Here is a 114,075-nt window from a genome sequence, read left to right as displayed (position 1 = left end):
CCGCTCTTGTAGCAGTCGGTCGAGGACACGAATTCGTATTCAAAGCCGAACCCGTCGAGGAAGGCGCGCAGGCGGGCGTTGTTGTGGGCCCCGAAGCTGTCGTGGGTGCCGAACGGGTCGCGGACCACGGTCAGGGGCTTGCCCAGGTCCTCGATCAGCGGCTGCTTGTTCTCGATGTTGTCCGGAACCTTGCGCAGGCCGTCCATGTCGTCGCTGAAGGCGATCAGCCGGGTGGGGATGGCGTCGTCGGTCAGGGCGCGGAAGGCCATGCGGACCATGGTGGTGCGCGCCACCTCGCCGAAGGTGCCCAGGTGCGGCAGGCCCGAGGGGCCGTAGCCGGTCTCCAGGATCACCGGCCGGCCCAAGGCCGGCAGCGTGCTCACCGCCTCGCGGGCCTTGCCGGCGTGGATCAGGGTCGCGGCCAGGTCGCGTTCGGCGTCGTCGAGGCGCAGGCGCAGGATGCGGGCCAGCAGGGCGCGCGCCTGCTCGAACGGCCAGGCGCGGGCGTCGCGGGCGAGGGGGGAAAAGCCTTCAAACATGGCGGGCGGTATAGGCGGTGTGGACGGTGGAGGCTAGAGCGTCGGCCCAGGTCGGCGGACAAGAGTCTTCGGGCTTGTCCGCCGGTTCCGGTTCGGCGCTAGTGCTCGCGTCCCATGCGCCAGAAGGTCTGGGTCAGCGGTTCGAGCAGATAGGCCAGGGCCGAGCGCTTGCGCAGCGGGACCAACACCTCGACCGGCAGGCCGGCCTGCAGGCCGGTCTGGGCGCCGCGCACCTGGCGGATCTTGTCCAGCTCCTCGGGCGGGGCGGCGACCTCGGCGCGGAAATATTGCGCGCCGGTCTTCTCGTCGGTGAAGCTGTCGGCCGACAGCTCGGTGAGGGTGCCGTTCAGCAGCGGCAGGTCGCGCTCGTGCAGGGACGTGAAGCGGATCTGGGTGCGCTGGCCCGGATGCAGGTCGTCGGCGTCATTGGGCGAGACCTTGGCCTGGATCACCAGCCGGCGGTCCTGGGGCACGATCTCCATCAGGGTCTGGCCGGGGGCGACCACGCCGCCGACGGTGAAGACGTCCAGCCCGACCACCCGGCCGCTGCTGGGCGCACGGACTGTGGCGCGCGCCAACTGCTCGCGGGCGGCCAGCACTTTGGGCTGCAGGTCGTCCAGCCGCACCTGCAGGTCGCGGAGTTGGCCGGAGACCTCCTCCATCATCTGCCGTTCCAGCGAAAGGATCTGCAGGCGGGTCTCGCCGATCGTCTCGTTCGACCGGGCGATCTGCGCCCGGTAGGCGCCGTCCTCGCCGGTCAGCGACGCGGCGTTGCGCTGCAGGGCCAGGACCCGGGTCTTGGGAGCGTAGCCCCTGGAGGCCAGCTCCTGGACCCCTGTCAGTTCTTCGGTGATCAGCTTTTGCTGCTCGCGATTGGCGTCCAGCTGGCGCTCGGCGCCGTTGGTCTGCTGGCCCAGTTGCAGGATGCGCTGGTTGAGCACGCCGCGCTGGGTGTTCAGCGAACTGCGACGGGCCTGGAACTGCTGGCGTTGCAGGCGCAGGGCGTCCTCCGCCAGGGGTTTGTCCTCGGGCGCCAAGTTGGCGAACTCCGGCGGCGGGCCGAAGTCGGGATGGCCGTCACGCTCGGCCACGAGGCGCGCGCGCTGGGCCAGCAAGGTCAGCATCTCGCCGGTCATGCCGCGTTCGCTGGCGCGCAGTTCGGACGCCGACAGCTCGACCAGGATCTGGTCCTTGGCCACGGCCTGGCCTTCCTTGACGCGGATGGCGGTCACCACCCCGCCTTCGCGGTTCTGCACGGCCTGGCGGTTGCCCGCCACCGCGACGACGCCATGCGCATAGGCGCCGGCGTCGAGGGGCGCCAGCGCCGCCCAGCCGAGAAAGCCGACGAAGAAGGCGCCGGCGATCCCGGCGCCGATGCGGATGGCCATGACAGGCGTATCGGACAGGCGCGGCTCGGCCGAGGCCGGATGCGGCTGCTGGTCGAAGGAAACGACGGTCATGGTTGAACCTTCTGGACGGCGGCCGGGCGGGGTTCGGCGCGAGGCGCGGGGGGCGCGGCGGCCGCGGCCATCTGGGCGATGACCTCGGCCCGCGGCCCGACCCGCTCGACCTGGCCGTCGCGCAGCACCAGCAGACGGTCGGCGATGTTGAGGATGCCCGTGCGATGGGCGATGACCAGCACCGCCGCACCGCGAGCCTTGGCGGCCAGCAGCGTCTGGTTCAAGGCCTGCTCGCCATCGGCGTCGAGGGCGGAGTTGGGCTCGTCCAGGACCAGCAGCGGCGGCGCGCCGAACAGGGCCCGGGCCAGGGCCACGCGCTGGGCCTGGCCCGCCGAAAGACCGCGGCCTCCCGGCCCAAGCACCGTGTCGTAGCCGTTGGGCAGGCGCAGGATCATCTCATGGACGCCGGCCGCCTGGGCAGCGGCCACCACCTGGGCGTCGATCGCCGCCAGTTGTCCGCCGGCCCAGCCGGCGAAGCGGGAGATGTTGTCCTTGATGGAGCCGGCCAGCAGGGCGGAATCCTGCGGCACGTAACCGACATGGGCTCCCAGGCGGTCGCCGTCCCAGTCGGTCAGGTTGGCGCCGTCCAGGCGCACGACGCCGGCGTCCGGCGTCAAGGCCCCGGCCGCCACCCGCGCCAGGGTGGTCTTGCCCGCGCCGCTGGGACCGATGACCCCAAGGATCTCGCCCGGTTCCAGGCGCAGCGACACCGCGCGCAGGACGACGGGACCTTGGTTCGGCGCCCGCACCACCACCTGCTCCAGGGCCAACGCGCCGGTCGGAGCCGGAAGCTGGGTGCCGGGAATCTCGATGGCCTTGGCCGGGAACAGCTTGATCAGGTTGTTGAGGGCGCCGCGGGCCTGGCCGACCACGCCCCAGGCGCCGACGAGCTGCTCGACCGGTTGCAGGGCGCGGCTGAGCAGCACCGAGGCGGCGATGATCGAGCCGGCCGAGATCTGCCGCTCGACCGCCAGCCAGGCGCCCAGGCCCAGCGCCGCCGATTGCAGGAACATGCGGGTGAACTTGGTGGCCGCCGAGTAGCCGCCGCCGGTGAACTGGGCCTTGGCGGTCAGGTCCAGGCCCTTGCGGCGGTCGACCAGCTGGCGTTCGCGCACCGCGCCGCGCATGCCCAGGGCGCGTACGACCTCGGCGTTGGCGGCGGCGGTCTCCTGCGAGGCGTAGGCCTGGGCCTGGGCCTGGAAGGCTTCCCGCGAACGGGCCCGGGTGGCGCGTTCGTTGAGGATCGCCAGCCACAGCAGCAGCCCGCCGCCGGCCAGGGTCATCGCCCCCAGGGCCGGATGGATCATGAAGGCGGCCAGGACATAGATCGGCGTCCAGGGCGCGTCGAACATGGCCAGGGCCACGGGTCCGGTCATCGCCTGGCGAACGGTGTCGAACTCGCGCATGCCCTGCTGCGACGTCCCGGGGGTCAGGGCGCTCATCAGCTTCTGCAGGATGCCGCCGGCCAGCAGCCGGTCGAGCCGCAGGCTGGCCAGGATCAGCAGTCGGGTGCGCACCGCGTCCAGAGCGGCCAGCGTTCCCAGGGCGAAGGCGACGACCAGGGTCAGGTACAGCAGGGTCAGCCGACCCTCGGTCGGCACCACCCGGTCATAGACCTGCATCATGTAGATGGTCGGAGCCAGGTACAGCAGATTGATCAAGGCGCTGAACACCGCCACCGCCAGCAGGTGCGGCTTGCAGGCGCGGAGCGCGGCCACCAGCGGCGGCGGCAAGGGCGCGTCGAGAATTTTCATGCCGTTTCCTCAAGCCGCGGCGCCACAGTCCTGCGGCGTCGGTCGCCAGAACCCCAGGCGTAGCGGTCACGCCGTTCGGCGCGCGGGTGATGGCCTGCAACGCCTAGCGGCATGTTGGTTAATGATCGGAAAAGAAAGTCTCAGCGATCTCTAAACCACCCTTCGGCAGGAGGCGAGTGGGTCAAAATGCCTCTGCGAAGATCGTCCCGTCGAGCAGCAGGGCGGCGCGCTTGAGGCCGCTGGAGGCGAAGGGCATGGCCACCTGGCCGTCGTGGTCGACGGCGATCAGGCCGCCATGGCCGCCCAGGTCGGCGACGCCCTCGATGGCGGCGCGGGCGGCGTCCGCCAGCCGCTCGCCGCCGAACCGGACCCGGTGGGCGACCTGCGCGGCCACGGCGGTGCGGATGAAGAACTCGCCCTGGCCGGTGCAGGAGATCGCCGCGTGGCTGTCGGCCCAGGCCCCGGCTCCGATGACCGGACTGTCGCCGACCCGGCCCGGCAGCTTGCCGAACACCCCGGCCGTCGAGGTCGCCGCCGCCAGCCGTCCCTCGCCGTCGCGCACCACGCAGCCGACCGTCCCGGTGGGCAATTCCGGCGCATGGTTGGCCTCGAAGGCCCCGGCGTGGGTGAACCAGGTCGCCGGATCGGCGATGGTCTTCAGCCCCTGGGCGCCGGCGAAGGCGTTGGCCCCGGCGCCGGCCAGCATCACGTGCGGGGTCTGCTCCATCACCGCCCGAGCGGCGAGGATCGGACTTTCGAAGCCCTGCAGGGCGGCGACCGAGCCCGCCCGGGTCGTCGCCCCGTCCATCAGGCTGGCGTCGAGTTCGTATTCGCCGTCGGCATTGGGCGAGGCGCCGCGGCCGGCGATATAGAGGCCGCTGGCCTCCAGGGCGACGACGGTCTCGACCGCCACGTCCAGGGCGCTGGCCCCCGCCGCCAGCCGATCGCGCGCCGCCTCGACGAGGCCGCGCATGTGGGCGATCTCGACGGCGTAGTCATGGCCCGGCGCCGAGCCGGCACCGCCGTGCAGGGCGAGACTAAAACGTTTGTTTGACATTCCGCTTCCTTGGCCCCGCGCCCTGCGCTAGCGTCCGGGCTCTTAACGAAGAAAGCCGGGAGAAGCGAGATGAAGGCGGTGCTCAGCAAGGCGGTCGGCGGTCCCGAGACCCTGGTGCTGGAAGACCTGCCCGATCCGACTCCCGGTCCCGGCCAGGTGGTGTTGGCCGTCAAGGCCTGCGGCGTCAACTATCCCGACGTGCTGATCATCGAAGACCGCTACCAGTTCAAGCCCGCCCGACCGTTCGCCCCCGGCGGCGAGGTGTCGGGCGTGGTCGAGGCGGTCGGCGACGGCGTGACCGGCCTGACGGTGGGCCAGCGGGTGCTGGCCTCGACCGGCTGGGGCGGCATGGCGCAGAAGCTGGCCATCGAGGTTGAACGCTGCACGCCGATCCCCGACGCCATGCCCTTCGACGAGGCCGCCGCCTTCATCCTGACCTATGGCACCTCCTACTACGCCCTCAAGGACCGCGGTCGGCTGAAGGCCGGCGAGACCCTGCTGGTGCTGGGCGCGGCCGGCGGCGTGGGCCTGGCGGCGGTGGAGCTGGGCAAGGCGGCCGGGGCGCGGGTCATCGCCGCCGCCTCCAGCCAGGAGAAGGTCGACCTGGCCATCGCCCACGGGGCCGACGCCGGCGTGGTCTATCCGCGCGGGCCGTTCGACAAGGACGGCCAGAAGGCGCTGGCCGACCTGCTGAAGGGCGCCTGCGGGCCGAACGGCTGGGACGTGGCCTATGATGCGGTCGGCGGCGACTATTCGGAGGCGACGATCCGGGCGGCCGGCTGGAACGGTCGGTTCCTGGTCATCGGCTTTCCGTCCGGCATCCCGAAGATCCCGCTGAACCTGACCCTGCTGAAGTCCTGCGACATCGTCGGGGTGTTCTGGGGCGCCGCGGTGGCCCGCGATCCCCGGGGCCATGCCCAGAACCTGCGCGAGCTGATGGCGCTCTACGCGGAAGGCAAGATCCGACCGCACGTGTCCGAGCGCTTCCCCCTGGCCCAGGCCGGCGACGCCATCGCCCACCTGGCCAGCCGCAAGGCCATGGGCAAGGTGGTGGTGGTCAACGACTAGGCGGAAACCAACGGGCTCAAGACGATGGTTAACTATCAGAGGTCCACGTGATGGTCCGCACCTTCCGCTAATGGCTTGAATGGTTAATCATCCTTGAATATCCACCTTAAGGTTAAGCTCCGATAATCATCCTTCTTGGCAAATAGCTAAACCTATTGTTTTAGACATGTGCTCCAAGTTGCGGGAGCGCTGTTCAGATGTTTCTTCCAGTGAGAGACGCCTTCTCTCCAGAGGTGCGTCAAAACTTCCGGCTGCACCGGCGTCCGGAGGAGCGGGTGCAGGTTCTTGGCGGCTCGATGGACCTGGTCCGGCCGGAGGAAGTTTTCCATTTCGTGGCCGGCAAGATCGCTGCGCGCGAAAGCGCGGTCGTGGCCAATCATAACCTTCACAGCCTCTATCTGATCCGCAAGGACGAGAAGCTGGCCGAGTTCTTCCGCACCTCGGACCTGATCGAGGTCGATTCCGTGCCGCTGATCTTCTGGGCCCGCATCGTCGGTCGGGCCAGCCGCCGTTTCCATCGCTGCACCTATCTCGACTGGCGCGACGCTTTTTGGGAGCGGGCGATCAAGGAAGGTTGGAAGGTGTTCTTCGTCGGCGGAGCCCCGGGCGTCGGCGAGAAAGCGGCTGCACGCATTCAGGCCGATTGGCCGGACGCCCAGATCCGGGTCCACCATGGCTATTTCGACGTTTCGCAGCATTCGGCGGAAAACCAGGCGGTGGTCGATGCGATCAGCGCCTATCAGCCCGACATCGTCTTGGTCGGCATGGGCATGCCGCGCCAGGAAATCTGGGTCCTCGAAAACCAGGCCAAGTTTGGTCCATGCGTGACCTTTACGGTCGGCGGCGCCTTCGACTACGAGGCCGGCGTCCAACGGCCCTCGCCGCGCTGGATGGGGCAGGTGGGCATGGAATGGCTGTTTCGATTGATGATCGATCCGCAGAGGCTGTTCAGGCGCTACTGTGTAGAACCATGGCACTTGATGGGCGTGGCGATGGGAGACCTGGCCAGGGCGATTGTCAGGCCGACGGGATCTCGTAAGGATTTGGAAGCAGCTCGCGCGGAATATGCTCGCGCAACGGATTTGGCGCGCTCTGACATTCTGGGGGGACGATGAGCTTGAATCTCCATCCGCGGTCGCTGTCCGGAAAGGTCGAGCAGCCCAACATCGTGCAACGCGTGGCGGCGATCTTCGGCCTGGCCGGCCTGGTGCTGGCCTGGGCCGTCGTCCTGTTGCCCTGCGCGGTCTGGCTGCTGTTCAGCCTCATATCCAATCGGTTCCAGGCTACGCCGGCGCGTCAGCAGGTCTGATCGGCGCTAACCCGCATGGAAGGCGCGATACCAATCGGCGAACCTGCCGAGCCCCTCGGCCAGCGCCACCTTCGGCCGGTAGCCGGTTAGCGCATTGAGTTTGGAAATATCGGCATAGGTGGCGGTGACGTCGCCCGGCTGCATCGGCCGCATGACCTTGATCGCGTCGCGGCCGAGGGCGGTCTCAAGGGTGGTGATCATCTCCATCAGCCCGACGGGATCGTTGTCGCCGATATTATAGATCTCGTGACCGCCTGGGCTCGGCGGGTGGTCGAGGATCCCGACGACGCCGTCGACGATGTCGTCGATATAGGTGAAGTCGCGGGCCATCCGGCCTTCGCCATAGACCTCGATCGGCTCCCCCGCGAGGATCTTCCGGGTGAAGCCGTAATAGGCCATGTCCGGCCGGCCCCATGGTCCGTAGACGGTAAAGAACCGCAGGCCAGACATCGGGAAGCCGTACAGCTTCGCATAGCTGATGCTCATCAGCTCATTGGCCTGCTTGGTCGCCGCATACAGCGAGACCGGCGCATCGACCCGATCGGTCTCCCGGAAACCAGCCTCCCCCCCGCTCAGGGACTGCGGACGATCGCCGTAGACCGAACTGGACGAGGCGTAGACGAGGTGGGCGACGCCGTTGTGTCGCGCCGCCTCCAGCACCGACAGGTGGCCGGCGAGATTGGAGCGCTGATAGGCGAAGGGATTGTCGATCGAGTAGCGCACCCCCGCCTGGGCGGCCAGGTGGACGATCCGCTTGGCGCTGCTGGTCCTGACCAGATCAAGCAGCGCCATATTGTCGGCGATGTCCATGCGGACCATCGTGAAGCCCGGGCGACCCTCGAGACGGGTCGCCCGGGCGGCTTTCAGGGCCGGATCGTAATAGCCGTTGAAGTCGTCGACGCCGATCACTGTCTCGCCGCGGTCAAGCAGGCGCTCGGCCACATGCATGCCCACGAAGCCCGCGGCGCCGGTGACGATGACCGGGCCCATGGTCAGCCGCGTCCGATGGAGGCGTAGGTGAAGCCGGAGCGGACCATTTCGGCGGGCTTGTAGACGTTGCGCAGGTCGACCACGACCGGAGCCTTGAGCAGGTCCTTGAGCCGATCAAGATCGAGGGCTCGGAACTGGTCCCATTCGGTGAGGATCAGCAGCACGTCGGCGCCGTCGGCCGCCTCATAGGGACCAGTCTTGAATTCGACGCCCGGCAGCAGCTTTTCGGCCTCGTGGCGGCCTTCCGGGTCGAAGGCCTGGACGTGGGCGCCCATGGTCTGCAGGGCCGGCAGGATGTCGAGGCTGGGGGCGTCGCGCATATCGTCGGTATTGGGCTTGAAGGTCACGCCCAGCACGCCGACGGTCTTGCCCGCCAGGTTTTCCAGGCCCAAGGCCGCGGCGACCTTCTGAGCCATCGCCTTCTTGCGTGCGTCGTTGACCGCCACCGTGGTCTCGATCAGCCTGGTGGGGGCGCCGTAGTCATGGGCGGTGCGCACCAGGGCGATGGTGTCCTTGGGGAAGCACGAGCCGCCATAGCCGGGGCCGGCGTTGAGGAACTTGGCGCCGATCCGCTTGTCCAGGCCGATGCCGCGCGCCACCTGCTGGACGTCGGCCCCGACCTTTTCGCACAGGTCGGCCATCTCGTTGATGAAGGTGATCTTCATGGCCAGGAAGGCGTTGGCCGCATATTTGATCAGCTCGCTGGTCCGCCGGCCGGTGAAGACGATCGGCGTCTCGTTCAGCGACAGGGGACGATAGAGCTCGCGCATCACCGCCTGGGCCCGTTCGTCCTCGGCTCCGACCACGACCCGGTCGGGACGCTTGAAGTCCTCGATCGCCGCGCCTTCGCGCAGGAATTCGGGATTGGAAACCACCGCGAACTGGGCGTCGGGACGGACCTTCTTGATGATCGCCTCGACCTCGTCGCCGGTGCCGACCGGCACGGTCGACTTGGTGACCACCACGGTGAAGCCGTCGATCAGGCCGGCGATCTCCTCGGCGGCGGCGTAGACATAGCTGAGGTCGGCATGGCCGTCGCCGCGCCGGGTCGGAGTGCCCACGGCGATGAACACCGCGTCGGCCTCCTTGATCGCCTGGGCGCCCTCCAGGGTGAAGAACAGCCGGCCTTCGCGCACGTTGCGGGCGACCAGATCGTCCAGGCCCGGCTCGAAGATCGGGATCTCGCCCCGCTCAAGGCGCTCGATCTTGCCAGGGTCCTTGTCGATGCATGTCACCACGTGACCAAAATCGGCGAAACACGCCCCCGACACCAGACCCACATAACCCGTGCCGATCATCGCTACGCGCATGAAATTTCCTCGTCAGCCTTGAGCTTCGCGGCGGGTTCTAACCCAGCGGCGGCCACATGGCACGGCTTTGGGCTGATGGATTTGGAAAATTCATATAAACACGGTGTGGATCGCTGATTATCGGCATGAAAATGTACGCTTCCGAGGCGGCGATATTGGAAGCGGCCGAGAAAAGCGGGCGATTGCGTTCGTCGAGCTTGACTGTATTGGGAGTGATGGCGCCCTCGCTGCGCGTCTTTCACCATCATGCGGTCATTTTGTCTGCCCATGGATCACGCAAGTGCTGGGTCCATGATTCGTCGAAAGCGTGAGCCGTATTGCCCGCGCCGGAATTTCTGTTACCGAAGCCATGCATGGTGCGAGCAATGTCATTGAACCGGAGGCGTAGCGTGTCATTCGATGCCGTGACCACCTCGACACTGCAGACGATTTCGACATCCGAGATCGGCGCTGTCCGCGTCTATCCAGTGGCGCGTAGCGCTGGAAAGCGGGCGGTCGATATTCTGCTGTCGAGCCTGGCGCTGATCTTCTTCCTGCCGATCCTGTTGTGCGCCGCGCTGGCGATCAAGCTCGACAGCCGCGGACCCGTGTTTTTTCGGCAACGCCGCACCGGCCTCAACGGCCGGGTGTTCCTGATCTTCAAACTGCGCAGCATGCGGGTTCAGGAAGATGGCGAGGACATCAAGCACGCCTCCAAGAAGGATGATCGGATCACGCGGGTCGGCGGATTGCTTCGTAAGACCAGCGTCGACGAACTGCCGCAGCTGCTCAACGTGCTCAAGGGCGACATGTCGCTGATCGGGCCGCGCCCGCATGCGCTGTCGCACGACCAACGCTATGCGCTGCTGGTTCCTGGTTACGACCAGCGCTTCCGCGCTCGCCCGGGCCTGACCGGCTTGGCGCAGATCGAGGGCCATCGTGGCGAGATCCACACCCTGGAGTGCATGGAAAAGCGGGTCGCATCCGACAATCAGTATATTGATCGCTGGTCGTTGGGGCTGGATCTGATGATCCTGCTGCGCACCATTCCCCTCGTCCTGCGCGATCCCAACGCCTACTGACGGCGCGGCTGTCGCGACCCCGTTGATCGCGGGGCTCGCCCGTTGCGTCTCGGCAACCCGTGCGCGCCGGCGAGACGGAAGGTCGCCGTTCGCGGCGTGATCATCTTTCGATCAACCGCCCGTTCTTGGCGCAGCCGAGGAAGCGGTCGAGGGAGCCTCGCCGAGGCTCCCTCCTTTTGCCGTCACCAGAGCCAGTGGCTGAAATCCAGGTGGTTTCCAGTCATGTAGAGCACGGAGTCGGCGACCTTATCGCCGTTGACGTCCAGGCTCAGGACCGTCTGGTTGTGGCTCGCGTCATACTGAAGCGTCGATTCCGCGGCGGCGCCGGTGAAGGCGGCCACCATATGGAAGGCCTGATCGCCGGTCACCTTCGTGCTGGCGTCGATCTGGCGCAGATCGATATAGTCGTCGTTCGACAGGTCGGTGATCAGGTCGGCCTTGCCAAGCACCGAGTCGCCGACGCTGGCGAAGACAAAGGTGTCCGCCCCGTCGCCGCCGATCAGGGTATCGGCGCCGGAGCCGCCGATCAGGGTGTCGTTGCCGGCGCCGCCGATCAGGGTGTCATTGCCGGCCATGCCGTTCAGCGTGTTGGCGCCAGCGTTGCCGGTAATGACGTTGTTCAGCTCGTTGCCCGTGCCCCAGGATGAGCCGGCCCAAAGCAGCTCAAGGTTCTCGACATTGGCGCCCAGGGTATAGGTGATGCCCGATCGAACGGTGTCGACGCCGCCGTTGGCGGCTTCGACCACGGCGTCGCCCTGGTTGTCGACATAATAGATGTCGTTGCCCAGGCCGCCGATCATCCTGTCAGCGCCGGCCTTGCCGTCGATCAGATTGTCGCCGGCGTTGCCGGTGATCGTATTGGCCAGGTCGTTGCCGTAGCCGGCCACGGCGCCCGCCAGCATTTCCAGGTGCTCGACATTGGCCGACAGGGTGTAGGTCACGTTGGACCGCACGATGTCGGTCCCCTCATTGGCGTTCTCGACGACCAGGTCGCTGACGTTGTCGACATAGTAGATGTCGTTGCCCGTGCCGCCGACCATCCTGTCGATCCCCGCGCCGCCGTCGAGCGTGTCGTTGCCCGCGCCGCCGTTGAGGATGTCGGCGCCGCCCATGCCATACAGCAGGTTGTCCGCCGCATTGCCGGTTATGGTGTTGGCCAGTTCGTTCCCGGTTCCCTTCAAGGCGCCGGTCAGCAGTTCCAGATTTTCGACATTGGCCGCCAGGACGTGGTCCACCGAGGCGCGGACCGTGTCGATGCCTTCGCCGGCGTTCTCGACCACCACGTCGCCGGCGTTGTCGACATAATAGATGTCGTTGCCGAGGCCGCCGGTCATCCGGTCGGCGCCAAGGCCGCCGTCCAGGGTGTCGTTGCCCCCGGCGCCGAACAGCGTGTCGGCCCCGGCCATGCCGTACAGCAGGTTATCGGCGGCGTTGCCGGTGATCGTGTTGGCCAGGTCGTTGCCCGTGCCCGTCAGGGCGCCGGTCAGCAGCTCGAGGTTCTCGACATTGGCGCTCAGGGTGTAGCTGACCGAGGCGCGGACCGTATCGGTCCCCTCGCCGGCGTTCTCGACCACCACGTCGCCGATGTTGTCGACGATGTAGGTGTCGTTGCCGAGGCCGCCGATCATCCTGTCAGCGCCGGCTTTGCCGTCGATCAGGTTGTCGCCGGCATTGCCCGTCAGCACGTTGTCCAAGGCGTTGCCGGCCATGCTCAGGCCGTCGCTCTCGCTGAGCGCCAGGTCCGCCACGCCGTCCGACAGGGTGTAGACCCCGTCCACCACCGAATAGGTCAGCGGCGTCTGCGGCGCCTGCGGCGCTTGCGGCGCCGAGGGATCAACGCCGAAAGCGTCCTGGAACGCCGCGGCGGCGTTGGGATAGTCTCCGCCGTTCAACAGGCCGGCGAAGGCGGCGTTGGAGTCCCAGTACTGCTGGTAGACGACGTTGTGGCTTTCAAACCACTCGTGGGCCTTCTGTATATATGGCCCTGCTGTATCGGAGTTGATGCCCCATTCGCTATAGGCGGTGGGCTTGCCATGCGCCGCGGCGAAGTCTTCCAGCCACTGCAGACCATAGGTCCGCGACACCATGTAGTTCCAGGCTTGGACCGGATCTTTGTTGTCCCAGGCCGTGTTGTAGTAAAAGTCCATGCCGACGATATCGACGTAATTGTCGCCGGGATAGGCGTCGGCCGGATTCATCCCGTAGTCGCCGACGTTGACGTTCCATTCGAAGACGAACTTGTCGGATACCGATCTGAACGTATCGACGATGTTCCGGTAGGTGGCGATGAAATCAGCCTCCTTGCCGGCGGCCGCCCAGGTCATCCAGGTGCCGTTGAATTCCTCACCGACGCGTACGTAGATCTTGTCTTGGCCGCTGTAGGTGCTCGCCAGCGTCTTGGCCGCGGCCAGATAGTTGGAATTATAGTCTCCCTTGGCGCCGGCCGCGAGGCTGCCGCCGTCGGCGAACATCGGAAGCGACCAGGTCAGCGTCGCGGGGACGTCCTTAAACTGACCCGCCAGCCAGGAAATGCTGCTGTTCCAGTCCGACCAGTTCGCCTGTCCCGTATGGGCGGCGACGAAGTCGACCGACGTTCCGAGCCAATTTTCAAAGTTATCAACGCTGACGGCATCATTGCCGACGTAAACGCCCAAGCCTGCCATGTGGATACTCCGTCCGAAATCCCTGGGAGCACCATAGCCGACAAATTTGAATCAATCCTTTCCCCAGTTGAATAATATCTGACTAATTTTGATTATCTCAAATAACGCCGTTTTCTATTATAAGTATATCTGCGACACTTTGACGCCGATGTATGCGACAATATTGAGCATCAATGGACATATTCTGATCGCAAATCACAAAAACGCGCGCCATAAGCTTAACCATGGCGCGCGAGAAGCGTAGCTATGAGGTTTTTGAGAAAGATCGCGTGAAGCCTAGACTTTCGCGGAAGCCGCGCGGCCGCGGGAAGCCCAGGCGCGCCGGGGCGATTCCAGCGGCGCGCGCGGCCTGCTCTAGGCGTGCAGCAGAAAGACGAGGGCGGCCGCCACCCAGAAGACGCCGTTGAAGCCGACGATAAACGCCGCTGTACGGCGCGGCGACCAGCGGCCGGAAATCCGTTCGGACCGGTCGAACTCGACGATCAGGCGGCGCTGGAGCGCGGCCGCCGGGGATGGCGAGTCCACTGCATTGTCGCCAGCGAGCGCAACGGGATGGGCGTCGCGCTGCGCGTCGAACGCCATGGGCGCGAGCTGGGAATCCTCAATGGACGCACGAGCATGAGTGGACACGAGCTTCTCCGCATGTTTACGGCCCAGCTATATTCCGCCGCCGTAAATTGCGCGTGAAGCAACGCCGTAAATTGGAAATTTACCCCAACTCTACCGGCCGAACATCGGCGGTCTCTGAGGCGGGGTTTTGCATGGACCAGGCGCTCCTGCGACGTCTTGACCGAGTCCGTTTCTTTTCCACTTCGAAAATCGTGCAGAACATCACGCACAGGAACACGTTCAAGGGCACGGCGAAGCTGCCGTTGAGCAGGTTGTAGGAAATGAAACAGGCCAGGGCCACGCGTCGATCCGGCGGCCGCTTGAACATTGCATAGCCGACAAAGGCGTAGAACGCGGCGGCGACGATGAAGCCGTATTCCACGGCCACCTTGGTGATCGGCCACCAGACGATGTTCTTGGCGTTGTAGATGTTCCCCGGACCCTCTCCGTAGAATAAATTGTTCTCGCTGCGGGAGAATTCTTCCAGCTTCAGCAACGGTTCGACGAACCGATGATAGGAGCTTTGGCCATAGGTCTGGTACTCATCAGCTCTCTTGAGCAGGGTGTCTAGCCAGCCGGTCTGGACAGAGAAAATGACCACCGCCAGCGCAGCGAGAACGCATCCAGCCACGACTCTTGGCGAAGTCTTGAAGAACATGAAGGGCAGGATGATCAGGAGCATGAGCGGCCCGGTTCCCGCGAAAGTCGACAGCAGTACGACCGAAAACAGCACCAGCCGCCAGGCCTTCTGCGCATAGAGCAGCTCAAGGATGATCGCCAGGGCGAGGAATTGGGAGACGATCGAAACTTCCAGCATGAAGAAGCCGTTCGGCTTGATCATCTTGGACGCCCATTCCATCGGACGCAGATAGGTGTAGCCGGGAAACAGCATGGAGGCCGGGAGCAGCTTTTCCATGTTGGGAACGGCCTTGGAACTGGCCAGGAGCTGTACGACATGCTCGATCAGCACGACGGCGCAGATCACCACCATGAACCACTGGAACATCTCGATACATTTGCCGTAGAGCTTGTCGCTGATCTTCAGCTTGACGGTCATGGGGGTATAGATCAGCAGCGCCAGAAACAGGCTGACGACTTTGAAGTCCGTTCTGCTGATCAGCGCACTCAGGACGGCCAGTGTCGAAAAGACGCCGTAGAGAATCAGTCGTGTTCTGTCGAAAACTAAGGTCTTGTTGAACGCCAGAACTGCCAATCCAATATACATAATGAAGAATGGAAGTTCGATAGACCCGCTCTGGAAATTGATGGAAAGCTTCTGCAGAAACACCAGAGCGAAGGTCTGGGCGACGAAAAACCCATATATGATCTTCTCATTGGGGGCGCTTCGCTGCCCGGTCCGATCGCGCCCGGAGGTCTTGGCATGGTCGCGCGCCTCATCCTGCATCCAGCGTCCCTTCCTTGGTCGATCGGTCCATGGTTCTCCGGGCACGGCCGAAGAACAGAACATACCCTGCCTTCATAGCGCCCTCCTGCTATGATGCTAGACGCTGCATACCATCGCGCGATATTCGCGGATGGCACGCGCGCGATCGATCGGAAACAGCCACTTGTTTAGCCGTAAAAGTCTGCCTCAGCCCCAGGTTCCCGATGATCAAGTCATCTATGCCGTAGGCGACATTCATGGACGTCTCGACCTTCTCGAGAGGCTGATCAAAGCGCTGAAGGCCGATCTCGCCGCGACGAACAAGCCTGGCGTGTTTATTCCGCTCGGCGACTATGTCGATCGGGGCCCCAACTCGGCCGGCGTCGTGCAGGCCTTGATCGACCTGCAAAGCGAGACCTGGATCCGCAGCTTTCCGCTTCGCGGCAATCACGAGCAGATGGCGCTCGATTTCCTGAACGATCCCGAACGCAACAAGGGTTGGCTTTCGCTTGGGGGAGCGGCGACGCTTGCCTCCTACAATGTGCTGCGCGACCGGACGCAGAAGGTCGGCGACTGGGCCGCATTGCGGGAAGCCATGGCCCAGGCCGTCCCCGAGGCGCATTTGAAGTTCCTGCAGTCGCTTCCTTATTGCGCTGTCGCCGGCGACTATTTCTTCGTTCACGCCGGCGTGCGACCGGGGCGAGGCCTTGATGAGCAGACGCCGGAGGACATGCTCTGGATCCGGGAGAAATTCCTGCGTGAAAAGCGGCTCGGCTTGGACAAGGTGATCGTCCACGGTCACTCGACCAGCATGAAGCCGTTCGTTTCCGACAGTCGGATCGGTGTCGACACCGGCGCCTACGCCACGGGCGTCTTGACCTGCCTTCGCCTGACCGGCGGACAGCGCTCGCTCATTCGCGTCAGCCTGAACGGCGCGGAAGTTCAGGAGATCCCTGATCTTAATGCGCGCTGACCGAACCGCGGGTCACGGCTCGCCGCGTATTGATGGCGAGTCGTGCCCGCGCCGACAAGTCGATCGCGCCTTAACGGGGTTCCGCGCGATGCTTTAGTCGCGAACGGACGCCGCTGGCGCCCAGGTCTGGTAGGTCCGCTTAAAGAACAGCGCCTCGATGACGCCGGTCCCGACGGCCGCCAGCATGGCGAGGTAGATCGTCAGCAGGCGGGCCGGACGGAACTTCGCCAGGGCAAGGACAAGCAAGGCCAGGCCGCACGCGGCGATCGCCAGCACCATCCGCAGAAACCCGAACTGGACCGCCAAGCCCAGGACCAGAAAAAGTCCGCCCAGCGAGCAGGTGAACGGGATCAGCCATTTCAGGAGCCGGTGCGAAACATAACCGTAGGCCTGAGCAAACGGCAGCGTCCGCCATTGCGACCAGGTTCGCAGGTGGAGCATCATGCCCTGGCAGGAAATGCGGCGCTTGCGCCGGAACTCTTCCCGCCAATCCTCGGCGCTCTTTTCGGTCACCACGACATCGGGAGCGGAGATCACGCGAAGCCCCTGCTTGAGCACGCTCAGCGAGACATAAAGGTCGTCGATCAGTTCGTCGGGGGTGTCCCTGTAGGCCTTGGCCCGGATCATGAACAGCGCGCCGTCGACGCCGATCAGGCCGACGGTCTCGCTTTCTATGCGCTTCAGATTTTCCTCGACCTCCCAATAGATGGCGCCGCTGTTGGCCGTCTGGGTGGTCTGGCGGTTCACATAGGCCAGCTTGGCCGAGACGCAGCCGATGGCGGGATCCTGGAAATGCTGCGCCAGCTTGATGAGCGCATCAGGTTCGCCCAGGACGTTGGCGTCGGTGCAAGCGATCAGCTCGCCCTTGGCCGCGGCCACCAGGCGTTTCATCCCCGCAGTCTTTCCGGTGCGCACCGGCGAGTTCACCACCCTGATGCGCGGTTCGTAGCTCAACGCGATTTCCGCCGTGCGGTCGTCGGAGCCATCCACATAGACGAGCACCTCGGCCCCGCCATAGGCCTCGGTCATCGTCAGGAGATTATCCAGACGCATGGCGATGACCGCCTCTTCGCGATAGGCGCACATGCACACCGACAGGGAAGGTCGGGCGAGCGACGGATCCGGGACGATCAGCGCGCGACGGCGAAACAGGCGCAGACTCTGCTTATAGGTGACAAAGGGATGCTGGGCCGCGAGAAGGAACAGCGCCGCGAGTCCATACAAAATAAGACTAGCCAAGTTCATGCGCGAACGCCTTCTTGATTGGGCTGTTCGGCGACGGCGCCCCACAGCAGACCTGACAGTGCGGCCAAGAGCGAAGCCGCCGCAGGCACGCTAAGAACAATGTCGAAGAACGACGTCACACCCACGATCAACACTGCCAGCACCACGCCCAACCTAATATCCGAATTCGCCGGCGCCGCTCGCCAATTTTTAACTACACGTACCCAAACCAAACCCAAGCAGACCGTCATGGCGCCGGCGAACAAGAGCCCGCCTTCCAGGATCATCTGCAGCGCCGCATTGTGCGCCGCGCCCAGATTCCACATGTCCGCCGCGTGGTCAGCGCCCAGTCTTGCCTGATAAACGTCACCAAATGCCCCTAAGCCGTAGCCCCAAATCGGCGCTTGCCGAATTAAATCGACAACCAGCCGCTGGGTGTCGAAGCGCGCGGCCGCGCTGACGCCCAAATCGGCGATTCGGCTCAGCGCGCGCGGACCGGCGAACAGGACGCCGAAAACAATCGCCAGGATCGGCAGCAGCACCATCAGAAGCGTCAGGGGCTTGCCCGATTTCAGGGCTTGCGGAACTGCGCCGCCGCGGATCAGCAGAATGATCGCGGCGAAAATGAGCAAGACCAGCGCCAGCCGCGATCCCGTCAAGGCGCAGGCGCCAGCGAGGAGCAGCGCGGCCAGGCTGGACCAGATCTTGCCGCTCTGTTTGGCAAGAAAGCCGCCTTCGGCGTTCCTGCGTGGCGGGTATTTGGCCATGGCCATGGCCATGGCGATGGTTGCGAACATTGCAAAGACACAGCCGGCGGCGTTGGCGTTGAGAAAAGTGCCGGTGAACCGCCACCGATGGGCGCCCTTATCCAGCCCGGCGACGGTGAACGGGTCCATGCCGTAGAGGACCAGGCCCAAAAAGGCTTGGGCGACGGCGATCACGATCAGGGCTTCGAGGCACCGCGCGAAGCCGCGCGGCTGCGAACCGATCGCCGCCGCGGCGACGAAGGTGGCCGCGAGACCCAGCCATTTGGAGATTTCCAGGGCGGTGGCGTCGGGCGTCAGCGAACCGCCCGACGCCCGAGCCGCTTGTGTTATGTCCGCCAGCCACGGGGGCGAGACCTGGGCGGTCGGCAGAGTGGTGTAAGCGGTGATGGCCAAGGCCAGCGCGAATAGGATCGCCGGCCACATCAGCATTTTCCAGAAGGCCCTCGGCACGGATCGGCCGAGAAGTAGAATGGTTATCAGGCCCAAGCCTATGCTGACCATTGCGCCGAGGGCGGCCAGTACGCGGGTGTTGTCGCCCAGGATCACGAGCTGGCCAAGCAGTCCAAGCGCCAGCAAGCCGATCGCCGCGAGATGCGATGGACCTGCGGAACGACTGGCCGATGGGCGTCTTGGATGGCCTGGTGATGCGGGGGAGATAGAGCCCATGGCTATCGGCTGATCGGCGGCTGCCAGGTCTGATAGGTCCGCCCGCGCCAGCTGTCGACGACGCCCAGCGTCGCTGCCGCAATCGCCCGCCCGATCTCGGTCACGTGGCTGACCACCGGCACCCGTCGTCGGCTGCCCAGAAAATAGGCCGCCGCCAGAAGCGCCGCCAGGATCATGCCGGCCAGCAGGCCCCGCAACGACATGACGAACAGAACCGAGAACACCATGCAGGCGCCGCCGCTGAATCCGCTCAGCCACCGCAGCACCCGATGCGAGACGTACTTGTAGCGTTCGAGCAACGGCAGGCGCGCGACCGATGCGGCGATATGCCGATGGCTCGAATAGGCCCGGCAGGCGATGCGACGCTTGCGCCGGAACTCGTCCTCGCTCGACGTGGCCGAGCGTTCGTAGACGGAGACGTCGGGGGCGCTGATGAGCCGGAACCCGGCGAAGACCACGGCCATCGAGGCGATCAGGTCGTCCATCAGATGGTCGGGCACAACCGGGTACAGTTTGCGGCGTACAGCGAACAGAGAGCCATCGGCTCCCATGGTCGAGCCCCGCCGCGACTCTCCCTGCTTGATGAACTCCTCCAACCGCCAGTAGGCGGTGCCGGCGCCAGCGACAGGACTTTCATTGGCGTTTGTATAGGTCAGTGTCGCCGCGACCCCCCCGATCGACGGATCGGAGAAATAGCGCAGCAGGGTGTCGATTGAATTCGGATCCAGCAGCGCGTTGGCGTCGGTGAAAATGACGATGTCGGTATCGATTTGCTCGACCAGGGTCCGCATGCCCACGGCCTTGCCAGTTCGCCGCGGCGAGGCGACGACGGAGATCAGGTCGCTGTTCTCATTCAGGATGTCGAGCGTGCGGTCAGTGGACTTGTCGACATAGGCCAGGAATTTCAGTTCGGGCGCGACCTCGTGCGCTCGACGCAGGTTCTCCACTTTCGACGGCAGGGAGGCTTCTTCGTTGAAGGCGCAGAACACCAGGGTGGCGCTGGGCAGGGGCGCGGTCGGGTCGAGGATCACCGGCTGCCGTTTCAGGAGACGCAGGCTAAGGGGGTAGAATATGAACGGATGCAGAAATAGGCAGCCTGCCATCAAGGTTAGAACGAAAAGAAAGGACGGCATGTGCGCGTTCCGACTTTCGCGGGGCTAATCAATTTTAGATCGAAGGATTGGCGCCACAATGAGCTACGCGCATATCATGAGCTTAAGCGTATTGAGAAAGGCTTCCTGCCACAATCGCAGGCGCCGGTCGAGGTAGATTGAAATAGCAGCAGCAGTCCAGCGAGAACAAGTTTAGATTGATGATTGGCTCGATAAACGATCTTGGATTGAACTCGGATTACGACGTTTGCATCGTCGGCGGCGGAGCCGCGGGATTGACGATCGCAGCCGATCTCATGGGCAAGGGTCTGAAGATCCTGGTGCTTGAGGCGGGAACTGGAAAATCCAACAAACAGATCCAGCAGGCCTATCAAGGCGAGATCGTCGATCCGGCGCTGCACCCAAAGATCGATCAGTATCGGGTTCGCGCCCTGGGCGGCACCAGCCGGATCTGGGGCGGGCGGGCCATCCCCTTGGACGCAATCGACTTCGAAAAGCGAGATTGGCTGCCCCACTCCGGATGGCCCATCGATCGCGGCACCCTGGAGCCCTACTATCCGGCCGCGCTGCTGGCCGCCGAGGCCGGGGCCCATGCGCACGATCCGGCTTCGGCCCTGCCCGGCCGTCCCGACGCCCTGGTGCGGGGCCTTCAGGCCAAGGATATCGCAACCACGATCGAGCGTTTCAGCCGGCCGACGAACTTCTGGGAACGCTACGGGCCGGCGCTCAGCGCCGCGTCGGACACCCACGTGGCGTCACGGGCGGCGGTCGTTTCCATTCGCCTGACACCTGACGGAAAGAGCGTCGATCACCTGACCGTGGCGGGACCGGACGGTAAGATCCATGAAGTCAGGGCGCGATCCTACGTCATTGCGATGGGCGGGCTCGAAACCACCCGGCTGCTGATGGCGTCCAATGATGTCGCGCCCCATGGGATCGGCGGCGGCTCGGGACAGCTGGGCCGCTACTATATGAGCCATCTTTGCGCGACGGCTTCGACCGCGACCTTTTCGGGTCCGCCGAGCGACGTCGCCTGGGACTACGAGCAGGACGCGGCGGGAATCTATCTGCGCCGTCGGCTCTGGATCACTGAAGCCGCCCAGCGATCCCGGCACATTCTGAACACCACCTTTAGGACCCACCTTCCGGACGTCGGCGATCCCGATCATGGCGACCCGATCCTGTCGGCGATGTTCTTGGTCAAGGACATGGTCCTGTATGAATACGCCCGCAAATTCTCCGATCGCCAGGTCAGCTGGAGCGATCGCGGCCGCCACGTGATGAACATCGTGACCAATCCCGTCCGACTGGCGCGCTTCGGCTGGAATTGGGTCCAGAAGCGCAATCTGGCCTCGCGCAAGCTGCCGTCAGTCGTCCTCGGCTCGCCGCAGAATCGCTATCCGATGGAATTTCACGCCGAGCAGGCGCCCAATCCCGACAGCCGCCTCACCCTGATGGACGGCAAGGACGCGCTGGGGATGCCGCGGCTCAAGGTCGACTGGCGCACCTCCGCCCTGGATATCGAGAGCCTCGAGCGCGCTCACGCCGTCCTGGCCGCGACGCTCGAGGCCAGCGGGACCGGCCGCCTAATGTTCGATCCCCAATCGCTTGAAGTGAAGGCGAAGACCGGGATCGTCGGCGGCCATCACCTGGGAACCACCCGCATGTCGGCGGATCCGCGCGACGGCGTGGTCGACGCCGACTGCAAGGTGCACGGCGTCGACAACCTGTTCATCGCCAGCGGCTCGGTCTTTCCGACCTCGGGCCAGGCCAATCCCACGCTGACAATTCTAGCCTTAGCCCTCAGGCTTTCCGATCACTTGCAAAGCGCGCTCAAGATGCGCTCAAGCTTGATGGTTCTGGATCGAGGCTGAGACTAAAGGCCAGGTTGGCGGCGGGATTTTGAATTCTCGACAGCAGGCGTTCGGCCTGGGGGCGATCGATCGCCGCCAGCCAGACGAACTCCGTCAGCGCCTGCCGCCGCAGATCGGCGTCCAGAACCGTCCAGTGCCGGGCGCAGAACAGGATCCGCCAGGCTGCAGCCGTTCGGGATCGCCGCGCCGCATGATAGCTCTGCTCCAGGTCCGTTCCGACCTGCGGGGTGAACTGATCCCCTGCGCCGGCTTGGGCCGCGGCCAGCAAGGCCCAGCCGTCCGCCGACAGAGGTTCCCTGGCCAGGGCGTGTCGGGCGTGCCCGGCGGCCAGGTCGTAGACCTCATGGGCCTGCAGGCTGGTCCGGGCGACTTTCAGCAAGCCGGCCGCGGCGGCGCGGTGGCCCCGGGGCGGACAGGCCTCGCCGCATCCCGCCGCGATGGCCAAAAATCCCTGGTCGGATTGCGGCCGTTCCGGCAGCGCCGCCGCCGCCACATCGATGGCCTGGGCTCGAAACTCCTGAACCGCGATCCAGCTCGAATAGGCCAGGGCAAGGCCCAATAGGGCCACGACGACGCCGGGGCCAACATGGGCCCTGGCCCGATCACTCACTGTAATAGCGTTTATTGTCGGAATAGTAGTAGGCGTAGTCTCGCTTGGACAGGCTGTGCCCCGAAACGTCCACGCGATTGAGCACGACGCCCGCCAGATCGGCGCCGTCGTGACGCAGATGGTCGACGGCCGCGATCACCGCGGCGCGGGGCGTTTTCGCCCACTGCGTCACCAGGATGACCCGGTCCGCCAGAACCGCGATCGCGCGCGCCTCGGCGACCGCGAGCACCGGCGGTGAATCGAGGATGACATAGTCGAAGCGGCTCTTGAGCTCCTCCAGCAGGTCTCGAGCGCGCGAACCGCTGAAGAGATCCTGTGGAATGAACTCCGTCGAAGCGGTCGGAAGGATGAAGACGCCCGACACCGCATCAGGCCGCAGGGTTTCATCCAAGGTCGCGTGGCCGGTCAGCAGTTGTGTCAGCCCAGGGCCGCGGCCTTCGGCTCCGAGGCGATCGGCCAACGAACTGCGGCGCAGATCGCAGTCGACGATGACCACCTGAGCGCCGCTCATGCCGAGCACGCGGCCGAAGGCGGCGGCGGCCGTCGTCTTGCCTTCGCCGGGAAGGGCCGATGATACGGCGATGACCTTGGCGGCCCGGTCCGCCTCCGGCAGCATCAAGGCGCTGCGGATGTTGCGGAAAGCTTCCGCGAAGCCGGACATTGGCCGCTTGACCACATAGGATTCCGGCGAGGTGCCTTTCCCGGCGATGCGCAGCGCCGACCGCGCCAGCGCCGGCACGACGGCGACGGTCGTCAGGCCCAGATATCGGGTCACGTCCGAAGTCGATCGAATTGTCGACTCCAGGCTCTCGGCCACAAACACCCCCGCCGCGCCGGCCGCGCAGCCGACAAAAAGCCCCATCAGGGCGAACAGGGGCTTGTTCGGGAAGCTGGGCGATTCCGGCGTCGTCGCCTCCGACACCAGGACGGCGCGGGTTTCGTCGACATTGGTCTGTTGGCTGGCCTGCTGCTGCGCCATGTTGAACTGGTTATAGACGTTCTGCTTGGCCTCGGCTTCGCGATCGAGCCCCTGGGCCACCGCTTCGGCGCGGCTGCTGGCGGCCAGCTGGCCCTGCAGGCCGTTCAGGGTTCCCGAGAGGGCGGCGACCTTGGCGTCGGCGGCCCGTGCGGTCGCTTCCAGACCCGCGACCACGCGCTCGCTTTCCACCTTTAGCTGGGCATCGACTCCGTTAAGCTGTTGCTGGATGCGCAGCCACTCGGGGTGGCGTGGCCCATAGCGCGTGCTGATCTCGGCCTGCTGGCGTAGAAGTTCGGCCCGCAGGCGGCGCAGATCCTGAACGCCCGGTGAGCTGAGCACGGCCGCGACGCTGTCCAGATCGCCGCGATTGAGCTGCGCCTTGGCTTCGGCGAGATTGGCCATGGCGGTGGCCCGCTCGGCCTGAACGTCGCTCAGCTGGGCGGCGATACCGGAGGCCTGCTGTTGCGTCACGGTGCCGTTAGCGGCGCTGGCCAGGCCGGAATTGGCGCGGTAGGCGGCGGCCTGGGCCGATGCGTTGCGGGCTTCCGCGCCCAGTTTGGACAGTCCGGTCTCGAGCGTCTGGGCCTGAAGGCGCAGCGCGTCCGATCGCATGGTCGTGCTGGCCAGCATGTATTGCTTGGCGACCATATTGGCGATCAGCGCCGCCTTCTGAGGGTTCCGGGACGTGAAATCGACATGGATGATGTAGCTGAGCCCGTCACGCGACACGTTCAGGCGCGACATGAATTCCGTTGCAACGGCGTCATCGGCCTCAGCCGGACTCAGTTTGGCGGGCTGGGCCCCGAGCATGCGGGCCAGGCTCTGCTTCAGTCCGCCCGCTTCGGCCGCGCCGAACTCACTGTCCTTGGACAGGTTCAACGCCGTTATGGTGGCCAGGGCCACCTTGCGCGAGCGCGCGACCTGGATCTCGGTCTCGATGAACGGGTTGTCGGCCGGCGTGGCGCCCGCGCTCACCGGGGTGTCGATGATCGAGCGCTTGTTCGGGTCGAGCTTCAGGTTCGCCGTCGCCGTATATTGCGGGGTCGCCAGCAGCGAGGCGATGATCGCCAGTGCGGTCAAGGCGCCGGTGATCACGCCGAACAACTTGATCCGACGCTGAAATATCTCGACAAAATCGGCAAGATTGATCGCGCCGGACGCCGAACCGGAATTTGCGCTTGTCACTTCAGCTACGCCCCACGACTGAATCGATCCCTAGTTTGGAACCGATCATAGATGTCGGTCGTAGGTAGCCCGCTATCTCTTAAGGACGAGTGTGAGAAGCGCGTCCGTGCCGGTGAAGGATCGGTAGGCGTTCGCACCAGAAGACTCGCGGTCATAGCGACTGATCTTTGCTTCGATTGAAACCGTTCGGTTGACCAGATAACGCCCGCCGACGCCGATCTCGGTGATCTCATCGCTCCGGTCGATCCCTCGATAGTCTTCCTTGGTGTAGCCGACCTTCGCATTGACGAGGAGATTTCGTCGTAGTTCGTAGTCCGCCATCACGCCCGCGCTGGTGCTGAAGAACCCGCCGGAGGTCAGGTCGACCGAGTCGATCACGGCGCGCTTGGCGTCGAACGTCAGCGTCAGCAATTGAGTCGGCAGGTACTCGATCTTCGCGCGCGCCGTCACCCCGGGAATGGAGTTGTAGCTGGGCGAGTCATATTCGCGCTTGATGTAGCCGAATCCGACTTCGCCGCGCGCCAGGCGGGTGATGTCGAAATTCGCCCCGATCAGACCGCTCGCTTCCTTCGAGTCCCGGCTGGGGCCGTAGATGCCGCCCGAATGGTCGTAATTGGAAATCGTGTAGACGAACTCGGTAAAGACCGCGGCGTCGGGATTGACGCCGTATTCCACCCGTCCGGTCAGTTTGGTGATGCCCACATCACGGCCGTTGAGGTCAAGCCGCGGGCCGCTTACGCTGTTGATGAAGCCATAGTCGAGGGATCGGGTTTCGATTCCGCCGGACGTCCGGATGCGCCCGCTTTCGTAGACGCCCCGCACGCCGACGCCGAGGGCGTCATATTTGGGCAGGTCGGCGGCGTTGCGCGGAAATCCCGAGGACGAGCGTTCGTCATAGGCGCGGGCGGCGTCGGCCAGAATGGTGATGTAGGACTGGCCGTAGACATCGATGCGCCCGAGCGCCTGTATGCTGCCGGCGGTCTGATCGTTTTCCGAGAAGTCCTTGTTGCGCCTGAAGGCCAAATTGGCTTGGACCTGCATGGCGTGCCGTCCCCAATTGGAACGCGCCAAGACCGAAGGGGCGAAGATCAGCGCGGCGTCCGACTGTTCATGACTGCTCGTATCGAACGCATTTGAAATGCTTTGGCCGGAAAGTTCGACTTTCGGCAACAGGGTGAAGCCGCCGGCGTGTATGCCAATCGGGTCGTATTCGGGACGTTCACGCTGGGTGACCGACACGTTTCGACCGCGGCTATAGTCCTGAGCCATGCTCATGGTGGGCAGCGTCGTCGCGCAGCATGCCAGAACGATGGCGCAGACGATCTCGCGCTTGCCGACAGAGTCGTTGGTTCCGGTCACGGACACCCCCAAGTTTCAGGTCTATTGAGTATAGTCCGAGCCGCCGCCGCCGCCGACGCCGAGACCGCCGATGCCGATATCATCCAGCGCGGCGGTGCGGTCCGACTTCACGCGCAGACGCTTGCTGATCGCGATCAGAGCCGCCTTGGCGTTCGGCGACAGGGTCGGATTCGCGATTGCGAGCGTCAGAGCGTCGAACACCACCTTTGAATCCGCGCCGGCGACCGTGATTTCGTTCAGGAACGCCGCTTCCATCTGCTTGACGTCGAGATTGGCCGCCAGCGTCCCAGCCAAGTTCACCAGCCTGTCAGCCAGCATGCCCGACGAGATTGGCGTAATGCTGGCCGCCGGCGCGGTTTGGGCGAATGTCGTCAATGGCTGCAGGAGCGCGAGCGCTCCCAGAGCCAAGCCTATTGAAAATTTTCGCATGGAATCCCCCAGCTGTTAGCGAACAACGCTCCTCATATTCCAAAAGCGTCAACAGCAAAAGACGTGCCAAATGCGGAAACCACAGTCCAGGCTTAGAAAAAACGCTCGCCGACGCGAACTGTGTCCCCCGGTTGAACAAAAATGTTGCCTGAAATCGGCATGCGGGTTTCACGGTCGTCACCAGAGTGCTTCAAATAGATCCACTTTTGATCCGCTCGGTAGGTGTACCCCTCGGCGATCGCTACGGCCTTGAGGACCGTGAGGCCCGTCGAATAGGGATACTCGCCCGGCTTGTTGACCTCACCGAGAATATAGAACGGTCGGAACGTCAGGACCTCTACCGTAACCTTCGGATCGCGCAGGTATCCGTCGGAAAGCTTCTCCTCGACCGTCTTTTGCAACTGCGTCGAGGACATGCCCGCGGCGACCACGTTGCCGATCAGAGGCAGGGCGATGGAGCCGTCGGCATTGACGGAGAACTCGCCCGACAGGGTCGGCTCGTTGAACACGGTCAGGCGAACCTTGTCGGCGACGCCCAGCCGATAATCCAAGGCCGCCGTCGAGGTCGTCGTCGCAGCGGCTGAGGCCGGAGCCGGAGCCGGAGCTGGGGCCGAAGCGTCCTGCCGCGCGCTGGCGCAGCCGGCGGAGAAGAGAACAGCCGCAGCGATACAGAGAGATGTCAGGGAAACACGTGCCATGGACCACCGATTGTTGAACATCGATCTAGCCAAAAATAAGAACCTCGGCGAGCCTATTCGAGATAATAGCCGCTGTACGCCTTGTGATAATAGCTTGGATCGCCGTAGCCGGAGCGAGATTGCTCCTTGAGGTTGACCAGGGACAGCGCCACGCCCGTCACCTCGCCGCCGACGCCTTCAAGCATGTGGATCGCGGCCTTGACCGCGTTCAGGGGCGTAACCCGCCAGCGGACCAGCAGGGCGACGGCGTCGACCTTCGGGGCCAGGATCCGCGTGTCGACCACGGGCAACACCGGCGCGGTGTCGATCACGATCAGATCATAGCGCTCCTTGAGCTCCGTCAGCAGACGATCGAAGACTTCCGACGCGAACGGCGACTCTGTCGTCGGCGCGCCTTCCCTGAGCGGCAGGACATGGGCGCCGCTGTCGTGATCCAGGATCAGGGCCTTCTCAAGCGGCGCATGTCCTTGAAGCACGTCCAGAAGGCCGGCCGTCGGCTTCAGCTTGAGGGCCTGGGTCGCCGCGCGGCGGCGCAGGTCGCAGTCCATCAGCAGGACCTTCATCCCGGCCATCGCCGCGACGCGCGCCATGCAGACCGCGGCCGTGGTCTTGCCTTCGTTCGGCAAGGACGAGGTCACGACGATCGTCTTGATCGGCTGCTCTGGGCGAGGGGGAGCGATCGCCGCGCCGAGCGCGCGGAACGATTCGGTGTAGGACGACAGCGGATGGACCGTGACCGCATCGATCGGCGACGAGGTCTTCAGTCGCTTGATCGCGGTCGACAGCACCGGGATCGAGGCCAGATAGGGCAGGTTCAGCTTCCGCTCCACCTCCTCCATCGTGTTCATGCCGGTCACGAAGCCCTGCCGGACAACCGCCGTGGCGATGCCGAGGAAGACGCCCAGGGCCATGCCGATCGCCAGATTGATCGGCACGTTAGGAGAGCTCTTGTTCAGCGGTTCCTGGGCGCGGGTGTCCACTCGCGCGTCGGCCTGGGTGATGGCCTGCTGGGCGGCGTTTTCCTTCACGCGGCTCAGGAAGTTCTCGTAGATCGTGCGAGCGGTGGTCGCCCGCGTCTCAAGTTCGCTGAGGTGGACGGAAGCGACGCTCGCATTGGCGACTTCGCCGCGCGACTGATTCAGCGCACCGGCCAGCGAGTTGGCGCGTTCCGAGGAAATGCGGGCCTGCGACCGCAGACTGCCGATCACCCGGTTGGTCTCGTCCTCGATCTGGCGGTCGTAATCGCGCAGCTGCAGCTTGGCGCTGACCAGGTCCGGATGGCGATCGCCGTAGCGGCTTTCCATGTCGGCGACCCGGCGGCTGACCTCGGCGCGCTGGCTGCGAAGCTGCGCGATCGTCTGAGATCCCAGGGTGGCGCCAAGGGCGCCGCCATTGCCGCTGCGGGCTTGAGATTGAGCATCGGCCAGTCGAGCGCTGTCTTCGGCCGCCTGGGCCCGCGCAAGGATCAGCTGTTGGCTGAGGTCGGACAGGTCCTGTTGAGCCAACGTGCCGCCGCCCGTCGCCCCGGCGTCCATCAGCCCGTTGCGGACACGGAATTCCTGGGCCTCGCGCGCGGCCGCTTCGGCCTGTTTCTGCAGGTCCGAGAGGCGCGCGGTCATCAGGTCGTTGGATTGCTGCATGTCCGCCGATTTGCTTTGGCTTTGGCGCTCGACGAAACCGTCGGCGAAAGCGTTGGCGATCAGGGCGGCCTTCTTGGGCTGCTTGCTGGTGTAGCGGACCTCGATCAGATAGGTTTGGCCGACCCGGCGAACGTTCAGGTCGCTGGCCACCTTGCTGACGACCGCGTCCCGGCCCTCGGGGCTCGCGAATTCGGGGTCCTGATCCAGGTGCAACCGTGTGGTGACGAGGTCGGCCAGGTCTCGCGCCTTCAGCGCCTCCACCTGGGTGTCGACGCTGGCGTCGCTGTTGGGGTCGCGTATCGGGCCATTGTCCTTGTTCAGGGTCTGGCGCGGCGCGAGCAGCACTGTCGCGGTGGCGGTGTATTTCGGCGTCTGGAGGAAGGTAAACGCCGCCACGGCGAGGAAAGTCGCGAACGCAACGATCAGAATCAGGACCAAATGCCGTCGGTAGGTATTCAGAACCTGGGGTAGATTTCCCAACGGAACCTGTTGATCCATTGGCGCTTCAAATGCGGAGTCGGCCAAGATCACCTTCTTTGTACAACGTTTCAACGGTTAGTCCGAAGCCATGCCACCCCGCCATGATCTTCGCAAACGCTTTCTCGCTTATGCGAAAGCGCGCTCAATCCTTAACAAGCGATCCGTCGGTCTGACAGCAAGACTCCGAGGACCGAGAGTTCCGACACAGGGTTTAGCAATGACATGACGGTCAAATGCGCAGGCCGTTTCAAAAGGCGGGCAATTATGGCCAATTTGATGGCGACCATCCAGCTTCCAGCCTCAGCGACGCTCCCGCACGCTCTCCTCATCAGCTTCACCTGTTTATAGCCGAGTATATAACGAAGCCTTTCTCAGTTCGGAGAAATTTTGACTACAGCAACGCTTGTCAAACATCGTTGCGGCGGCACATTGTCGCATTCCGAACTCCGATATGCTTACTTTTGGTTGAGATGTGTGCCGAAAATGGCGACGTAGCTACCTTTGATTGCTTTCGGAACTGTTTGTTAACCGTTGCCGCAAGTGCCCTCCACGGCATGCCGAACGGATCGAAGTTAACGCCTGTTGGCTCCTAACTTGCTCGGCGACGGCGATGAAATATGAGCGAGGCTTCACTGTGTGCCCAATCGATACATCAGGTGAGAGCACCTTAAGCTTAATGGTCGGCGCCGATGACGCCCCGGCGACGCAGCCACGCGACAAGACGGACGCCGCGATCGACGCCAGCCGGGTGGCGGACATCGCCTTGGCCTCCGCCCTGCTGGTCTTCGTCATGCCGCTGTTGTTGATCGTCGCCCTGATGATCAAACTTCAGGATGGCGGCCCGATCATCTTCGCCCATCGCCGGGTCGGGCGCGGCGGCGTCGCGTTCGATTGCCTCAAGTTCCGCAGCATGGTCGTCGATTCCGAAGCTCGGCTGTCGGAGTTGCTGCAGCGGGACCCGCGCGCGCGCGCGGAATGGGAAACGGACCACAAACTGCGCAAGGACCCGCGGGTGACGCCGCTGGGCGACCTGCTGCGGCGCTCCAGCATCGACGAACTGCCGCAACTGCTCAATGTCCTGAAGGGCGAGATGAGCTTGGTGGGGCCAAGGCCGATCGTCGGAGCGGAGGCCGTGCGCTATGGACGTTGGTTCAACGCCTATTGCGCCGTCAGGCCTGGACTGAGCGGACTCTGGCAAGTCAGCGGCCGCAATGATGTCGCCTATCGTCGGCGCATAGCGCTGGATCGCCTCTACGCCCGTCGGCGGTCATTCGGTCTCTATATCTACATCCTGCTCAAGACGGTCCCGGCCGTCCTGCTGCGGGAAGGCTCCTACTAACCGGATCGCCGGTTGAACGGCCGCTTATCCGACACCTGGTTGGGGCCGATCGCGCCTTCTGGGACCATCCGCTCCGGTCGGGTTCAAGGCAGCGGGAAATAGGTGCGAGCCGCCCGGGCGCTGCCGTAACGCGATAGATGGCCAAAGTCGGCGTATTCGTATTGGCCGTCTCGCCGATACAGGCATGTCTCGCCCTGGCAATCGAAGGCGAGCGGATCGATGAAAATCGCGCCGCCCGCCTTAGACTTGAGCCGATCGTTGAAGTCCGCGGAAAAGCTCAGACCCCAGGCGGCGTCCACCTTTCGATCGTGCGACGCCTTGCGGTAGGCGAGCGATTGGACGTCGACGCCGAACTCCGGAGATTGGCCGACCAGGTAGACGGTCGCCCCCAGCGCCCGCAGTCGCGCGATGGTGTCTTGCAGGCCGTCCAGCGTTGTCCAGGAATGGTTTTCCCAGCGGGCGGACAGCACTACGATCGGAATATGCCGCTGCGCCACCAGATCCAGCGCGCGGCGGTTGAAGATGCTGCAGTTGGGCCGGGCGTAGGAATAGTAGTTCAGTACGGGCGGGCAGCCAGCGGCCGTGTACTGGATCAGCTTGCCCCGAAACCGCGGCTCCTGGATCAGGCCGGGTACGTAGTGGGCGGCGAACGAGTCTCCCCAGAGCAGGACCTCGGGGCCTGCGCCGTCGACCCGGGTGCAGGCGGCGACGTTCCACGCCTCGGCCTTCTGATCGGCGGACAGGAAGCAGGTCCGCTCGCGCCACTCCTTCTGGGCGGACACGTCCTCCTGCGCATAGCCCGGCATTCGGTCGGGCAGGCCCCGGGCCGCGACCAGCGCCACGCCGACGCCGGCGATGGCCAGCTGGATCACGGCGACGACAGCCATGACCCGCCAGCGCGGCGTGTGGGCGCGAGGCCGCCGGAACGGTTGTTCGATGAATTTCCAGGAGAGGTGGGCCAGCACGAAGCTGACGGCGACGATCAGCGCGATCTCGAAGGGATTCGGGGCCCTGAGATTATAATGCCGCAACATCACCGTCAGGGGCCAGTGCACCAGATAGAGCGAGTAGGATATGCGGCCGACATAGGTCAGCGGCCCGGTGCTCAGCAGTCTGCCCGGCAGCGTGGTTTCACCGCAGTAGATCAGTGCGGCGACGGCGAGACAGGGGGGCAAGGCATAGGCCCCCGGGAACGGCGTGGCCGACGAATAGAGCACCATGCAGGCCAGCAAGACCGCGAGCGCGGCCAGGGCCAGGGCCTGGCGCAGGAAGTTCGAGCGCAAGGCTGGCGGCGGGCGCAGGGCCAGCACGGCCCCGGTCAGCAATTCCCACGCCCGCGTCGGCAACAGATAGAAGTCGGCCGTGGCGGCCCGGGTCAGCATGAAGATGCTCAAGGCCAGCGACGCGACCCATACCGGCGCCAGGATGACCAGCCATCGTCCCTTCAGGTGTCGGTGGGCCAGCCAGAGCGCCAGGGGCATGAAGATGTAGAACTGCTCTTCGACGGCCAGCGACCAGGTGTGGAGCATGGGGCGAAGATGGGCGTCGACTTCGAAATAGCCCGACGATTTCCAGAAATAGAAGTTGGACGAGAACACCGAGGTGGCGACCAGGCTTCGGCCGTATTCCATCAGGTCCGACGGCATCAGCAACAGGAGCGCGATCGGCGTGGTCACCAGGATGGTCACCGTCATCGCCGGCAGCAATCGACGGAAACGCCGCTCATAGAAGTCGAGAAGCGAAAAGCGGCCGGCGCGAAGATCTTCCTGCAGTCGGGCGGCGATGACGAAGCCGGAGATGACGAAGAACACGTCGACACCGATGAAGCCGCCGGACACTTGCGCTACGCCGGCGTGAAACAAGACCACCGGAAGCACCGCGATACCGCGCAGCCCATCGATATCCTTGCGGTACTTCATTGCCCTTCTTCCTGGGGAAGTCTTACGGCATGGTCGTGCACGCCGTTGAACAGGCATAGCGCCAACAGGCTGACCAGGACGAAGTAGGCCGCGTAGGCCCAAAGGATAGGCATCAGAGCCAGGTGAAGAACCAGCACCGCCGCCGCAAACAGTCCCAGTCCGACAACGGAGGCGGCCGTCAGCTGGCGAATCTGGCGCTCGGCGTTGGCGAAGCTGAGAAAGAACATCGCCGGCTGATAGAGGCCGCTGGTCAGGACGATGACGCCGGCCACCAGCCCCGCCTGGGCCGGAACCCGATTGTTGTGGCCCAGGATGAGCGAGAAGATCAGGTGGCTCTCGAACACCAGGGCCGCGGCCGGAACGGCGGTGGCGGCCAGGCACAGGCACAGCACCAGGAGAAAGATTCGCGACGAGCCTGCGCGGTCGCCCTCGATGGCCATTCGGCTTTGGCGGGGCAGGGCGATTTCGGCCAGGGTGCGCGAGCCGGTCATCGACAGGCGAGCGATCTTCATGATGCTGTCGAACACCACGACCGCCGATCCGACCCCGAAGATCGACGAGAACAGCGCGTAGGGCGAGCTGAGGACCACCAGTTCGGATAGCGTCGAGAGCAGGGATGACCAGAATAGCCGGCCGTAGATCAGTATTTCGCGCCACTTCAGATCGGCGCGATGCAGCCTAAGGTCAAGAACGGTGGTGTTCCGGCCGATCAGAAGGCCGACGCGGGTGAGATACGCCAAGCTGATCAGGCAGATCAAAACGCAAAAGATCAGGAAACTATGGGTTATCGCCAAGGCCGCCAGGGCGGCGAACTGCGTAAATCTCTGGGTGAGGGCGATCTGTACGAAACGCTTGCTAAGATCGACCGACCAGGCGGTGGTCTGCAGATCGAAGGCCCAGTAGTTGGTGTAAAGACAGAAGAACAGATAGAGCGCGTTTTCCAGATAGTGGGCGCGGCCGCCGATGAAGAGCGGCAGGACCGCCGCGACCAGGGTCAGGAACACGCCCTGGGCGTAGAGCGCGGCGACGGTCTCCTGACGCTTGCCCACATGGGTCTTGCGCACGGCCCCTTCGCGCAGGGCGATGAAGTTGGCGCGCCCGATGGCCTGGTCGATCGGCTTCAGAAAGAAGCCGGCCGCCGTCAGCACCACGACTTCGGCATAGCGATCGGGCGCGAGGGCGCGAGCGAACACGATCAACTGCGTGAAGTTGAACAGGATATTCAGGCCGGTGTTGGCGGAATGCAGGAAGCCGAAGCTGAAGACGAGCCGACGCGCGGCCTCCAGCGCACGCTGAAGCCGAGTCACGTCCGCCGCTCCCCCAGAAAAACGATCACCCCCGTCCCCCGTATTCGCCGCGGGACCCACGCCGAGACGGCGCGCAAGATTGGGTAAACCGCCTTTCGCGTCAATCGTCGGCGTCCTTCGCAATGATGGAAATCAAGGCAGCGTCATCAATGGCGCGTATCCAAGCTTTCCGCAGGCTTGACCGCGTGATAGCCGGACAATCGAAGCCCCGTAAAAAATTGCCAGGGATCAAGATGAGCCTAGTCACTCCTGGACCGTTGGCGGTGATCGGCTGCGGCGCGATTTCCGAGTCTTACTATTTTCCGGCCCTGGCGCAGGACCCCGCCCTGCGCGAGCGGGTCTGGCTTGTGGATCCGTCGGAAGAACGCCGCAGCGCCGCCGCCCGCCGTTTCGGCTTTCCGCTTGACCAGCAGTCCGGCGATATCGACGGCTTGCCCGAGACCACCCGGGCGGCGATCAACGCCACGCCGAGCCACATTCACGTCGCCACCACCCTGCCCTTGCTTGAGCGCGGGGTCGGCGTGCTTGTCGAAAAGCCGCTGGCCGAGTTCGCCGACGACGCGCTGAAGCTGGTGGAGGCGGCGGACCGCCATCAATGCCTGCTTTCGGTCAATCAGTTTCGCCGCCTGCGACCGATCAACGCCTTTGTGCGGGACTTCATCAAGTCTGGCAGCCTGGGCGCGCTGCAGTCGATCACCTGGCGGGAAGGCCACAAGTTCGATTGGCCGACCCAATCTGGCTTCTACTTCCGACGTCCCTGGCGAGACGGTCGTCCGCGGGGCGCGCTGCTGGACATCGGCGTCCATGTGCTGGATCTGGTCTGCTGGTGGCTGGGCAAGGCGCCGACCGTCTCGAAGGCGGTCATGGACAGCTATGGCGGCCCCGAAGGCTACGTCGATGCGTCGCTGGCGGTCGAATCCATCGACATCCGCCTGCAGATCAGTTTCCACGCCAAGCTGGCCAACAGTTTTGAGCTGGTGTTCGAGCGAGGGGTCCTGCACGGCTCCACCACCGATTCAGACCAGGTCGAGATAGAAACCGCCGGCAAGCGCCGGATTGTCACCGTCGGCGGGGCCGGCGACTGGACCGGCATCGCCGCCACGCTGGTGGGCAACTTTGTCGCCGCGGTGGAAGGACGGGGCGAGCTGTTGATCGACGCGCGAAGCGTGGTCGCCCCGCTGACCGTGATCGACCGAATCTATGAGGTGGCGGTCGACGAGCTGCCTGATTGCTACAAGGAGTGGGTGGCGTGAAGAAACCGGTCGTTCTGGTCACCGGCGCAGGCGGTTTCATTGGCGGCTGGATGGCCGAAGCCATCCACCTCTCCGGCTGGGGACAGGTGCGGGCGGGCATCAACCGCTGGTCCAGCGCCGCGCGGATCGCCCGCTTCCCCGTGGACATCGTCACCTGCGATATCATGAACCAGGCGTCGCTGGACGAGGCCCTGAAAGGGGTCGACGCGGTGATCCACTGCGCCCGGGCCAAGGGCAACGACAATAGCGTGACCGAAGCCGGAACGCGCCTGTTGTTGGAACGGGTCAAGGCGGCGGGCGTGCCCAACTTCGTGTTCATGAGCTCGGTCGCCGTCTATGGCGAGGCACTGGGCACGGTGTCCGAGGACACTCCGCCGACGGAGCCCATGACGATCTATGGCGCAGGCAAGCGCCGGGCGGAGGCGATCTGCCAGGAATACGCCGACGCGTCCCTGGCGGTGTCGGTGATCCGACCGACGCTGGTCTATGGACCGTTCAGCGACCAGTGGACCCTGCCCTACATCCAGCGGTTCGCGGCCGGCGCCTGGCGGAAGCTGGGTCCTCTGGGCGAGGGCAAGTGCAATCTCGTCTATGTGGGCGACCTCGTGCGCCAGGCCCTGTTCATGATCGAAAAGGATCTGGGGCCCTACACGGTCATGAACGGCAATGGGCCGGACGTCCCGACGTGGAACCAGTACATCGAACGGTTCAACGTGCTGCTCGGCTACCCCGAACTGGCCGATCCGGATCAGAATCTCGGACTGAAGGTGGCGGTCCGGCGTCCGGTGCGCGCCCTGGGGAAATACGCCATATCGCACCATAAGCCGTTGGTGCTGTCGGTCGCCAACCGGATTCCCAAGCTCAAGGCGCTGATGCGCAACATGGAGACCGATCTGCGTTTGCGCCCCAATGACGACGAGATGGAGCGCTTCAAGGCTGATGTCACTTATACGATGGACCACGCCCGCGACCTCGGCTTCGTTCCTCGGACGAGCGCCGAGGAAGGGATGCGGATGACCGCCGATTGGGCGCGGTCGATGGGATTGGCCTACGAGGGCGGATAGGCCTTCAGCGGAAAGACTGCGCATGCCGTTCAAGATCAGCTCCCGGTCCATCGCCCTGGTCGTCTTCTGCGCCTGCCTTGCGGTGCTTCTCCTGTTGCCGGCCGCAGCGACGCCGGCTCGCGCCACCGAATTCGGCGTCTATAAGGGCCCGGGCTGCGACGGCCGGGCCAAGATCGCCGAGTTCGAAGCCTTCGCAGGCGGTCGCAAGGTCGAGCGCACCGTCGACGCGCTGGATCGGCGCGATTGGAGCCATCTGGAATCCAGCGCCGACTGGATCACCAGGTGCTGGAACGGTTCAGGCATCAAGCTCACCCTGTCGGTGCCCATGCTGCCCGAGGACGGCGGCGTCAGCACGCTCAAGGCGGGCGCCTCGGGCAGCTATGACGAGTCGTTCCGCAAGGTGGGGCGAGCCCTGGTCGCGAACGGCTATCCAGACGCGATCGTGCGGATCGGCTGGGAGGCCAACGGCGAATGGATGGCCTGGTCCGGGGCCAAGGACCCGACCGCCTATCGCCTTTTCTGGCGTCGCATCGTGGAGGTGATGCGGGAGACGCCGGGGCAGAATTTCCGCTTCGAGTGGTGTCCTAATGTCGGGCTCCACGCCATCGCGCCGATCCTGTTGTATCCGGGCGACGATGTCGTCGATGTCATCGGGCTGGATGTCTATAACGAGGTCTGGCAGCCGATCTTCCAGGATCCCGAACGGCGGTGGATCTACCTGGTCGAGCAGCCCTATGGCCTGAGATGGCACAAGGCCTTCGCCGAACGGCATGGCAAGCCCATCTCGTTTCCCGAATGGGGCACGGGCACGCGGCCGGACGGCCATGGCGCGGGCGATGACCCGCGCTTCGTGACCGGCATGGCCGAGTGGTTCAAGACCACCCGCCCGCTGTACCAGTCCTACTGGGACGTCGAGGCGGCCGACTACAACGCGCAGCTCTCCAATCTCCGCTATCCGAAGTCGGCCGAGGCGTTTGTCGAAGGCGTGGCCAGGGTGGAACCTGATGGCGACGCGACGCCGGATCGCTGAGCCGTCGGCCGATCGCTATTTCCAGATCGAGCCTCGGCAGGCGCGGATATAGGCCTGGGCCCTGGCGCCGATCGGGCGCCGACGGGTGCGTTGCGGCCTCTGGAGCCAGCGCAGGTAATCGCCCACTGCTTTTCCGATGCGCACCTGGCCCCGTTGCATCAGCGAGATGTAGATCGGAAACAGCGTGTAGTTCACCAGAATCTGCGGGAACGGCATGTGGATGTGCGAGATGATGAACTTGTTGGTCAGTCGCATGGTTTGCACCTCGACCGTAGGGCGACGTCCGCCTGGATGTTCATATTCGATCGCCAGCACATCGGGCGAATAGAGGATTTCCCATCCCGCCTCGATGACCCGATAGCTGTATTCGATCTCCTCCAATCCGTAGAAGAACTCCTGGCTAAAACCCTTCAGGTCGTGGTGGACTTGCGCGCGAAAGCCCAGGCAACCGCCGACGAAGCGAAAGGTCTTGAACGGCGCCTCCAGGTCGACGTCCTTGCGGGTATGGGGGATCGTCTCGCGCTTGGTGCGCATCGTCTGGTGGTCGAGCTTGCGGATCGTGACCACGCCCAGGGCGGCGTTCTCGGAGAACAGCCGGTCGAAAACGTCCAGGAACTGCGGGGTCTGCACGAAGACGTCGTCGTCCAGCAGAATGATGATCTCCCCTCGCGCGGCGTCCATGCCGTCATTGCGCGCGATCACGCCCTTGTTGAAGGCCGAGCGCACGTACTGCTGATTGGGAAAGCGGGTCAGCATCAGCGAGCGGTCGCGTTCGTCGGCGTTGTTGTCGACCAGCACCACCTCATAGTCGCGGCGACCCGGCAGCAACTCGGCGAGCGAGGCGAGCATCGTCTCAAGCACTTCATCCCGCGCATAGGTCAGGACGACGATCGAGAAGCGCGGGGCGGCGGCGGAAGCGGTTTGGCTGGTCATCAGATTCTCGCCGACGAGGCCGGCGCCTTGATCGGCGCCGCAGCATTGGAAGGAGCCGCGGCTGGCGTCAGCGGCGGCGGGTCATTGGTCAGCCCTTCGCGGGCTTCGCGCAGCGCGGCCCTGAAGTCCTGGGGCTTGGCGTCGACGGGACGGAACAGGCACCCCATCAGCAACAGCAATCCCGCCATCACCGGCATGGCGAGATACCCTCCCATGAAGTTGAACAGAACGAAGAGCCCCCAGGCCAGGCGATAGCTCGGCGCGCGATCGAAGAGCGAGATGCAAAGCAGCGTGTAGAACGAGATGGTCGTCAGCACGCCATACTCGACCACCAGCTTGGTGCTGGCCCACCAGACGATGTTCTGGCCCGCCTTGATGTTGCCTGCGCCGACGCCCTTGAAGATCACCGACGGCTCGCGGATCGCCTCGGACAGCGACAGGAACGGCGCGATGAAGCGGGAGTTCGAACTGCTGCCGGCGATCTGGAACTCGCCGAACCGGCTGCTGATCAGGTCGAACCAGCCGGTGGCGGCGACGATGGCGACCAAGACAAGGCTGGCGACGGCCAGAAGGATCGCCCGGCGCGGCGAAAGCTTGAGCAGCAGCAGCGGCGCCGTCAGGGCCACGATCAGAAGTCCGGTGCCCGCGAAGGTCAGGACCAGGCAGGCCCCATAAAGGGTCAGTCGCCAGAGCCGCTGGAAATAGACCGTCTCCGCGATCAGCGCGATCGCCAGGAACTGCGAGGCGATCGAGGCTTCGAGGAAAATGAAGGCGTTCGGCTTGATGTACTGCGAGCGCCAGTTGATGAGCTGGATGTAGTTGTATGTCTTGTAGAAGAACTGGGTCGGAATGTACTTTTCGATATTGAAAATGCTGTTGGCGCCGAGGGTGAATTGCCACAGGTGCTGCAGGAGCAGAAGGGCGCAGGCGATCAGCATCAGGTTCTGGAAGATGGCCACCGTCCGGAGATAATAGCCCCAGGTGACCCGCATCTCGAAGACGAAGAACAGGTAGATGGCGAAAAGAATGGCCATGCCGAACCAGGAAATGCCGCGGCCGACCATGGCCTGCGAGAAGAAGGCCGTGGCGCAGAACGCGGCATAGGCGATCAGCCGGATCGGCGCGATGCGGAAATCGCCCAGGATCATCAGGGCGACGAACGAAACGATCAGGCAAGGCAGGGTGATGCTGAGGCTGGCCGCGTCGGTGCTGTAACCGAACTTCTGGAAAAGCACGATCACCCCGTAGTTCAGGGCGACGATCAGGAAGGCCAGTTGAGCGGATCTCGGCAGGCCTTCCGCCGAGGCGATCTGACCGCGCGGTGGTTCGGACAGGGATGGCGAGAACGCGATCATGCAGCGGGTCCATCTGGAGCCGTCCTGAGAAGGGCGGCCCGTTCTAAAGCGTGCGTCGCTTTACCACGGGATTGGCTAATAAAGCATTAGTCATGTTTACAATGCTGAGGCTTGTTATCCATCTCTACGCAATGAATTGTCTATAAGGTATTCGTTAATCATGTATTTGAAATTAGGCATATAGCTCCATCCAATATAAATATCCGTTGCGTACAAAGGCGACTGTCAGGTTGCTTTTGGGGTTTCGGTCATGAAGAGACTTTCGATCCTGTCGCTGTTGCTGGTCGGTCAACTCCTGACCGCCTGCGCCACGACGACGGCCCCGCAGCCTTCGGCCGCGCGCTCGGCCGGGTTCATGGAGCAGGGACGCGAAGTTGTCGCGCCGAGCGGCATGGCCGCCCTGTGCAGCGACGACGCCTCCGCCTGTCCGCGGGTGACCGGAGACCCGCTCCGCGTCGCTCAGCCCGAGCCGTTGACCGCCGAACGTTGGGCGCTGCTGGACCGGGTCAACCGCGAGGTCAACGACCAGATCCGCCCAGCGAGCGACAAGGCGATCTACGGGGTTGATGAACGCTGGGTCGATCCTTTGCTGAACAAGGTCTCGAATCGCGACTTCGCCCGGGGCGACTGCGAGGACTACGCCCTGGCCAAGCGCGACGCTCTGCTGGCCGCAGGTTGGCCCGCCGAGAGCCTGTTCATGGCCGTCGGGCTCCATGACCGCCTGGGCCTGCACACGGTGCTGGTGGCGCGCACCTCGCGCGGCGACCTGGTGCTGGACAGCCGCTCGCCCTGGATTGTCGGCTTCAACGAGACGCCCTATCTCTGGATCAAGCGGCAAGTGGCCGCCGACTCGCTGCGCTGGGTGGGCGTCTGGCGCGAGGCTCCGACCACCCTGGCCGCCCTGTCGACCCCGATCAACCGTTAGACCTTGGCCGCCGTGACCAGCTCGCGCAGCCGGTCGCGGCGGCTGACGCCGACCACCACGCAATCCACCCCCGGCTGACGCGCCGCCAGGGCCACCGCTTCGGGCGGGCGCAGGTCTGGAGCAAGGCGGATCGCCTCCCGCGCCAGAACCTTGATCCCCCGCGCGGCGATGGCCTGGCCCGCCGGCCCCGCGACCGTCGCTGCGATCAGATCCACGGGCAGTTCAAGCAAGTCGATCCCCGGCAGGGCAAGGGCCATGTCCAAGGCCGCCGCGTCGTCGCACGAGACCCCTACGAACCGCGCCTTGCCCGCCGATTTGAGGGCGGTCAGCGCCTCGGCCAGGCCCGGAACGGCCAGCGCGTCGGCCGGCGGGCTGTGCAGCAGGAAGCCGTCAACGTAGTCCGATCTCAAGCGCCGCAGCGACGCCTCCAGGGCGCCCGCCAGCCGGGACGGCGTGAAATCCTCGGCCATCGCCCCCTCGCGCCGCGCGGTCACCGCCCCTCCGCGGCCGGTTGCGCGCAACAGCGGCCGCAGGATCGGCTTCAACGGCGCCATCAGCCGCATCTTGGCCGAGAACAGCTTGCCGGCCTTGGTCACCACGAACGCCTGGTCGCGCCGCCCGCGCAGCAACCGGCCCAGTTCGCGCTCGCTGTCGCCCTGGCCATAGATGTCGGCGGTGTCGAACACCGTGACGCCCAGGTCCAGCGCCAGGGCGAGCGTCTCGCGGATTTCGGCGAGCGGCGTGGTGTTGTTGAACGAACCTATCCGGCTGCAGCCGACGCCTAGGCGCGAAAGAAGAGGGGGCATCTGGACGATTGTCCGATCATGAGGTCGACGCGAAGCGCGCGCCAGCGTTGCTATCATCCGTCTTTCGCAAGCCAATGCGAAAACAAGGGTCATGGCCCATCGCGTGATGGGTTCTAGTCGGGAGCCAGCGCCCAACTTCTCACCCAGTCGACCCGCATGGTGTTTCGCTCCGGGTCAGCCAGCGACGCAAGGTCCGGCAGACCGAACTGCGGAAATGTTTCCGTATCGAGGAACAGATACATCGGCTGATTGAAACGATCATAGCTGGCGTTCGACTCGCCAACCTTTTGATTGTCGAGATAAAACCAGATCGTTCTGGCGTCCTTCCACCATGCCCCATAGGTATGCCACTCCGTCACGGGCGTGCTCGTCGTGAAATGATGGATCGTCGGCTGATCGGTCTTCCAGCCGCGACGAAACTCGTGGGTCGCCGCCGCCATCATGTTCGTGCGCTCGGGCCGGGTTTTGGACGCGCCAAACGCCTCTGTAATATCGATCTCGGCTTCGTGCTGGCTCTGGAGCCAGAAGGATGACGAAACCGACAGGTCCGAGGCCTTGAGCCTGGCTTCATAATAGCCGGGTCCGGCCAGGGGCATGCGCGACATCACGACCGAGGTGCGCACCCACGAGGCGCCCCACAATATCGGATTGCCGGAGATGGCGGCGGTAGCTTTAAGGTTAAGGTTCCCGCCGCTGACGCTGACATTCGCGGGATCAAAAACGCTCGGAGGGCGTCCCTTCCAGTAAAACAGGCTCGGGGACCACTTGCTCTTGTCGAGCGACGTTCCGTTGAACTCGTCGGATAACGCGTCGACAGCCACCCATCTTCCGGTGCTGAGCGCAGGAGGAGCCGCCCGCGCGATTGGACTGACCGCTACTGCGGCAGCCGTACAAATAGCACCTACAGTCCGCCAGCCGACTAGCATTTCAGACTCCTCGCCTATAGAGACGACAGCTTCTAGGTTGGACGAGATTGCTCATGGCTCCCAAGACCGCAACCGTGCAAGGGCCTTCCGGCCTGGCGAACCTCGATCTTTTTGCCATCGCAATCGGCATCCGCTTTGTGTTGATGTGTTTGTTGCCACTGGCGTTCGATCCAAAGTCAACGATCCTGACTGCGGCCACGGTGTCGTGTTCCCTGATCTTCATGCTCTTTGGCGCCCTTTCTTTGGCCGCCAACCCATGGATGAATCGATCCATGCCCACAATTGCAGAGGGAGGTTATCTATCCATCTTTCTGCTCGGCATGATCGGGATGCTCTACTATTTCAGCCAGAACCCTCAATCGGCCATCTATGGTTGGGCGTGTGACTTCGCCGGTTGCGTCGGATTGCTTCTGATCGTGCGGGGCCAAGCCAAGGCGCCGAGCATAGACTTGATACAAGTGATCGGACTTGTTGGATTTATACCGCTCGTCATCCGCCTTTTTCTGGCGTCGCGCCATGGTTTCGATTTTGTCTTGACGCAGGACATCATGCATAGAAATGCATTCGGCTATATAGCCTGCATCGGAATGGTGTTTGCAACGATTTCTGTTTGCACAAAGAGAACGGTGTTTTCGAGTTCCCTGTTGCTGTTTTATGCGGCCATGGTGGTGCTTTCATTTTCGAAGACATCGTGGATCTTGGCGATTGTCCTGCTGATCCTTAGCGCAGTGCTGAACTTCAGCCGCGGGGCGTTGATATTCGTAATCGTTCTGGTCGCCTCCATGGTGGCGATTTATATCTTGCTGCCGTCGGTCCCTGAAATGCTTTCCGGCTATCTCGATCACTATATCAACGCCAGTCACAATGCGAGCATCACCAGTCGCAAAGAGATATGGTCCTGGGCCTGGGAACGTATGGGGCAGAATCCGATCACTTATCTGGTCGGTTATGGATATAATTCCGGCAGCAACTTTGATTTCCCCGGGCAAGGCCGCATTTACAGTCTTCACAATGAAGGCGTCAGCGCGCTGTTTTCGTTCGGCGTCGTTGGTGTCGGTCTCATTCTGCTGTATCTGGCGACGATCATTAGCAGCTTGCCGCGCCTGAAGTATTATAGTCCTACGGCCTATGCGGCGACCCTGGTGATCGGCGCGGTGTTCCTTAGCCGAGGATATTCCGAGGTCAGCTTCACGGCCACCGTGCCGTTCAATTTCCTGATGTGGATCGTGCTGAGCCTCAATGTCTGGGGCTTCCTGAATTCGCCGATGGCCAGGCCGCGTCCAAAGGTTCAGGAGCGCCGAAGGACGAACTGAACCCCGCGAACGCGGAACTGATCAGAGGGGCGCGACGGCTGAGGGGTAACCTCTCCTATTTCGCGCCCTCTCGCCGTTCGGTCTCGCGTTCGGCCCGCCCGCGCAGTTCCTCGTCGAGGCTGGCGGTGTCCCAGGCGCCGGCCGCGTCGCCGGGGCGCAGGCGGGCCAGGTCGGCGCTCAGCAGCCGGTCCATGGTCTGGGCGGCGTCGCGCGAGGCCAGGATATAGGCCTCCTCCTGGCCCCAGATCGGCCGCAGGTCCTCGAACGTCCGGCGGTCGTGGCGGCGGAAGATCGAGGCGGCGCGGTGGGCGCGGTGGGCGCGGTAGCCGAGTTTCTGCAGGGCCGTGGTCCCCAGGGCCAGGGCGGCCTCGAAGGTCTCGCGCTCGACCGCGTCGGCGCCGTTGGCCAGCAGGTCATAGGCGTGGCGGCGGTCCCAGGCCCGGGCCAGGATCACCAGTTGGGGGAAGGCCTTGCGGGCGGTCTCGACCAGCTCGACGGTCTTTTCGCGGTCGTCGAGGGCGACGATCAGCATTCGGGCCCGCTCGATGCCGGCGGCCCGCAGCAGGTCCATGCGGGTGGCGTCGCCATAGTGCACCCGGCGGCCGAAGCGGCGCAGCAGGTCGATCTGCTCGATGTCGCTGTCCAGCACCGTCGAGCGGAAGCCGTTGGCGGTCAGCAGGCGGCCGGTGATCTGGCCGAAGCGGCCGAAGCCGGCGATGATGATGTCCGGCTCGCCGTCCTCGAAATCGCCGGTGGCCGGCTCGACCTTGGGAATGGCCGCGTCCATGGCCTGGGCGATGCGCTCATAGAGCATCATGGCCACCGGGGTCAGGGCCATGGAGACCGCGACCGCGGCGGTCAGCAGGGCCGCCAGGGTGGCGCCGATCACCCCGGCCCCGACCGTGAAGGTCAGCAGCACGAAGGCGAACTCGCCGCCCTGGGCCAGGGCGGTGGCCACCGCCGCCGCGCCGCGGGCCGGGGCCCCGAACGCCCGGGCCAGGCCGAACATGACCAGGAACTTCAGGCTCATCAGCCCCAGCACCAGGCCGATCAGGGTCAGGGGCTGGCTGGCCGCCAGCCGCAGGTCGATGCCGGCCCCGACGGTGATGAAGAACAGGCCCAGCAGCAGGCCGCGGAACGGCTCGATGTCGCTCTCCAGCTCGCGGCGGAACTCGCTCTCGGCCAGAACCACTCCGGCCAGGAAGGCCCCCAGGGCCGGCGACAGGCCGACGGTCTGCATCAGGCTGGCCACGCCGACCACGATCAGCAGGGCGGCGGCCGTGAAGATCTCGCGCAGCCGGGCCTCGGCGATGAAGCGGAAGATCGGCCGCACCAGGTAGCGGCCGCCGCCGACCACGGCCCCGACCGCCACCAGCACCGCCAGGCCCTGGGCCCAGGCCGGCAGGTGGGCGACCAGGCTGGCCTCGCCATGCCCGGCGGCCGCGGCGTGGGCCGGCGGGGCGACGGTGGCCAGGGTCGGCAGCAGGGCGAACATCGGGATCACCGCCAGGTCCTGCAGCAGCAGGATGCCGAAGGCGGCGCGGCCGACCGGGCCCTGCCTCAGCCCCTTCTCGTCGAGGGTCTGCAGCACGATGGCGGTGGACGACATGGCCAGCACCATGCCGACGGCCAGGGCCGTCTGCCAGGGCAGGCCCAGCAGCATCGAGACGCCGGCGATGGCCAGCGAGGTGCCGACCACCTGGGCGCCGCCGAAGCCGAAGATCGCCTTGCGCATGTCCCACAGGGTCGAGGGCTGCACCTCCAGGCCGATCAGGAACAGCAGGATGACGACGCCGAACTCGGCGAACTTCATGACGTCGGCCTGCTGGCCGACCAGGGACAGGGCGAAGGGGCCGATCAGCACCCCGGCGATCAGGTAGCCGAGCACCGAGCCCAGCCCGAGGCGCTTGGCGATCGGCACGGAAATCACGGCGGCGCCGAGATAGACCAGGGCCTGCAACAGGAACGACATGGCTCAGGCTCCCAGTTCGGCGTCGGCCGGGGCCGTCAGCAGCGAGGCGATGCGGGCCCGGTAGCGGCCGGCCTCGGCCTTGAGCTCGGCGTCGTCCTTCAGCGCGGCGCCATGGACCACGAACGGCGTCTCCCAGACCATGCCGCACAGATAGGCCGTCTGTTCCAGCGGCCGCAGGAAGTCGTCCATGCTGAAGCGGTTGTAGCCGTGGGCGTGATAGGCCTTGGCCGCCCCGCCGGTGGTGCAGGCGACGAACAGGCGCTTGCCGGCCAGGGCGTTGCCGTCCAGGCCGTAGGCGAAGCCGTGCAGCCACACCAGGTCGAACCACTCCTTCAGCAGGGCCGGGGTCGAGTACCAGTAGAGCGGGAACTGCAGGGCCACGACGCCGTGGGCGACCAGGGTCGCCTGTTCGGTCTCGATGTCGATCGCGAAGTCGGGATAGGTCTCGTAGAGGTCGTGGAAGGTGACGCCCGCCAGGCCCTTGGCCGCCTTGGCCAGGGCGCGGTTGGCGCGCGACCGTTCAAGGGCCGGATGGGCCAGGGTCAGCAGCACGCGGGCGGTGGCGGCGGGGGCGGTCGCGGTGGTAGTTTCCCCAGGGTCAGGCTGATCGGTCACGCCGCGGCTCCAGGCATCGAAATTTTATTCATCAAGGGTTGAATTTCCTCGGCCGGCGGCTCAGAGCAGTCGGCGAACGTCGCTCCGGGAGGAACCATGGTCGACAAGGTCAAGTCCACCGCCGTCGAGGCGCTGGCGGGTGTTTTGTTCGATGGCATGACCATCATGGCTGGGGGCTTCGGCCTCTGCGGCATTCCCGAGAACCTGATCGCGGCGATCCGCGAAACGGGCGTCAAGGACCTCACGGTGGTCTCCAACAATTGCGGCGTCGACGGCTTCGGCCTGGGGATCCTGCTGGAGAACCGCCAGATCAAGAAGATGGTCTCGTCCTATGTGGGCGAGAACAAGCTGTTCGAACAGCTCTACCTCAGCGGCGAGCTGGAGTTGGAGTTCAATCCGCAGGGCACCCTGGCCGAACGCATCCGCGCCGGCGGGGCGGGCATCCCCGCCTTCTTCACCCGCACCGGGGTCGGCACCCTGGTGGCCGAGGGCAAGGAGGTGCGCGAGTTCGACGGCGAGCTCTATGTGATGGAGCGCGGCCTGACCGCCGACCTGGCGATCGTCAAGGCCTGGAAGGCCGACGCCGAGGGCAACCTGATCTATCGGAAGACGGCCCGCAACTTCAACCCGATGATGGCCACGGCCGGCAAGGTCACCGTCGTCGAGGTCGAGGCCATCGTGCCGATCGGCGGGCTCGACAAGGACAACATCCACACCCCGGGCATCTATGTCGACCGGCTGATCCAGGGCACCCGGTACGAAAAGCGCATCGAGCGGGTCACCACCCGTCCCCGCGAGACCCTGATCATGGGAGCCGACGCCTGATGGCCTGGACACGCGACGAGATGGCGGCCCGCGCCGCCCGGGAGCTGCGCGACGGCTTCTATGTCAACCTGGGCATCGGCATCCCGACCCTGGTGGCCAACTACATCCCCGAGGGCATGCACGTGACGCTGCAGAGCGAGAACGGCATGCTCGGCATGGGCCCCTTCCCCTATGAGGGCGAGGAGGACGCCGACCTGATCAACGCCGGCAAGCAGACCATCACCGAGCTGGACTCGAGCTCGTACTTCTCGTCGGCTGACAGCTTCGCGATGATCCGCGGCGGCCACATCGCCCTGTCGATCCTGGGCGGCATGCAGGTGGCCCAGAACGGCGACCTCGCCAACTGGATGGTGCCCGGCAAGATGGTCAAGGGCATGGGCGGGGCCATGGACCTGGTGGCCGGGGTCAAGCGGGTGGTGGTGGTCATGGACCATTGCGAAAAGTCCGGCGCTCCCAAGCTGCTGCACCGCTGCTCCCTGCCCCTGACCGGGGCCGGGGTGGTCGACCTGCTGATCACCGAGCTCGGCGTGTTCGAGATCAACCGCGGCAGGACGCCGGTGCGGCTGATCGAACTGGCCCCGGGCGCCAGCGTCGACGAGGTCAAGGCCAAGACCGAGGCCGAGTTCGAGGTGGCGGTCTAGCCCAGAATCCTTCCCTCCCCTTCATGGGGCGGGAAGGTCCTTTTACTTCGTCGACCCGCCGTTCTCCGGATCCGGCGGCAGCCCCGTCTTCGGATCGCGCGGCACGGGCTGGAAGCCCTGGGCGATGAACAGGTCGGTGCGGCGGGCGCGTTTCCTGTCCAGCCGTACACGGACGATCTGAAGATCTGAGGTCGTCGCGAAGTCCTGCTTGATCTTGGCGCGGTAGACGCCCTCCAGGCTGGCGATCAGGGCCCGGCGGCCGAGCGGCTCGGTCATCGGCGCCTCGGCCTCGGCTTGGTTGCGGGCGGCGATCTCGTGCACCCACATCCGCAGCGGCGGGGCGGCCGGCGTGCCGAAATAGTCGCGGCCGTAATAGGCGACGACGTTGAACAGGAAGCGGTCGTCGACGGCCACGGCGGTCAGGCCGCCGTGCAGGGCCTGCTCCTCGCGGGCTCGGCCGATGATCGCCTGCACCGTCTGGTCCCAGCCGCGGGCCCGCTTGAAGCTGTTGGCCATGCCCATGGCGTCGGCGGTGCGCGGCTGGATCACCCAGGCCAGGAACACCGCCGCCAGCGCCGCCTGCAGGGCCAGGCCGCCGATCAGCCAGCGCCGGGCCTCCCAGCGCAGCAGCCAGGCGGCGACCAGCACCGAGCCGGCCACATAGGCCGCCCCGGCCCAGTTGGCGTTGGCCCGCGACACGAAGGCCTGGGCCGCCACCGTGACCAGGGGCGGCAGGGCGAAACACAGCAGCATGACGTCGGCCGCCTGCAGCCGCCGGCGCGCGGCCAGCAGCAGGCCGCCGGCGGCCAGCACCGCGAAGGGGACGGGCCCGAACACCCCGAACTGCGAGCCGACGAACTCGACCAGCTCCAGCGGGTTGAACAGCTTGCCCTTCCAGTTGGCGTTGGCGGCGGTGTGCTCCAGCGTCGAGAAGTGGTGGTTGAGGTTCCAGACCATGTTCGGCGCGAAGACCACGAACAGGGCGGCGAAGAAGGCCGCCGCCATGGGCGGAGTCCAGGCCCGCCGGGCCTCGCGCGACAGGACCAGGTGCGCGCCCAGGCTGGCCAGGGCGTAGATCGCCGCGTACTTGCTGAGGAACGCCATCCCCAGGGCTGCGCCCATGCCCGCGGCGACCCAGACCCGGCTGCGCGGCGAGGCGGCCGGCAGGGCCGCGCAGGCCCAGACCATCAGGGCCAGGAAGAACAGCAGCGGCGTGTCGGTGGTGATCAGCACCGACGACAGCTGGACGCCCGGCATCAGGCTGAACACCGCCGCCGCCGCCAGCCCGATCCAGGCGCCGTGGCGCTCGTCGCCGTATAATCTCCGGGCAATGCGGGCCACGACCAGGGCCGTGCCGGCGTTGAGCAGGGGCGAGCCGATCCGCAGCCAGGCCTCGGCGTCGCCGCCGACCCGCGTCGTCGCCCAGATCAGCCAGGCGATTACCGGCGGCTTGGAGAAATAGCCGAAGTCCAGGTGGCGCGACCACAGCCAGTACTGGGCTTCGTCCGGGTACAGCTCCAGCGGGGTGACGAACAGCGCCACGACCCGCAGGATCGTCAGAACGCCCACCAGGAGCAGCGTCAGCCGCCATGCCCGGGCCCTTTCCGACAGCGCCGTTTCGTCAAGAGCCACGCTGATTTCTCCCGCATAAGTAAGAGGACGCTGACTAAATCTTCCGCAAGCGGCGCTGTCGTGGCGGGTTTATCGGCGATCGTGGCCTTTCCGTCACCAAACCTTCTAAATAGGTCGCTAAACAACCCCACAATGAGTGGTCCCGCGGGCTTCATGCACCCCGTCGCGACCTGAATGAGGGGACTAGATCAAGATGATGACGAAAAAGCTCGCCTGCCTGGCGTCGACCGCCCTGGTCGGCTGCCTGCTGAGCGCCACGGGCGCGATGGCCCAGTCGACTGCCTCGACCGAACTCGACCAGGTGGTGGTCACCGCGTCGGTCGGCCCGAAGACCGTTGGCGGCATGATCACCGCCGAGACCGTCGCCAAGAGCCGCACCACGGTCACCCAAGAATTCCTGGCCACCCAGGTTCCCGGCCAGACGGTGCTCCAATCGCTGAACGTTCTGACGCCTGGTCTGAACTTCACCAACAATGACCCCTACGGCTCCAGCGGCGGCAACATCCGTCTGCACGGTTTCGACGGCAACCGCGTCGCCCTGACCTTGGACGGCATTCCGCTGAACGACACCGGCAACTACGCCAGCTACACCAACCAGCTGCCGGACTCAGAGGTCATCGCCAGCTCCACGGTCAATACCGGCTCGACCGACGTCGATAGCCCGACCGCGGCCAGCACCGGCGGCACCATCAGCATCTCCACCCTGACCCCGTCCAAGACGCCCAGCGCCTGGGTCCAAGCCAGCGGCGGCAGCTTCGACTACCAACGCTACGCCGCCTTCGCTGAAACCGGCGCGATCGGCCCCTGGGGCACGCGGATGTGGATCGAGGGTTCGTACCAGAAGTACGACAAGTTCAAGGGTCAAGGCGAAATCTACAAGCGCCAGGTCAACGCCAAGATCTATCAACCGCTCGGCGACGGCGGCGACTTCATCAGCCTGGCCGCCCACTACAACGTCAACCGCAACAACGCCTATCTCGGCCCGAACCTGCGGACCTCGACGGCCTCTCTGCCGAACCAGGTCGATGAGGCGAATTTCGGCTGGGGCGGCGACTTCAACACCACCTATGCGCCCATCACCTCTACGCCCGCCGCCACCGGCGACGTGGATACCGATCCGTCGGCCAACTCCAACTACTACGGCCTGCGGGTCAACCCCTCGAACACCGGCAACCTGCGCGGTCAGTCGCTGTTTCACCTGGGCGAGAGTTTCATCCTGACGGTGGATCCGTCGTTCCAGTACACCCTGGCCAACGGCGGCACCCAGAACACGCTCCTGTCGGAAACCTCCCCTCAGCTGATGGGGGCCAGCACGACGGCCGTCGATTTGAACGGCGATGGCGACACCCGCGACACCGTCCGGGTCATGAACCCGAGCAACACCAACACCCGTCGCTACGGCCTGACGAGCTCGGTGATCTGGAAGCTGAACGAGAGCAACCTGTTCCGCGTCGCCTACACTCTTGACGAAGGCCATCACCGCCAGACCGGCGAATATAGCTATATCAACGCCGACCATACCTATCAGAGCTGGTTCGGCGGCAAGGACGGCCACGGCGACAAGATCGTGACCGGCGACGGCAAGAGCTTCATGCGCAACCGCGACCGCGCCTCAGTCGCGACGCTGAACCAGATCAGCGCCGAATATCGCGGCAAGTTCATGGATGACAACCTCGGCGTCAGCATCGGCGTGCGGGCGCCGTTCTTCAAGCGCGAACTGAACCAGTTCTGCTATTCGCAGAACGGCTCGAGCACCGTGCGCTGCACCACCGAAACGCCGAACGCCACGCTGGCCAATGGCAATGTGACTTTCGCGGCCACCGGCTCGACCCAGTTCATCAAGCCGTACAGCAAGACCTTGAAGTACGACGACGTGCTGCCGAACGTCGGCGTCAACTATCGCTTCGGCGAACACAGCCAGATCTTCGGCAGCTATTCTGAATCGACCTCGCTGCCGCGTACGGACAACCTCTACACCGTGTTCCGCCTGGCCAATGGTTCGGTCGGCAACTCGAGCGTGCAGCCGGAAACCAGCAAGACCTTCGAAGGCGGCTATCGCTATCAGAAGAGCGCCGTGATCTTCTCGGCGAGCGCCTGGGCGACCCAGTTCAAGAACCGGATCGTCAGCTCCTACGACCAGCAAAACGACGTCTTCATCGACCGTAACGTCGGCTCTGTGAAACAGTGGGGCATTGACGCCGGTCTGGGCTTCAGCCCGGACGAGAAGCTGAACACCTACTTCTCGGTGTCCTATAACGACAGCGAAGTGCAGGACAACATCAACGTCGGCGGCACGGCTGTGTATCCGGGCGCCGGTCTGGCGGCGGGCTACGTGCCCACCAAGGGCAAGGAGCTGGTCGAGACGCCGCACCTGACCTTCTCCACCCGTCTGCAGTATGAAGTCATCGAGGGTCTGACCCTGGGCGCTCAGGCCAAGTATGTCGGCGCCCGCTGGGCGACCGACGTCAACGACCTGGAGGTCGGTTCTTACGTCACGACGGATCTGGACGCGAAGTACACGCTGGAGAAGTTTGGCTACAAGAACTCCAGCATCCAGCTGAACGTCATCAACCTGTTCGACAAGAACTACTATGGCAGCATCGGCAGCCAGACGACGTCGACCCCGGGAGCGCCCGGTTACGGCCGCGCCTTTGCTCAAGTCGGCGCCCCACGCACGGTGACCGTCACCCTGCGGGCCGGCTTCTAAGGCCTATCCAAGTTTGAACTCAAGAAAGGGCGGTCCGGAGACGGGCCGCCCTTTTTCTTTTGTCGCACGGATTTGCTAGAAGCGGCGCTTGACCCGCGGGCCGTCCCGGCCCATCTGCGCCTCCCGTTTGATCCAGGTTGTTCCGACATGACCCCGACCGTTCCCGCCGAGTGGTCTCCGCACCGCGCCCTGTGGCTGGGTTTCCCCAGCCATGCCGAGCTGTGGCGGGAAGATCTCGAACCGGCCCAGGCCGAGGTCGCCGCCCTGGCCCGGGCCCTGGCCGGTCCCGGCGACGAGCGGGTGCGGCTGATGGTGGTCGGCGACGAGGCCGAGGTCGCCGCCCGCGCCCTGCTGGGCGAAACCAAGGTCGAGATCGTCCGCGGCCAGTTCGGCGACATCTGGCTGCGCGACACCGGACCGATCTTCGTCGACACCGCCCAGGGCCCGGTGGCGGCCGGCTTCCGGTTCAACGGCTGGGGCGGCAAGTACCAGCTGGAGGGCGACGACATCGTCGCCGAGCAGATCGCCGCCGCCAGCGGCGCGCCCCTGGCCCGCAACGGCTTCGTGCTGGAGGGCGGGGCGCTGGACCATGACGGCTCGGGCACCATCCTGACCACCCGCCAGTGCCTGCTCAACGCCAACCGCAACCCGGGCTGGGACGAGGCCGCGGCGACCTCCGCCCTGGCCCAGGCCCTGGGGGCCAAGAAGGTGCTGTGGCTGGGCGACGGCCTGCTCAACGACCATACCGACGGCCATGTCGACAACCTGGCCCGCTTCGTCGCGCCCGGTGTGGTGGCCTGTCCGATGGCCTTCGGGGCCGACGATCCCAACGCCGAGGTCTACGCCCAGACCGCCCGCGCCCTGGCCGGCATGACCGACAGCCGCGGCTCGCCGCTGCAGGTGGTGCGCGTGCCCTCGCCCGGCCGCATCGAGGACGAGGACGGCGAGATCATCCCGGCCTCGCACATGAACTTCCTGATCGCCAATGAAGCGGTGATCGTGCCGATCTACGCCGAGGAGTCCGGGGCCTTCGCCCTGGAGGTGCTCAGCGGCCTGTTCCCCGAGCGCGAGGTGATCGGCCTGAAGTCCACCGCCATCCTGACCGGCGGCGGCTCGTTCCACTGCATCAGCCAGCAGGAGCCCGGCGAATGACCCGCACCCTCAGCGTCGCCGCGATCCAGACCGCCTACGGCCTGGATCTGCAGGCCAATATCAAGAAGACCGAAGGCTTCATCCGGGAGGCGGCCGCCAAGGGCGCCCAGGTGATCCTGCCGTCCGAGCTGTTCCAGGGGCCGTATTTCTGCGTCGCCCAGGAAGAGCGGTGGTTCGCCCAGGCCCATCCGTGGCGCGACCATCCGGTGGTCAAGGCCATCGCCCCCCTGGCCGGCGAGCTGGGCGTGGTCATCCCGATCTCGATCTTCGAGAAGGAGGGGCCGCACTATTTCAACAGCCTGGTGATGGCCGACGCCGACGGCTCCCTGCTGGGCCTCTATCGCAAGAGCCACATTCCCGACGGCCCCGGCTATATGGAGAAGTACTATTTCCGGCCGGGCGACACCGGCTTCAAGGTCTGGGACACCCGCTTCGGCCGGCTGGGGGTCGGCATCTGCTGGGACCAGTGGTACCCGGAGGCGGCCCGGGCCATGGCCCTGATGGGGGCCGAATGCCTGTTCTATCCCACCGCCATCGGCAGCGAGCCGCACGACCCCAGCCTCGACACCGCCCTGCCGTGGCGGCGGGCCATGCAGGGCCATGCGGTGTCGAACATCATGCCGGTGGTCGGGGCCAACCGCATCGGCTTCGAGCCGTGGGACGGCTATCCCAACGGCGGCCAGACCTTCTACGGCTCCAGCTTCGTCGCCGACCACCGCGGCGACCTGGTCAGCGAGCTGGGCCGGGCCGACGAGGGCCTGGTGGCGGCGACCTTCGACCTCGACTTCCTGCAAACACACCGGGCCGCCTGGGGCTTCTTCCGCGACCGCCGGCCGGATCTCTACGGGACCCTGGCGTCCGGCCGGCCGGCCTAGCGGGGCGAGGCGCGCGGGGGCGTCGCGCGTCCTTCGAGGCTCGGCTGCGCCTCGCACCTCAGGATGAGGAAGTCTTGCTGATGTCCTCATCCTGAGGCGCCCTCCAGCGGAGGGCCTCGAAGGACGCAGGATCGTTCCGGTGGTTTCAAACCAGCATCGACCACCGTCGGAGGCGTCGATTGCGAGGCCTCTCCGGATCGGCTAGAAGCGCCAGACGTTTAAAGGCCGCCTGAGCGCAAAAAGGGCGTCCGTTCATTAGCCTTTTATCGAGCTTCTCATGGAAACGACCCAAGCCGCCGGCGGCATCTCCGGCAATGTCCTGTTCTACAACGCCCCGGAGCCCCTGAACCGCGAGCAGCACGCCAAGCTCGGCCTGGTCCACAGGGACAAGCCCTACGGCTTCGCCACCAGCGGCACCGCCGTGCCCGTGGCCGTCACCGAGTTCGCCCCGGCCGCCCTGTCCTATCCGATCATCTTCGCTGGCGAAGACCGCGTGCCGCTGGCCGTGATGGGCCTGAACACCGGCGAGAACCTGTTCATCCAGGCCGATGGCGCTTTCGAGCCGGGCGCCTACATCCCGGCCTATATCCGCCGCTATCCGTTCGTGCTGGCCAATGACGAGGGCGCCGACCGCCTGATCGTCTGCATCGACCGCGGCTCCAGCCTGCTGGCCGAGGGCGGCGAGACCCCGCTGTTCGACGCCAAGGGCGAGCCGACCGAATATACCCAGAACTGCATCAAGTTCTGCGACGACTTCGAGATCGAGCGCCGCCGCACCGACTCCTTCGTGCAGCTGCTGAAGGACAACGACCTGTTCGAGCTGAAGAAGGCGACCTTCGTCCCGCAGGACGCCAACGGCCAGGCCGGCGCGCCGCAGACCGTGGCCGAATATTTCGGCGTCTCGGAAGAGAAGCTCAACGCCCTGCCGGCCGAGAAGATCAAGGAGCTGCAGACCAGCGGCGCCCTGGCCCAGATCTACGCCCACCTGGTGTCGCTGATTGGCTGGGACCGGCTGATCGCCCTGGCCATGCTGCGCCAGCAGCAGGCGGCCAACGCCGGCGCGCTGAACTAGGCTTCGACGCTTCACGGCGTTGAGAGAGGCGGCGGATCCGAAAGGGTCCGCCGCTTTTTCGTTCTGGAGTGAACGTGGTGCGTCCTTCGAGGCCCGCTACGCGGGCGCCTCAGGATGAGGAGCATTGTGGCTGTGAATTCCTCATCCTGAGGTGCGCGCCGTAGGCGAGCCTCGAAGGACGCAGGGCCTCACCGCGCGAAGATGCTGCGAGTCAGGCACGAGAACACCAGCCGCCCCGCCTCGTCGAGCAGGTCGTGCTGGGCGATGACGATGCCCTTGCCCTCGCCGACCGGGTCCTTGCCCATCACCGTCATGCGGCCGCGCAGCAGCTCGCCGGCCGGCGGGTTGCGCAGCCAGCGCAGGGCGTCGACCCCGACCCGCTTGGTCTGCGGCCAGGCGGCGCTGGCCTCGGCGTCGAGCTTGGACCAGATGGCGAAGACCATGGTGTCGGGCGCGCCGCCGGTCGCCGGCCAGCCCGGCTGGAAGGCGGCGCAGAACGCGTCCAGCGCCTTGGCGTCGACGACCGTGGTCCCCAGCGAGACCACCTGGCCGATCTCGATGTCGTCGAAGGCTGCGGGCATGGGCGGGCGACTCCTGTGAACACGGTCATCGACCTGACCACGGCGGCTTGGCCATTGTCGAGAGCGCTTGGAGAGGTCATGTGTCTTGCGTCGTTCGACCGCGTCCGGAACCTGTCATGTTTGTCCGTCGGCTGCTCTCCCTGGTTCCGGCCCTGCTGATCGCGGCGGTCCTGGTCAGTCCCGCCGTGCCGGGCCTGGCCCGGGCCGCGCCGGTCCAGACCGGCCATATCGAGGTCGAGCTGGTGGGGCAGGAGGCCGGGGCGGCGCCGGGCGCGACCCTGTTCGTGGCCCTGCGCCAGAAGATCCAGCCCGGCTGGCACACCTATTGGCGCAATCCCGGCGACGCCGGCGACGCCACCCGCATCGTCTGGACCCTGCCGCCCGGCTGGACCGCCGGCGACATCGTCTGGCCGACCCCGGAGAAGAGCCGGGTCGGGCCGCTGCTCGACTACGCCTATACCGGCGAGGTGCTGCTGCCGACGCCGATCACCGTACCGGCCAACGCGCGGGTCGGCTCGGTCGTTACCCTGAAGGCGGCCGCCGCCTTCCTGGTCTGCGAACAGGTCTGCGTGCCCGAGGACGCCGTGGTCACCCTGACCCTGCCGGTGGTGGCGGGCATGCCGGCCGCCGACCCGGTCTGGGGGGCGAAGATCGCCCAGACCCTGGCCAAGGCCCCCAAGCCGGCCGGGCTGAAGGCGGTGTTCAGCCTGCAGGGTCCGGTGCTGAAGCTGGCCGTCACCGGCCCGCCCCTGGCCGGCGCCGACCTGGCCGGAGCCTATTTCTATCCCTATTCCGGCAAGGCCATCGAGCATCCGCCCGAACAGGGGATCGAGCGCGGGCCGCGCGGCCTGACCCTGTCCCTGACCCCCGGCTATGACTTCACCCAGGCCGAGGCCAAGCCGACCGAACTTTCCGGAGTCCTGGCCCTGAACGGCGCGGCCTACGAGATCGCCGCCACGCCGGGGGCGATCCCGGCCGACGCCCAAGGCCTGGGTCCGCCGGCCGCCCCGGCCAAGGCGGCGGGGGCCAGCCTGGGCCTGCCGCTGGCCGCCGCCTTCGCCTTCCTCGGCGGACTGATCCTCAACCTGATGCCCTGTGTCTTCCCGATCCTGTCGATGAAGGCCGCCAGCCTGGCCGCCCACGCCCACCACGCCGGCCGGACCCGGGTCCAGGGCCTGGCCTTCCTGGTCGGGGTGGTGGTCACCTTCCTGGTCCTGGCCGGTCTGCTGATCGCCGTGCGGGCCGGCGGGGCGGCGGTGGGTTGGGGCTTCCAGCTGCAGTCGCCGCCGGTGGTCGCGGCCCTGGCCCTGGTGATGCTGCTGGTGGCCCTGAACATGTCCGGCGTGTTCGAGGTCGGGGCCTCGGTGCAGGGGGTCGGATCGGGAGCCGGCGGCGACGGCGCGGCCGGAGCCTTCCTGACCGGGGCCCTGGCCGTGGTCGTCGCCGCCCCCTGCACCGCGCCGTTCATGGCCGGAGCCCTGGGCTACGCCCTGACCCAGCCGCCGCTGCCATCGCTGGCGGTGTTCCTGGGCCTGGCCCTGGGCTTCGCCGCGCCCTTCGTGCTGCTGGCCTTCATCCCCGGCCTGCTGGCCCGGCTGCCGCGTCCGGGGCCATGGATGGACCTGCTGAAGAAGGGCCTGGCCTTTCCGATGTACGCCACCGCCGCCTGGTTGGCCTGGGTGTTCAGTCAGCAGGCCGGCGGAATCCCCCTGGCCGCGCTGCTGGCCGCCAGCGTGCTGGTCGCCTTCGCCGCCTGGCTCTACGGCCTGGCCCAGGCGCGGCGGATCGCCGGCCAGCGGGCGGTGGTCCCGTTCGCCCTGGCCGCCCTGTCGCTGCTCGCCGCGGTGGTCCTGGTCGGGGCGGGCCTGCGCGCTGCGCCAAGTCCCGCCGCTTCGGCCGAGGCGACGCCCGTCGCCCCCGCTGGTCCCAGCCTGGCCGCCGAACCGTGGAGCCCGGAAAAGGTGGCCACCCTGCAAGCCGAGGGCAAGGTGGTGATGGTCGACTTCACCGCCGACTGGTGCGTGACCTGCAAGGTCAATGAGGGAACCGCCCTGAAGGGCCAGCGCCTGGCCGACGCCTTCAAGGCCGGCAACGCCGTGCTGCTGCGGGCCGACTGGACCAAGCGCGACGCGACCATCGCCGCGGCCCTGGCCGAGCACGGCCGGGCCGGCGTGCCGCTGTACCTGGTCTATCCGAAGGGCGGCGGCGAACCGGCGATCCTGCCGCAGCTGCTGACCGAGGGCCTGGTGATCGAGGCGATCGAGAAGGCCGCCGCCTGACCGGCCCTATTTCTTGCGGTCGATGAACGGGATCCGGGCCTTGACCTGGTCGAGCGGGGTGCGGGTGACCACCACCGGCGGCGGGGTGGTGACCGCCGGGGCGGCGATCGGATAGGCCCGCCAGCCGCTCTGGATCAGCGCCCCGAAGCCCTGGCAGCCCGGTAGGATCCGCACCGCCCCGGTCCGCGGCTTGGGGAAGGGCGCGGGCTGGAAGACGTCCTGGCGCTTGGGATCGGTGAACCGCCAGTCGGTCGGCAGGCCGTAGCCCTTGTCGCCGCCGATCCGCACGGCCTTGTAGGCGATGTTGGCCTGGAACGGCGGCACGCCGTATTTCAGCATGGCCCGCAGGAAGATGCCGTCGGCCTCCTCGCGCTTGCCCGGCTCGCCGATCGTGTAGAGCCAGTCGTGGATGATGGCCGCCCGGGCGGTCGGGCCCTGCGGATCGACGAAGCCCTGGCCGTACCAGGGCACGCTGGCGAAGTCGGTGACGTACCAGCGCGGCACGACGATCAGCTTGCCGGTCTGGGCGTCGCAATAGGGGAACTCGGCGTCCAGGGTGAACAGCTTGCGGCCGTCCTTGGTCTGGTTGAACAGCATCACCGGCTGCGGGGTCAGGGAGCTCGGCGGAGTCGGGGCGACGACCGGCACGAAGACCGTGGTCTTGGTCTCGGTGGCGCAGCCGGCGAGCGCCAGGCCGAGGGCGAGGGCGGCGGCGGACTTGAACTTTGGCGGCATGATCGGCGGACGGGGCTCGGGAGGCGACTTTCTGGACGGCGAGCTGCGCCTTATCAAGCCTCGATGGCGAAGGTGCGGCGACGGGGTTGAAGTATGGACGCGTAAGGCGGTGCGTCCTTCGAGGCCCGCTGCGCGGGCGCCTCAGGATGAGGAGCTCAGAGCCAACCCACGATCCTCATCCCGAGGTGCGAGCCTCAGGCGAGCCTCGAAGGACTCAAGCCTCACGCCGCCGGCTGCGGCGGGGCGGTGATCACCTCGACATTGTCGTTGAGCAGATAGACCATGTCGCGCAGGGCCATATCCTGGTCCTTGACGGTCTTGGCTTCGCCGACCGCCTTCAGCTTCTCGGGCAGGTCCTGGCTGATGCCGCGCAGGATGCATTTGAGGTCGTCGACCGCGCCGCGCTCCTTGAGGGTCACGTGACCCTTCATGTCGAGGGCCGACAGCTCGCCGATCTGGCCCTGGAAGACGTCGAAGCCCTTCAGGGCTGCGGCGACCGCGGCCGGATCCTTGGGCAGGCCGGCCCGGTAGGCCTCGGCCTGGGCTTTCAGTCCCTTGGCCCGGCCGACGATGTCGACGAACAGCGGCTCGCCGGCCACCGAGGCCGGGGCCTGGCCGGACTGGACCACGGCGGGGGCGGGGCCCGGCTGGGCGTCCGGACTGAACGAAGCGAACCAGAGCATGGCGGAAAAGGCGACGGCGTCACAGGACATGGAGCTCTCCCCGCGAAAAACGTCATTGGTCTTCATGACGCGGCGGCGTCGTTTTGGTAAGCCCGGCCGGGTAAACGCCGATTTACCAACCGCACCGAAAAGGAACGCCGCATGGCCGATCTCGACGCCGCCTGGACCCGCCTGGAAGCCGCCGCCCAGGCCGCCGGCGAAAAGCGCATCGTCGAGATGTTCGCGGCCGAGCCGGGACGGCTCGCGGCACTGACGCTGGACGTCGCCGGCCTGCATATCGATCTTTCCAAGCAGGCCTGGGACGAGGCTGGTCTCGAGGCCGCCCTCGACCTGGCCCACGCCGCCGACGTCGAGGGCGCCCGGGCCCGGATGCTGGCCGGCGAGGCGATCAACGGCTCCGAAGGCCGCGCCGTGCTGCACACCGCCCTGCGCGCCCCGGCCGGGGCCGACATCCAGGCCGGCGGCGTCCCGGTGATGGCCGAGGTCGAGGCCGTCCGCGCCCGGATGAAGGCCTTCGCCGACGCCGTCCGCAGCGGCCAGATCAAGGGCGCGACCGGCAAGCCGTTCACCGCCATCCTGCACATCGGCATCGGCGGCAGCGATCTCGGCCCCCGCCTGCTGTGGGACGCCCTGCGCCCGATCAAGCCGACCATCGACCTGCGCTTCGTGGCCAATGTCGACGGGGCCGAGTTCGCCCTGACCACGGCCGACCTCGATCCCGAACAGACCCTGGTGATCGTGGTCTCCAAGACCTTCACCACCCAGGAGACCCTGGCCAACGCCGGCGCGGCCCGCGCCTGGCTGGCCGCCGCCCTCGGCGAGGCCGGGGCCAACCAGCACCTGGCGGCGATCTCCACGGCCCTGGACAAGACCGCCGCCTTCGGGGTCGCCGACGACCGGGTGTTCGGCTTCTGGGACTGGGTCGGCGGCCGCTATTCGCTGTGGTCGTCGGTCAGCCTGTCGGTGGCCGTGGCCTGCGGCTGGGACGTGTTCGAGGGCTTCTTGGCCGGCGCCGCCGCCATGGACCAGCACTTCGCCACCGCCTCGCTGGAGAACAACGCCCCGGTGCTGCTGGCCCTGGCCCAGATCTTCAACCGTAACGGCCTGGACCGCCGGGCCCGCTCGGTCGTGCCCTATTCGCACCGCCTGCGCCGCCTGGCCTCATTCCTGCAGCAGCTGGAGATGGAGAGCAACGGCAAGTCGGTCGGCCCCGACGGCCAATCCGTTAAACGCGGCACGGCTGTGGTGGTGTTCGGCGACGAGGGCACCAACGTCCAGCACGCCTATTTCCAGTGCATGCACCAGGGGACCGACATCACCCCGCTGGAGTTCATCGCCCTGGCCAAGTCCGACGAGGGTCCGGCCGGCATGCACGAGAAGCTGCTGTCCAACGTCCTGGCCCAGGCCGAGGCCCTGATGATCGGCCGCAGCACCGATGACGTCCGCGCCGAGCTGGTCGCCAAGGGCGTGCCGGAAGCGCAGATCGCGACCCTGGCCCCGCAGCGCACTTTCGCCGGCAATCGCCCGTCGACGACCGTGGTCCTCGACCGCCTGACCCCCCAGACCTTCGGGGCCCTGATCGCCCTCTACGAGCACAAGACCTTCGTCGAGGGGGTGATCTGGGGCGTCAACAGCTTCGACCAGTGGGGCGTGGAGCTGGGCAAGGTGATGGCCGGCCGCATCCTGCCCGAACTGGAAAGCGGGGCGGCGGGCGAGCACGACCCGTCGACGACGGCGCTGATCGGGCGGTTGAAGAAGTAGGGCTCAGAGCCAACTTCCGCCCCCCTAAACACCGTCATCCCGGGCCTTGTGCCCGGGACCCATGGCTCAGCCGACGGTGGGCGGCCTTGGCGCGCCGGCGCGCCACACCTCTGCCCTTGCGGCGGATAGATGGGTCCCGGGCACAAGTGCCCGGGATGACGGGCTGTTGGTGAGGCCGGGAAGGTCAGCCCCAATCCCCGCCACCCCGTTCCCCGCCCTTGCCCCCCGCCAGCGAGGCGTTGATGTCGGCCAGCATGGTCTCGGCGTTGCGCAGCAGCGCCAGCTGGAAGGCCCGCCGGCGGGCGGCGTTGACGGCGGCGTAGCGGGCTTCGAGCTCGGCGTCGGTCAGGCTCTCGGGATCGCGGCCGGCCAGGTCGGCGGCGTCGATGTCGGCGGGGGCGGGCGGGGATTCGGTCCGGGCGGTCCAGGGCCTGACGGGCTGGTGCGGGTCACGCTTGGTCATCGGGAAAGCTCCATCATGGGATTGAAGGCCGGGCCCGGCTCTGTGTTCGAGGCACGGGTCGGCGGCGACCGCCGGAGGAAGCCGGCGGGGTTGGGGAGGCGGCGGAGCGCCCGGGCCATGCCCGGAATTGTTTGTTGGAGTACCGTTTCGACACGTCACGGGCGCTCCGCGCGGCCGGTGGACGGGAGCCATCGGGGCGCGGGGTTTTAACCCGCTCCCGAAGTGGGCCCCCGACGGGCGGAAGGCTGGCTGACCTTCCGGACCGCGCGGGCGATTTCAGCCCGCGCCTGTGGCGTTCGTCTTTCGGCTCCGCGGGTGTTCCCGCCGTCCGACCGGAAGACTGAAGGTCCATCCGGATCCTCCCGCCTCCCGCGCCGACCCGACAGGCCCCGCGCAACCGGCCGACGGACGCTTCCCGCTCGACCGCCCCCGCCGCACGTCAAGGTCGCCGGCCGGACGTCCTCCCCCGCGGTGGGGCAGTTCCGATTATGCCGCGGGTTTTTTCGCTGCGGATGATTTTGCGCCTACGCCCGGGTCATCGGGGCGTAAGCAGTTGAATTCGTTGCGGGCGGGGGTGGTCTATCCCCGCGGTGAAACGGGGATGGAGGGCCTTTTGGAGGGGTGACTTGCGCCAGGAGCCGACCTTGGAACTGCTCCAGATTCCAGACATTCGGTCGCCGGCATCGAAGGCGACATCCGACCCCGTAGCCCAGGCTCCATCACTCGCGACCGATGCGCTGGACCTTTCTTGCGCCATCGCCACCGCGTCAGCGGAGGGTCCTCATCCCCGATCAATTTCGCGGTAGGCGGCGACTAGGCGCTCCTCGCCGGGACGTCCGGCCAGGGAATTGCCATGCTCCATGCCAATCACGCCCTCATAGCGCCGGGACTTCAGCCACCGGACGATCGAGGTGTAGTTGATTTCGCCGGTCGTCGGCTCCTTGCGGCCTGGATTGTCGCCGAACTGCACATAGGCGACTTCGCTCCAGCAGGCCTCCAGCGTCGGGATCAGATTCCCGAACTGAATTTGCGCATGGTACAGGTCGGCGAGAACCTTCACGGCCGGGCTGTTTAAGGCGCGGGCGATCGCGAAACCCTGCGGGATCGTCTGCATGTATACGTTGGGATGGTCGATGCGGGTGTTCAGCGGCTCCATCACCATGACCAAACCCAGTGGAGCCACGATGTCGTTCGCTCGGCGCATCACGTCGATGATGCGCGCCGTTTGGATATCCAGCGGCGTCTTGGGATCCAAAAACCCGGTGACCACCGTCATGCACTTCGCGTCCAGCCGCTTGGCCACGTCGACGGACGCACGGATGTCGGCCAGGAACGCGTCGCGCTCCGCGTCATCGGGGCCGCCGAGCACGGGCCGGAACTGGGCCCACTTGGGCATGCTGGCGACGAAGACCCCCATTGTCATGCCGCGTTGCGTGAGCGCCCGCGCCATTCGCTCCTGTTCTTCTACAGGACGGTCCCGCGCCTGGTTGTTCTCCCAGGCAGTGAACCCCTGGTCCGCCGCAAAGGCGATCTGCTCGATCAGTCCGCCGCGGCTGGCGAAGCTGCCCTCATGGGGTGCGAAGGCGAGCGAAAAGCGCGCCGCGTTCGACCTGCCGCCCTGGGCGGCAGCCAGTCCCGGCGTCAGGGAGGCGGCGGCGCCCGCCGCAAGCACGGTTCGACGACGAATGATCATTTCCGGCTCCCCAGCTAGGCGACGATCGCGCCGGCAAAAGCCATCCCACGCCCCCCGCTGATCAACAATAGACGCCGAGAGGCTGGGCTCTTCAGATCGCCAGCGGGAGCGACATGCGCCAATAGCTGACCTTAGAACAACTCCAGATCCCGGACCTTCAATAGGAGAGCCGACGGCCACGTCCGCCCCACGGCCGTCTACATGGTCGTTTCAGCTATTCGCTGTGGTGCCCCGGCTTGAACTCTACGCGTAGCGCCAGGAACTTGCCTGTCTTGCGGTTACGCACGGCGTGTAGCCAGGCGGCGCCGAGGCAGCGCCGGTTCGGACACCGCGCCTTGGACGTCTAAGAGGCAGGTTAATGGCTGGATCCTTCATGACGACGTAAAGATGCGACGTTTAGAATAGGACCCCTACACCTGCCTCGATCTTATCTTCATCCTTATAGGTCTTGGTCTCGCGCCCCTTGCCGTAGGTTAGCCCCAAGTCCAGACCCAGGCCATTTTCAAGCCAGAAGCGATACTTCACTGTCGTGTCAAGGCGATGGACGTCCGGCGCCCTGCCCGAAATGACGGGAAGATAGCGGTAGCTGACCGAGGTGATGATCCCCGCGTCATCTCCCATCGGCGGCGCGATGTCGAACCCAATCGTAGCCCCGCCTGCGAGGAACTTGCCGTAGGTTTTGAAATCGGCTTTCCCAGCCTCGTCGACATAAGAGGCTTCGGCTTCAAAGCGGATACGACACCGCACTCTGAATTTGAGGACGCCTAGGGTCTGGGGCGCAAATCCACCAAGACCGCATGGCTTTCCATCGGCGATGGCGAAACCCGGAGTCGCGCCAAGACCCACAACGGCACGCCGCGAAGCCTTAATATCGTCGCTAACCCAACCGATACGCGCATCAACGAGCACCGAGCGCGACAGGGCTTGGTCGTAAAACAGCTGTCCTGCCGTGCTGAAGCCAAGTTCCCAAGCGTTGGTGTCATCGTCGTCAACCGCCTTTCCCGGATCCAATGGCGGTTCGGGCTTTTTGCGCGCCCGGCTCAGGCTGTAGTCGGCGTAGGCAAAGACCGGGGCCGTCCAGGTGTCGGGCGACAAGCGCAGACCCAAAACACCGTCGAACGTTTCGGTTCGATCGGTTTTCGACGAACCATCGTCCTGTTCGCTAATTTCGCGCTTATAGCCGAACTTGAAGGCGTCAGCCGTCTTTCGCTCTTCGCCGATCAATCCAAGCGCCTCGACCTTCCCGCGCAGCGCCAGACGGGAACGTTTGATAGGCTTGATGTACTGGTCCTCGACCTTTGGCGGCCCCTTCCCCACACAGGTCAGGCGCTGGTTATCAGGCTGAAACAACCAATTTGACCCATGGCCGGCGCCTTCGACCTTCAGCCCCGCATCCTCCGCTGAAGTTGGCGAATTGTCGGCCAGAAGATCTTCGGTGTCGGCGACAAGCGCCAGAATATTCGCCGTAACAGCCGGCCGCCTTTGAACCTCACGATTGCGCAGGAGCACCAAAGCGGCTTGATTGTAGTCGGCGACGCTCATCGCCTTGTCGGTCGGGTTCAGATCGGCGGGCGTCACGCCGGCGGCGGCGGCCACGGCGGCCGCGAATTCACGGTAGTCGACCGACTTGCCCGGCTCTATGCCCGCGCAAATGAGATTGATGGCGACGGATGGCTTTACGTCAGCTTGCGCCCAGGTGTTGTCGACCGCACCAGTCATCACACCCGCGCCGATCAACGCGATAAGGTGCCCGTAGGGCCTAACGGTGCGCATGTTGCGCCTGCTGAGCCAGATAGAGCTGGAGATTGCGTAGAGGCAGGCCACCGGAATTTCGAACCTCTATTTGGGTGAAGGTCACGCGCCGGGGTCGAATAAGCGTGTTGAAGTTCGTCAGGATCATTCCCAGGTGGAGCGTCCAGGTCGACAGATCCTGGCCCCAGCCCCCAACCACGCTCATCGGCTTGATCGCGCCCCAGCGATGTTGATCGTTCGCGGGATGGCGCGCGGCCACCATGGTCTCGATGGCCTGACCGGCGCGATCGAAATCGTCGCTGAGACCAAAGCTCTCCAGATCAAGCATCATGACGCCCCCCGGCAAAAATGCGCTATCGCCGAACAGCGTTACACGAAAGACGAGCGATGCCAATAGATTCAACCAGCGGGTCAGCCGCCCCCCTAGTTGCTGGTGGTGGAGCCGTCGGAGGTGCGTCTCAAATGCGCCGGTAGCGCGGTGAAGCGATCGGACCACCGCACGTCCGATCAACTTTGATCTGTGAGCGCTGCTAGCACACGCTCATACTGAGGGTTTATCTACGCCACTGATCGGCGACAGCTTCCACTACCTGTCGATCCTGAAGTCAGGTTAGCTGGCCGGGTCTGCGCCAGTAGCTGACATTGGGTTCTCTCCAGAATCCAGACATCCGCTCCAGGTCGTCGCGGCCTACCCGCGATGGCCCAATCCGGCGCCGTTGACCGTCGGCCTGAGGTGCAGGCCAATAAATCCAAGCGCACTAATCGCTGTATCTGGGCCGCGGGCGTCGGCGCTACCCCTGTTGCTGCTCGCAGATTATTGTCCCGACACGTGTTCGCCTCTGAATACGTCGCTCGGCTTCCAGCAGGGCGAGCGCGCCTCGCACCGTCAACCGCGAGACGCCACAGAGGCGCGCCAGATGGCGCTCATCAGGGAGCCTGTCGCCAATCCGCAGCTCGCCACTGGCAAGACGATCGCGGATCAGATTGTAGAGTTGCCGGTACCGCGGGGCCGCTCCTCCCGGCAAGGTCCAGGATCGGCCTGCCGAGTCCAGCGGCGCAATCTTGCATGGGTCGGTGTCCGGCGTCAGACCGATATAGGTCGTCACCCGGCGCGAACCACGCCGAGTGCTGACAAGCGAACTCTGCACTAAGGCACCTTCGACTTGTCCAGTGTCCAACCGTCGAATTTGCGAATCGTTGCGGTCCCGCCACGAGCGCTGGCCGACCATTTGAGCCCCCCGCCACCGGGGAAGAATCGGTCGGTGATCGTCGTTTGGCCATCATTGACGTAGAGCTCGACGATCGACTGGTCCACGAACGCGCGAAGACGCACACGACCCGACTTGAGGTCGACCGATGCGGTGTGGCGATCGGCGAACGCGTCGTGGAAATGGGGCCCAGAGCGCGTGCGGTCGATGAAGACCTCGTTCGTCTTCGGCGTCACGCCGATCAGGGTCTCGAACCCCTTGTCGTCGGTCAGGGCGATTTGGACCTGCTCAGCGCTGCCCAGTTCAAGCTCCAGATCTAGTTCGACGGAGCCGCCCTGAATCGGCAGCGCGGTCCTGTTTTCACCAAGCATGAAGGCGCTGGCTGACTGGTGACTGGAGCGAAGCGTCTCGACCTCCTGGACTGGCGCCTGCGTGATCCGATAGCCCTCAGGCGTCTGCTTGAGGCTGACGACCCGCGGCAGCGACATCAGACCGCGCGACGGATAGGTCGGGATGGCGTTGGCGTAGCGCCAGTCGTTGGCCCATCCGATCCAGATCCGGCGCGGGTCCGTCTTCGGAAGGTCGTTCCACGAGACGGCGGCGTAGAAGTCGGCGCCATAGTCCATCCACTGAGGCTCCCGGCCCCAGCTCGGATCCGGCGTGAAGTGGACGCCGTCGAAGTTTCCGACGAAATACTGGCCGCCCGAGCCGCCGCCGACCCCGCTGTCGCCAAGATTGATGCCGAGCACCCAGCGCTTTTCGCCGGGACGGCCGCCCTCGACGGGCAGCTCGATCAGGTCCGGACACTCCCAGTTCTTGCCGCGCCCGCCGGCGGGTCCGAAGTCGCTGGCGTGGGTCCAGGTCTTCAGGTCGGGCGAGGTGTAGATCGAAAGACGGTTCTCGACCGCCCGGACAGTCAGCATCACCCAACGCCTGGTCGGCGCGTGCCAGAAGACCTTGGGGTCGCGAAACTCGGTGGAGCCGATGTCGAGCACCTTGCCGTGGACGGTCCAGGTGCGGCCCTTGTCATTGCTGTAGGCGATATATTGCGACTGGTTCTTGGTCTTGGGATCATAGCCGGTATAGGCCGCCACCATCGGCGGACGGCCGTTCTTGCCAAAGCCGCTGGTGTTGTTCCAGTCGATCACCACGCTGCCGGAGAAGGCCATGACGTCCGTCTCCGGGATCGCCACCGGCAGCTCTTCCCAAGTCACCAGATCGCGGCTGACCGCGTGGCCCCAGCTCATGTGCCCCCAGCGATCGCCATAGGGATTGTACTGGAAGAACAGGTGGTACTCGCCTTCGAAATAGACCAGCCCGTTGGGGTCGTTCATCCAGTTGCGGGCTGGCGCGAAATGGTAGGCCGGACGGACCTCGTCGGCGAAAGCGGCGGGCGCGACGGGGAGCGACGCGCCAGCGCCGATCAAGGCGGCCGCGCCAAGGGTTAGCAGACGACGCATCAGTGCCCCCTCCGGAAGTCCATGTCCTCGAGCGCGACGCCGTTGGTCTCGGGCATCACCTTCCAGACCCAGAGGAACTGCAGCAGCATCATCGCGCCGAAGAAGGCGAACACCCAGCCGCCGACATGGGCGGCGAACACCGGAAAGGCCCAGGTGATGGCGGCGGCCATGACCCAGTGGGTGGTGCTGCCCAGGGCCTGGCCCTTGCCGCGCACGGCGCTGGGGAAGACCTCGGAGATGAACACCCAGATCACCGCGCCCTGGGAGACCGCGAAGGCGGCGATGAAACCCAGTAGCCCGCCCAGGACCAGGACGCCGTTCGGATGGGCGCTCTCCAACTGCAGCCCGACCAGGATCAGCGCCGCCGCCGTGGCGATCGAGCCGACATAGAGCAGCGGCTTGCGGCCGTACCGGTCGATCAGGAACAGCGCCAGGATCGTGAACACCAGGTTGGTGCCGCCCACCGCCACCGATTGCAGCAGCGCGCTGTCGGCCCCCGCCCCGCCCAGTTGGAAGATGCGCGGCGCATAGTAGAGCAGCGCGTTGATGCCCGAGAGCTGGTTGAACATGGCGATGGCGATCGCGCAGGTCACCGGAACGGAATAGGCCGACTGGAAGAGGCTGGGCTTGGCCTTGCCGGCGTCCCGCTCGGCCGCCACCCGCATATGCACGACCTCGCCGTCGGGGTCAGGAAAGCCCAGGCGGGCCATCACCTGGCGCGCCTCGTCGTCGCGACGTTGAACGACCAGCCAGCGGGGGCTGTCGGGCAGCAGGAAGGTGACGACCAGGAACAGCAGCGACGGCGCGGCGACGATGCCGAACATCCAGCGCCAGGCGACGTCGGGGCCGGCCAGGCGGGCGATCGCGTAGTTGGACAGGAAGGCCAGCAGGATGCCGAAGACGATGTTGAGTTGGTTGAGCGCCACCAGGCGGCCGCGCACGTGGGTCGGGGCGACCTCGGCGATATAGACCGGAGTGACGACCGAGGCCGCGCCGATCGCCAGGCCTCCCAGGAAGCGGAAGGCCAGAAAGGCGTACCAGTCGCCCGCCAGACCCGCGCCGAGCGAGGAGACGACGTAGCAGACGGCGACGATCAGCAGCATGGGCTTGCGGCCGAAGCGGTCCGATGGCGCGCCGGCGACCAGCGAGCCCAGCACGGTGCCGATCAGGGCCGAGGCGACAGTGAACCCCAGGGCCCCGTCGGTCAGGGCGAACCGCGCCTGCAGCGCCGCCGTGGCGCCGGAGATCACCGCCGTGTCGAACCCGAACAACAGGCCGCCCAAGGCTGCGCCGAGGGCCGCGAGAACCATCGCCAAGGTGACCCCGGGCCGGATGGGCGGCGCGAGCGCCGTGTCGATCGTCGTCATGATCAGGAGACCTTCGAGAGCGTGGAAACGGAATTCTGATGCGCGCCGAGAACCCAGTGCATCGGCCATTGGCGAGTGATCAGGCGATGGGCGATGGCCAGGGCGCCGGTCAGGCCGGCCGAGGCGCCGGCCGTGGGCTCGGCGACATAGGCGTCGATGTCCAGGCCGCGCAGACTGGCGTCATAGCCGGCCAGCTTGGCCTCAAGCGCGGTTCTGACCCGTGGGTACATGTCGGCCTGCTGCATGACGCCGCCGCCGACAATGATCCGATCGGGCCGGAGAATATAGGTCAGGGTCGCGCAAAGGCCGGCGATGTAGTCGGCCGCGATGGCCCAGGCCGGGTGGCGAGGCGGCAGTTCCTCGGCCGGGACGCCCCAGCGCGCCTGCATGGCGGGGCCGCAGGCCAGGCCCTCCAGGCAATCGCCGTGGAACGGACAGATGCCCTCGAAAGCTTGGTCGCCGGGCGCGCGGGGCAAGCGGATGTGGCCGGCTTCGGGATGGTTGGCGCCGGTGTGCGGGACGCCGCCGAGCAGATGGCCGACGCCGATCCCGGTGCCGATGGTGACATAGCAGAAGGCCCCCAGGCCCTGGCCGCTGCCAAACAGATATTCACCGACCGCCGAGCAGTTGACGTCGGTGTCCAACGCCACCGGCACGCCAAGGGTGCGCTGGAAATGGCCCAGCAGATCCACATGGCTCCAACCGACTTTCGGGGTGGAGGTGATCGACCCATAGTCAGGCGCGGTCGAGCGCAGGGACAGCGGCCCGAAGCTGCCGATCGACAGCGCCGCAAGCGGCCCGTGCCGGGCGCCGGCCTGGGCGAAGAAGGCGTCGACCGCGCCAAGCGTCTCGGCCGGGGTGGTGGTGGCGATGCGCACCTGGTCGAGGATCACCCCGTTCTCGTCGGCGACCCCGCACAGGAACTTGGTGCCGCCCGCTTCGACGCCGCCGAACAGTTTGGGATGAACCATGAAAGATACTCTTGGAAGGTCCGATGAAAAAGACGCCGCCCCGGACCGGCAGGAACGGCCGGGGCGGCGGCGCTCAAGGCCGCCGGGAAGTCGGGTTCGCGCGGAGGGTCTGGTCAGGGAGGAGGCCAGGCGTTGGCGCGGCCAAGGCGGAGAGCGCACAGGTCGCAGACGCGCGGAAGCACGGTCGCAAAGACATTCGTTTCCTCTCAGGCGTCTTGGGCGACGCACTCGTTGCTGACCGCGATACGGCGGTGCGCGACTAAATCTACTGAGGTGATTTAGTCTGTCAACGGGAGAAGGCGAAAAAGCTTGGCTAAGCGACGTCGCCCTTGAGCAGCGACCCGAGGTTGGGGGTATAGCTGGCGTAGAGCGGCAGCAGGCCGGCCCCCACCGCGGGCGCGGTGTCGCGGATCTGGCCCACCAGCATCTGCGGCTTGAAAAAGTCCTTGGGCGCCGTGGCCGCCGTTCGCGCTTCGACGCGCTCGGCCAGCAACCGGAGCGTGGTCTCGTCCAAAGCCCCGCTCAGCACGACCGCATCAAGATCAAGGAGGCTGTTGGCGCCCAGGATGACAAAGGCGATGGCCTGGGCGCAGGTGTCCAGCCAGGCGGCGCGGACCGCTTCGTCGTCGCCTTGGCCGAGCGCGGCCTCCAGGCTGTAGAGCGAGGCGCGATGAAGCAGGAAGTCCTGCCCGCCTTCGTCGGGAATCGGCATCGACGCCAAGGCCGCGGCGTTGCCATGTCGGCCCTGGTGGATCTGTCCGCCCAGCACCAGACCTCCGCCGACGAAGGTGCCGACGTGGAAGTAGAGATAGTTCTCGACCCCCAGGCCGACGCCGCAAAGGAGTTCGGCCAGGGCCGCGGCGTTGCCGTCGTTCTCAAAGAATACAGGACAGTCCAGGCCCGAGCGGAAGGCCTCCTCGACATCGGCGCCCCAGTCTTTGGCCTGGTCGGGCGACACGCCGATCTCCTCGCGCCAGGCGCCGATGAACCACGGCATGGCGATGCCGACACCGAGGAAGGCCTGGCGTTGCTCGGGCTCAAGCGCCGCCAGCTGCACGCGCGCGAACTGCGCGACCTCGGCGATGACTGACGAACGCTCGGGGAAGGCCATCGGCCGGGTCTGGGTGGCCAGCACCACGCCATTGAAATTGAGCAGCACGCAGGTCAGACGGCTGCGACCGACCTCGACGCCGATGGTGTAGCCGTTCTCGCCGTTGATCTTGTAGATCGTCGAGGGCTGGCCCATCCCCCCGGTCCGTCGGCCGGCGACCATCAGGAGCCCGTCGGCCTGCAGGTCCTCCACGATCCGCCAGGCGGCCTGGGGGGACAGGCCGGTGATCTTGGCCAGGTCGGCCTTGGACGCCCCGTCGAGCCGGCGAATGGTCGAGAGCACCAGGCGCTCGTTGTAGCGGCGAACGCCGTTGGAGTTACTGCCGCGGCCCATGGAAGGTGACGCCCCTGATCCTGTCTGACCGTTCATGATACGCACCCGCTCCCGAGTCGCCAGCGCGCTTGTCGGCCTTCGAACTGCTCCCTCCCCGCGTTTTGCAGGGCGGCCGCCAGGTCATGCGCGCTCCTGATCCGGAGCGCAAACCCGCCCTGCCGCCGCTTTGGAATCCCCGCGCTTGAGGCACGGACGATCGACTGGGGCAGGCTCGCGCGGCTCGGCCACATGGCGACGCTTTTTCGCAAGACCGGTTGACAGACTAAATCACTTCAGTAGCTTTAGTCGCATACCGTCGTCATGCCGGTTGGAAGGAACGCGCCGAAAAGGCGTCCTCGGGAGGGAAACCAGTGTCTCTGAAAAATGCATTCCGCACGTCGGTGTCGGCGGCCGTCCTGTTCGCCGCGACGGGCGCCCTGGCCCAGACGGCCGCCCCGGCCAGCTCCTCGAACCCGGAGGCCGTCCAGGTCGAGGAAGTCGTCGTCACGGGGGTGACGGCCGGCACCCGCAAGAAGGACGCGACCTTCTCGATCAACACCCTGACGACCGAGGAAATCCAGCGCCTGGCCCCGATCAGCACGGCCGACCTGCTGGCCAATATTCCGGGGCTCTACACCGAAGGCAGCAGCGCCGGCGAAGCCAGCAACAACGTCACCGTCCGCGGCCTGCCGGTCACCGGCGGCTATCGCTACGCCCCGCAGCTGATCGACGGTCTGCCGGTCTACGAAGAGCCGGAAGTTCAGTTCATGAACAACGACGTCTTCATCCGCACCGACCTGATGACCGACCGCGTCGAGGTGGTGAAGGGCGGACCGGGCGGCATCCTCTATTCCAACGGCCTGGGCGCGACGGTGAACTATGTCACCAAGACCGGCGGCCAGAAGTTCGAGGGCGGCTACCGGCTCGAAGTGGCCGACTACGGCTTCGTGCGCAATGAGGCCTTCGTCTCCGGCCCGATCAACAAGAACCTGACCTTCGCCCTGGGCGGCTTCTATCGCGTCGCCGACGGCATCCGCGACAACGGCTACACCGGCGACCACGGCGGCCAGATCCGCGGCAACATCGTCTATACCAGCGACGACGGGGCCACCGAGATCCAGGCGCACGCCCTGTTCCTCAACGATCACACCGCCTTCTACCAGAACCTGCCGATCTCGGTGCCGCGGCTGTCGGGTCCGGGCACGGCCGACGACCCCACCAAGATCGACCAGGACACCATCGAGCCCCTGGGCATCGATTTCGCCCACGGCACGGTGGCCTCGCCGTTCAACCGCCACTTCACCCAAATGGGCGAATACGGCCAGCGCGACATCGACCTGGCCGACGGCATCCACCCCAAGTTCAACGTCTTCACCCTGAAGTTCTCGCGCGAGATGGGCGATGGCTGGACCTTCAAGGGCGGCCTTCGCTACACCAGCGGAACCAGCGACTTCAATACGATGTTCACCGGCAACGACACGGCCTATGCGAAGGATTTCCTGAACGTCCGCCTGCAGAACGACGTCATCTCGCCCGCCCATGGCGCGGCGCTCAGCTGCAACCTCAACAACGCCAAGCTCCGGGGTTTCTTCAACGTCCCCACGAGCAATCCGTGCGCGGCCTTCGCCGGCATCAGCCGCGAGGATTTCATCGCCAACTATTCGAAGGTCGCCCGGGTCCAGGGCTACTATCTGGACAACGGCCAGGCCGTCGCGCCCGACACCTATCTGAACTTCCTTCTGCCGTTCATCGCCAACGTCAAGGCCGACAGCGCCTCGATGGACCTGCAGGTCCAGAAGACGTTCAACTGGCTGGGCGAACACAAGCTGACCGCCGGAGGCTATGGCAGCAGCTACACCTATGACGCCAATTTCCAGGCCAGCCTGCTGGTGTCGAGCATGGGCGAGCCCTCGCGCCTGGTCGACCTGCGAGGCCTGGACGCCAATGGCGCGATCGTCGGCCCGAGCCTGACGAGCGGCGGCGCCATCCTGCCCGGCTTCTTCGGCTTCGTGACCGACTCCAGTTCGCGCGGTTACGCCGCCTATCTGCAGGATCACTGGGAGACCCTGGACAATCGCCTGAAGCTGGACCTGGGCGTGCGGTGGCAGACCCTCAAGACCGATCTCGTGCGTCGCGACCGCAACGTCCTCTTCGATGCGACGCCGGCCAGCGTCGTGGTCGGCTCCACCCAGGACACCACCGCAGATAACGAACTGTCGGTGCCCGGCGCGCCGCGTTACCTCGACAAGCGCTTCAGCGCCGTGGGCTGGTCGGTCGGCGCCAACTATTCGATTTCCGATCCGATCGCCGTCTACGGTCTGGTGTCGCGCTCGTTCCGCCTGCCCAGCCTTGAGGACCTCAACGAATTTCGGGTCGACACCACCCAGCAGGTCGGCTCCGCGACCATCAAGCGCAACCAGATCGAACGAATCTGGCAGCTGGAAACGGGCCTGCGCTATTACAAGTCCAAGTTCGACGCCTCGGCGGCGGTCTACTACAACAAGTTCACTCCGCGTGACTTCGTCAATGTCTACCGCGACTTCCAGTCGCCGCAATGCGCGGTCACCGGGGCGGTGCCGCAGATCAACACCTGTCCCGAGGTCGGCGAGGTCTATCAACGCGGGGTCAAGAACTTCGGCGCCGAGGTCGAACTGGCCTGGCGTCCGATCGACGGGCTGGAGCTGAAGGGCGCGGTCACCGTCCAGGACCCCAAGATCACCAACGCCAACTACAAGATCACCCGCGAGGTGCGCGACGCCGCCAACGTCCTGACCGGCTATGAATATGTCGAGATCGGCGAGGATGGTCGCCGCCCCCGTCGCCTGCCGACAGTGATGGTCAACTTCACGCCGTCCTTCGACTTCAGGCCCCTGACCGGCGTGCCGGTGTCGGTGTTTGGCCAAGTCTACTACTATTCGTCGCGCTTCTCGGAATCGACGGACTTCAACGTCACCCAGTACCCAGCCTACTACATCGTCAACGCCGGGGCGGCCTGGGCTGTGACGCCCAACCTGATGGCGCAGTTCAACGTGGCGAACCTGACCAACCAGCTGTCGTTCACCGAAGGCGATCCGATCTTCTCGGACCTGCTGTCGCCGGACGGCGCCCGCAACCGGGGCGTCGCCCGGCCCCTGTTTGGCCGCACCTACCGCGCCAGCCTGACCTACCGCTTCTAGGGGGCGTCGGCCCGGGTCGCCACGGCGCCCGGGCCGACATCCCCTCGGACTGGGCGCTTGCCGCTCCCTCTGCAGGGTTGGACCGCTCTTCTTGTCCCCAACTCGGGCCCGGACGTCTCAGGCGCCCGGGCCCTTTTTGCGCCCTCGCCCCAAGCTTCGGGAGAACCCCATGCGCCGCGTTACGGTCCTGCTCGCCGCCCTGCTTCTTTGCACGCCGAGCCTAGTCGCCCACGCCCAGGACGCGGTGACCATAGGCTTCGATGAGGCAGGCTTCCCCGGTCTCCATAGCCAGTGGCCCACCGAGATCGTGCCAGGGGCCCAAGGCGGCGCGCTGCGAACCGACGGGTTCACGACCTGGTGGGAGCAGCCGCTTCAGCTGGAGGGATCACGCTTCGTCGGAGCCTCCCTGTGGGCGGCGCTGGAGAGCTATCCCTCCGATCGGGAGGTCCCGGCGCGCGAGGCGACGCCCGCCTCCTTCCTGAACCAGGCCGACGGCAAGCGCGGCTTCGACCTCTACATCGACACCTACGGCCGCTGGGGCCTGAGACTGGCCACCAGCCGCGGGATGGAGACCCTGGCCGCGCCCGCGCGCTTTCCCGTCTACCAGTGGACGAAGATCGGTTTTTCGGCCGACCCGGCGACCGGAACGATCGCGCTCTTCCAGGACGGCAAGGTCGTCTCCACCGGCCGCTTCAAGGCCGGCGCAGCCTGGCTGCCGGCCCAGGCGCCGCTGAAGCTGGCCAGGAGCTGGCGCGACGCCAAGATGGGCGAGGCGCGGGTCAATCTGCTCAACGGCGCCTTCGATGATCTAACGGTGTCGCAGGATGTTGGCCGGGCCGACGCGCTGCAAGCGCGCGACGCCGAGCCTGCCGCCTCGATCAGCCAGTCGCTGGCGACGCCGGCCTCGCGCTTCGCCGCCGATCCCCTTCGGCCGCGCTTCCACGCCATACCGCCGGCCAACTGGACCAACGAGCCGCACGGCCTGGTCCTGGTCAACGGCCGCTATCACCTCTTCTACCAGCGCACGCCCAACGGCCCGTTCAAGACCCAGATGCACTGGGGGCACATGTCCAGCCCCGACCTGGTCAACTGGACCCACCAGCGCGACGCGCTGTTTCCGACCCTGCAGACCGACACGGTCGGGTTCGACATGAAGGGGATCTGGTCGGGCGACGTGATCGTCAGCGGCGGCCAGGCCCTGGCCTACTACACCAGCGTCAATCACGGCGGCGTCTTCAATCCCGGCGTCTCGGTCGCGGTGAGCAACGACCCCAAGCTCCAGCATTGGGAGAAGCGCGGGCCGATCCTCGACACCGCCCAGGTGCGGGATTTCAGGGACCCGTACCTGTGGAAGGAAGACGGCGCCTGGAACATGATCATCGGCGCGGCCTACGAGGGCCACGGCGGCTTGGACTACTACCGCTGCGAGGACGGCGACGGGCCGACCTGCTGGAAGCATCGCGATCGGTTCGCCGCCACGCCCTTCCAGGCGATGGACGAGCCCGGTTCGACGATCTGGGAGATGCCCGTCTTCGAAGCGCTCGGTGATCGCCGTGTGCTGGTGGCCAATCCCATCGGCGGGCGGATCTCGAAATACGGTCTGGCCGCAACCCGAGCGGTCTATTGGGTGGGTGAATGGGCGCACGGGGCCTTCACACCTGACGCCTCCGCCCCCCAGCCGCTCGACGTGATCCCCGGCCATCTGTCGCCGGCCGTGGCCCGTCGCCCGGACGGCGTCCTGGTGGGCATCGGCATCGTCGACGAGCGGCGCAGCCCGCAGGCGCAGATCGACGCCGGATGGGCTCACACCTTCTCCCTGCCGCGAGAATGGTTCCTGACCAGCGGCGGCCACGCCCTGGGCCAGCGTCCGATCGAAGGGCTGAAAACGCTACGCGCCGATGCGGTCGGCGCCGCCCAATCCAGCCTGGTCGTACGCGGCGAGCGGCTGCTCGGCGACTTCGGGCGTCAGGCGGAGCTGCAGGCGCGCTTCGTCGCCGGCGCGCGGGCGCCGTATGGGGTGGTGATCGGCGCCAGCCCCGACGGCCAGGAGCAGACGCAGATCCTCTATGATCCGGCGACCCGGGAGATCGTGGTCGACAAGAGCCGGTCCACGCTGTCGATGAGCGGCGAAGGCCCAGAGGTCCTGCGCGGCAAGCTCGACACCCAAGCCTTCGGCGAGCCCCTGGCCTGGCGGGTGTTCGTCGATGGCTCGGTGGTCGATGTCTTTCTGGGGAACGGGGCGGCCTTCTCGTTCCGCATCTATCCCTCGCGCGCCGACGCCTCGCTGATCGGGCTGGCGGCGCAGGACATAGTGACGGTGGAGAGCGCCACGATGTGGCGGCTCAAGGCCGCGAAGGTCGACTACGACTTGGACTGAATATTCTGTCGCCCGACGAGCGCCACGAGCGGACTGTGGGGCCGCTCCAGGAAGCAGATATTCGCGGTGCTGATCCGTTTAGCTCAGACTGCAAGCCATAGCGGCGCCCGCGGCTCCAATATATGTAGCCTGGCCCCGACGGCCGCAGCGATGATCGGCGAGGTGACCTGAGGAAGGGGAGGCCATGCTGGCAGTCCAACACGGACCCACTCGCGCGCCCTTCGGACAGACTCCGCCGGCAGAGGTTGGCCGCCTCAATCGCCGCCCGACTGGGTGAAGACGTTGGTTGGAAAATCATCGAAAAGCGCGGGATCACCATACTCGCTGCTCACCAGCCTGATGCTGCTCTCGATCAAGTCGGGTTCACCCTCTTCGAGCGGGCGCGGATACAACCGGCACAGTGCCGAGATCGGGACACGGATGTCGCCCGCATGCTCCCATTCCCGCAGCCGTTCCTGGTAAGCGGCGACACGCATATCCGCCGCCTCTGCCCGAGCGCCCTCCACGTAGGCGACGTAGACGATTCCAGTCGCGCCGGGGGGAATCTGGCTCGTCGCGCCGAGGAAAAGGTTCACGGGCGCCCAGGTGCGTTTGCGCATGGCCGAGTCCGCGGCGTTGCTCCACAGCAAGCCAACGGGGCTTTGGACGTCAAGGACCGTGCCACCCCGGGCGTTGGCGATTGAACAGCACAGCCCGTCCCACTCTGGGAGGTCGGTGTTCCAGCCGAACACCGTCTGCAGCATGGTCGGACTGTAGGCCCGGGTCTCTTCAGGCAGGATGCCGCGCCGCGGGAGTTCGCGGAACGCGGCCGTCCCCCATCCATAAGCGAGAGGACGCTCGGGGTGGGCGGCCAACCGCTGGCGGAAGGCCGCAGCCGCGACGTCTTCGAGGCTAAGGTCCTTGGCCTCGACCGTCAGCCGCAGCTCGAACACGCCGGCCACACCTCGTGTACGCGCCAGCTGGCGAAGGCGAAAGAAGAGGTCGCGCATCAGCGCCTCCTCGTTGACCTCGTATTCCGATAGCGGCGCCTGCCGCTTGCATTCGATGACCAGCGGGAACGGGTCTTCGCATGCGAGGTCCGGCGACTTCTCCGCGGTCTCGGGAAGGAAGGAAACCTTGCGGCCCTTTGCGGCGCAGGCGGCCGCTGTGAACAGCTCCAATATCGTCGCGTCGACGCCTGCGCTGGCCCCGGCCCAGAGCCGGCTCAGGCGCCCATCCACATCGCCGCCGACCGCGCCCAGGTTCTTGAGCTGCGACGCCAGCTGCACGACGGTGGACGCCTGGGTCGCCCCCGCAAAGTGATCGTAGGCCGTATGGCCGTCCCGATAGTCACGTGCGTTGTAGATCGCTTGGCGGAACCGGTGGATTCCCGGCGCTTCGCTTTCGGGCCGCAAGCCCTTGGTGATCGACAACACACCATTGGGCCCGAATAGGTCATCGAGGCGCGCACCGTCGACCGGCTCTTCGTCGAGCCACCCGTTCGGCAATAAGGCCTCGATGGTGTCGACGGCATTTCCGATCTGGGCCCAGAGGTCGGCCGTCGGCGCAATGAGATCGGCCGTCAGCGCCGCGCGCGGGATTTGCTCAGAGCCGCCAACCCGCGCCGCCTCGATCTCTGCAATTTCGTCATCTGTGATCCCCAGCATGGCCCGCATCGCGGTCAGCAGGCCTTTCCACTCGTCGAACAGCGCGCGGGTCTCTTCCTGGGCCGCGTCGAGGGTTTCCTTGTCCGCGGCAGACCGCGTGCGCGCGTAGCGGCGCCGGGCGGCGTCAAGGGCGGGGAACGACGCCTTCAGCGCAACATCCGCGGCGTCCACCCGCGCCTTGAGCTCGAATAGGGCTTCTGGGTCGAACCCGCCCCTCTCGGTGTCGTCCGACCCCGGCATAGCGGCCGCGTCCCCCGGAATGAACCTCTGCAAGATAGGCATCTTCGCTGCGGCGGAGCTGCCTGGCTAGGCCAACGGCCGCCCCTTCGTCGACGCGCCAAGAGCAGAACTTTGGGTCGCTCCAGTTTCCAGTCGTTCGTCTTTCGCCTAAGCGTCGACCGCTCGGACCGACCTCCTACCTCGCCAACCCGGTCAGCGGCAGCTTGAGAAACACGTTGCCCGCAGCGGTGGGCTCCGGAAGCGCACCGGCTCGGATGTTGACCTGCAAAGCGGGCAGGATCAGCGTCGGCGCCGCCAGGGTGGCGTCCCGGGCCTGGCGCATGGCCACGAATGCGTCCTCGCCGACACCGTCATGCACATGGACGTTATGGGCGCGCTCCTCGGCCACGGTGGTTTCCCAGCGATGATCGGAACGCCCAGCCGGCAGATAGTCGTGGCCGACGAAGATCCGCGTCGTCGGCGGCAGGTCCAGGACCTTCCGGATCGATCGGTAGAGCGTGCGCGAGTCGCCGCCCGGGAAGTCGGCGCGGGCCGTGCCGTAGTCGGGCATGAAGAGCGTGTCGCCGACGAACGCCGCGTCGCCGATCAGATAGCTCAGGCAAGCCGGCGTATGGCCGGGCGTGTGCAGGGCCTCAATGTCCAACTCGCCCAACGAAAGGGTATCGCCCTCCTTCATCAGCACGTCGAAGACGCTTCCGTCGGCCGCCTCGTCAAACTCGAACACAGGGATGAAGGCCTTCTGCACTTCGACGATGGCCGCGCCGATGACGATCTTGGCCGCAGTCTTGCGCCGGATGTAGTCAGCTGCTGACAGGTGGTCGGCGTGAGCGTGGGTTTCCAGCACGTAGACCAGCCTCAGGCCCCGCGCCTCCACGGCGGCCAGAATGGTGTCCGCCGAAACGGTCGAGAGCCGCCCCGCCTTGGGCTCGAAATCGAGGACGGGATCGATGACCGCCGCCGCTTGCGTCATCGGATCGACGACTAGGTAGCTGGCGGTGGAGGTGGCAGGATCGAAGAACGCTTGAACGTCGGGCCGCATGGTCGAGCCTCAGGGCGGAGCCACTATATATATTAGTTCTTGCTAAATTAGCATAGTGGAATATATCGCGCTCATGTTCGATCTCTCACGTTTCGGTGTCAGCCAGTTCGAGGCCAGCGCCGCGGAAGCCGCCAAGCTTCTGCGCGCCCTGGCCAACGAGCGCCGACTGATGATCCTGTGTCAGCTCGCCGATGGCGAACGGTCGGTGGGGCAGCTTTTGCCGCTCGTCGGCCTGTCGCAGTCGGCGCTCTCGCAACACTTGGCGGTGCTGCGTGAGGAAGGCGTCGTGGCCACCCGCCGCGAAGCCACCAGCGTCTGGTACCGGATCGCCGATCCCGCCGCTCTGAAGGTGGTCGGCACGCTCGCGGAGATCTTCTGTCCCCCTGGCAGGAGCGCCGACGATGACCCCTCCCCTGATCCCCCTAAAGCCTGACGACGCCGCCCGCCGCCTGGCCGACCGCCGCGCGATCCTGGTCGATATCCGCGAAACGGACGAGTTCGCCCGGCGTCGCGCGCGAGGCGCTCTGTCGCGCCCGCTCTCAAGCCTGGACGCCGGGGGCCTGGGCCTGGCCGACGCGCGCGAGGTGATATTCGCCTGCCGCTCGGGCATGCGCACCAGCGCAAACGGCGCGCGGCTGGCCGCCGCCTGTGGGACGCAGGCCTATGTGCTGGAGGGAGGGCTCGACGCCTGGGACGCCGCTGACCTGCCCGTCGAGGTCGACGTCAGGGCGCCGCTGGAATTGATGCGCCAAGTGCAGATCGCCGCCGGCCTGCTGGTGCTGGCGGGCGTGATCCTGGGTCTTCTCGCTTCGCCGTGGTTCCTCGGCGTTTCGGCTTTCGTCGGCGCGGGCCTCACCCTGGCCGGCGCCACCGGCTTTTGCGGCATGGCCCGGCTCCTGGCTCTGGCGCCGGGGAACCGGCCGACGGCGTAGGGTCATGGACCAGATCTCGACCTACGGCGTCGCGGTCCTGAGCGGGGGTCTGGTCGCGTTCCTGCTGACTGTCTTTGGCGGCGGGGGCTCGGTGCTGGCCACGCCCCTGCTGCTCTACGCGGTGGGCATGCAGGACGCTCATGTCGCGATCGGCACGTCAGCCGCCGCCGTGGCCGTCAATGCGGCCGTGGGCCTGGCCGCTCAGGCGAAGGCCGGTCGGATTAAATGGCCCTGCGCCCTGACGTTCGGCGCGCCGGGTCTCTTCGGCGCGCTGGTCGGCGCCCACATCGCCAAGGCCTTGCCGAGCGACACGCTTCTGGTCTGGTTCGCGGCCGCCATGGCCGCAGTGGGCCTAGCCATGTTTCGCAAGCCCACCTCGCTCGGCGATCCGGGCATCCATATCGACGCCGGCAAGGCGATGCGGCTGGCGCCCGTTGGCGTGTTGACGGGAACGGCCGCCGGCTTTTTCGGAATCGGAGGCGGGTTCCTGGTCGCGCCGGGCCTGATGGCGGCGACCGGCATGACCCTGGCCAACGCCGCGGCCTCGTCCCTTGTCTCGGTCACCCTGTTCGGCGTGGCGACCAGCGCCAGCTACGTGACCTCGGGCCTGGTCGATGGCCCGATCCTCCTGGCCCTGATCGTCGGAGGCGCAGGTGGCGTAGCGTCGGGTGCGCGTCTGGCGCCGAGCCTGGCGACCAGGGCGCTGCTGGCGCGACGCCTGTTCGCCGCCATGATTGTTCTGACCGCGGCCTATGTCGCCTGGCGCGCACTGGCCGTCTGATAGGTCACTCAAGCCAACGCGCGTGGCTCGGTGTGCGCCAAAAGCTGACCTTCACTCGCGCGCCCAATCCGGGCGATAATCCCGCTAGCCGCCCGGGTGCAGTCCCGGCGCTTCCTGGCCCGTGCGGGTGACATATTCCGTGTAGCCGCCGCCGTACTGATGGACGCCCTCGGGCGTCAGTTCCAGCACGCGGTTCGACAGGGCCGCCAGGAAATGGCGGTCGTGCGAGACGAAGAGCATGGTGCCTTCGAAATCCGCCAGGGCCGCAACCAGCATCTCCTTGGTCGCCATGTCGAGGTGGTTGGTCGGCTCGTCGAGCACCAGCAGGTTGGGCGGATCGAACAACATCTTGGCCATGACCAGACGGGCCTTCTCGCCGCCGGACAGCACGCGGCACGGCTTTTCGACATCGTCGCCGGAGAAGCCGAAGCACCCCGCCAGGGTGCGCAGCGCGCCCTGCCCTGCCTGAGGGAACGAGCGCTCCAGGGACTCGAAGATCGTCTCTTCGCCATCCAGCAGGTCCATGGAGTGCTGGGCGAAATAGCCCATCCTGACGCTGGCGCCGATGTTGACCGAGCCCTGATCGGGCTTGGTGTCGCCGGCCACGAGCTTCAACAGCGTCGACTTGCCGGCGCCGTTGGCGCCAAGCACGCACCAGCGTTCCTTGCGGCGCACCAGGAAATCCAGGCCCTCATAGATCGGCTGGGCGCCGTAGCCCTTATGGATGTTGCGCAGGTTGATCACATCGTCGCCCGACCGTGGCGGGCTCTGGAAGTCGAACTGGACCGCCTGGCGGCGACGCGGCGCCTCGACGCGTTCGATCTTGTCGAGCTTCTTGACCCGGCTCTGGACCTGGGCGGCGTGCGAGGCGCGCGCCTTGAACCGCTCGATGAACTTGATTTCCTTGGCCAGCATGGCCTGCTGGCGCTCGTACTGCGCCTGGCGTTGCGCCTCGCCGAGCGCGCGTTGCTGTTCGTAGAAGTCCAGATCGCCGGAATAGGTAATCAGCGAGCCGCCGTCTATCTCGACCACCTTGCCGATGATGCGGTTCATGAACGCGCGGTCGTGCGAGGTCATCAGCAGGGCGCCGTCGTAGTTCTTCAGGAAGGCCTCGAGCCAGATCAGGCTTTCCAGGTCCAGGTGGTTGCTGGGTTCGTCCAGCAGCATGCCGTCGGGCCGCATCAGCAGGATGCGGGCCAGGGCCACGCGCATCTTCCAGCCGCCGGACAGCAGGCCGACGTCGCCGTCCATCCGTTCCTGGCTGAAGCTCAGGCCGGCCAGCACCTCGCGGGCCCGCGCCTCCAGCGCGTAGCCGTCCAGTTCCTGGAAGCGCTCCAGCACCTCGCCATAGCGTTCGAGGATGGCGTCCAGTTCGTCGGCCTGGTCGGGATCGACCATGGCCGCCTCGAGCCTGGCCATTTCGGCGGCCAGCGCGCTGACCGGACCCACGCCATCCATCACCGCGGCGACCGCGCTCTGGCCCGACATTTCGCCGACGTCCTGGCTGAAATAGCCGATCGTCATGCCGGCATCGATCGCGACCAGTCCGTCGTCGGGCTGCTCCTGACCGGTGATCATGCGGAACAGCGTCGTCTTGCCGGCGCCGTTCGGGCCGACGAGCCCGACCTTCTCGCCCTTCTGGACGCCCATCGAGGCTTCGATGAACAGGATTTGGTGGCCGTTCTGCTTGGAGATGTTGTCGAGGCGGATCATGGGGCGGTCTGCTAACCCGGGTGGAAGGAGAACGCCAGCCTTGGAGCCATAGCAATTCCAGGCGCGACGGATTGGGCCATCCATCCCGACCCACTCGCGCCAACCAATACCGAAGCTCGTATGACCGGCGGGCCGCGCCATCTCCGTTGGAGCTTCATAGGTCGGCCCCGGGGCCGCAAGCTTCCTCAAAAGCGGTACTGCACGATCGCCATCACGAAGTCGCCGTCGCGACCGCCGGCCGCCTTGACCGCCGCATCGACCTCCTGGCGAAGCGCTTGGACCTGGAGCTTGACGTTCCGCGTCGCCTGCCAACTGGCGTCGGCCTGCAGCGCATGTCCCACCGCCTTGGCCCGCGAAGCCAGCGAGCCTGACAGCACCACGGACGGCTGCAGGTAGACCGCGTCGCCGCCGGTCTGGCGGGCGCGATCCAGATAGCTGACCTCGAGGGAAATCGCCTTGGTGGGCGACAGCCCCAGGCTTGGCCGGATCGCCATCAGGTTGGACCAACTGGTCAGGCTGCTTTCGTTGAAATAGGCGCCTTTCGGAAACAACGGGTTGAAGGTCTGCAGCCGGCCGTCGTTGGGATCCTGGTCGCCCGAGCCGGCGTCGAGACGCAGGCCGATCCGAGGCTTCCAGGGCGCGGCCAGGGTGTAGCCGCCGCCGACCGATCCGCCCCAGGCGCGGATCTTCCGCCCGGCGAAGGTCCCGCGCTGGATCATGCCCTCGGCCTCGAAATCGGCCGCGCCGAGCTGCCCGGCGAGGCGCGCGCCCAGGCTCCTGCGGCGCTCGTTCCCGGTCACCGCGCCGAACCTGGCGCCATCGCGATCAAGCTCCAGCGCATAGACGTCGAGGTTGAGGCCCCTGGCCAGACGGCTTGCGGCATAGACGCCATAGAAGTGCTGCGCGCGATTGCTCGGATCGTTGAACGCGCCGCGCGCGATCGTGACCGGCGTGACGTAGAACGCGTCCAACCGCAGCCCTTTGGTCTGGCGGGTCGCCCGCAGGCCGTCGAAGCTCTGGCGGATGTTGGGTCCCTCCCGCACTGAGACAAAGCGCTGGGTGGGGCTGAACATCAGTTCCTGCCGCCCCAGTCGCAGACGCCAGAGCCGGTCGGGGTCGGGCGTCAGGTCGACGAAGGCGACCTGCGCGTCCAGGCCGTCGCGATCGGTGAGCGCCGGAGCGTCGGACTTGCCGACGTCGCGATGCCAGCCCAGCTCACCATAGACCCTTATGCGGTCGTTCAAATGCAGGTCGGCGCTGAAGAGACCCCGGACCAGGCCGTAGGTATCGGCCTGTTCGCCGGCGACGCCGAAGCGCGGGGCGTTGATCGCGTCGATTCTCAAGCGGGCCTCGCCGCCAAGGGTCAGATAGGCGTCACCGCCGATCGGTATGTAGCGTAGGGGGTCCAGGCCCGTGCGTTCCGCCGTGGCCAGATGGCCATAGGTCTCGTCGGAACGGACCGGCTTGAAGGGCTCGGCGGCCTGGGCGGCGCAAACGCTGGCCAGGACCGCGGCGAGCGCGGTCGCGGCGAGGTTCATGACCGCTCGCCCCGAAGGGCGTGAAGGATCGCCAGCACCGCCACCACGACGACGCCCAGCGCCAGGCTCCAGGCGCCGGCGACCAGCACCCCGATCGCCCCGCCCATGGCGCCGAGCGCAAAGGCGGCCACGGGCGGCCAGGTCTTGCGGATCCGCGCCTTCAGCGCCTCGTCGGGACGACCACGGGCGATGGCCAGGTCGACGATGTCGATCGCCATCTGGGTCACGTTGCCGGTCATCATGGTGGTCGGCGCCAACTGGGTGAAGACGACACGCGCGCCGACGTTCTGCACCGCCATGGCCGCCACCCCGGTCAATCCGGCCAGCATGACGGGCGGCGCGTCGGCGCTGGCGGCCGGCAGGGCCAACACGGTCAGCAGCATGAAGACCAGCAGCAGGACGGCCTGCAAGGCCAGGACCAGGACCTCGCAAGGCTGCCCTCGGGCGTTGCGCCAGCGGATCAGGGCATAGGTGGCGGCCACCGCGCCGATGAACACCGGCAGGGCCAGGAGCTTGGCGGCCAGGCCGCCGGCGTCGCCCGCCAGGCCCACGCCCAGCATGACGATGTTGCCGGTGGCGTGGGCGACGAACAGGCCGAACAGCAGCACGAAGCCGATCACGTCGACATAGCCGCCGACAAAGGCCATGCCCACGCCGGTCACGCCGGCCAGGCGGGTCGGAAGGGGGGTCATGCGGCGCGCTCCCGTCGGTCCAGGGCGGCGACCAAGACGAAGCCGCCGATCAGGCCCAGGTGCTCGAAGAAGGCGTTGGTCGCCATGAACCGATCGTGCCCCGCCGCCATCGCCCAGAAGGCGTTGGCGCGGAAGGCGGCCAGAAGAGTGAAGACCCCCAACATGCCCGCACCCAGCCATGCCCAGCGGCGCGCCAGGATGAGCAGCGGTCCAACGATCTCCACGGCGATCGTCAGCACCGCCCAGAAGGCCGGCGGGGACATGCCGAAATGGGTCTGCTCGGCGACCGCTCCAGCGAAGTCGCCGAGCTTGACGACCGCGCCGACCAGATAGGCGCCGACCAGGGCCAGGCGGGCGACATGCGCCGTGGGCGGCCAGTCGAGGATGGCCTCGACGGCGCGCGGGGTTTCTCGGGCGCTGGTCATGATCACACCGCCCAGCAGCCGCAGCCCATGGCGCCCCAGAACGAGCGCGCATCACTGGTCGGGGCTTCACTGGTGTAGGCCGCCGCGTGGTCGTGACCGTGGACGTTGCAGTTGCTGGCGCAGCCGCAGGCCGAGGCCAGGGCGCGAGCGTGCCCCCTTGAACGCTCCTGGTAGCCGCCGAAGGTGCGCACCGGCGACCAGTCGGGCATAGGCGGCGGCAAGACCGGGGCCAGCTTGTCGTACTCGCCCTGGCCATGGACCACCTTGCCGCCCAGCAAGGTCAGCACCGCCGACAGATGCGGGATCTCGTCCTCGGGCACGGTCATGTAGTCGTCGGCGAGCACCGCCAGGTCGGCCAGTTGGCCCACGGCGATCTGGCCCTTCTTGCCTTCCTCGTTGGAGAACCAGGTGTTGGCGGTGGTCCACAGGCGCAGGGCCTCCTCGCGGTCGAGGCGGTTGGCCGGCGGATAGAGCCGCGTGCCGCCCACCGTCTTGCCGGTCACCAGCCAGCTCAACGAGACCCACGGATTGTAGCTGGCGACGCGGGTAGCGTCGGTGCCGGCTCCCACCGGGACGCCGGCCTTCAGCATCTTGTTGATCGGCGGTGTCGCCTCGGCGGCCTTGGCCCCATAGCGCTCCATGAAATACTCGCCCTGGAACGCCATCCGGTGCTGCACGGCGATGCCGCCGCCCAAGGCCGCGATACGGTCGATGTTGCGGTCGCTGATCGTCTCGGCGTGGTCGAAGAACCAGTGCAGGCCGTCAAACGGCATGTCCTTGTTGACCTTCTCGTAGACGTCCAGCGCCCGCGTGATGGTCTCGTCATAGGTGGCGTGCAGCCGCCAGGGCCAGCGGTTCTCGACCAGGTGGCGGATCACCGGCTCCAGGTCGGTCTCCATGTTGGCCGGCATCTCGGGCCGCTCGACACGGAAGTCCTCGAAGTCGGCGGCGCTGTAGACCAGCATCTCGCCCGCGCCGTTGTGGCGGTACTTGTCGTCGCCCTGGCTCGGCTTGACCTGCTTGGACCAGCTTTGGAAGTCGGACAGCTCGGCCTTGGGCTTCTGGGTGAACAGGTTGTAGCTGATACGCAGGGTCAGCTGGTCGTCGGCGTGCAGCTTTTCGACGATTTCGTAGTCGTCGGGATAGTTCTGAAAGCCGCCGCCGGCGTCGATCACCCCGGTCACGCCCAGGCGGTTCATCTCGCGCATGAAGTGGCGGGTGGAGTTCAGCTGGTATTCTGGCGGCAGCTTGGGACCCTTGGCCAGGGTGGCGTAGAGGATCGTGGCGTTGGGCTGGGCCAGCAGCAGGCCCGTAGGCTCGCCCGAGGCGTCGCGCTGGATCTCGCCACCGGGCGGGTTGGGCGTGTCCTTGGTGTAGCCGACGGCGCGCAGGGCGGCGCGGTTGAGCAGGGCGCGGTCGTAGAGGTGGAGGATGAACACCGGCGTCTCGGGCGCGGCGGCGTTGATCTCGTCCAGGGTCGGCAGGCGCTTCTCGACGAACTGGTGCTCGGTGAAGCCGCCGACCACCCGCACCCATTGGGGCGGCGGGGTGTTGGCGGCTTGCTTCTTCAGCATGGCCATGGCGTCGGCCAGGGTCGGCACGCCGTCCCAGCGTAGTTCCATATTGTAGTTCAGCCCGCCGCGAATGATGTGCATGTGGCTGTCGATCAGGCCGGGGATCACGCGGCGGCCCTTCAGGTCGATGATCGTCGGATTCGGGCCGGCGACGCCGCGGACCTCGCCCTCCTCGCCGACGGCGGCGAACCTGCCGTCGCGGACCAGGGCGGCGTCGGCGCGCGGGTTGCTGCGATCGAGGGTCGTGAACTTGCCGTTGACGAGCAGCAGGTCGGTCATGGGGCCGGGCCTCCGGGGCTGGGCTAAAGCGGAACTGGACAGGAAGGCCGCGCCGAGCGCGACGGCTTGGCGGCGGTCGAGACTCATGCTTGCCCCTTGGGCGTTTGCGGATCGGGGCCGTCGCCGGCGATGGCCTGCGGACCGAGCATCTGACCGGCGCATTCGGGGGTCTTCAGGTAGGCCACGACCGGCGCCTTGGTCATCAGGCGCTTGGCGATCGGGACCGCCTGTTCGCCCAGCAGCATGCCGAGCAGGCCCAGCAGGGCGATGGCCGGCGGCGCGGGCGAGCGCACGCCGAGCAGCGAGTAGAGCACGCCCGCGAGCAGCCCGGCGCCGAGTGAGAGCAGGTAGGGTTTCATGACGGAGCGCTCCGCGAAGAAAGGGCGGCTTCGCGCCGCCCCTTCGCTATGGGTTCAGGCGGCGACGGCGTCGTGCTCCGAAGCGCCGAACATCGACTTGGCGTAGGTGATGCCGAGGCCATAGGCGCCGCCCAGCTCGCGGGCGATGCCGGTGGTCAGGTCGTAGGTCTCACTGCGAGCCCAGTCGCGTTGCAGCTCCAGCAGATATTGCAGCGAGGTGATCGGTTGGGCGCCGGCCTGGATCATGCGCGCCACGGCGCGCTCGTGCGCTTCGGTGGAGACGTCGCCGCTGGCGTCGGTGATCACATAGACCTCAAAACCCTGGTCCAGAGCCGAGAGCGCGGGGCCCACGATGCAGACCGAGGTCCACAGACCGGCCAGCACGATCCGCGACTTGCCGATGGCGTTGACCTCGGCGATCACCGCCTCGTCTTCCCAGGTGTTCATCGACGTGCGGTCCAGCAGGGCCTTGCCCCGGAAGGGCGCGGTGACCTCCGAGAACATCGGCCCGGAAAAGCTCTTCTCCGCGACGGTGGTCAGGATGGTCGAGACCCCGAAACCGGCGGCGGCGCTGGCGACCAGGCCGGCGTTGTTGCGCAGCTCCGTGGCCGAAATCGACTTGGTCGCGAAGGCCATCTGGGACTGGTAGTCGATCATGATCAGGGTGTGATCGTCGGCGTTCAGGAGGCGAGCGCCCGGCGTGGCGACGGCTTGGGTCATGGCTGGATCCTTCGATGCTTGGAGGACCGCTCCCGGCCGCCCCGTTGTTCCGACAAGAACACTTTGGACGCGATGCATTGCTGCATAAATGGAAATTATCGAAACCTATTGTTTCCAGTATAGCACTCTCGCCAGAGCCCGTTCTGATCGGTGCGTCCGGGATCGTCGCCGGCGACGATCCCGGACGTCCGTCAAATGGGACGAGAATATCCGCCGCCCGAACGCGACCGCTAATGGACGAACCGGCGGTGTTCGTGGCCTTCTCCCGTCGCCTGTTCGCGTCAACAGCGTTTGATGAGGATCGCCATGCGCCAACCCGTAAGTCGTCGCGCCTTTCTCCTTGGCGGCGTGGCCGTGGCGGCCAGCGCCGCGGCCGGACCGCTTGCCGCCGCGGGCCGGGTCAGCGAACCCGACTTCAGCCTCGTGCTGCCCGAGGGCGTTCTCCAGATCTTCGCCGTCAGCGACCGCGCGTTCCGGGTCCGCTTCGTCCCGGCGTCCGAGGCCCGTTCGGCGCCGCCCAGCGACATTCTCCTGCCGACGCGCGCGCCGCGGCCCACGCGCCATCGACAGGGCGACGTCACGCGCCTGGTCCTGCCGCACATCGCCTGCGAGATCGACGCCGCCTCGACGGTGCGCTTCTTCGACACGCAAGGCCTCCTGCTGCTGGCCGAGACGGCGGGAGGCCGCCGGCTGGAGCCGAGCCGGCTCGGCGACGAGACCGTCCACATCGCCGAGCAAGAGTTCGAATCGCCCGCCGACGAGCGGCTGTTCGGCACGGGCTGCTTCCAGGACGGCGCGCTGGAGCTGCGGGCGCTGCCGCGTCGGCTCACCCAGGTCAACACCCAGATCAGCCTGCCGTTCATGCTCTCCAGCAAAGGTTATGGCCTGCTGTGGCACAATCGCGGGATGGCCGAGCTGAACCCGCCGCCGCATCGCGCCGAGCTCACCAAGGGCGCGGCGGGCGAGGCCCGGACGGCCGACGTCACCACCACCGCCGGCAACGCCCGCGTCGAGCGCAGGCTGACCGCCTTCGAGGGCGAGATCCAGGTCGAACAGGCCGGCCGCCAGGCTTTTCTGCTCGACATCGGCCAGAAGATGGCCTCGATCCACCACGTCGAGATCGGCGGCCAGGTCATGGTCGACTTCGCCAATCTGTGGCTGCCGCCGACCACCAGCTTCCTGGCCGACCTTCCCCCGGGAACCCACAAGGTCAAGGTGCTCGCCAACGACAGCGACGCCCCTGTGCTTCACCATGGCCCGGCGCGAGCGGCCACGACCTGGCGCGCGCCGGTAGCGGACGCGATCGACTATGTGGTGATCGCCGGTCCCAGCGCCGCCGAGGTGATGACCGGCTATCGCCAGCTGCTGGGCGCCACGTCCATGCTGCCGCGATGGGCCTACGGCTATATCCATTGCCGCGAACGCTTCCACTCGTCCGACGAGATCCTCGAGACCCTCGACGAGTTTCGCCGCCGCCAGCTGCCGGTGGATGTTATGGTCCAGGACTGGCAGTACTGGGGAAAGCACGGCTGGAACGCCATGCGGTTCGACGAGACGCACTATCCCGATCCCGCCGGACTGGTGCGCGCCCTGCACGCGCGCGACGCCCGCTTCATGCTCTCGGTCTGGTCCAAGGTCGGCAAGGACACCGAGCTGGGCAAGCAGGTCGCCGCCAAGGGCTATTACATCCCGGGCACCGAGTGGATCGACTTCTTCGATCCCAAGGCCGTGGCTTTCTACCAGGCCCAGCACGACCAGCGCCTGGGCAAGCTCGGGATCGACGCCTGGTGGCAGGACGCGACCGAGCCCGAGAACGACGATCTCGTCGGCCGGGTGACCGCCGCCGGCCGTGGCGAACATGTCCGCCTGGCCTACCCTCTTGAGGTCGCTCGCGCCGTCCATGACGAGCGTCGCCGGGCCGAGCCGAACCTGCGGCCGATGATCCTGACGCGCAGCGCCTTTCTCGGCCAGCAGCGCTACGCGGCCGCCACCTGGTCGGGGGACATCGGCAACGGCTGGGACACCCTGGCCCGCCAGATCCCCGCCGGACTCAACATGGCCGCGGCCGGCCACGCCTATTGGACGGTCGACGCGGGCGGCTTCTTCCGGCCCGGCGAAGGGCAATATACCGACCCCGGCTATCACGAACGGTTCCTGCGCTGGTTCCAGTACGCGACGTTCCTGCCGCTGCAGCGCGTACACGGCTACCAGACCGATACCGAGTTCTGGCGCTACGGTCAGGCGGTCGAAACCATCGCCCGGCAATATCTCGAGCTGCGCTATCGCCTGCATCCCTACGTCTACGGCCTGGCGGGCGAGGCGTCGCAAAGCGGCATGCCGATCATGCGACCGTTCGTCTTCGATTTCCCTCAGGACGCCGACGCCCTCGCCGAAAAGCACAGCTACATGTTCGGCCCTGCCCTTCACGTCGCGCCGGTGGTGGCGGGCGGCGCGGACCCATGGCCGGTCTACCTGCCGCGAACGGAGGGCGGCTGGACCGATCTTTGGACCGGCCAGCGCCGTGAGGGCGGTCGCCGGCACGAGGTGGCCACGCCCATCGAACAGCTGCCCCTGCACGGTCGCGCCGGCGCCATCCTGCCGATGGGCCCGGTCATGCAGTCGACGGCGCAGACCACGGGCGCGGCGATCGACCTTTTCGTCTTTCCCGGCGCCGACGGCGCGTTCCAGCTCTACGAGGACGACGGGCTCAGCAACGCCTACGAGCGGGGCGCCTTTTCGACCATCGCGATGCGCTGGAATGACGCTGCGCGCGAACTCGTCATCGAGGCTGCGCAGGGGCGGTTCGACGGCGCGCTGTCAGAGCGCCGCTTCCATCTTCATCTGGTCGGACCCGACGATACGCCGCTGCGACCGAGCCCCGGCGTGGCGGTGAATTATCATGGCGCTGCCGTTCGCCAGCGGCTGCGCTGACTGTCCTGAAGTTTCTCGCGATCCTCCTGACGGCGTTGACGCTCGTGGCCGGCGGCGCGTGCCCTGGCGGCGCCCAACAAGGTCCGCCTGCTGCAGGAGCGCACGGCCGTGCGGCAGATCTCCGGAGGCTGGGCGTCGCTCCGTCGGAAACGCGCGCGGCTATCGACCGTTAGGCCTGCATCACCCCCCAACCCAGGATGACGGGTCCAATGATCGCCGGTTTCGAGACGCGGGAGATTTCTGTTGGATCCGCGGGGACGATCTTCGCCCAATGCGGCGGTCAGGGCGCCGGCGTCCTGCTCCTCCACGGCTTTCCGGAGACGCATCTCATGTGGCGCGACATCGCGCCACGATTGGCCCGCGACTTCACGGTCGTTTGCGCCGATCTGCCCGGGTATGGCCGCAGCGCCCCCGCAGCGCCCGAGACCGGTCCTCCCCAGACCAAGCGCGCGATGGCCGCCATGCTGATCGAAGCCATGGACAGCCTGGGTTTCGAACGCTTCGCCGTCGTCGGCCACGATCGCGGCGGGCGCGTGGCCTATCGCCTGGCCTTGGATCATCCAGGCCGTGTCAGCCGACTGGCCGCGCTCGACGTCATCCCGACCGCGGCGATCTGGGACCGCGCCGACGCGCGGTTCGCCCTGGCCTTCTGGCCCTTCTCGTTTCTGGCCCAGGCCGCCCCCTTGCCTGAACGGCTGGTCGGCGCCTGTCCCGAAGCGGTGGTGGAGGCCGCCCTCTCGGGCTGGGGCACGCCCGAGACCGTATTTTCCAGCGAGGTCCGGACCGCCTATGTCGAGGCGCTGCGGGACCCGGCCCAGGTCCACGCCATCTGCTTGGAGTATCGCGCAGCAGCGGGCGTCGACCGCGAACATGACCATGCCGACCTTGCGGACGGTCGCCGGATCGGATGCCCCCTCCTGGCGCTCTGGAGCGCATCCGGAGGCCTCGCCAACTGGTACGCCGATGAGGGCGGCCCCCTGGAAATCTGGCGCGCCTGGGCCTCCGACGTAACCGGAAACGCCGTCGCCGGCGGGCACTTCTTCCCCGAGGAGCACCCGACCGAGACGCTGCATCGCCTCCGCCATTTTCTGTTGGCCTAGGATGTTCGGCGGGTTAGGCCCCCGGCCATGGTCAGCTTCCGCGTTCACAGGATCGACTTCGCTAGCGCCTCGGCCGCCGCCAGGAAGCGGACGTTCCCAACGTCGGGGATGAGTCACCTCCCCCTAAAACGTCCGCCTCACCCGCACCGTCACAAACGTCCGCGGGTTGATGTCCCGCTCCTCGGTGAAGTCCACCGCCCGGGTCTCGCGGTCGGCATAGACCGCGCGGCGGATGACGAAGTCGTCCCACATGTTCAGCTGGGCGCGGATGGAGAGGGTCGGGGTCGGCTTGTACTCGACGAAGCTCTCGAAATAGCCGGCCCCGCGCCAGCTGTTGGTCTGGTCGGGGTCGTAGGTGCCCTGGCCGAGCAGCGGCAGCCAGTTGATCCCCCACTGGGTCTTCCAGCGGGTCAGGTCCTGCTGGAAGCCGATATTGGCCTGGGTAGGGCGGATCTTGGAGATCGGGCGGTCGCGGCCGGTGGTCGGGTCGGTGACGTGGGTCTCGTTCCAGTCGTTCTTGAAGGTCAGGCGGCCGCCCTTGATCCCCCAGTGGTCGGTGGGGACGACGATGTTGACCGACAGGCGGTCGAGGGTGGCGTTCCCGATATTGCCGATCGCCGAGCGGCCGCCGGGCAGGGGCAGGCGGTCGATGACGTCGACGATCTGGTCGTGGCGGTAGCCGATCGAGACCACGCCCTCGCCCCAGAACCGGCGCTCATAGGTCAGTTCCGAGATCCAGCGCTGCTCGGGCACCAGGTCGACATTGCCGTCATAGACGGCGCCGTCGTCGAGCTCGGCCGAGGCGGCGAAGTCGTCGAAGTCCAGCTGGCCCAGTTCGCGCTCGAAGCGGAAGCGCAGCTGGTGGTCGGCCTTGGGCGTCCAGGTGGCCTGGAAGCGCGGCTTGGCGAAGAAGAAGCTTTCCTTGGCCGAGGCGTCGCCCGACTGCTTGATGGTCGAGGTCTCCAGCCGCAGGCCGCCCTCCAGGGTCAGCTTGGGATTGACCCGCCAGGTGGTCTTGGCGAAGGCCTCGCCGCGCAGCTCCTCGACCTTGACCGAGGCGCTGGGCAGGGCGATCGGGATCCCGCCCTCGCTATAGGCCTGGCGGGTGTCGAGCATGTTGTAGGCCAGCTCGCCGCCGGCCTCGATGGTCAGGCCGGCCGTGGGCTCGTGGCGGACCAGGCCCCGCAGGATCGATTCCGACGACTTGCCCTTGGCGGTGAAGCGCTGCTCGGGGCCGGCGACGCCGTCCTCGGTCTCGCCGCCGGTGGCGACCTGGTCGAAATGCTCGAACTGGTGGATGACCCGGGTCTCCAGGGTCCAGCGCGGCTTCAGCGGGCGGATCCAGGTCAGGCCCAGCTCGCCGTTCTGGCTGTCCTCGGCGTAGTCGTTGCGGCGCAGGGCCGTGGGGGAGCGGGTCTGCTGCCACTCCTGCCAGTCCTTGACGCCGTACTGGGCGGTGGCCTCCAGCTTGCCGCCGGCCACGGGGCCGGTGTAGTTGCCGCGCACCGAGTCGCCGCCGCCCCAGCCGTCGTTGGCGAAGGCCTCGTCGCGCAGCACCTTGCCGGCGGCGTCGCGGCGGATGCTGCGGCCGACGCCGTTGGAGTCGCTGTAGCTGGTGCCGTCCGACAGGGTCAGGCCCCAGCTGCGGTCGCCGTTGCGGGCGGTGAACTGATAGGAGCCGCCATAGATGTCGTGGCCGCCGTCGAACACCATGCCCTCCAGGGTCAGGATCGACTGGCGGCTGGCGGCGGTCTTGAGGATGACGTTGACCACCACCGCATAGCCCTGCATGTCGACCCCGGCCGCGCCGCCGCGGATCAGCTCGATGCGGGCGACCTGGCTGGCCGGGGTGCGCTCGAGCACGTCGGTCCCGGCGTCGGTCTTGGAGGCCGGGCGGTTGTTGTTGATCAGGATGTTGCCGACCGCGCCCTCGAAGCCGCGGGTGCCGGCCCCGTCGTCAGCGGTGAAGCCGGGCACCCGCTCGACCATGTCCAAGGCGGTGTTGGGCCGCTGGCCGGCGAAGAAGTCGGGGGTGAAGACCAGCACGCCCTTCTGGGCGGCGTCATCGAGCGGGGCCGTGGCGGTGGGGCCGGTCGGGACTGGGGCCTGGGCGGCCTGCGGGTCGGCGGCGGCCAGGGCCGTTCCGGCGGTGAAAAAGACGGCGGCGGTCGCCAGCAGCATGGTCCTGGTCATCGGTGTTCCCCTCAAGTGAGGAGATCACTGCCGGCCGGGGCTTCTGATCTCAAGTTACAAGCCGGAAATGTAGATTACATCGAAGACAACATTACAGCGGGTTCATGTTTGTAGTGCTTTATGCCTGTGGATAAGCTTGGAGAAAGTTGCGTTAAGACTTGGAAAGTCTTCGGTCAAGACTGCCGCAGGCCGGCGAGTCGCCACCGCCATGAGACGCCCCCTTCCCCCCCGCCGCCGGCTGCGCTATAGCCCGCGCCGATGACCCGCACGCCGCATCTCCACGGCCGCCACCACCATCCGACCTCGCCTCGCGGGATCGGCCGGGTTCGCTCGCTCTAGGGCGACGCCCAGCCAGAGCCCCGCCTAGCGGATGGGGCTAAGCACCAGCGCCATCCGTCGAAGCCTTGAACGCCTAAGGACCGACGATGACCGACTCTCCCGACACCTTCCGCCCGCTGGCCCGCAACCCGCGCGGCTTCGCCGACAAGCGGGCCCGCGACCTGCGGGCCGAGCGCGCCATCCTCGAGGCGGTGTCGGCGGTCTATGAGCGCTACGGCTTCGAGGCGCTGGACACCGGGGCGTTCGAATATGCCGACGCCCTGGGCAAGTTCCTGCCCGACAGCGATCGTCCCAACGAGGGGGTGTTCGCCCTGCAGGACGACGACGACCAGTGGATGGCGCTGCGCTACGACCTGACCGCGCCCCTGGCCCGCTTCGCCGCCCAGAACTGGGAGACCCTGGCCAAGCCGTTCCGCCGCTACGCCTTCGGGCCGGTGTGGCGCAACGAAAAGCCGGGTCCGGGACGGTTCCGCGAATTCATCCAGTGCGACGCCGACACCGTCGGTTCGGCCCGGCCGGAGGCCGACGCCGAGATCATCGCCATGGCCGTCGCCGGTCTTGAGGCGGCCGGCCTGCCGCGTGGGGCGGCGGTGCTGAAGATCAACAACCGCAAGCTGCTCAACGGCCTGTTGACCGCGGCCGGGGTCGAGACCGGCGGCCAGAAGCTGGCGGTGCTGCGGGCCGTCGACAAGCTCGACCGCCTGGGCGTCGACGGCGTGCGGCTGCTGCTGGGCGAGGGGCGCCTCGACGACAGCGGCGCCTTCACCAAGGGCGCGGGCCTGGTCGGCAAGGCCATCGACTCGGTGCTCGACTTCGTCCAGGCGGGATCGGGCGGGCGCTCGGAGACCCTGGCCAGGATCGCCAATGTCATCGGCGGCTCGGCCGAGGGCGACGAGGGCCTGGACGAACTGGCCAAGATCGACGCGGCGCTGAACAGCCTGGGCGTGGCCGACGACCAGGCGGTGTTCGAACCCTCGATCGTCCGGGGACTGGAATATTACACCGGCGCGGTGTTCGAGGCCGAGCTGCTGCTGTCGACCACGGACGATAAGGGCCAGAAGGTTTCGTTCGGCTCGATCGGCGGCGGCGGGCGCTATGACGACCTGGTGGCGCGGTTCACCGGCCAGTCGACCCCGGCCACCGGCTTCTCGTTCGGCGTCTCGCGCCTGGCGGCGGCCCTGCGGGCGGCGGGACGCGAGCCGGGCGGGGCGGCGCGGGGACCGGTGGTGGTCATCGCCTTCGACCAGGCCCACATGGGCGAATATTTCGCCGTGGCCGGCGAGCTGCGCGCGGCGGGCATCCCGGCCGAGGTCTATCTGGGGACCTCGGGCATGCGGCCGCAGATGAAATATGCCGACCGGCGGCTGTCGCCGGCCGCCATCATGCTGGGCGGCGACGAGATCGCGGCCGGGACCGTGACGATCAAGGACCTCGACCTGGGCCGCGAACTGGCCGCCGGGGTGGCCGACAACGCCGCCTGGAAGGCCGAGCGCCCGGGCCAGCAGACCCTGCCGCGCGGCGAGCTGGTGGCGGCGGTGCGGAAAATCATCGGGGACGATCAATGAGACTCGAACGCGCCATTCCGAGCGCGGCGCTGGAGGCTGTCCGCGCGCCGTTCCTGGCCGCCCGGGCGACGCCGACCGACGCGCCGGTGCTGCAGCCGCTGGGCCTGCTGCTCGACCTGGCCGGGGAGGCCATGCGCTCGCGACTGTTCGTGGTCTCGGGCGATGCGGGCGAGGAGGCCTGCCTGCGCCCCGACTTCACCGTCGCGGTGGCCCGCGAGCACCTGGCCAAGGGCGATGGCCAAGGCCGCTACCTCTATGAAGGCAAGGCTTTCCGGGTGGCGCCGCGCGGCAGCGACCGGGCGGAGGAGTTCCTGCAGATCGGAGTCGAGGCCTTCGAGGCCGGCGACCCGGTCGCCGCCGACGCCGAGATCGCCGCCCTGGCCTGGGCGGGGGCGGCGGCCGGCGGTCGCGACGACCTGACCCTGCTGCTGGGCGATGTCGGCCTGTTCGCCGCCTTCGTCGACAGCCTGGGCCTGGCCCCGCCGCTGCGCGCGCGGCTGAAGCGAGCCTTCACCAAGCCGCGGCAGCTGAAGATCGAGCTGGAGGGCGGGTCGTCCGCCCCCGGTCAGCCGCCGGGCGAAGCGCAGAGCCGCATCGCCGCCCTGCTGGCCGGCCTGCCCGAGAGCGAGGCCGCGGCGGTGCTGCAGGAGCTGTGGTCGCTGGCCGGCATCGAGCCGGTCGGCGGTCGGCGGCCGGCCGAGATCGCCCACCGCCTGGTCGAACGGGCCCAGGCCGCCCAGGCCGGGGCCCTGTCGGTCGGCGAGAGCGACGCGGTGCGGGCCTTCCTGGCGGTCAGCGACCGTCCCGGCGCGGCCCTGGACGCCATCGCCGCCCTCGGCGGCCCGCAGCGCGCCGGCCTGGACGCGGCGCTGGACGGCTGGCGCCGGCGGCTGGCCGGCATGGCCGCGGCCGGGGTTCCGCAAGACCGCATGAAGCTGACCGCCGCCTTCGGCCGCGCCTTCGGCTACTACGACGGCTTCCTGTTCGAGGTGCGCAGCGACGCCCTCGGCGACGAGCGGCCGCTGGCGGCCGGCGGCCGCTATGACGGCCTGCTGTCCCGGCTGGGGGCCGAGACCCAGAACACTGGCGGGACCGGCGCGGTGGGCTGCATGGTGCGGCCGGCGCGGGCCTATGCGGGAGGCGGCGAATGACCGACACGCCGATGATCTTCGCCATTCCCTCCAAGGGCCGGCTGAAAGAGCAGGTCGAGGCCTGGCTGGCCGAATGCGGCTTCAAGCTGGACATGGCCGGCGGCTCGCGCGGCTACAGCGCCGAGCTGTCGGGCCTGCCAGGCGTTTCCGTGCGGCTGCTGTCGGCCGGCGACATCGCCGCGGGCCTGGACAGCGGCGAGCTGCACCTGGGCGTCACCGGCGAGGACCTGCTGCGCGAGCGCGGCGAGGACATGGACGCGCGGGTGATGCTGCTGCGGGCCCTGGGCTTTGGCCGCGCCGACCTGGTGGTCACCGCCCCCAAGAGCTGGCTCGACGTCGACACCATGGCCGACGTCGACGAGGTCGGCCATGTCCACCTGGCCAAGACCGGCCGCCGGTTGCGGGTGGCGACCAAGTACGTCACCCAGACCCGGGCCTTCTTCGCCCGCCACGGCGTCGCCGACTATCGCATCGTCGAAAGCAGCGGGGCCACCGAGGGGGCGCCGGCGGCCGGCGCGGCCGAGCTGGTCGTCGACATCACCACCACCGGCGCGACCCTGGCGGCCAACGGCCTGAAGATCCTGTCAGACGGGGTGATCCTCAAGAGCCAGGCCCAGCTGACCGCCTCGCTGATCACGCCGTGGACGGACGGCCAGATCGACTGTTTGCGACGCCTGCTGTCGGTGGTCGAGGCCAAGGGTCGGGCCCGGACCCTGGCCGCCCTGGTCTGGCCCGCCGAGCAGGACGGAGCCGGTCAGGCGGCGGTGGCGCCGTTCGTCGGCCAGGGGGCCCGGCGGGCCAATGGCGCCCTGCTGGCGACCGCCCACCTGTTCGAGGCCGCGGCCGCCCTGGCGGCGGCGGGGGTCGAGCCGGTCACCGTCTCGCGACCGGACTATGTGTTCGAGTCCCGCTCGGCGGTGCTGGAGCGATTGAAAGCACGGCTGGATCGGTAAGTTTTGACTGAGTTGTCAAAAATATCCTGGAGAACGGCGATAAGTTTGACCCGCGGGTCCAATCTAAGCCTTTTTCGTCAAAAATATTCGCGGCGCCGCTTCGATTCACGATCGTTGCCGTTGACACCATCTCGGATTTGCCGTTTCTAACCCTTGCAAGGAAGAAACGGGCCCACAGAGAGCTCCCTTCCTTCGGCGTTTCGGGGAGGAAACGCCCACCTAGATCGAGTGATCGAGAAATAGCTGAGCCCGTCGCGTTTATCCCCCGCGGCGGGTTCGGTGTATCTGGGTCCATGTTCAGATTTTTGACGAATCTGATAAAAACGGCGTTTCCTCGGGAAGCGCCGTTTTTCTTCATCCCCTGTCGCCCGTCGGCGCGGACCTTGCGTCCGGGATAACGGGGAAGCCCGAGTGTCAGCTCGCAATGTCGCGGAGCGCCTTGACAAGGCGGCGAGCTCCTCGCCCGCCAGGCCCTTTTGGTCAGCCTTCCCGAGCCATCCGTCCACCATGCGGGGCGCCTCGGTGCGGCGACGGAACAAGGTCGTTCGTCAACGCCCTACAGATTGGAAAGCACCGCGTCGCCCATCTGGACGGTGGTGAGCGCGCCGCCGAGGTCGCGGGTGCGGGCGCCGCCGTCGAGGGCGGCCTTGACGGCCTTCAGCAACTGGTCGGCGGCGTCGGCGCGGTTCAGCGACCAGCGCAGGGCCATCTCGAACGACAGGATGGCGGCCAGGGGGTTGGCCACGCCCTTGCCGGCGATGTCGGGCGCCGAGCCGTGGATCGGCTCGTAGAGGCCCGGCTTGCCCGCCGCGCCCAGCGCCGCCGAGGGCAGCATGCCCAGCGAGCCGGTCAGCATGGCCGCGGCGTCCGACAGGATGTCGCCGAACAGGTTGTCGGTGACGATGACGTCGAACTGCTTGGGGGCGCGGACCAGCTGCATGGCGCAGTTGTCGGCCAGGATGTGCTCCAGCTGGACGTCGGCATAGTCGCGGGCGTGCAGGTCGGTGACCACCTGCTTCCACAGCAGGCCGCTTTCCATGACGTTCGACTTCTCGGCCGAGGCCACGCGGTTGGACCGGCCGCGGGCCAGCTCGAAGGCCACCCGGGCCACGCGCTCGATCTCGGCGGTGGTGTAGACCTGGGTGTCGACGCCGCGCTTCTGGCCGTCGCCCAGGTCCTCGATGCCGCGCGGCTGGCCGAAATAGACCCCTCCGGTCAGCTCGCGGACGAACATGATGTCCAGGCCCGAAACCAGCTCGCGCTTGAGGCTGGAGGCGTCGGCCAGGGCCTCGAAGCAATAGGCCGGGCGCAGGTTGGCGTAGACGTCCATCGCCTTGCGCAGGTTCAGCAGGCCGGCCTCGGGACGCAGGTGGCGCGGGGCGTTGGCCCATTGCGGACCGCCGACCGCGCCCATCAGCACCGCGTCGCTGGCCAGGGCCGCGTCGCGGACCTCATCGGTCAGCGGCGTCCCATGGGCGTCGTAGCTGGCGCCGCCATAGATCCGCTCCTCGACGTTCAGGTCGGGCGTGAGGGCGGCGGCCACCCGGCGCACCTGGGCGCAGACCTCGGGGCCGATCCCGTCGCCGGGCAGGAGCAGAAGCGTGGACATCGGAAGGCTCTCTTAGATTTCGCGATAGGCGGAGACGTCGAAGGACGACATGCGGCGGTCGTGGACGCCCAGTTCGGGGAAGCAGGCGCGCCAGGCGGCCATGTGCGGGCTGGCGCGATGGAAGGCCAGGGCTTCCTCGTCGACGAAGTGCTCGAACACCCGGATCAGGCCCGGATCGAGCGGATCTTCGCTGAGCGCGTAGTCCAGGCAGCCCGGCTCGGCCCGGCTGCCCTCGACCTGAGCGCGCAGGTGCGGCCGCAGCTCGGCCAGACGCTCGGGCGGAACGCGGATCGTGCCGGCGAGGATGACGGTCATCGGCCGCTAGGCTTCCAGCCAGGGGCGGTCCAGCGCCCGCTTGCTCTCATAGAGGTCGATGTCGGCGCTGTGCATCAGGGTCTCGCCGATGAAGTCCAGGCCCTTGAGCATCTTGTCCTTGCGCACCGGATCGATGTCGAAATGGAAGGCTCGGCCCGAGGGCGAGATCACCGTCTGCTCGGCCAGGTCGATGCTGACCATGTGGTTGCCGCCCTTGGCCTCGTCCATCAGGACGGCGACCTCCTCGGGCTTCAGCACCACCGGCAGCAAGCCGTTGTTGAAGCAGTTGTTGTTGAAGATGTCGGCGAAGCTGGTCGAGATCACGCACAGGATCCCGAAATCCATCAGCGCCCAGGGCGCATGCTCGCGCGAGCTTCCGCAGCCGAAATTGTCGCCGGCGATCAGCACGCTGGAGCCCTTGTACTCCGGCCGGTTGAGCACGAAATCGGCGATCTCGTTCCCGTCGCCGTCGAAGCGGAAATCGTAGAACAGGCCCTTGGCCAGGCCCTCGCGCTCGACGGTCTTGAGGAACTGCTTGGGGATGATCTGGTCGGTGTCGATATTGGCCAGCGACAGCGGCGCGGCGCGGCCGTCGAGACGGGTGAAGGCTTGCATCAGGCGGTCTCCTCCAACCACGTGCGCACGTCGACCAGGTGGCCGGCGATCGCCGCCGCCGCCGCCATGGCCGGCGAGACCAGGTGGGTGCGGCCGGCGCGGCCCTGGCGGCCCTCGAAGTTGCGGTTGCTGGTCGAGGCGCAGCGCTCCTGCGGCTGCAGCTTGTCGGGGTTCATGGCCAGGCACATCGAGCAGCCCGGCTCGCGCCAATCGAAGCCGGCGGCCTTGAAGATCGCGTCCAAGCCCTCTTCCTCGGCCTGTTCCTTGACCAGGCCCGAGCCCGGCACGACCATGGCCTTGACGTGGGGCGCGACCAGACGGCCATGCAGGAAGGCCTCCTGCACCACGGCGGCGGCGGCGCGCATGTCCTCGATCCGGCTGTTGGTGCACGACCCGATGAAGACGCGATCGATGCGGGCCTCGCTGATCGGCTGGCCGGCGGTCAGGCCCATATAGTCCAGCGCCCGGTGGGCGGCGGCGCGCTTGTCGGGGGTGGCGAAGCTCTCCGGGTCCGGGACGTTGCCGGTCACCGGGATGACGTCCTCGGGGCTGGTGCCCCAGGTGACCATCGGGACCAGGGCCGAGCCGTCGATCACCACGGTGCGATCGAAATGGGCGTCGGCGTCGCTGACGAAGCTCTTCCAGTAGGACAGCGCCATGTCCCAGGCCGCGCCCTTCGGGGCCGAGGGCTTTCCCTGGATATAGGCGAAGGTCTTGTCGTCGGGGGCGACCAGGCCGGCCTTGGCGCCGCCCTCGATGGTCAGGTTGCACAGGGTCATGCGGCCTTCCATCGACAGGTCGCGGACCACCGGGCCGGCGAACTCGATGACATAGCCGGTGCCGCCGGCCGTGCCGATCTCGCCAATCACCGCCAGGGCCACGTCCTTGGCGGTGACGCCGGGGCCCAGCTGGCCGTCGACGCGGACCAGCATGTTGCGGGCCTTCTCCTGGCGCAGGGTCTGGGTGGCCAGGACGTGCTCGACCTCGGAGGTGCCGATGCCGTGGGCCAGGGCCCCGAAGGCGCCGTGGGTCGAGGTGTGGCTGTCGCCGCAGACGATGGTCATGCCCGGCTGGGTGCGGCCCTGCTCGGGCCCGACCACATGGACGATGCCGTTGCGGATGTCGCCCATCGGGAAGAACTCGATGCCGTTGTCCTGGACGTTGCGGGCCAGGGTCTTCAGCTGCAGGCGCGCCTCGTCGTCGGCCACGGCGTCGACGCCCAGGGCCTGGCCTTCGGTGGGGATGTTGTGGTCGGCCACGGCCAGGGTGCGGTCGGGCCGGCGCACCTTGCGGCCGGCCGCGCGAAGACCGGCGAAGGCCTGGGGCGTGGTCACCTCATGAATCAGGTGCAGGTCGATATAGAGGATCGCTTCGCCGTCCTGTTCGTTGACGACGTGAGCGTCCCAGATCTTGTCGTAGAGGGTCTTTGGTGCGCGGGTCATGATACCCGGCATCTAGGCCTTGAGGCGGGGCGCGTAAAGCGAGGAAACGCCAGAAAATACGCCGGCCGGTGGCCAGGAGGATCAATCTTGCCCGCGGATGGGCATGCAAAGGCTTTGTAGCGCATGTTTCTTGCCCCAACGCCGAGCCTGAGCGACGAAGACCGCGAGCGCGGCCTGCGACATCTGGTCCGCGAGGCCGGCTATTCGAACGCGGTCACGGCGGTGACCAGCGGCGTCATCCTGACCGCCTTCGCCCTGCAGCTGGGGGCGTCCAACACCACCATCGGCCTGTTGGCGGCCATAACCTTCTGGGTGCAGCTGCTGCAGCTGCCCGGCGTGCTGCTGGTCGAGGGGCTGCGGACCCGCAAGCGGATCTCGGTGCTGGCCAGCCTGATCAGTCGTTGCGCCCTGGTCGGCATGGCCCTGCTGGCCCTGACCAGCGGCGGTCAGCTGTCCCTGACGGGGCTTGTCGTGGCGCAGGTGTTCTATTGCGGGGTCGCGACCTTCGGCGGCTGCGCCTGGAACGCGTGGGTGCGCGACCTCGCCCCCGAGCAGCGGATGGGCCAGATCTTCGCCAAGCGGACCATCAACGCCACGCTGGTTGGCCTGGCCGCCAGCCTGGCCGCCGCCTTCGCCCTCGACCGCGCGCCGGAGGGCTCGTTCCTGCGGCCGTTCGTGTTCTCCGGCCTCTACATGACCGCGTTTCTGGCGGGCTTGCTGAGCTGCCGGGAGCTGGCCCTGACGCCGGAGCCGCAGATGCCGGCCCCGACCGAGCGGGTCAAGCTGCTGCCGCTGCTGCGTGCGCCGCTGGGCGATCCGAACTTCCGGCGGCTGATCGCCTTCCTGACCAGCTGGCAGTTCGCGGTGAACCTGGCGACGCCGTTCTTCACGGTGTTCTTCGTCAAGCAGCTGGGCCTCAGCGTCACCTTCGTGGTGGTGCTCAGCGTGGTCAGCCAGGCGACCAACGTGCTGGCCCTGCGCTCCTGGGGCCTGCTGTCCGACCGCTTCGCCAACAAGTCGGTGCTGGCGGTGGCCGCGCCGCTGTTCATCGCCTGCATCGCGGCCATGGTCGGCGCCTCGCAGATCCACGACCGGGTCTGGGTCATGGCCTATCTGATCGGCCTGCACGCGCTGATGGGCCTGGCCACCGCGGGCGTGACCCTGTCGTCGGGCAATATCGCCCTGAAGCTGTCGCCGCGCGGTTCGGCCACCGCCTATATCGCCGCCAACGCCCTGATCAGCTCGGCCGCCGCAGGCCTGGCGCCGGTGCTGGGCGGGATGTTCGCCGACTTCTTCGCCGCCCGCCGCCTGGAGATCCTGCTGCGCTGGACCAGCCCCGGCGACGTCCTGACCCTGATGCCGCTGCGGATTTCCAGTTGGGATTTCTATTTCTTGATCGCCGCCGTCCTGGGACTCTACGCCCTGCACCGCCTGGCCATGGTCAAGGAGGAGGGCGAGATCGACAGCCGCTTGATGGTCGGCGAGGTGCTGGCCCAGGCGCGGCGCGACGTGCGCAACATGTCGCCGATCGCCGGGCTGAAGATGCTGAGCGACGTGCCGACGGCGCTGCTGCGCGAGGCGCGGGTGGGCCGACGCCTGCAGCGCATGCGCGATCATCGCGACCGACGGCTGTCGCCGTCGCCGCGACGGCCGTCCACACCGACGGTGTCGGCGCGTTGAGGGGCGATTTTCCGCTCCGAAACGCAAAGAGGGCGCGCTCTTGGCGCGCCCTCATATCGCTTTGCCTTCGGGGGCCATGACGCCTTTTCCGAAGAGGGCCACCCCCTTGCAAGGGAGCGGTCAATAAGCCCGACGCTGAGCGGCGGGGGTGAGCTAACCAAGCACGAGGAACGGCGTTCTGTCAACATCTCCGTGCGATCGCACTCAAGCTTGACCGCAGAAGTTGATCAAGAAAAAGGCCCCGGCGTCTCCGCCGGGGCCTCGTTCGATAACGCCAGGGCGCGGCGCCTATTCGGCGACGTCGGCTTTGTCCTTGCGGATGTTGGAGCGCTCGGCGATCCGGGCCGACTTACCGCGACGGTCGCGCAGATAGTACAGCTTGGCGCGACGGACGACGCCGCGGCGCTTGACTTCGATGCTTTCGATGCTCGGCGACAGCAGCGGGAACAGACGTTCCACGCCTTCGCCGAACGAGATCTTGCGGACGGTGAAGCTCTCGTGCACGCCGCCGCCCGAACGGGCGATGCAGACGCCCTCATAGGCCTGGACGCGCTCGCGCTCGCCTTCCTTGATGCGGACGTTGACGCGCAGGGTGTCGCCCGGCTCGAACTCGGGGATGGCGCGGGCGGCCAGCAGACGCTGGGCTTCTTCGCGCTCGAGTTCCTTGATGATGTTGATCGCCATAACTCTAGTCTCCTTTGGGCTTACCCGCTTTCGGGCCGCCTTTTGCCTGTTGATTGGCGAGATGCGCTTCCCAGAGGTCTGGACGCCGCTCGCGGGTGGTCTCTTCACGCATGCTCTTCCGCCACTGGGCCACCTTCTTGTGGTCGCCCGACAGCAGCACCTCGGGGATATCGAGCCCTTCGAACGTCCGCGGCCTAGTGTACTGCGGATGCTCAAGGAGCCCGTCCTCGAAGCTTTCTTCCTGCGTGCTCTCGAAATTGCCCAGAACCCCTGGAGCCAATCGAACGCACGCCTCGATCACGACCATCGCCGCCGCTTCGCCACCGGCAAGAACAGCGTCTCCGACCGAGACCTCCTCGAACCCGCGGGCGTCGAGCACCCGCTGGTCCACCCCCTCGAAACGGCCGCACAGGACGATGACGCCCGGCGCTTTCGACCATTCCTTGACGCGCGCCTGGGTCAGGGGCCGACCCCGGGCGCTCATGTACAAAAGCGGCCGCCCACCGACCTCCACGCTGTCCAGCGCGGCGGCGATGACGTCCGCTTTGAGTACCGCTCCCACGCCGCCGCCCGCTGGGGTGTCGTCGAGGAAGCCGCGCTTATCCTTGGAAAACCCCCGAATGTCCAGTGTTTCCAAACGCCACAGGTCCTGTTCCTTCCACGCGGTTCCGATCAGCGAGACGCCGAGCGGGCCCGGGAAGGCCTCGGGGAACATGGTCAGGACGGTGGCGGTGAACGGCATGGGCGCTCTGTAGCGCCCTCCGCCCTCAAAAACGAGAGGGCGGCGACCTGAGACGTCAGGCCAGGATGGTCTTGGGCAGCGGTTTTCCGGCCTCGGCCGGCATCAGCGGCGGCGTCAGCTTCACCGGTTTGGCGCTCGGCCCGATCGGGGGCGCGACGTGGTGCATGGGAGCCATCGCCAGCACGGCGGCGGTGGTCAGGGTGGCGGCGACAAAGGCCGTACCGGCGCGGATCTTCTTCCATGAAGCCATGGCAAACGCACATCCTGCTGTTTCTGGTTGCCTGAACCAAAGCCCGGGAGGAGGGGAGGTTCCCGTGGGCGGCGATGGTGGACGCCTGTTGCCTCTAGGGGAGGCGATTGACCTCGCCAAGGCGACAATACGACGCGTTCGCCGCAATTGAACGAACGCCGATTTCATGGGCGACCGGCGCCGGAACCTGTCAGCAGGCGAGGCATCAGGTCCGATTTCCGCGAGACGACCCGCCCCGGCTCGCGCCATAGTCGCGGCCCTTCTTCCCGAGAGTTCGCCGCATGAGCCAGAGCCAAGCCGACCGTTTTCACGCCCTGCACAAGGGTTCCCAGGTGCTGGTGCTGCCCAACGCCTGGGACGCGGCCAGCGCCGCCCTGATGGCCGACGCCGGCGCGGCGGCGGTCGCCACCTCCAGCGCCGCGGTCGCCTGGGCGAGGGGCTATGCCGACGGCGACGCCCTGCCGGTGGCGGCCCTGATCGACGTCGTCGCCGGGATCAGCCGGTCGATATCCGTCCCGCTGAGCGCCGACATCGAGGGCGGCTACACCGACGACTTCTCCGAACTGGCCGAGACGGTCAAGGCCGTGATCGGGGCCGGCGCGGTCGGGATCAACCTGGAGGACGGCCGCCGCGATCCCGATCTGCACGCCCGCAAGGTGGCCGCCGCCCGGGCCGCCGCCGACCAGGCGGGCGTCAACCTGTTCATCAACGCCCGCACCGACGTCTATCTGGCCGGCCTGGCGGAGGGCGAGGCGGCCCTGGACGAGACGCTGCGCCGGGCTGCGCTGTACGCCCAGGCCGGGGCCAGCGGGATCTTCGTGCCGCTGCCGATCGACGAGACACTGCTGTCGACCCTGGCCGCCGGAATCCCCCTGCCGCTCAACGCCATGGGCCGGCCGGGCATGCCGTCGGCCAAGCGCCTGGGCGAACTGGGCGTGCGCCGCCTGAGCTCGGCCACCGGCCCGTTCAACGCGGCCTATGGTGCGATGCTGGCGGGAACCCGGACCTTCCTCGAAAGCGGCGACACCACGGGTTACGCGGCGTTCGGCAAGGATCTGCCCAACCTGAACGCCCGGTTCGGCTAGGGGGTCGCCGGAGCGCCCGCGGAAGCGGCCTCAGGCGGCTCGCCCTGCCAGTTGAAACGGATTGGCAGGTTGATCTGCTGACCGTCGACCGGGTCGCCCTCCTTGGTCCAGGGATTCATCGCCATGGCTTTGGCGGCCTCCATGGCCGCTGCGCCGAAATCGAAGGCGGCCGGCTCCTCGCGCTTGACCTGGCAGTCGGTCAGTTCGCCCCGCCCGTCCACCGTGCAGCCAATGACGCCCAGGCCGGTGAGCTTGCCCGCCGCCAGCGCGGACTTTGGATAGATCTCGGCCATGCCCTCGGCGGTCAGGGTGCGGGTCCAGCGCGGGCTTGTCAGCTTGCGGCCGTCCGGGTCGGCCGGGTCGCGAAAGCGGAAGGGCACATCGACGCTGTAGTTCTTCAATTGCTTGGCCTGGTCAGGCGTAAAGCGCACCTTGAAATAGGGAACAAGCGACCGGGCCGCCTTGCCGAAGCCGCGTCCGGCGGGAATCTCCGAAATCGTCTGGCAGGCCTTCAGCCCGCCGTCGGAGGCCAGTTCGCAGCGCAACGCCGCCTGGCCGGATTTGGCGTCCTTGGCCCCCGCGGGCCAGGCCGCGCGCACCTGGGCGGCGGTGGGGGCGCTCACCCACGGCGGGTCGAGCACCAGGCTCGATGAGCCGACGGTCTCGACCGCCTCGCCGCGAAAGCCGCGCCAGTCGACGGGAATGGTGACCTGGCCGCCCGGCTGCGGCTTGCCGCCGCGGATCTTCGGAGTCATGCGGAACTGGGGCGACAATTGCAGGGCGGCGGCCCCAAAGCCAAGGCCCTCGGGATCTTCGGCCTCGACCTTGCAGCCCTGCAGATAGCCCTCAATGGTCACTTGGCAGGCCAGCACGGCGCGACCGTCCACGCCCTTCTTGGCCGCCGCCGTGGGAAAGGCGGCCGCCAAGGCTTCCGCCGTAGGCTTCTTCGCCCAGTCGGGATTGGAGTCGCCTGGCGCCAGAAAGGTGAAATCTCTTTTGAACGGCCGTCCGACGATGGAGGAGCCCGCGCCGTCCTTGGTCTTGACGCGGTCCTTGGCGGTGAGAAGCAGGGCGGCCTCGCCAAAGCCGTAGCCGCCGGGGGTCTCCTCGGCGATCTTGCAACCGGTCAAGCGTCCCTGCAGATCGGCGACGCATTCCAGCGACACTTCGCCCGTGATCTTCTTCTCAAAGGCGGTCTTCGGAAAAGCCGCGGCGATATCCTTGGCCTTGGGCCATTCGGTGAAGATCGGATGGAAGTCGGTCGTTTCGGCGGCGGCGGTTCCGGCCAGCACCGCCAGAATGAAGGCGGCGGTTATGCGCAGCATGGTTTTCCTTGTCAGGCCTGTTTGTAGGAGCTTTGTCTTCGCAGCTTGCGGTGGAGCTTAAGCATCGATGCATCCAAGCGCCACCACGAAGGCGCGCGTCTGAGGTGTTTCCGCCGCGCCCGCGACCGCCTATCTTGCCGGCCATGACCGACACGCTCGCGCCCGATTCCGCCGCTCCCCCCGCAGCAGACCGCCCCCTGACCCAGGACGGGCCGGCCGTGCGGCTGTTCCTGGTCGACGGCTCGGCCTACATCTTCCGCGCCTACCACGCCCTGCCGCCCCTGACCCGCAAGAGCGACGGCCTGCCGGTCGGCGCGGTGCAGGGCTTCTGCAACATGCTGTGGAAGCTGCTGCGCGACATGCAGGGCGACGCCCCCACCCACCTGGCGGTGATCTTCGACCATTCGGAGAAGACCTTCCGCAACCAGCTCTACGACCAGTACAAGGCCCATCGGCCGCCGCCGCCCGAAGACCTGATCCCGCAGTTCGCCCTGGTGCGCGAAGCCACGCGGGCGTTCGGCGTGCCGTGCATCGAGCTGGCCGGCTACGAGGCCGACGACCTGATCGCCGCCTATAGCTGCGCGGCCCGCGACGTCGGCGGCGAGGCGGTGATCGTCTCGTCGGACAAGGACCTGATGCAGCTGGTCGGCGACGGCGTGTCGATGTTCGACCCGATGAAGGGCGTGCGCATCGATCGCGAGCAGGTGTTCGAGAAGTTCGGCGTCTATCCCGAACGGGTCGTCGACGTGCAGTCGCTGTGCGGCGACAGCGTCGACAATGTGCCCGGCGCCCCTGGCATCGGCATCAAGACCGCCGCCCAGCTGATCAACGAGTTCGGCGACCTCGACACCCTGCTGGCCCGAGCCGGCGAGATCAAGCAGCCCAAGCGCCGCGAGACCCTGATCGAATATGCCGACCAGATCCGCCTGTCGCGGTCGCTGGTCAAGCTGGACTGCGACACCCCGCTGCCCGAGCCGATCGACGACCTGACCGTGCGCGAGCCGGACAAGATGGTGCTGGCCGACTTCCTGGAGCTGATGGAGTTCCGCTCCCTGGCCCGCCGGGTCGGCGACGGCAACGCCTCGGCCGCGCCGCGCACGCTTGATCGCCCGCCGAGCGCCCCGACCGCGCCGGTGCTGGGCGTGTCCTACATGGGCGCGGCGGCCCGGGCGGCGGCCAATCCGGTCGCCGAGCCGGTCAGCATAGACCACGCCGCCTATGCCTGCGTGCGCGACCTGGAGACCCTGAACGCCTGGATCGCCAAGGCCGCGGCCAAGGGGATCGTCGCCTTCGACACCGAGACCGACGCCCTGTCTTCCGCCACCGCCGGTCTGTGCGGCATATCGTTGGCCGTCGCGCCGGGCGAAGCCTGCTACATTCCGGTCGGCCATTGCGAGAAGGACGGCCTAGCCCTGGAGGCCGCCGCCGACCTGGTGCAGATCCCCACCGAGGACGTCATCGCCGCCCTCAAGCCACTGCTGGAGGACCCGGCGGTGCTGAAGGTGGCCCAGAACGCCAAGTACGACATCGCCGTCCTGGCCCGGTATGGGATCGAGGTCGGTCCGATCGACGACACCATGCTGATCAGCTACGTGCTGGAGGCGGGGCTGCACGGCCACGGCATGGACGAGCTGTCCGAGCTGTGGCTGGGCCACAAGCCGATTCCGTTCAAGCAGGTCGCGGGCTCCGGCAAGGGCCAGATCAGCTTCAAGCATGTGGGCCTGACCGAGGCCACGGCCTATGCCGCCGAGGACGCCGACGTCACCCTGCGGCTCTACGAGGTCCTCAAGCCGCGCCTGGCCCGCGAGGGCCTGCTGACCGTCTACGAGACCTTGGAGCGACCGCTGCCGCCGGTGCTGGCGGCGATGGAGAACGACGGGATCCGCGTCGATCCCGAGACCCTGCGACGGCTCTCCAACGAGTTCTCGATGCGCATGGCCCAGTTCGAGGCCCGGGCCCAGGAACTGGTCGGCCGGCCCTTCAACCTCGGCAGTCCCAAGCAGATCGGCGACGTGCTGTTCGGCGAAATGCAGCTGAAGGGCGGCAAGAAGACCGCCACCGGCCAGTGGTCGACCGACAGCGACGTGCTGGAAGCCCTGGCCCTGGAGCACGAGCTGCCGCGCGTGCTGCTCGACTGGCGCCAGCTCTCCAAGCTCAAGGGCACCTATACCGAGAACCTGATCGCGGCGATCGCGCCGGGCACCGGCCGGGTGCACACCTCCTACGCTCTGGCGGCCACCACCACCGGGCGTCTGTCGTCGTCCGACCCCAACCTGCAGAACATCCCGATCCGCACCGAGGAAGGCCGCAAGATCCGCAAGGCCTTCATCGCCGAGCCGGGCAAGGTTCTGATCAGCGCCGACTACAGCCAGATCGAACTGCGCCTGCTGGCCCATATCGGCGACATCCCGCAGCTGAAGAAGGCCTTCCAGGAGGGTCTGGACATCCACGCCATGACGGCCTCGGAGATGTTCAACGTGCCGATCGAGGGCATGCCCAGCGAGGTGCGCCGCCGGGCCAAGGCGATCAATTTCGGCATCGTCTACGGCATCTCGGCCTTCGGCCTGGCCAACCAGCTGTCGATCCCGCAGGGCGAGGCCGGGGCCTACATCAAGACCTATTTCGAGCGCTTCCCCGGCATCCAGGCCTATATGGAGGCGACCAAGGCCTTCGTGCGCGAGCACGGCTATGTCACCACCATCTTCGGCCGCAAGATCAACATTCCCGACATCGGCGGCAAGTCGGTGGCCCATCGGCAGTTCGCCGAGCGGGCGGCGATCAACGCCCCGATCCAGGGGGCGGCGGCCGACGTCATGCGCCGGGCGATGGTCCGCATGTCGGGGGCGCTGAAGGCCGCGGGGCTGTCGAGCAGGATGCTGCTGCAGGTGCACGACGAACTGGTGTTCGAGGCGCCCGAGGCCGAAGCCGAGGCGACCTGCGTTGTCGCCCGCCAGGTGATGGAGCACGCCGCCGAGCCGGCCGTGGCGATTTCGGTGCCGCTGACCGTGGAGGCCCGGGCGGCCGGCAACTGGGACGAGGCGCACTAGGGCCGCGAGGACGCGAAAAATAACGCCGTCAGGCGAAAATATTTTTCAGGGTCTTTCGCGCACCGCCTGAGGTGGAGCGCGCCATCGGTCGGGCCGCAAACCGATCTGCCGTACAATCTTCGGTGGCTCCTGACGGCCGTCCTGGCGGCGCCCGGCGCGCGCGGTGCGACCTTCCGTCGCGCAACGGTTAATGTCGTGGAAACCGCCATCTCGCCAGAGCTTAGGGCGCGACCCACGCCGCTGGCCCACCTTCGTGAAGCCTGAGCTTGGCTAGGTCGCGCCCTGTAATGGAGAGCGGCGTGAACTTTGGCGACCTGAGAATTCCGCACAAGCTTCTGGCCGTCTTCGCCGTCATGCTGGCCGCGATCGCGGTGATGGGGGTGGCGACCCACATCAACAAATCGGCCTACGAGGCCTCGGTGCAGCGCACCGAGCGCGCCCACCAGGCCCTGCGCGCCGCCGACACCGCCGCCTTCCGCCTGACCCGCCAGGAGAACTCGCTGCGCGGCTTCCTGCTGTCTGGCGACAACTACTACGTCAAGCGCCTGGAAGAGGCCCACAAGCCTAAGTTCCTCGCCGCCCTCGACACCCTGCGCGAGCTGGCCGCCGGCGATGACGCCGCCCTGGCCCGCATCGCCGCCGTCGACGCGGCCTACGCCAACTATCGCAAGCTGGCCATCGAGCCAGGCGAGAGCCTGGGCCGCGATCCGGCCACCCGCCCGCAAGCTGTCGAGCTGGTCAAGCACGACGGCGTGGCCGACACCGCCGTCTCGCCGGTCGAGGACGCCATCGAAGCCATCGTCAAGGACGCCGAGGGCGTGCTGGCGCTTGAGACGACCGCCCAGCACAAGGCCTCGGTGACCTCCACCATCGTGCAGTGGGTCGGCATCCTGGCGACGGCGGCCATCGCCCTGGCCGGCGGCCTGATGCTGAGCGGCGGCATCGCCGGTCCGGTGGCGGCGATGACCGCGGCCATGCGCCGTCTCGCGGCGGGCGACCATTCGGTCGACATTCCGGCCGCGGGCCGCAAGGACGAGATCGGCCTGATGGCCGCCGCCGTCGCCACCTTCAAGGACGCCGCCGTGGCCAAGGCCCGGCTGGAAAATGAAGCGGCCGAGCAAAGGTCGATGACCGAGCACGAGCGCCTCCAGCGCGAGCGCGAAAAGGCTATCGAGGCCGAGCAGGACGCCGTCGCCGTCAGCGCCCTGGGCCAGGCCCTCGACCGCCTGGCCGGCGGCGACCTGACCCACCGCATCGAGGCGACCTTCGCGCCCCGCACCCAGCAGCTGAAGACCGACTTCAACGCCGCCGCCGACCGGCTGCAGGCGGCGATGAAGAGCATTAACGGCGCCACCAGCGGCATCCGCGCCGGCTCCGACGAGATCGCCGACGCTTCCGACAACCTGGCGCGCCGCACAGAGCAGCAGGCCGCCAGCCTGGAAGAGACCGCCGCCGCCCTCGACCAGATCACCGCCACCGTGCGCAAGACCGCCGCCGGCGCCAAGGAGGCCTCCTCGGTGGTCGCCGCCGCCCGCACTGACGCCGAGAAGTCCGGCCGGGTGGTCGGCCAGGCGGTCAGCGCCATGACCGAGATCGAGACCTCGGCCCAACAGGTCAGCCAGATCATCGGCGTCATCGACGAGATCGCCTTCCAGACCAACCTGCTGGCCCTGAACGCCGGCGTCGAGGCCGCCCGAGCCGGCGACGCCGGTCGCGGCTTTGCTGTTGTGGCGCAGGAAGTCCGGGCCTTGGCCCAACGGTCAGCCGAAGCGGCCAAGGAGATCAAGGCCCTGATCTCGACCTCGACCCAGCAGGTCGCCTCGGGCGTCGATCTGGTCGGCCAGACCGGCCAGGCCCTGCGTCGCATCGTCGAGCAGGTCGCCTCGATCGACGGCCTGGTCACCGAGATCGCCGCCTCGGCCATCGAGCAGTCCACCGGTCTGCACGAGGTCAACAACGCCGTGAACCAGATGGACCAGGTCGTTCAGCAGAACGCCGCCATGGTCGAGGAAGCCACCGCTGCCAGTCATTCGCTGAAGACCGAGGCCAACCAGTTGGCCGCCCTGGTCGATCGTTTCCGGGTCGGCGAGACGGCGACGGCCGCTCGCGCCGCCCCCAGTCGCCGCCCGGTTACGGCCGTGCGTTCGACCCGTGGCGGTGCCGCCGTGGCGGTCGCCACCGAGTGGGAAGAGTTCTAGTGTCCTGACTCAGAAGTTCGCGGACTCGGTATCGACTCAGTCGTGACAGACTCTCTTGGTTTTAGGGAGGCTGCGGGATGGTGGGTCGGGAGTTGCCGGCGGTGGAGTTGGAAGAGGCGGAGC

Annotated in this window: 91 protein-coding genes and 1 pseudogene (1 of these 92 only partly in view); 34 read left to right on the top strand and 58 right to left on the bottom strand. The window is 66.7% G+C overall.

Annotation, left to right across the window (positions count from 1 at the left end):
• From ACIPQB_RS16790 to ACIPQB_RS16775, 4 genes are all read right to left on the bottom strand, one after another.
• Positions 1 to 539 carry the beginning of a lysine--tRNA ligase gene (locus ACIPQB_RS16790; RefSeq protein WP_446486398.1) on the bottom strand. Its footprint begins 1,120 nt before the window's first position, so 539 of the gene's 1,659 nt are visible here — the first part of the coding sequence; it begins with the start codon at positions 537 to 539; its stop codon lies beyond the left edge, outside the window.
• 98 nt (positions 540 to 637) lie between these two features.
• On the bottom strand, positions 638 to 1,999 hold the full coding sequence (locus ACIPQB_RS16785) for an HlyD family type I secretion periplasmic adaptor subunit (RefSeq protein WP_446486397.1): 1,362 nt from the start codon (positions 1,997 to 1,999) through the stop codon (positions 638 to 640).
• Positions 1,996 to 3,753, bottom strand: coding sequence for a type I secretion system permease/ATPase (locus tag ACIPQB_RS16780; protein ID WP_446486396.1), 1,758 nt, complete (start codon positions 3,751 to 3,753; stop codon positions 1,996 to 1,998). The genes ACIPQB_RS16785 and ACIPQB_RS16780 overlap by 4 nt, the downstream gene beginning before the upstream one ends.
• 181 nt (positions 3,754 to 3,934) lie before the next feature.
• Positions 3,935 to 4,810 (bottom strand): isoaspartyl peptidase/L-asparaginase family protein, encoded by an 876-nt coding sequence (locus ACIPQB_RS16775; protein WP_446486395.1) that lies wholly within the window; start codon positions 4,808 to 4,810, stop codon positions 3,935 to 3,937.
• A gap of 69 nt (positions 4,811 to 4,879) precedes the next feature.
• Here ACIPQB_RS16775 and ACIPQB_RS16770 point away from each other — a divergent pair, with 69 nt between their 5' ends.
• The 3 genes from ACIPQB_RS16770 (at position 4,880) to ACIPQB_RS16760 (ending at position 7,187) form a co-directional block, all read left to right on the top strand.
• Positions 4,880 to 5,878, top strand: a complete 999-nt coding sequence (locus ACIPQB_RS16770; protein WP_446486394.1) for an NADPH:quinone oxidoreductase family protein — start codon at positions 4,880 to 4,882, stop codon at positions 5,876 to 5,878.
• 197 nt (positions 5,879 to 6,075) lie between these two features.
• Positions 6,076 to 6,993, top strand: coding sequence for a WecB/TagA/CpsF family glycosyltransferase (locus tag ACIPQB_RS16765; RefSeq protein WP_446486393.1), 918 nt, complete (start codon positions 6,076 to 6,078; stop codon positions 6,991 to 6,993).
• Positions 6,990 to 7,187 carry a hypothetical protein gene (locus tag ACIPQB_RS16760; RefSeq protein ID WP_446486392.1) on the top strand — a complete coding sequence of 66 codons (198 nt, stop codon included), beginning with the start codon at positions 6,990 to 6,992 and terminating at the stop codon, positions 7,185 to 7,187. The genes ACIPQB_RS16765 and ACIPQB_RS16760 overlap by 4 nt, the downstream gene beginning before the upstream one ends.
• A 6-nt stretch (positions 7,188 to 7,193) precedes the next feature.
• Here the strand turns inward: ACIPQB_RS16760 and ACIPQB_RS16755 are convergent, their stop codons facing one another.
• Positions 7,194 to 8,177 carry an NAD-dependent epimerase/dehydratase family protein gene (locus ACIPQB_RS16755; protein WP_446486391.1) on the bottom strand — a complete coding sequence of 328 codons (984 nt, stop codon included), beginning with the start codon at positions 8,175 to 8,177 and terminating at the stop codon, positions 7,194 to 7,196.
• 2 nt (positions 8,178 to 8,179) lie between these two features.
• A complete protein-coding gene (locus ACIPQB_RS16750) occupies positions 8,180 to 9,487 on the bottom strand; it encodes a UDP-glucose dehydrogenase family protein (protein ID WP_446486390.1) in 1,308 nt (435 codons plus the stop codon).
• A 389-nt stretch (positions 9,488 to 9,876) separates the two neighbouring features.
• Between ACIPQB_RS16750 and ACIPQB_RS16745 the strand changes: the two genes are divergently transcribed.
• Positions 9,877 to 10,548: an exopolysaccharide biosynthesis polyprenyl glycosylphosphotransferase gene (locus ACIPQB_RS16745; protein WP_446486389.1), complete on the top strand. Its 672-nt coding sequence runs from the start codon at positions 9,877 to 9,879 to the stop codon at positions 10,546 to 10,548.
• A 182-nt stretch (positions 10,549 to 10,730) separates the two neighbouring features.
• On the opposite strand, the gene ACIPQB_RS16740 is transcribed toward ACIPQB_RS16745, so the two are convergent.
• The 3 genes from ACIPQB_RS16740 to ACIPQB_RS16730 form a co-directional block, all read right to left on the bottom strand.
• Complete coding sequence (locus ACIPQB_RS16740) at positions 10,731 to 13,211, bottom strand: M10 family metallopeptidase C-terminal domain-containing protein (protein ID WP_446486388.1); 2,481 nt, start codon at positions 13,209 to 13,211, stop codon at positions 10,731 to 10,733.
• Positions 13,212 to 13,565: 354 nt separating this feature from the next.
• The gene (locus ACIPQB_RS16735; protein WP_446486387.1) at positions 13,566 to 13,793 is read right to left on the bottom strand and encodes a hypothetical protein; all 228 of its coding nucleotides are present in this window, start codon (positions 13,791 to 13,793) and stop codon (positions 13,566 to 13,568) included.
• A gap of 127 nt (positions 13,794 to 13,920) precedes the next feature.
• Entirely contained in the window at positions 13,921 to 15,225 is a 1,305-nt protein-coding gene (locus tag ACIPQB_RS16730) for a hypothetical protein (RefSeq protein WP_446486386.1), read from the bottom strand.
• A gap of 163 nt (positions 15,226 to 15,388) precedes the next feature.
• Here ACIPQB_RS16730 and ACIPQB_RS16725 point away from each other — a divergent pair, with 163 nt between their 5' ends.
• Positions 15,389 to 16,177 carry a metallophosphoesterase family protein gene (locus ACIPQB_RS16725; protein ID WP_446486385.1) on the top strand — a complete coding sequence of 263 codons (789 nt, stop codon included), beginning with the start codon at positions 15,389 to 15,391 and terminating at the stop codon, positions 16,175 to 16,177.
• Positions 16,178 to 16,270: 93 nt separating this feature from the next.
• Here the strand turns inward: ACIPQB_RS16725 and ACIPQB_RS16720 are convergent, their stop codons facing one another.
• From ACIPQB_RS16720 to ACIPQB_RS16710, 3 genes are all read right to left on the bottom strand, one after another.
• On the bottom strand, positions 16,271 to 17,422 hold the full coding sequence (locus tag ACIPQB_RS16720) for a glycosyltransferase (RefSeq protein WP_446486384.1): 1,152 nt from the start codon (positions 17,420 to 17,422) through the stop codon (positions 16,271 to 16,273).
• Positions 17,419 to 18,744, bottom strand: coding sequence for an O-antigen ligase family protein (locus ACIPQB_RS16715; RefSeq protein ID WP_446486383.1), 1,326 nt, complete (start codon positions 18,742 to 18,744; stop codon positions 17,419 to 17,421). The genes ACIPQB_RS16720 and ACIPQB_RS16715 overlap by 4 nt, the downstream gene beginning before the upstream one ends.
• Positions 18,745 to 18,836: 92 nt before the next feature.
• Positions 18,837 to 19,967, bottom strand: coding sequence for a glycosyltransferase (locus tag ACIPQB_RS16710; protein ID WP_446486382.1), 1,131 nt, complete (start codon positions 19,965 to 19,967; stop codon positions 18,837 to 18,839).
• A gap of 179 nt (positions 19,968 to 20,146) precedes the next feature.
• Here ACIPQB_RS16710 and ACIPQB_RS16705 point away from each other — a divergent pair, with 179 nt between their 5' ends.
• Positions 20,147 to 21,820 carry a GMC oxidoreductase gene (locus ACIPQB_RS16705; protein ID WP_446486434.1) on the top strand — a complete coding sequence of 558 codons (1,674 nt, stop codon included), beginning with the start codon at positions 20,147 to 20,149 and terminating at the stop codon, positions 21,818 to 21,820.
• Here the strand turns inward: ACIPQB_RS16705 and ACIPQB_RS16700 are convergent.
• The 6 genes from ACIPQB_RS16700 to ACIPQB_RS16675 form a co-directional block, all read right to left on the bottom strand.
• Entirely contained in the window at positions 21,780 to 22,430 is a 651-nt protein-coding gene (locus tag ACIPQB_RS16700) for a hypothetical protein (RefSeq protein WP_446486381.1), read from the bottom strand. The genes ACIPQB_RS16705 and ACIPQB_RS16700 overlap by 41 nt on opposite strands.
• Positions 22,423 to 24,594, bottom strand: a complete 2,172-nt coding sequence (locus ACIPQB_RS16695) for a GumC family protein (protein ID WP_446486380.1) — start codon at positions 24,592 to 24,594, stop codon at positions 22,423 to 22,425. Before ACIPQB_RS16695 ends, ACIPQB_RS16700 begins: the two co-directional genes overlap by 8 nt.
• A 72-nt stretch (positions 24,595 to 24,666) precedes the next feature.
• Positions 24,667 to 25,953 (bottom strand): outer membrane beta-barrel protein, encoded by a 1,287-nt coding sequence (locus tag ACIPQB_RS16690; protein WP_446486379.1) that lies wholly within the window; start codon positions 25,951 to 25,953, stop codon positions 24,667 to 24,669.
• A gap of 21 nt (positions 25,954 to 25,974) precedes the next feature.
• Positions 25,975 to 26,382, bottom strand: coding sequence for a hypothetical protein (locus tag ACIPQB_RS16685; protein ID WP_446486378.1), 408 nt, complete (start codon positions 26,380 to 26,382; stop codon positions 25,975 to 25,977).
• 92 nt (positions 26,383 to 26,474) lie between these two features.
• Positions 26,475 to 27,101, bottom strand: a complete 627-nt coding sequence (locus ACIPQB_RS16680; protein ID WP_446486377.1) for a polysaccharide biosynthesis/export family protein — start codon at positions 27,099 to 27,101, stop codon at positions 26,475 to 26,477.
• A 32-nt stretch (positions 27,102 to 27,133) separates the two neighbouring features.
• Entirely contained in the window at positions 27,134 to 29,245 is a 2,112-nt protein-coding gene (locus ACIPQB_RS16675; RefSeq protein WP_446486376.1) for a GumC family protein, read from the bottom strand.
• Positions 29,246 to 29,810: 565 nt separating this feature from the next.
• Between ACIPQB_RS16675 and ACIPQB_RS16670 the strand changes: the two genes are divergently transcribed.
• A complete protein-coding gene (locus ACIPQB_RS16670) occupies positions 29,811 to 30,539 on the top strand; it encodes a sugar transferase (RefSeq protein ID WP_446486375.1) in 729 nt (242 codons plus the stop codon).
• Positions 30,540 to 30,622: 83 nt separating this feature from the next.
• Here the strand turns inward: ACIPQB_RS16670 and ACIPQB_RS16665 are convergent, their stop codons facing one another.
• Together ACIPQB_RS16665 and ACIPQB_RS16660 are read right to left on the bottom strand one after the other, a co-directional pair.
• Positions 30,623 to 32,458 (bottom strand): acyltransferase family protein, encoded by a 1,836-nt coding sequence (locus ACIPQB_RS16665; RefSeq protein ID WP_446486374.1) that lies wholly within the window; start codon positions 32,456 to 32,458, stop codon positions 30,623 to 30,625.
• Positions 32,455 to 33,888, bottom strand: coding sequence for a hypothetical protein (locus tag ACIPQB_RS16660; protein WP_446486373.1), 1,434 nt, complete (start codon positions 33,886 to 33,888; stop codon positions 32,455 to 32,457). Before ACIPQB_RS16660 ends, ACIPQB_RS16665 begins: the two co-directional genes overlap by 4 nt.
• Here ACIPQB_RS16660 and ACIPQB_RS16655 point away from each other — a divergent pair.
• Genes ACIPQB_RS16655 through ACIPQB_RS16645 form a run of 3 tightly spaced genes read left to right on the top strand, consistent with a single transcriptional unit; the run spans position 33,888 to position 37,112 of the window.
• Positions 33,888 to 35,018, top strand: coding sequence for a Gfo/Idh/MocA family protein (locus ACIPQB_RS16655; RefSeq protein ID WP_446486372.1), 1,131 nt, complete (start codon positions 33,888 to 33,890; stop codon positions 35,016 to 35,018). The genes ACIPQB_RS16660 and ACIPQB_RS16655 overlap by 1 nt on opposite strands.
• Positions 35,015 to 36,082: an NAD-dependent epimerase/dehydratase family protein gene (locus ACIPQB_RS16650; protein WP_446486371.1), complete on the top strand. Its 1,068-nt coding sequence runs from the start codon at positions 35,015 to 35,017 to the stop codon at positions 36,080 to 36,082. The genes ACIPQB_RS16655 and ACIPQB_RS16650 overlap by 4 nt, the downstream gene beginning before the upstream one ends.
• Positions 36,083 to 36,104: 22 nt before the next feature.
• Positions 36,105 to 37,112, top strand: a complete 1,008-nt coding sequence (locus ACIPQB_RS16645) for a glycoside hydrolase family 26 protein (RefSeq protein ID WP_446486370.1) — start codon at positions 36,105 to 36,107, stop codon at positions 37,110 to 37,112.
• Positions 37,113 to 37,127: 15 nt separating this feature from the next.
• Here ACIPQB_RS16645 and ACIPQB_RS16640 read toward each other — a convergent pair whose 3' ends face one another.
• Positions 37,128 to 38,045, bottom strand: coding sequence for a glycosyltransferase family 2 protein (locus ACIPQB_RS16640; protein WP_446486369.1), 918 nt, complete (start codon positions 38,043 to 38,045; stop codon positions 37,128 to 37,130).
• Positions 38,045 to 39,400, bottom strand: coding sequence for a hypothetical protein (locus tag ACIPQB_RS16635; protein ID WP_446486368.1), 1,356 nt, complete (start codon positions 39,398 to 39,400; stop codon positions 38,045 to 38,047). Before ACIPQB_RS16635 ends, ACIPQB_RS16640 begins: the two co-directional genes overlap by 1 nt.
• A 250-nt stretch (positions 39,401 to 39,650) precedes the next feature.
• Between ACIPQB_RS16635 and ACIPQB_RS16630 the strand changes: the two genes are divergently transcribed.
• Complete coding sequence (locus tag ACIPQB_RS16630; RefSeq protein WP_446486367.1) at positions 39,651 to 40,325, top strand: transglutaminase-like cysteine peptidase; 675 nt, start codon at positions 39,651 to 39,653, stop codon at positions 40,323 to 40,325.
• On the opposite strand, the gene ACIPQB_RS16625 is transcribed toward ACIPQB_RS16630, so the two are convergent.
• Together ACIPQB_RS16625 and ACIPQB_RS16620 are read right to left on the bottom strand one after the other, a co-directional pair.
• On the bottom strand, positions 40,322 to 41,131 hold the full coding sequence (locus ACIPQB_RS16625) for an aldo/keto reductase (RefSeq protein WP_446486366.1): 810 nt from the start codon (positions 41,129 to 41,131) through the stop codon (positions 40,322 to 40,324). The genes ACIPQB_RS16630 and ACIPQB_RS16625 overlap by 4 nt on opposite strands.
• Before the next feature lie 113 nt (positions 41,132 to 41,244).
• Positions 41,245 to 41,952, bottom strand: a complete 708-nt coding sequence (locus ACIPQB_RS16620) for a family 16 glycosylhydrolase (protein ID WP_446486365.1) — start codon at positions 41,950 to 41,952, stop codon at positions 41,245 to 41,247.
• 158 nt (positions 41,953 to 42,110) lie between these two features.
• Here ACIPQB_RS16620 and ACIPQB_RS16615 point away from each other — a divergent pair, with 158 nt between their 5' ends.
• The gene (locus ACIPQB_RS16615; protein WP_446486364.1) at positions 42,111 to 43,370 is read left to right on the top strand and encodes an O-antigen ligase family protein; all 1,260 of its coding nucleotides are present in this window, start codon (positions 42,111 to 42,113) and stop codon (positions 43,368 to 43,370) included.
• A 55-nt stretch (positions 43,371 to 43,425) separates the two neighbouring features.
• Here the strand turns inward: ACIPQB_RS16615 and ACIPQB_RS16610 are convergent, their stop codons facing one another.
• Both ACIPQB_RS16610 and ACIPQB_RS16605 read right to left on the bottom strand, forming a co-directional pair.
• Positions 43,426 to 45,342, bottom strand: a complete 1,917-nt coding sequence (locus ACIPQB_RS16610; RefSeq protein WP_446486363.1) for a monovalent cation:proton antiporter-2 (CPA2) family protein — start codon at positions 45,340 to 45,342, stop codon at positions 43,426 to 43,428.
• A 3-nt stretch (positions 45,343 to 45,345) separates the two neighbouring features.
• Positions 45,346 to 45,957, bottom strand: a complete 612-nt coding sequence (locus ACIPQB_RS16605) for an NAD(P)H-dependent oxidoreductase (protein ID WP_446486362.1) — start codon at positions 45,955 to 45,957, stop codon at positions 45,346 to 45,348.
• Between the two features lie 96 nt (positions 45,958 to 46,053).
• On the opposite strand from ACIPQB_RS16605, the gene ACIPQB_RS16600 reads away from it, so the two are divergent.
• Both ACIPQB_RS16600 and ACIPQB_RS16595 read left to right on the top strand, forming a co-directional pair.
• Entirely contained in the window at positions 46,054 to 46,782 is a 729-nt protein-coding gene (locus ACIPQB_RS16600; protein ID WP_446486361.1) for a CoA transferase subunit A, read from the top strand.
• Positions 46,782 to 47,423, top strand: coding sequence for a 3-oxoacid CoA-transferase subunit B (locus ACIPQB_RS16595; RefSeq protein ID WP_446486360.1), 642 nt, complete (start codon positions 46,782 to 46,784; stop codon positions 47,421 to 47,423). Before ACIPQB_RS16600 ends, ACIPQB_RS16595 begins: the two co-directional genes overlap by 1 nt.
• Before the next feature lie 42 nt (positions 47,424 to 47,465).
• On the opposite strand, the gene ACIPQB_RS16590 is transcribed toward ACIPQB_RS16595, so the two are convergent.
• A complete protein-coding gene (locus tag ACIPQB_RS16590; RefSeq protein ID WP_446486359.1) occupies positions 47,466 to 49,055 on the bottom strand; it encodes an ArnT family glycosyltransferase in 1,590 nt (529 codons plus the stop codon).
• A gap of 196 nt (positions 49,056 to 49,251) precedes the next feature.
• Between ACIPQB_RS16590 and ACIPQB_RS16585 the strand changes: the two genes are divergently transcribed.
• The 4 genes from ACIPQB_RS16585 to ACIPQB_RS16570 all read left to right on the top strand — a co-directional run bounded on the left by ACIPQB_RS16585 (position 49,252) and on the right by ACIPQB_RS16570 (position 54,861).
• A complete protein-coding gene (locus ACIPQB_RS16585) occupies positions 49,252 to 51,762 on the top strand; it encodes a TonB-dependent receptor (protein WP_446486358.1) in 2,511 nt (836 codons plus the stop codon).
• A gap of 147 nt (positions 51,763 to 51,909) precedes the next feature.
• Positions 51,910 to 52,914 carry an agmatine deiminase family protein gene (locus tag ACIPQB_RS16580; protein ID WP_446486357.1) on the top strand — a complete coding sequence of 335 codons (1,005 nt, stop codon included), beginning with the start codon at positions 51,910 to 51,912 and terminating at the stop codon, positions 52,912 to 52,914.
• Positions 52,911 to 53,789 (top strand): N-carbamoylputrescine amidase, encoded by an 879-nt coding sequence (gene aguB / locus ACIPQB_RS16575; protein WP_446486356.1) that lies wholly within the window; start codon positions 52,911 to 52,913, stop codon positions 53,787 to 53,789. The genes ACIPQB_RS16580 and aguB overlap by 4 nt, the downstream gene beginning before the upstream one ends.
• Before the next feature lie 277 nt (positions 53,790 to 54,066).
• Positions 54,067 to 54,861: a SapC family protein gene (locus tag ACIPQB_RS16570; protein WP_446486355.1), complete on the top strand. Its 795-nt coding sequence runs from the start codon at positions 54,067 to 54,069 to the stop codon at positions 54,859 to 54,861.
• A gap of 99 nt (positions 54,862 to 54,960) precedes the next feature.
• Here the strand turns inward: ACIPQB_RS16570 and ACIPQB_RS16565 are convergent.
• Positions 54,961 to 55,046: pseudogene (locus ACIPQB_RS16565) on the bottom strand (hypothetical protein); the annotation flags it as partial.
• Between the two features lie 3 nt (positions 55,047 to 55,049).
• A complete protein-coding gene (locus ACIPQB_RS16560; RefSeq protein WP_446486354.1) occupies positions 55,050 to 55,442 on the bottom strand; it encodes an acyl dehydratase in 393 nt (130 codons plus the stop codon).
• Positions 55,443 to 55,558: 116 nt separating this feature from the next.
• Here ACIPQB_RS16560 and ACIPQB_RS16555 point away from each other — a divergent pair, with 116 nt between their 5' ends.
• A complete protein-coding gene (locus ACIPQB_RS16555) occupies positions 55,559 to 57,721 on the top strand; it encodes a protein-disulfide reductase DsbD family protein (protein WP_446486353.1) in 2,163 nt (720 codons plus the stop codon).
• 6 nt (positions 57,722 to 57,727) lie between these two features.
• Here ACIPQB_RS16555 and ACIPQB_RS16550 read toward each other — a convergent pair whose 3' ends face one another.
• Together ACIPQB_RS16550 and ACIPQB_RS16545 are read right to left on the bottom strand one after the other, a co-directional pair.
• Entirely contained in the window at positions 57,728 to 58,456 is a 729-nt protein-coding gene (locus ACIPQB_RS16550) for a DUF1353 domain-containing protein (RefSeq protein ID WP_446486352.1), read from the bottom strand.
• 221 nt (positions 58,457 to 58,677) lie between these two features.
• Positions 58,678 to 59,169, bottom strand: a complete 492-nt coding sequence (locus ACIPQB_RS16545) for a hypothetical protein (RefSeq protein ID WP_446486351.1) — start codon at positions 59,167 to 59,169, stop codon at positions 58,678 to 58,680.
• Positions 59,170 to 59,280: 111 nt separating this feature from the next.
• On the opposite strand from ACIPQB_RS16545, the gene pgi reads away from it, so the two are divergent.
• The gene (pgi, locus tag ACIPQB_RS16540) at positions 59,281 to 60,900 is read left to right on the top strand and encodes a glucose-6-phosphate isomerase (protein WP_446486350.1); all 1,620 of its coding nucleotides are present in this window, start codon (positions 59,281 to 59,283) and stop codon (positions 60,898 to 60,900) included.
• A 184-nt stretch (positions 60,901 to 61,084) separates the two neighbouring features.
• Here the strand turns inward: pgi and ACIPQB_RS16535 are convergent, their stop codons facing one another.
• From ACIPQB_RS16535 to ACIPQB_RS16495, 9 genes are all read right to left on the bottom strand, one after another.
• Complete coding sequence (locus ACIPQB_RS16535) at positions 61,085 to 61,363, bottom strand: hypothetical protein (RefSeq protein ID WP_446486349.1); 279 nt, start codon at positions 61,361 to 61,363, stop codon at positions 61,085 to 61,087.
• Positions 61,364 to 62,144: 781 nt separating this feature from the next.
• Positions 62,145 to 63,056, bottom strand: coding sequence for a hydroxypyruvate isomerase family protein (locus tag ACIPQB_RS16530; protein WP_446486348.1), 912 nt, complete (start codon positions 63,054 to 63,056; stop codon positions 62,145 to 62,147).
• A gap of 396 nt (positions 63,057 to 63,452) precedes the next feature.
• Positions 63,453 to 64,829 (bottom strand): hypothetical protein, encoded by a 1,377-nt coding sequence (locus ACIPQB_RS16525; protein WP_446486347.1) that lies wholly within the window; start codon positions 64,827 to 64,829, stop codon positions 63,453 to 63,455.
• Positions 64,816 to 65,139, bottom strand: coding sequence for a hypothetical protein (locus tag ACIPQB_RS16520; protein ID WP_446486346.1), 324 nt, complete (start codon positions 65,137 to 65,139; stop codon positions 64,816 to 64,818). Before ACIPQB_RS16520 ends, ACIPQB_RS16525 begins: the two co-directional genes overlap by 14 nt.
• Positions 65,140 to 65,599: 460 nt before the next feature.
• On the bottom strand, positions 65,600 to 66,037 hold the full coding sequence (locus tag ACIPQB_RS16515; protein ID WP_446486345.1) for a GntR family transcriptional regulator: 438 nt from the start codon (positions 66,035 to 66,037) through the stop codon (positions 65,600 to 65,602).
• A complete protein-coding gene (locus ACIPQB_RS16510; RefSeq protein WP_446486344.1) occupies positions 65,956 to 67,476 on the bottom strand; it encodes a glycoside hydrolase family 32 protein in 1,521 nt (506 codons plus the stop codon). Before ACIPQB_RS16510 ends, ACIPQB_RS16515 begins: the two co-directional genes overlap by 82 nt.
• The gene (locus ACIPQB_RS16505) at positions 67,476 to 68,843 is read right to left on the bottom strand and encodes a sugar porter family MFS transporter (protein WP_446486343.1); all 1,368 of its coding nucleotides are present in this window, start codon (positions 68,841 to 68,843) and stop codon (positions 67,476 to 67,478) included. The genes ACIPQB_RS16510 and ACIPQB_RS16505 overlap by 1 nt, the downstream gene beginning before the upstream one ends.
• Positions 68,844 to 68,845: 2 nt before the next feature.
• The gene (locus ACIPQB_RS16500) at positions 68,846 to 69,814 is read right to left on the bottom strand and encodes an ROK family protein (RefSeq protein WP_446486342.1); all 969 of its coding nucleotides are present in this window, start codon (positions 69,812 to 69,814) and stop codon (positions 68,846 to 68,848) included.
• Positions 69,815 to 70,127: 313 nt separating this feature from the next.
• The gene (locus tag ACIPQB_RS16495) at positions 70,128 to 71,258 is read right to left on the bottom strand and encodes an ROK family transcriptional regulator (RefSeq protein ID WP_446486341.1); all 1,131 of its coding nucleotides are present in this window, start codon (positions 71,256 to 71,258) and stop codon (positions 70,128 to 70,130) included.
• Between the two features lie 350 nt (positions 71,259 to 71,608).
• Here ACIPQB_RS16495 and ACIPQB_RS16490 point away from each other — a divergent pair, with 350 nt between their 5' ends.
• Both ACIPQB_RS16490 and ACIPQB_RS16485 read left to right on the top strand, forming a co-directional pair.
• On the top strand, positions 71,609 to 74,413 hold the full coding sequence (locus ACIPQB_RS16490) for a TonB-dependent siderophore receptor (RefSeq protein WP_446486340.1): 2,805 nt from the start codon (positions 71,609 to 71,611) through the stop codon (positions 74,411 to 74,413).
• A gap of 169 nt (positions 74,414 to 74,582) precedes the next feature.
• Complete coding sequence (locus ACIPQB_RS16485; protein WP_446486339.1) at positions 74,583 to 76,790, top strand: glycoside hydrolase family 32 protein; 2,208 nt, start codon at positions 74,583 to 74,585, stop codon at positions 76,788 to 76,790.
• A gap of 254 nt (positions 76,791 to 77,044) precedes the next feature.
• Here ACIPQB_RS16485 and ACIPQB_RS16480 read toward each other — a convergent pair whose 3' ends face one another.
• Together ACIPQB_RS16480 and ACIPQB_RS16475 are read right to left on the bottom strand one after the other, a co-directional pair.
• A complete protein-coding gene (locus ACIPQB_RS16480) occupies positions 77,045 to 78,709 on the bottom strand; it encodes a hypothetical protein (RefSeq protein WP_446486338.1) in 1,665 nt (554 codons plus the stop codon).
• Between the two features lie 142 nt (positions 78,710 to 78,851).
• Positions 78,852 to 79,715 (bottom strand): MBL fold metallo-hydrolase, encoded by an 864-nt coding sequence (locus ACIPQB_RS16475; RefSeq protein WP_446486337.1) that lies wholly within the window; start codon positions 79,713 to 79,715, stop codon positions 78,852 to 78,854.
• A 73-nt stretch (positions 79,716 to 79,788) separates the two neighbouring features.
• Here ACIPQB_RS16475 and ACIPQB_RS16470 point away from each other — a divergent pair, with 73 nt between their 5' ends.
• From ACIPQB_RS16470 to ACIPQB_RS16460, 3 genes are read left to right on the top strand one after another with little or no spacing between them, the layout of a single operon-like run.
• On the top strand, positions 79,789 to 80,148 hold the full coding sequence (locus tag ACIPQB_RS16470; protein WP_446486336.1) for an ArsR/SmtB family transcription factor: 360 nt from the start codon (positions 79,789 to 79,791) through the stop codon (positions 80,146 to 80,148).
• Positions 80,117 to 80,647, top strand: coding sequence for a rhodanese family protein (locus tag ACIPQB_RS16465; RefSeq protein ID WP_446486335.1), 531 nt, complete (start codon positions 80,117 to 80,119; stop codon positions 80,645 to 80,647). The genes ACIPQB_RS16470 and ACIPQB_RS16465 overlap by 32 nt, the downstream gene beginning before the upstream one ends.
• Before the next feature lie 4 nt (positions 80,648 to 80,651).
• Complete coding sequence (locus ACIPQB_RS16460) at positions 80,652 to 81,428, top strand: sulfite exporter TauE/SafE family protein (protein ID WP_446486334.1); 777 nt, start codon at positions 80,652 to 80,654, stop codon at positions 81,426 to 81,428.
• Between the two features lie 84 nt (positions 81,429 to 81,512).
• Here the strand turns inward: ACIPQB_RS16460 and ACIPQB_RS16455 are convergent, their stop codons facing one another.
• The 7 genes from ACIPQB_RS16455 to ACIPQB_RS16425 all read right to left on the bottom strand — a co-directional run bounded on the left by ACIPQB_RS16455 (position 81,513) and on the right by ACIPQB_RS16425 (position 88,728).
• On the bottom strand, positions 81,513 to 83,141 hold the full coding sequence (locus tag ACIPQB_RS16455; RefSeq protein WP_446486333.1) for an ABC-F family ATP-binding cassette domain-containing protein: 1,629 nt from the start codon (positions 83,139 to 83,141) through the stop codon (positions 81,513 to 81,515).
• Positions 83,142 to 83,326: 185 nt separating this feature from the next.
• Positions 83,327 to 84,679, bottom strand: coding sequence for an alginate export family protein (locus ACIPQB_RS16450; RefSeq protein WP_446486332.1), 1,353 nt, complete (start codon positions 84,677 to 84,679; stop codon positions 83,327 to 83,329).
• Complete coding sequence (locus ACIPQB_RS16445; RefSeq protein ID WP_446486331.1) at positions 84,676 to 85,371, bottom strand: YoaK family protein; 696 nt, start codon at positions 85,369 to 85,371, stop codon at positions 84,676 to 84,678. Before ACIPQB_RS16445 ends, ACIPQB_RS16450 begins: the two co-directional genes overlap by 4 nt.
• Complete coding sequence (locus tag ACIPQB_RS16440; protein WP_446486330.1) at positions 85,368 to 85,796, bottom strand: DoxX family protein; 429 nt, start codon at positions 85,794 to 85,796, stop codon at positions 85,368 to 85,370. The genes ACIPQB_RS16445 and ACIPQB_RS16440 overlap by 4 nt, the downstream gene beginning before the upstream one ends.
• 2 nt (positions 85,797 to 85,798) lie before the next feature.
• Positions 85,799 to 87,649: an amidohydrolase gene (locus ACIPQB_RS16435; protein ID WP_446486329.1), complete on the bottom strand. Its 1,851-nt coding sequence runs from the start codon at positions 87,647 to 87,649 to the stop codon at positions 85,799 to 85,801.
• 83 nt (positions 87,650 to 87,732) lie between these two features.
• Positions 87,733 to 88,008 carry a DUF1427 family protein gene (locus ACIPQB_RS16430; RefSeq protein WP_446486328.1) on the bottom strand — a complete coding sequence of 92 codons (276 nt, stop codon included), beginning with the start codon at positions 88,006 to 88,008 and terminating at the stop codon, positions 87,733 to 87,735.
• Between the two features lie 54 nt (positions 88,009 to 88,062).
• Entirely contained in the window at positions 88,063 to 88,728 is a 666-nt protein-coding gene (locus tag ACIPQB_RS16425) for a hydrolase (RefSeq protein WP_446486327.1), read from the bottom strand.
• Positions 88,729 to 89,034: 306 nt separating this feature from the next.
• Between ACIPQB_RS16425 and ACIPQB_RS16420 the strand changes: the two genes are divergently transcribed.
• Together ACIPQB_RS16420 and ACIPQB_RS16415 are read left to right on the top strand one after the other, a co-directional pair.
• Positions 89,035 to 91,659, top strand: coding sequence for a glycoside hydrolase family 31 protein (locus ACIPQB_RS16420; protein WP_446486326.1), 2,625 nt, complete (start codon positions 89,035 to 89,037; stop codon positions 91,657 to 91,659).
• Between the two features lie 209 nt (positions 91,660 to 91,868).
• The gene (locus ACIPQB_RS16415) at positions 91,869 to 92,759 is read left to right on the top strand and encodes an alpha/beta fold hydrolase (RefSeq protein ID WP_446486325.1); all 891 of its coding nucleotides are present in this window, start codon (positions 91,869 to 91,871) and stop codon (positions 92,757 to 92,759) included.
• Positions 92,760 to 92,882: 123 nt separating this feature from the next.
• Here the strand turns inward: ACIPQB_RS16415 and ACIPQB_RS16410 are convergent, their stop codons facing one another.
• The gene (locus ACIPQB_RS16410) at positions 92,883 to 94,952 is read right to left on the bottom strand and encodes a TonB-dependent receptor plug domain-containing protein (protein WP_446486324.1); all 2,070 of its coding nucleotides are present in this window, start codon (positions 94,950 to 94,952) and stop codon (positions 92,883 to 92,885) included.
• 425 nt (positions 94,953 to 95,377) lie between these two features.
• On the opposite strand from ACIPQB_RS16410, the gene hisS reads away from it, so the two are divergent.
• The 3 genes from hisS to hisG are packed head-to-tail and all read left to right on the top strand — an operon-like array spanning position 95,378 to position 98,960.
• On the top strand, positions 95,378 to 96,856 hold the full coding sequence (hisS, locus tag ACIPQB_RS16405; protein ID WP_446486323.1) for a histidine--tRNA ligase: 1,479 nt from the start codon (positions 95,378 to 95,380) through the stop codon (positions 96,854 to 96,856).
• A complete protein-coding gene (locus tag ACIPQB_RS16400) occupies positions 96,853 to 98,007 on the top strand; it encodes an ATP phosphoribosyltransferase regulatory subunit (protein WP_446486322.1) in 1,155 nt (384 codons plus the stop codon). The genes hisS and ACIPQB_RS16400 overlap by 4 nt, the downstream gene beginning before the upstream one ends.
• Positions 98,004 to 98,960, top strand: a complete 957-nt coding sequence (hisG, locus tag ACIPQB_RS16395) for an ATP phosphoribosyltransferase (RefSeq protein ID WP_446486321.1) — start codon at positions 98,004 to 98,006, stop codon at positions 98,958 to 98,960. Before ACIPQB_RS16400 ends, hisG begins: the two co-directional genes overlap by 4 nt.
• A 556-nt stretch (positions 98,961 to 99,516) precedes the next feature.
• On the opposite strand, the gene leuB is transcribed toward hisG, so the two are convergent.
• From leuB to leuC, 4 genes are read right to left on the bottom strand one after another with little or no spacing between them, the layout of a single operon-like run.
• The gene (leuB, locus tag ACIPQB_RS16390) at positions 99,517 to 100,569 is read right to left on the bottom strand and encodes a 3-isopropylmalate dehydrogenase (protein WP_446486320.1); all 1,053 of its coding nucleotides are present in this window, start codon (positions 100,567 to 100,569) and stop codon (positions 99,517 to 99,519) included.
• Between the two features lie 12 nt (positions 100,570 to 100,581).
• The gene (locus ACIPQB_RS16385; RefSeq protein ID WP_446486319.1) at positions 100,582 to 100,884 is read right to left on the bottom strand and encodes a putative quinol monooxygenase; all 303 of its coding nucleotides are present in this window, start codon (positions 100,882 to 100,884) and stop codon (positions 100,582 to 100,584) included.
• Positions 100,885 to 100,890: 6 nt separating this feature from the next.
• Complete coding sequence (gene leuD / locus ACIPQB_RS16380; protein WP_446486318.1) at positions 100,891 to 101,499, bottom strand: 3-isopropylmalate dehydratase small subunit; 609 nt, start codon at positions 101,497 to 101,499, stop codon at positions 100,891 to 100,893.
• A complete protein-coding gene (gene leuC, locus ACIPQB_RS16375; protein ID WP_446486317.1) occupies positions 101,499 to 102,941 on the bottom strand; it encodes a 3-isopropylmalate dehydratase large subunit in 1,443 nt (480 codons plus the stop codon). Before leuC ends, leuD begins: the two co-directional genes overlap by 1 nt.
• Before the next feature lie 123 nt (positions 102,942 to 103,064).
• On the opposite strand from leuC, the gene ACIPQB_RS16370 reads away from it, so the two are divergent.
• Positions 103,065 to 104,621 carry an MFS transporter gene (locus ACIPQB_RS16370; RefSeq protein ID WP_446486316.1) on the top strand — a complete coding sequence of 519 codons (1,557 nt, stop codon included), beginning with the start codon at positions 103,065 to 103,067 and terminating at the stop codon, positions 104,619 to 104,621.
• A gap of 288 nt (positions 104,622 to 104,909) precedes the next feature.
• On the opposite strand, the gene rplS is transcribed toward ACIPQB_RS16370, so the two are convergent.
• From rplS to ACIPQB_RS16355, 3 genes are read right to left on the bottom strand one after another with little or no spacing between them, the layout of a single operon-like run.
• Entirely contained in the window at positions 104,910 to 105,305 is a 396-nt protein-coding gene (gene rplS / locus ACIPQB_RS16365; RefSeq protein WP_446486315.1) for a 50S ribosomal protein L19, read from the bottom strand.
• A 4-nt stretch (positions 105,306 to 105,309) separates the two neighbouring features.
• Complete coding sequence (gene trmD, locus ACIPQB_RS16360) at positions 105,310 to 106,047, bottom strand: tRNA (guanosine(37)-N1)-methyltransferase TrmD (protein WP_446486314.1); 738 nt, start codon at positions 106,045 to 106,047, stop codon at positions 105,310 to 105,312.
• Positions 106,048 to 106,102: 55 nt separating this feature from the next.
• Positions 106,103 to 106,297, bottom strand: a complete 195-nt coding sequence (locus tag ACIPQB_RS16355) for a hypothetical protein (protein ID WP_446486313.1) — start codon at positions 106,295 to 106,297, stop codon at positions 106,103 to 106,105.
• Between the two features lie 281 nt (positions 106,298 to 106,578).
• On the opposite strand from ACIPQB_RS16355, the gene ACIPQB_RS16350 reads away from it, so the two are divergent.
• Positions 106,579 to 107,382, top strand: coding sequence for an isocitrate lyase/PEP mutase family protein (locus ACIPQB_RS16350; protein WP_446486312.1), 804 nt, complete (start codon positions 106,579 to 106,581; stop codon positions 107,380 to 107,382).
• Here ACIPQB_RS16350 and ACIPQB_RS16345 read toward each other — a convergent pair.
• The gene (locus ACIPQB_RS16345) at positions 107,379 to 108,707 is read right to left on the bottom strand and encodes a TonB family protein (protein ID WP_446486311.1); all 1,329 of its coding nucleotides are present in this window, start codon (positions 108,705 to 108,707) and stop codon (positions 107,379 to 107,381) included. The genes ACIPQB_RS16350 and ACIPQB_RS16345 overlap by 4 nt on opposite strands.
• 143 nt (positions 108,708 to 108,850) lie before the next feature.
• On the opposite strand from ACIPQB_RS16345, the gene polA reads away from it, so the two are divergent.
• Positions 108,851 to 111,754, top strand: a complete 2,904-nt coding sequence (polA, locus tag ACIPQB_RS16340) for a DNA polymerase I (protein WP_446486310.1) — start codon at positions 108,851 to 108,853, stop codon at positions 111,752 to 111,754.
• 299 nt (positions 111,755 to 112,053) lie between these two features.
• Complete coding sequence (locus tag ACIPQB_RS16335; protein WP_446486309.1) at positions 112,054 to 113,952, top strand: methyl-accepting chemotaxis protein; 1,899 nt, start codon at positions 112,054 to 112,056, stop codon at positions 113,950 to 113,952.
• Positions 113,953 to 114,075 lie beyond the last annotated feature (123 nt).

Source organism: Caulobacter sp. LARHSG274, assembly GCF_052871235.1.
The sequence above is the reverse complement of the archived record's forward strand: the minus strand, read 5'-3'. Positions and strand labels throughout refer to the sequence as shown.

What these genes read in the sequence shown, in the direction of transcription:
- ACIPQB_RS16785 (WP_446486397.1), bottom strand. Translation starts at nt 1,999, where the DNA reads ATGACCGTCGTTTCCTTCGACCAGCAGCCGCATCCGGCCTCGGCCGAG.
- ACIPQB_RS16780 (WP_446486396.1), bottom strand. Translation starts at nt 3,753, where the DNA reads ATGAAAATTCTCGACGCGCCCTTGCCGCCGCCGCTGGTGGCCGCGCTC.
- ACIPQB_RS16775 (WP_446486395.1), bottom strand. Translation starts at nt 4,810, where the DNA reads ATGTCAAACAAACGTTTTAGTCTCGCCCTGCACGGCGGTGCCGGCTCG.
- ACIPQB_RS16770 (WP_446486394.1), top strand. Translation starts at nt 4,880, where the DNA reads ATGAAGGCGGTGCTCAGCAAGGCGGTCGGCGGTCCCGAGACCCTGGTG.
- ACIPQB_RS16765 (WP_446486393.1), top strand. Translation starts at nt 6,076, where the DNA reads ATGTTTCTTCCAGTGAGAGACGCCTTCTCTCCAGAGGTGCGTCAAAAC.
- ACIPQB_RS16760 (WP_446486392.1), top strand. Translation starts at nt 6,990, where the DNA reads ATGAGCTTGAATCTCCATCCGCGGTCGCTGTCCGGAAAGGTCGAGCAG.
- ACIPQB_RS16755 (WP_446486391.1), bottom strand. Translation starts at nt 8,177, where the DNA reads ATGGGCCCGGTCATCGTCACCGGCGCCGCGGGCTTCGTGGGCATGCAT.
- ACIPQB_RS16750 (WP_446486390.1), bottom strand. Translation starts at nt 9,487, where the DNA reads ATGCGCGTAGCGATGATCGGCACGGGTTATGTGGGTCTGGTGTCGGGG.
- ACIPQB_RS16740 (WP_446486388.1), bottom strand. Translation starts at nt 13,211, where the DNA reads ATGGCAGGCTTGGGCGTTTACGTCGGCAATGATGCCGTCAGCGTTGAT.
- ACIPQB_RS16735 (WP_446486387.1), bottom strand. Translation starts at nt 13,793, where the DNA reads ATGGCGTTCGACGCGCAGCGCGACGCCCATCCCGTTGCGCTCGCTGGC.
- ACIPQB_RS16730 (WP_446486386.1), bottom strand. Translation starts at nt 15,225, where the DNA reads ATGCAGGATGAGGCGCGCGACCATGCCAAGACCTCCGGGCGCGATCGG.
- ACIPQB_RS16720 (WP_446486384.1), bottom strand. Translation starts at nt 17,422, where the DNA reads ATGAACTTGGCTAGTCTTATTTTGTATGGACTCGCGGCGCTGTTCCTT.
- ACIPQB_RS16710 (WP_446486382.1), bottom strand. Translation starts at nt 19,967, where the DNA reads ATGCCGTCCTTTCTTTTCGTTCTAACCTTGATGGCAGGCTGCCTATTT.
- ACIPQB_RS16705 (WP_446486434.1), top strand. Translation starts at nt 20,147, where the DNA reads ATGATTGGCTCGATAAACGATCTTGGATTGAACTCGGATTACGACGTT.
- ACIPQB_RS16685 (WP_446486378.1), bottom strand. Translation starts at nt 26,382, where the DNA reads ATGCGAAAATTTTCAATAGGCTTGGCTCTGGGAGCGCTCGCGCTCCTG.
- ACIPQB_RS16680 (WP_446486377.1), bottom strand. Translation starts at nt 27,101, where the DNA reads ATGTTCAACAATCGGTGGTCCATGGCACGTGTTTCCCTGACATCTCTC.
- ACIPQB_RS16670 (WP_446486375.1), top strand. Translation starts at nt 29,811, where the DNA reads ATGAAATATGAGCGAGGCTTCACTGTGTGCCCAATCGATACATCAGGT.
- ACIPQB_RS16665 (WP_446486374.1), bottom strand. Translation starts at nt 32,458, where the DNA reads ATGAAGTACCGCAAGGATATCGATGGGCTGCGCGGTATCGCGGTGCTT.
- ACIPQB_RS16655 (WP_446486372.1), top strand. Translation starts at nt 33,888, where the DNA reads ATGATGGAAATCAAGGCAGCGTCATCAATGGCGCGTATCCAAGCTTTC.
- ACIPQB_RS16645 (WP_446486370.1), top strand. Translation starts at nt 36,105, where the DNA reads ATGCCGTTCAAGATCAGCTCCCGGTCCATCGCCCTGGTCGTCTTCTGC.
- ACIPQB_RS16640 (WP_446486369.1), bottom strand. Translation starts at nt 38,045, where the DNA reads ATGACCAGCCAAACCGCTTCCGCCGCCGCCCCGCGCTTCTCGATCGTC.
- ACIPQB_RS16635 (WP_446486368.1), bottom strand. Translation starts at nt 39,400, where the DNA reads ATGATCGCGTTCTCGCCATCCCTGTCCGAACCACCGCGCGGTCAGATC.
- ACIPQB_RS16630 (WP_446486367.1), top strand. Translation starts at nt 39,651, where the DNA reads ATGAAGAGACTTTCGATCCTGTCGCTGTTGCTGGTCGGTCAACTCCTG.
- ACIPQB_RS16625 (WP_446486366.1), bottom strand. Translation starts at nt 41,131, where the DNA reads ATGCCCCCTCTTCTTTCGCGCCTAGGCGTCGGCTGCAGCCGGATAGGT.
- ACIPQB_RS16615 (WP_446486364.1), top strand. Translation starts at nt 42,111, where the DNA reads ATGGCTCCCAAGACCGCAACCGTGCAAGGGCCTTCCGGCCTGGCGAAC.
- ACIPQB_RS16610 (WP_446486363.1), bottom strand. Translation starts at nt 45,342, where the DNA reads ATGTCGTTCCTGTTGCAGGCCCTGGTCTATCTCGGCGCCGCCGTGATT.
- ACIPQB_RS16600 (WP_446486361.1), top strand. Translation starts at nt 46,054, where the DNA reads ATGGTCGACAAGGTCAAGTCCACCGCCGTCGAGGCGCTGGCGGGTGTT.
- ACIPQB_RS16595 (WP_446486360.1), top strand. Translation starts at nt 46,782, where the DNA reads ATGGCCTGGACACGCGACGAGATGGCGGCCCGCGCCGCCCGGGAGCTG.
- ACIPQB_RS16585 (WP_446486358.1), top strand. Translation starts at nt 49,252, where the DNA reads ATGACGAAAAAGCTCGCCTGCCTGGCGTCGACCGCCCTGGTCGGCTGC.
- ACIPQB_RS16580 (WP_446486357.1), top strand. Translation starts at nt 51,910, where the DNA reads ATGACCCCGACCGTTCCCGCCGAGTGGTCTCCGCACCGCGCCCTGTGG.
- aguB (WP_446486356.1), top strand. Translation starts at nt 52,911, where the DNA reads ATGACCCGCACCCTCAGCGTCGCCGCGATCCAGACCGCCTACGGCCTG.
- ACIPQB_RS16570 (WP_446486355.1), top strand. Translation starts at nt 54,067, where the DNA reads ATGGAAACGACCCAAGCCGCCGGCGGCATCTCCGGCAATGTCCTGTTC.
- ACIPQB_RS16560 (WP_446486354.1), bottom strand. Translation starts at nt 55,442, where the DNA reads ATGCCCGCAGCCTTCGACGACATCGAGATCGGCCAGGTGGTCTCGCTG.
- ACIPQB_RS16555 (WP_446486353.1), top strand. Translation starts at nt 55,559, where the DNA reads ATGTTTGTCCGTCGGCTGCTCTCCCTGGTTCCGGCCCTGCTGATCGCG.
- ACIPQB_RS16550 (WP_446486352.1), bottom strand. Translation starts at nt 58,456, where the DNA reads ATGCCGCCAAAGTTCAAGTCCGCCGCCGCCCTCGCCCTCGGCCTGGCG.
- ACIPQB_RS16545 (WP_446486351.1), bottom strand. Translation starts at nt 59,169, where the DNA reads ATGTCCTGTGACGCCGTCGCCTTTTCCGCCATGCTCTGGTTCGCTTCG.
- pgi (WP_446486350.1), top strand. Translation starts at nt 59,281, where the DNA reads ATGGCCGATCTCGACGCCGCCTGGACCCGCCTGGAAGCCGCCGCCCAG.
- ACIPQB_RS16535 (WP_446486349.1), bottom strand. Translation starts at nt 61,363, where the DNA reads ATGACCAAGCGTGACCCGCACCAGCCCGTCAGGCCCTGGACCGCCCGG.
- ACIPQB_RS16530 (WP_446486348.1), bottom strand. Translation starts at nt 63,056, where the DNA reads ATGATCATTCGTCGTCGAACCGTGCTTGCGGCGGGCGCCGCCGCCTCC.
- ACIPQB_RS16525 (WP_446486347.1), bottom strand. Translation starts at nt 64,829, where the DNA reads ATGCGCACCGTTAGGCCCTACGGGCACCTTATCGCGTTGATCGGCGCG.
- ACIPQB_RS16520 (WP_446486346.1), bottom strand. Translation starts at nt 65,139, where the DNA reads ATGATGCTTGATCTGGAGAGCTTTGGTCTCAGCGACGATTTCGATCGC.
- ACIPQB_RS16515 (WP_446486345.1), bottom strand. Translation starts at nt 66,037, where the DNA reads ATGGTCGGCCAGCGCTCGTGGCGGGACCGCAACGATTCGCAAATTCGA.
- ACIPQB_RS16510 (WP_446486344.1), bottom strand. Translation starts at nt 67,476, where the DNA reads ATGCGTCGTCTGCTAACCCTTGGCGCGGCCGCCTTGATCGGCGCTGGC.
- ACIPQB_RS16505 (WP_446486343.1), bottom strand. Translation starts at nt 68,843, where the DNA reads ATGACGACGATCGACACGGCGCTCGCGCCGCCCATCCGGCCCGGGGTC.
- ACIPQB_RS16500 (WP_446486342.1), bottom strand. Translation starts at nt 69,814, where the DNA reads ATGGTTCATCCCAAACTGTTCGGCGGCGTCGAAGCGGGCGGCACCAAG.
- ACIPQB_RS16495 (WP_446486341.1), bottom strand. Translation starts at nt 71,258, where the DNA reads ATGGGCCGCGGCAGTAACTCCAACGGCGTTCGCCGCTACAACGAGCGC.
- ACIPQB_RS16485 (WP_446486339.1), top strand. Translation starts at nt 74,583, where the DNA reads ATGCGCCGCGTTACGGTCCTGCTCGCCGCCCTGCTTCTTTGCACGCCG.
- ACIPQB_RS16475 (WP_446486337.1), bottom strand. Translation starts at nt 79,715, where the DNA reads ATGCGGCCCGACGTTCAAGCGTTCTTCGATCCTGCCACCTCCACCGCC.
- ACIPQB_RS16470 (WP_446486336.1), top strand. Translation starts at nt 79,789, where the DNA reads ATGTTCGATCTCTCACGTTTCGGTGTCAGCCAGTTCGAGGCCAGCGCC.
- ACIPQB_RS16465 (WP_446486335.1), top strand. Translation starts at nt 80,117, where the DNA reads ATGACCCCTCCCCTGATCCCCCTAAAGCCTGACGACGCCGCCCGCCGC.
- ACIPQB_RS16460 (WP_446486334.1), top strand. Translation starts at nt 80,652, where the DNA reads ATGGACCAGATCTCGACCTACGGCGTCGCGGTCCTGAGCGGGGGTCTG.
- ACIPQB_RS16455 (WP_446486333.1), bottom strand. Translation starts at nt 83,141, where the DNA reads ATGATCCGCCTCGACAACATCTCCAAGCAGAACGGCCACCAAATCCTG.
- ACIPQB_RS16450 (WP_446486332.1), bottom strand. Translation starts at nt 84,679, where the DNA reads ATGAACCTCGCCGCGACCGCGCTCGCCGCGGTCCTGGCCAGCGTTTGC.
- ACIPQB_RS16445 (WP_446486331.1), bottom strand. Translation starts at nt 85,371, where the DNA reads ATGACCCCCCTTCCGACCCGCCTGGCCGGCGTGACCGGCGTGGGCATG.
- ACIPQB_RS16440 (WP_446486330.1), bottom strand. Translation starts at nt 85,796, where the DNA reads ATGACCAGCGCCCGAGAAACCCCGCGCGCCGTCGAGGCCATCCTCGAC.
- ACIPQB_RS16435 (WP_446486329.1), bottom strand. Translation starts at nt 87,649, where the DNA reads ATGACCGACCTGCTGCTCGTCAACGGCAAGTTCACGACCCTCGATCGC.
- ACIPQB_RS16430 (WP_446486328.1), bottom strand. Translation starts at nt 88,008, where the DNA reads ATGAAACCCTACCTGCTCTCACTCGGCGCCGGGCTGCTCGCGGGCGTG.
- ACIPQB_RS16425 (WP_446486327.1), bottom strand. Translation starts at nt 88,728, where the DNA reads ATGACCCAAGCCGTCGCCACGCCGGGCGCTCGCCTCCTGAACGCCGAC.
- ACIPQB_RS16420 (WP_446486326.1), top strand. Translation starts at nt 89,035, where the DNA reads ATGCGCCAACCCGTAAGTCGTCGCGCCTTTCTCCTTGGCGGCGTGGCC.
- ACIPQB_RS16415 (WP_446486325.1), top strand. Translation starts at nt 91,869, where the DNA reads ATGATCGCCGGTTTCGAGACGCGGGAGATTTCTGTTGGATCCGCGGGG.
- ACIPQB_RS16410 (WP_446486324.1), bottom strand. Translation starts at nt 94,952, where the DNA reads ATGACCAGGACCATGCTGCTGGCGACCGCCGCCGTCTTTTTCACCGCC.
- hisS (WP_446486323.1), top strand. Translation starts at nt 95,378, where the DNA reads ATGACCGACTCTCCCGACACCTTCCGCCCGCTGGCCCGCAACCCGCGC.
- ACIPQB_RS16400 (WP_446486322.1), top strand. Translation starts at nt 96,853, where the DNA reads ATGAGACTCGAACGCGCCATTCCGAGCGCGGCGCTGGAGGCTGTCCGC.
- hisG (WP_446486321.1), top strand. Translation starts at nt 98,004, where the DNA reads ATGACCGACACGCCGATGATCTTCGCCATTCCCTCCAAGGGCCGGCTG.
- leuB (WP_446486320.1), bottom strand. Translation starts at nt 100,569, where the DNA reads ATGTCCACGCTTCTGCTCCTGCCCGGCGACGGGATCGGCCCCGAGGTC.
- ACIPQB_RS16385 (WP_446486319.1), bottom strand. Translation starts at nt 100,884, where the DNA reads ATGACCGTCATCCTCGCCGGCACGATCCGCGTTCCGCCCGAGCGTCTG.
- leuD (WP_446486318.1), bottom strand. Translation starts at nt 101,499, where the DNA reads ATGCAAGCCTTCACCCGTCTCGACGGCCGCGCCGCGCCGCTGTCGCTG.
- leuC (WP_446486317.1), bottom strand. Translation starts at nt 102,941, where the DNA reads ATGACCCGCGCACCAAAGACCCTCTACGACAAGATCTGGGACGCTCAC.
- ACIPQB_RS16370 (WP_446486316.1), top strand. Translation starts at nt 103,065, where the DNA reads ATGTTTCTTGCCCCAACGCCGAGCCTGAGCGACGAAGACCGCGAGCGC.
- rplS (WP_446486315.1), bottom strand. Translation starts at nt 105,305, where the DNA reads ATGGCGATCAACATCATCAAGGAACTCGAGCGCGAAGAAGCCCAGCGT.
- trmD (WP_446486314.1), bottom strand. Translation starts at nt 106,047, where the DNA reads ATGCCGTTCACCGCCACCGTCCTGACCATGTTCCCCGAGGCCTTCCCG.
- ACIPQB_RS16355 (WP_446486313.1), bottom strand. Translation starts at nt 106,297, where the DNA reads ATGGCTTCATGGAAGAAGATCCGCGCCGGTACGGCCTTTGTCGCCGCC.
- ACIPQB_RS16350 (WP_446486312.1), top strand. Translation starts at nt 106,579, where the DNA reads ATGAGCCAGAGCCAAGCCGACCGTTTTCACGCCCTGCACAAGGGTTCC.
- ACIPQB_RS16345 (WP_446486311.1), bottom strand. Translation starts at nt 108,707, where the DNA reads ATGCTGCGCATAACCGCCGCCTTCATTCTGGCGGTGCTGGCCGGAACC.
- polA (WP_446486310.1), top strand. Translation starts at nt 108,851, where the DNA reads ATGACCGACACGCTCGCGCCCGATTCCGCCGCTCCCCCCGCAGCAGAC.